The 114148-nt window shown below is 45.6% G+C and carries 112 protein-coding genes (1 of these 112 cut by a window edge); 54 read left to right on the forward strand and 58 right to left on the reverse strand.

Features of this window, described 5'->3' with window-relative positions; translation table 11 throughout:
- Positions 1–216: 216 nt before the first annotated feature.
- On the forward strand, positions 217–801 hold the full coding sequence (locus tag R7Z10_RS15675) for a flavodoxin family protein (RefSeq protein WP_025521460.1): 585 nt from the start codon (positions 217–219) through the stop codon (positions 799–801).
- A 63-nt stretch (positions 802–864) separates the two neighbouring features.
- Here R7Z10_RS15675 and R7Z10_RS15680 read toward each other — a convergent pair whose 3' ends face one another.
- On the reverse strand, positions 865–2490 hold the full coding sequence (locus tag R7Z10_RS15680) for an ABC transporter substrate-binding protein (RefSeq protein ID WP_064369550.1): 1626 nt from the start codon (positions 2488–2490) through the stop codon (positions 865–867).
- A 141-nt stretch (positions 2491–2631) separates the two neighbouring features.
- Between R7Z10_RS15680 and mpaA the strand changes: the two genes are divergently transcribed.
- Complete coding sequence (gene mpaA / locus R7Z10_RS15685; protein ID WP_062730874.1) at positions 2632–3342, forward strand: murein tripeptide amidase MpaA; 711 nt, start codon at positions 2632–2634, stop codon at positions 3340–3342.
- Positions 3343–3361: 19 nt separating this feature from the next.
- Here mpaA and R7Z10_RS15690 read toward each other — a convergent pair whose 3' ends face one another.
- Positions 3362–4213 (reverse strand): SIS domain-containing protein, encoded by an 852-nt coding sequence (locus R7Z10_RS15690; RefSeq protein ID WP_021707579.1) that lies wholly within the window; start codon positions 4211–4213, stop codon positions 3362–3364.
- Between the two features lie 242 nt (positions 4214–4455).
- Here R7Z10_RS15690 and murQ point away from each other — a divergent pair, with 242 nt between their 5' ends.
- The 3 genes from murQ (at position 4456) to R7Z10_RS15705 (ending at position 8045) form a co-directional block, all read left to right on the forward strand.
- On the forward strand, positions 4456–5358 hold the full coding sequence (gene murQ / locus R7Z10_RS15695; RefSeq protein ID WP_062730873.1) for an N-acetylmuramic acid 6-phosphate etherase: 903 nt from the start codon (positions 4456–4458) through the stop codon (positions 5356–5358).
- Between the two features lie 28 nt (positions 5359–5386).
- Positions 5387–6841, forward strand: a complete 1455-nt coding sequence (gene murP, locus R7Z10_RS15700; protein WP_062730872.1) for a PTS N-acetylmuramic acid transporter subunit IIBC — start codon at positions 5387–5389, stop codon at positions 6839–6841.
- A gap of 148 nt (positions 6842–6989) precedes the next feature.
- A complete protein-coding gene (locus R7Z10_RS15705; protein ID WP_258484021.1) occupies positions 6990–8045 on the forward strand; it encodes a porin in 1056 nt (351 codons plus the stop codon).
- 89 nt (positions 8046–8134) lie between these two features.
- Here R7Z10_RS15705 and R7Z10_RS15710 read toward each other — a convergent pair whose 3' ends face one another.
- Together R7Z10_RS15710 and R7Z10_RS15715 are read right to left on the reverse strand one after the other, a co-directional pair.
- Complete coding sequence (locus R7Z10_RS15710; RefSeq protein ID WP_054700563.1) at positions 8135–8800, reverse strand: peptidase E; 666 nt, start codon at positions 8798–8800, stop codon at positions 8135–8137.
- 37 nt (positions 8801–8837) lie between these two features.
- Entirely contained in the window at positions 8838–9749 is a 912-nt protein-coding gene (locus R7Z10_RS15715; RefSeq protein WP_054700560.1) for a LysR family transcriptional regulator, read from the reverse strand.
- Positions 9750–9837: 88 nt separating this feature from the next.
- Here R7Z10_RS15715 and catC point away from each other — a divergent pair, with 88 nt between their 5' ends.
- Positions 9838–10497, forward strand: a complete 660-nt coding sequence (catC, locus tag R7Z10_RS15720) for a type C chloramphenicol O-acetyltransferase (RefSeq protein WP_042522290.1) — start codon at positions 9838–9840, stop codon at positions 10495–10497.
- 56 nt (positions 10498–10553) lie between these two features.
- On the opposite strand, the gene R7Z10_RS15725 is transcribed toward catC, so the two are convergent.
- The 4 genes from R7Z10_RS15725 to R7Z10_RS15740 form a co-directional block, all read right to left on the reverse strand.
- The gene (locus R7Z10_RS15725; protein WP_054700557.1) at positions 10554–12233 is read right to left on the reverse strand and encodes a DUF342 domain-containing protein; all 1680 of its coding nucleotides are present in this window, start codon (positions 12231–12233) and stop codon (positions 10554–10556) included.
- A gap of 251 nt (positions 12234–12484) precedes the next feature.
- A complete protein-coding gene (locus tag R7Z10_RS15730; protein WP_054700554.1) occupies positions 12485–14512 on the reverse strand; it encodes a tRNA(Met) cytidine acetyltransferase TmcA in 2028 nt (675 codons plus the stop codon).
- Between the two features lie 105 nt (positions 14513–14617).
- Entirely contained in the window at positions 14618–15592 is a 975-nt protein-coding gene (locus R7Z10_RS15735) for a ParB/RepB/Spo0J family partition protein (RefSeq protein WP_005374504.1), read from the reverse strand.
- Positions 15593–15599: 7 nt separating this feature from the next.
- Positions 15600–16817, reverse strand: coding sequence for an AAA family ATPase (locus R7Z10_RS15740; protein ID WP_005374503.1), 1218 nt, complete (start codon positions 16815–16817; stop codon positions 15600–15602).
- A gap of 1237 nt (positions 16818–18054) precedes the next feature.
- Here R7Z10_RS15740 and R7Z10_RS15745 point away from each other — a divergent pair.
- Entirely contained in the window at positions 18055–20025 is a 1971-nt protein-coding gene (locus R7Z10_RS15745) for a replication initiator protein RctB domain-containing protein (protein ID WP_017635223.1), read from the forward strand.
- Between the two features lie 289 nt (positions 20026–20314).
- Here the strand turns inward: R7Z10_RS15745 and R7Z10_RS15750 are convergent, their stop codons facing one another.
- Genes R7Z10_RS15750 through R7Z10_RS15760 form a run of 3 tightly spaced genes read right to left on the reverse strand, consistent with a single transcriptional unit; the run spans position 20315 to position 22565 of the window.
- The gene (locus R7Z10_RS15750; RefSeq protein ID WP_047102478.1) at positions 20315–20782 is read right to left on the reverse strand and encodes a hypothetical protein; all 468 of its coding nucleotides are present in this window, start codon (positions 20780–20782) and stop codon (positions 20315–20317) included.
- Positions 20782–21714 (reverse strand): ATP-binding cassette domain-containing protein, encoded by a 933-nt coding sequence (locus R7Z10_RS15755; protein WP_017821873.1) that lies wholly within the window; start codon positions 21712–21714, stop codon positions 20782–20784. Before R7Z10_RS15755 ends, R7Z10_RS15750 begins: the two co-directional genes overlap by 1 nt.
- Before the next feature lie 2 nt (positions 21715–21716).
- Complete coding sequence (locus tag R7Z10_RS15760; protein ID WP_005374497.1) at positions 21717–22565, reverse strand: ABC transporter ATP-binding protein; 849 nt, start codon at positions 22563–22565, stop codon at positions 21717–21719.
- A gap of 361 nt (positions 22566–22926) precedes the next feature.
- Between R7Z10_RS15760 and R7Z10_RS15765 the strand changes: the two genes are divergently transcribed.
- Together R7Z10_RS15765 and ribA are read left to right on the forward strand one after the other, a co-directional pair.
- Positions 22927–23124, forward strand: coding sequence for a PA3496 family putative envelope integrity protein (locus R7Z10_RS15765; RefSeq protein WP_005374493.1), 198 nt, complete (start codon positions 22927–22929; stop codon positions 23122–23124).
- 238 nt (positions 23125–23362) lie between these two features.
- On the forward strand, positions 23363–24424 hold the full coding sequence (ribA, locus tag R7Z10_RS15770) for a GTP cyclohydrolase II (RefSeq protein ID WP_017635221.1): 1062 nt from the start codon (positions 23363–23365) through the stop codon (positions 24422–24424).
- Positions 24425–24492: 68 nt separating this feature from the next.
- Here ribA and R7Z10_RS15775 read toward each other — a convergent pair whose 3' ends face one another.
- Positions 24493–25248 (reverse strand): ABC transporter substrate-binding protein, encoded by a 756-nt coding sequence (locus R7Z10_RS15775; RefSeq protein WP_005383196.1) that lies wholly within the window; start codon positions 25246–25248, stop codon positions 24493–24495.
- A gap of 68 nt (positions 25249–25316) precedes the next feature.
- Here R7Z10_RS15775 and R7Z10_RS15780 point away from each other — a divergent pair, with 68 nt between their 5' ends.
- From R7Z10_RS15780 to R7Z10_RS15790, 3 genes are all read left to right on the forward strand, one after another.
- Positions 25317–27215: an ATP-binding protein gene (locus tag R7Z10_RS15780; RefSeq protein WP_005383197.1), complete on the forward strand. Its 1899-nt coding sequence runs from the start codon at positions 25317–25319 to the stop codon at positions 27213–27215.
- Positions 27216–27315: 100 nt separating this feature from the next.
- Positions 27316–27525, forward strand: a complete 210-nt coding sequence (locus R7Z10_RS15785; protein ID WP_005374484.1) for a DUF3283 family protein — start codon at positions 27316–27318, stop codon at positions 27523–27525.
- Positions 27526–27660: 135 nt separating this feature from the next.
- Entirely contained in the window at positions 27661–28377 is a 717-nt protein-coding gene (locus tag R7Z10_RS15790) for a YebC/PmpR family DNA-binding transcriptional regulator (RefSeq protein WP_005374482.1), read from the forward strand.
- Positions 28378–28449: 72 nt separating this feature from the next.
- Here the strand turns inward: R7Z10_RS15790 and rodA are convergent, their stop codons facing one another.
- Positions 28450–29532: a rod shape-determining protein RodA gene (rodA, locus tag R7Z10_RS15795; RefSeq protein ID WP_053308018.1), complete on the reverse strand. Its 1083-nt coding sequence runs from the start codon at positions 29530–29532 to the stop codon at positions 28450–28452.
- 392 nt (positions 29533–29924) lie between these two features.
- Between rodA and R7Z10_RS15800 the strand changes: the two genes are divergently transcribed.
- Genes R7Z10_RS15800 through R7Z10_RS15830 form a run of 7 tightly spaced genes read left to right on the forward strand, consistent with a single transcriptional unit; the run spans position 29925 to position 36557 of the window.
- Positions 29925–30593 (forward strand): hypothetical protein, encoded by a 669-nt coding sequence (locus R7Z10_RS15800; RefSeq protein ID WP_318105246.1) that lies wholly within the window; start codon positions 29925–29927, stop codon positions 30591–30593.
- Positions 30594–30602: 9 nt separating this feature from the next.
- Positions 30603–31301: an ABC transporter ATP-binding protein gene (locus tag R7Z10_RS15805; protein ID WP_170897399.1), complete on the forward strand. Its 699-nt coding sequence runs from the start codon at positions 30603–30605 to the stop codon at positions 31299–31301.
- Positions 31289–32557, forward strand: coding sequence for an ABC transporter permease (locus R7Z10_RS15810; protein WP_170897400.1), 1269 nt, complete (start codon positions 31289–31291; stop codon positions 32555–32557). The genes R7Z10_RS15805 and R7Z10_RS15810 overlap by 13 nt, the downstream gene beginning before the upstream one ends.
- Positions 32550–33335 carry an outer membrane lipoprotein-sorting protein gene (locus R7Z10_RS15815; RefSeq protein ID WP_318105251.1) on the forward strand — a complete coding sequence of 262 codons (786 nt, stop codon included), beginning with the start codon at positions 32550–32552 and terminating at the stop codon, positions 33333–33335. The genes R7Z10_RS15810 and R7Z10_RS15815 overlap by 8 nt, the downstream gene beginning before the upstream one ends.
- Before the next feature lie 45 nt (positions 33336–33380).
- The gene (locus R7Z10_RS15820; protein ID WP_170897401.1) at positions 33381–34727 is read left to right on the forward strand and encodes a hypothetical protein; all 1347 of its coding nucleotides are present in this window, start codon (positions 33381–33383) and stop codon (positions 34725–34727) included.
- The gene (locus tag R7Z10_RS15825) at positions 34728–35750 is read left to right on the forward strand and encodes a sensor histidine kinase (protein WP_170897402.1); all 1023 of its coding nucleotides are present in this window, start codon (positions 34728–34730) and stop codon (positions 35748–35750) included.
- 15 nt (positions 35751–35765) lie between these two features.
- Positions 35766–36557, forward strand: coding sequence for a LytTR family DNA-binding domain-containing protein (locus R7Z10_RS15830; protein ID WP_041059366.1), 792 nt, complete (start codon positions 35766–35768; stop codon positions 36555–36557).
- Positions 36558–36690: 133 nt separating this feature from the next.
- Here the strand turns inward: R7Z10_RS15830 and R7Z10_RS15835 are convergent, their stop codons facing one another.
- From R7Z10_RS15835 to R7Z10_RS15850, 4 genes are all read right to left on the reverse strand, one after another.
- Positions 36691–37185: a peptidylprolyl isomerase gene (locus R7Z10_RS15835; protein ID WP_170897403.1), complete on the reverse strand. Its 495-nt coding sequence runs from the start codon at positions 37183–37185 to the stop codon at positions 36691–36693.
- Positions 37186–37307: 122 nt separating this feature from the next.
- Entirely contained in the window at positions 37308–38969 is a 1662-nt protein-coding gene (locus R7Z10_RS15840) for a methyl-accepting chemotaxis protein (RefSeq protein ID WP_318105255.1), read from the reverse strand.
- A 175-nt stretch (positions 38970–39144) separates the two neighbouring features.
- Positions 39145–39531, reverse strand: coding sequence for a DUF393 domain-containing protein (locus R7Z10_RS15845; protein WP_318105257.1), 387 nt, complete (start codon positions 39529–39531; stop codon positions 39145–39147).
- Positions 39532–39555: 24 nt separating this feature from the next.
- On the reverse strand, positions 39556–40350 hold the full coding sequence (locus R7Z10_RS15850) for a DUF4344 domain-containing metallopeptidase (RefSeq protein ID WP_318105259.1): 795 nt from the start codon (positions 40348–40350) through the stop codon (positions 39556–39558).
- 862 nt (positions 40351–41212) lie between these two features.
- On the opposite strand from R7Z10_RS15850, the gene gltS (R7Z10_RS15855) reads away from it, so the two are divergent.
- Positions 41213–42448 (forward strand): sodium/glutamate symporter, encoded by a 1236-nt coding sequence (gene gltS, locus R7Z10_RS15855; protein ID WP_005374448.1) that lies wholly within the window; start codon positions 41213–41215, stop codon positions 42446–42448.
- 101 nt (positions 42449–42549) lie between these two features.
- On the opposite strand, the gene R7Z10_RS15860 is transcribed toward gltS (R7Z10_RS15855), so the two are convergent.
- Genes R7Z10_RS15860 through R7Z10_RS15870 form a run of 3 tightly spaced genes read right to left on the reverse strand, consistent with a single transcriptional unit; the run spans position 42550 to position 44605 of the window.
- Positions 42550–43380 (reverse strand): membrane protein, encoded by an 831-nt coding sequence (locus R7Z10_RS15860; RefSeq protein WP_017633815.1) that lies wholly within the window; start codon positions 43378–43380, stop codon positions 42550–42552.
- Positions 43380–44237, reverse strand: coding sequence for an ABC transporter ATP-binding protein (locus R7Z10_RS15865; protein ID WP_005374445.1), 858 nt, complete (start codon positions 44235–44237; stop codon positions 43380–43382). Before R7Z10_RS15865 ends, R7Z10_RS15860 begins: the two co-directional genes overlap by 1 nt.
- Positions 44234–44605 carry a GntR family transcriptional regulator gene (locus tag R7Z10_RS15870; protein ID WP_005374444.1) on the reverse strand — a complete coding sequence of 124 codons (372 nt, stop codon included), beginning with the start codon at positions 44603–44605 and terminating at the stop codon, positions 44234–44236. The genes R7Z10_RS15865 and R7Z10_RS15870 overlap by 4 nt, the downstream gene beginning before the upstream one ends.
- Before the next feature lie 413 nt (positions 44606–45018).
- Between R7Z10_RS15870 and gltS (R7Z10_RS15875) the strand changes: the two genes are divergently transcribed.
- Together gltS (R7Z10_RS15875) and R7Z10_RS15880 are read left to right on the forward strand one after the other, a co-directional pair.
- Positions 45019–46245 (forward strand): sodium/glutamate symporter, encoded by a 1227-nt coding sequence (gene gltS, locus R7Z10_RS15875; protein ID WP_171344991.1) that lies wholly within the window; start codon positions 45019–45021, stop codon positions 46243–46245.
- 154 nt (positions 46246–46399) lie between these two features.
- Entirely contained in the window at positions 46400–47266 is an 867-nt protein-coding gene (locus tag R7Z10_RS15880; protein ID WP_258479612.1) for a glycerol kinase, read from the forward strand.
- Positions 47267–47356: 90 nt separating this feature from the next.
- Here the strand turns inward: R7Z10_RS15880 and nagB are convergent, their stop codons facing one another.
- Positions 47357–48157, reverse strand: a complete 801-nt coding sequence (nagB, locus tag R7Z10_RS15885; RefSeq protein WP_318105262.1) for a glucosamine-6-phosphate deaminase — start codon at positions 48155–48157, stop codon at positions 47357–47359.
- A 374-nt stretch (positions 48158–48531) separates the two neighbouring features.
- Here nagB and R7Z10_RS15890 point away from each other — a divergent pair, with 374 nt between their 5' ends.
- Positions 48532–48783: a DUF3081 domain-containing protein gene (locus R7Z10_RS15890; protein WP_005374440.1), complete on the forward strand. Its 252-nt coding sequence runs from the start codon at positions 48532–48534 to the stop codon at positions 48781–48783.
- 147 nt (positions 48784–48930) lie between these two features.
- Here R7Z10_RS15890 and R7Z10_RS15895 read toward each other — a convergent pair whose 3' ends face one another.
- Positions 48931–49284 (reverse strand): DUF413 domain-containing protein, encoded by a 354-nt coding sequence (locus R7Z10_RS15895; RefSeq protein WP_005374439.1) that lies wholly within the window; start codon positions 49282–49284, stop codon positions 48931–48933.
- 149 nt (positions 49285–49433) lie between these two features.
- Between R7Z10_RS15895 and R7Z10_RS15900 the strand changes: the two genes are divergently transcribed.
- Entirely contained in the window at positions 49434–50327 is an 894-nt protein-coding gene (locus tag R7Z10_RS15900; RefSeq protein WP_005374436.1) for a LysR family transcriptional regulator, read from the forward strand.
- An 81-nt stretch (positions 50328–50408) separates the two neighbouring features.
- Here the strand turns inward: R7Z10_RS15900 and R7Z10_RS15905 are convergent, their stop codons facing one another.
- The 3 genes from R7Z10_RS15905 to R7Z10_RS15915 all read right to left on the reverse strand — a co-directional run bounded on the left by R7Z10_RS15905 (position 50409) and on the right by R7Z10_RS15915 (position 52086).
- Positions 50409–51104 (reverse strand): pirin family protein, encoded by a 696-nt coding sequence (locus R7Z10_RS15905; protein ID WP_005383228.1) that lies wholly within the window; start codon positions 51102–51104, stop codon positions 50409–50411.
- Between the two features lie 9 nt (positions 51105–51113).
- Positions 51114–51557: a DoxX family protein gene (locus R7Z10_RS15910; RefSeq protein ID WP_005374434.1), complete on the reverse strand. Its 444-nt coding sequence runs from the start codon at positions 51555–51557 to the stop codon at positions 51114–51116.
- 325 nt (positions 51558–51882) lie between these two features.
- Positions 51883–52086, reverse strand: a complete 204-nt coding sequence (locus R7Z10_RS15915) for a hypothetical protein (RefSeq protein WP_017633816.1) — start codon at positions 52084–52086, stop codon at positions 51883–51885.
- 194 nt (positions 52087–52280) lie between these two features.
- On the opposite strand from R7Z10_RS15915, the gene R7Z10_RS15920 reads away from it, so the two are divergent.
- The 3 genes from R7Z10_RS15920 to R7Z10_RS15930 all read left to right on the forward strand — a co-directional run bounded on the left by R7Z10_RS15920 (position 52281) and on the right by R7Z10_RS15930 (position 55046).
- The gene (locus tag R7Z10_RS15920; RefSeq protein WP_258479611.1) at positions 52281–53648 is read left to right on the forward strand and encodes an Ada metal-binding domain-containing protein; all 1368 of its coding nucleotides are present in this window, start codon (positions 52281–52283) and stop codon (positions 53646–53648) included.
- Positions 53645–54127, forward strand: coding sequence for a methylated-DNA--[protein]-cysteine S-methyltransferase (locus R7Z10_RS15925; RefSeq protein WP_318105266.1), 483 nt, complete (start codon positions 53645–53647; stop codon positions 54125–54127). Before R7Z10_RS15920 ends, R7Z10_RS15925 begins: the two co-directional genes overlap by 4 nt.
- A 100-nt stretch (positions 54128–54227) precedes the next feature.
- Positions 54228–55046, forward strand: coding sequence for a hypothetical protein (locus R7Z10_RS15930; RefSeq protein ID WP_318071355.1), 819 nt, complete (start codon positions 54228–54230; stop codon positions 55044–55046).
- A 72-nt stretch (positions 55047–55118) separates the two neighbouring features.
- On the opposite strand, the gene R7Z10_RS15935 is transcribed toward R7Z10_RS15930, so the two are convergent.
- Positions 55119–55727: a YitT family protein gene (locus R7Z10_RS15935; RefSeq protein ID WP_005374427.1), complete on the reverse strand. Its 609-nt coding sequence runs from the start codon at positions 55725–55727 to the stop codon at positions 55119–55121.
- A 201-nt stretch (positions 55728–55928) separates the two neighbouring features.
- Here R7Z10_RS15935 and R7Z10_RS15940 point away from each other — a divergent pair, with 201 nt between their 5' ends.
- On the forward strand, positions 55929–56324 hold the full coding sequence (locus tag R7Z10_RS15940) for a GFA family protein (RefSeq protein ID WP_017821038.1): 396 nt from the start codon (positions 55929–55931) through the stop codon (positions 56322–56324).
- 37 nt (positions 56325–56361) lie between these two features.
- On the opposite strand, the gene nhaD is transcribed toward R7Z10_RS15940, so the two are convergent.
- Both nhaD and R7Z10_RS15950 read right to left on the reverse strand, forming a co-directional pair.
- Positions 56362–57792, reverse strand: coding sequence for a sodium:proton antiporter NhaD (gene nhaD / locus R7Z10_RS15945; protein WP_053303986.1), 1431 nt, complete (start codon positions 57790–57792; stop codon positions 56362–56364).
- A gap of 420 nt (positions 57793–58212) precedes the next feature.
- Positions 58213–59238, reverse strand: coding sequence for an acyltransferase family protein (locus R7Z10_RS15950; protein ID WP_318105268.1), 1026 nt, complete (start codon positions 59236–59238; stop codon positions 58213–58215).
- Between the two features lie 250 nt (positions 59239–59488).
- On the opposite strand from R7Z10_RS15950, the gene R7Z10_RS15955 reads away from it, so the two are divergent.
- Entirely contained in the window at positions 59489–60079 is a 591-nt protein-coding gene (locus R7Z10_RS15955; protein WP_005374416.1) for a TetR/AcrR family transcriptional regulator, read from the forward strand.
- 128 nt (positions 60080–60207) lie between these two features.
- Positions 60208–61065 carry an alpha/beta hydrolase gene (locus R7Z10_RS15960; RefSeq protein WP_017633823.1) on the forward strand — a complete coding sequence of 286 codons (858 nt, stop codon included), beginning with the start codon at positions 60208–60210 and terminating at the stop codon, positions 61063–61065.
- 168 nt (positions 61066–61233) lie between these two features.
- On the opposite strand, the gene R7Z10_RS15965 is transcribed toward R7Z10_RS15960, so the two are convergent.
- A complete protein-coding gene (locus R7Z10_RS15965) occupies positions 61234–63780 on the reverse strand; it encodes a glycosyl hydrolase family 18 protein (RefSeq protein ID WP_318105270.1) in 2547 nt (848 codons plus the stop codon).
- A 369-nt stretch (positions 63781–64149) separates the two neighbouring features.
- On the reverse strand, positions 64150–64653 hold the full coding sequence (locus tag R7Z10_RS15970) for a DUF2850 domain-containing protein (RefSeq protein WP_053304032.1): 504 nt from the start codon (positions 64651–64653) through the stop codon (positions 64150–64152).
- A gap of 328 nt (positions 64654–64981) precedes the next feature.
- Here R7Z10_RS15970 and R7Z10_RS15975 point away from each other — a divergent pair, with 328 nt between their 5' ends.
- On the forward strand, positions 64982–65266 hold the full coding sequence (locus R7Z10_RS15975) for a pyrimidine/purine nucleoside phosphorylase (protein WP_170897413.1): 285 nt from the start codon (positions 64982–64984) through the stop codon (positions 65264–65266).
- Between the two features lie 132 nt (positions 65267–65398).
- Positions 65399–65680, forward strand: coding sequence for a hypothetical protein (locus R7Z10_RS15980; RefSeq protein WP_005374405.1), 282 nt, complete (start codon positions 65399–65401; stop codon positions 65678–65680).
- A gap of 3 nt (positions 65681–65683) precedes the next feature.
- On the opposite strand, the gene R7Z10_RS15985 is transcribed toward R7Z10_RS15980, so the two are convergent.
- Positions 65684–66832, reverse strand: a complete 1149-nt coding sequence (locus tag R7Z10_RS15985) for a GGDEF domain-containing protein (RefSeq protein WP_025768745.1) — start codon at positions 66830–66832, stop codon at positions 65684–65686.
- A 507-nt stretch (positions 66833–67339) separates the two neighbouring features.
- On the opposite strand from R7Z10_RS15985, the gene R7Z10_RS15990 reads away from it, so the two are divergent.
- Positions 67340–68680 carry an MATE family efflux transporter gene (locus R7Z10_RS15990; RefSeq protein WP_025768746.1) on the forward strand — a complete coding sequence of 447 codons (1341 nt, stop codon included), beginning with the start codon at positions 67340–67342 and terminating at the stop codon, positions 68678–68680.
- A 97-nt stretch (positions 68681–68777) separates the two neighbouring features.
- Here R7Z10_RS15990 and R7Z10_RS15995 read toward each other — a convergent pair whose 3' ends face one another.
- From R7Z10_RS15995 to R7Z10_RS16005, 3 genes are all read right to left on the reverse strand, one after another.
- The gene (locus R7Z10_RS15995; protein WP_215810138.1) at positions 68778–70457 is read right to left on the reverse strand and encodes an RluA family pseudouridine synthase; all 1680 of its coding nucleotides are present in this window, start codon (positions 70455–70457) and stop codon (positions 68778–68780) included.
- 117 nt (positions 70458–70574) lie between these two features.
- Positions 70575–71195, reverse strand: a complete 621-nt coding sequence (locus R7Z10_RS16000) for a DsbA family protein (RefSeq protein WP_318105277.1) — start codon at positions 71193–71195, stop codon at positions 70575–70577.
- Positions 71189–72046, reverse strand: coding sequence for an MBL fold metallo-hydrolase (locus R7Z10_RS16005; RefSeq protein ID WP_213867377.1), 858 nt, complete (start codon positions 72044–72046; stop codon positions 71189–71191). The genes R7Z10_RS16000 and R7Z10_RS16005 overlap by 7 nt, the downstream gene beginning before the upstream one ends.
- Before the next feature lie 126 nt (positions 72047–72172).
- On the opposite strand from R7Z10_RS16005, the gene R7Z10_RS16010 reads away from it, so the two are divergent.
- Positions 72173–73060 carry a LysR family transcriptional regulator gene (locus R7Z10_RS16010; RefSeq protein WP_318105280.1) on the forward strand — a complete coding sequence of 296 codons (888 nt, stop codon included), beginning with the start codon at positions 72173–72175 and terminating at the stop codon, positions 73058–73060.
- A gap of 94 nt (positions 73061–73154) precedes the next feature.
- Positions 73155–73958, forward strand: coding sequence for an HAD family hydrolase (locus tag R7Z10_RS16015; protein ID WP_318105284.1), 804 nt, complete (start codon positions 73155–73157; stop codon positions 73956–73958).
- 109 nt (positions 73959–74067) lie between these two features.
- Here R7Z10_RS16015 and R7Z10_RS16020 read toward each other — a convergent pair whose 3' ends face one another.
- From R7Z10_RS16020 to R7Z10_RS16040, 5 genes are all read right to left on the reverse strand, one after another.
- On the reverse strand, positions 74068–74457 hold the full coding sequence (locus R7Z10_RS16020; RefSeq protein WP_250157795.1) for a hypothetical protein: 390 nt from the start codon (positions 74455–74457) through the stop codon (positions 74068–74070).
- A 24-nt stretch (positions 74458–74481) separates the two neighbouring features.
- Positions 74482–75579: a GGDEF domain-containing protein gene (locus tag R7Z10_RS16025; protein WP_005383270.1), complete on the reverse strand. Its 1098-nt coding sequence runs from the start codon at positions 75577–75579 to the stop codon at positions 74482–74484.
- Between the two features lie 5 nt (positions 75580–75584).
- The gene (locus R7Z10_RS16030) at positions 75585–76040 is read right to left on the reverse strand and encodes a hypothetical protein (protein ID WP_005374384.1); all 456 of its coding nucleotides are present in this window, start codon (positions 76038–76040) and stop codon (positions 75585–75587) included.
- A 444-nt stretch (positions 76041–76484) separates the two neighbouring features.
- Positions 76485–77324 (reverse strand): S-formylglutathione hydrolase, encoded by an 840-nt coding sequence (gene fghA, locus R7Z10_RS16035; protein WP_062730862.1) that lies wholly within the window; start codon positions 77322–77324, stop codon positions 76485–76487.
- A 62-nt stretch (positions 77325–77386) separates the two neighbouring features.
- Positions 77387–78535 (reverse strand): S-(hydroxymethyl)glutathione dehydrogenase/class III alcohol dehydrogenase, encoded by a 1149-nt coding sequence (locus R7Z10_RS16040; RefSeq protein WP_017821027.1) that lies wholly within the window; start codon positions 78533–78535, stop codon positions 77387–77389.
- Positions 78536–78828: 293 nt separating this feature from the next.
- Between R7Z10_RS16040 and R7Z10_RS16045 the strand changes: the two genes are divergently transcribed.
- Positions 78829–79635: an arylamine N-acetyltransferase gene (locus tag R7Z10_RS16045; protein WP_005374380.1), complete on the forward strand. Its 807-nt coding sequence runs from the start codon at positions 78829–78831 to the stop codon at positions 79633–79635.
- Positions 79636–79715: 80 nt separating this feature from the next.
- Positions 79716–80588, forward strand: coding sequence for a LysR family transcriptional regulator (locus R7Z10_RS16050; protein WP_017633836.1), 873 nt, complete (start codon positions 79716–79718; stop codon positions 80586–80588).
- Positions 80589–80687: 99 nt separating this feature from the next.
- Here the strand turns inward: R7Z10_RS16050 and R7Z10_RS16055 are convergent, their stop codons facing one another.
- Entirely contained in the window at positions 80688–81461 is a 774-nt protein-coding gene (locus tag R7Z10_RS16055; protein WP_170897416.1) for a siderophore-interacting protein, read from the reverse strand.
- Positions 81462–81639: 178 nt separating this feature from the next.
- Positions 81640–82224, reverse strand: coding sequence for a LysE family translocator (locus R7Z10_RS16060; protein WP_054578560.1), 585 nt, complete (start codon positions 82222–82224; stop codon positions 81640–81642).
- A gap of 114 nt (positions 82225–82338) precedes the next feature.
- On the opposite strand from R7Z10_RS16060, the gene R7Z10_RS16065 reads away from it, so the two are divergent.
- Together R7Z10_RS16065 and R7Z10_RS16070 are read left to right on the forward strand one after the other, a co-directional pair.
- Positions 82339–82779: an Lrp/AsnC family transcriptional regulator gene (locus tag R7Z10_RS16065; RefSeq protein WP_005482841.1), complete on the forward strand. Its 441-nt coding sequence runs from the start codon at positions 82339–82341 to the stop codon at positions 82777–82779.
- Positions 82780–82993: 214 nt separating this feature from the next.
- Positions 82994–84172, forward strand: coding sequence for a lytic polysaccharide monooxygenase (locus R7Z10_RS16070; protein WP_031813569.1), 1179 nt, complete (start codon positions 82994–82996; stop codon positions 84170–84172).
- A 115-nt stretch (positions 84173–84287) separates the two neighbouring features.
- On the opposite strand, the gene R7Z10_RS16075 is transcribed toward R7Z10_RS16070, so the two are convergent.
- Genes R7Z10_RS16075 through R7Z10_RS16085 form a run of 3 tightly spaced genes read right to left on the reverse strand, consistent with a single transcriptional unit; the run spans position 84288 to position 85918 of the window.
- Positions 84288–84908: an HAD-IB family hydrolase gene (locus R7Z10_RS16075; RefSeq protein ID WP_053308043.1), complete on the reverse strand. Its 621-nt coding sequence runs from the start codon at positions 84906–84908 to the stop codon at positions 84288–84290.
- Positions 84909–84946: 38 nt separating this feature from the next.
- The gene (locus tag R7Z10_RS16080; protein WP_005383281.1) at positions 84947–85258 is read right to left on the reverse strand and encodes a cupin domain-containing protein; all 312 of its coding nucleotides are present in this window, start codon (positions 85256–85258) and stop codon (positions 84947–84949) included.
- Between the two features lie 9 nt (positions 85259–85267).
- Positions 85268–85918, reverse strand: coding sequence for a Qnr family pentapeptide repeat protein (locus R7Z10_RS16085; RefSeq protein WP_005374358.1), 651 nt, complete (start codon positions 85916–85918; stop codon positions 85268–85270).
- Between the two features lie 495 nt (positions 85919–86413).
- On the opposite strand from R7Z10_RS16085, the gene ompW reads away from it, so the two are divergent.
- The 3 genes from ompW to R7Z10_RS16100 all read left to right on the forward strand — a co-directional run bounded on the left by ompW (position 86414) and on the right by R7Z10_RS16100 (position 89785).
- Positions 86414–87058 (forward strand): outer membrane protein OmpW, encoded by a 645-nt coding sequence (ompW, locus tag R7Z10_RS16090; protein WP_064354457.1) that lies wholly within the window; start codon positions 86414–86416, stop codon positions 87056–87058.
- 214 nt (positions 87059–87272) lie between these two features.
- On the forward strand, positions 87273–88298 hold the full coding sequence (locus tag R7Z10_RS16095) for an HlyD family secretion protein (protein WP_064354458.1): 1026 nt from the start codon (positions 87273–87275) through the stop codon (positions 88296–88298).
- Positions 88295–89785: an MDR family MFS transporter gene (locus R7Z10_RS16100; RefSeq protein WP_025589648.1), complete on the forward strand. Its 1491-nt coding sequence runs from the start codon at positions 88295–88297 to the stop codon at positions 89783–89785. The genes R7Z10_RS16095 and R7Z10_RS16100 overlap by 4 nt, the downstream gene beginning before the upstream one ends.
- A 96-nt stretch (positions 89786–89881) precedes the next feature.
- Here R7Z10_RS16100 and R7Z10_RS16105 read toward each other — a convergent pair whose 3' ends face one another.
- Entirely contained in the window at positions 89882–90127 is a 246-nt protein-coding gene (locus R7Z10_RS16105) for a Rho-binding antiterminator (RefSeq protein WP_005460845.1), read from the reverse strand.
- A 180-nt stretch (positions 90128–90307) separates the two neighbouring features.
- Here R7Z10_RS16105 and R7Z10_RS16110 point away from each other — a divergent pair, with 180 nt between their 5' ends.
- From R7Z10_RS16110 to ygjK, 3 genes are all read left to right on the forward strand, one after another.
- On the forward strand, positions 90308–91444 hold the full coding sequence (locus R7Z10_RS16110) for an MBL fold metallo-hydrolase (RefSeq protein ID WP_318105291.1): 1137 nt from the start codon (positions 90308–90310) through the stop codon (positions 91442–91444).
- Between the two features lie 456 nt (positions 91445–91900).
- A complete protein-coding gene (locus tag R7Z10_RS16115; protein WP_064354459.1) occupies positions 91901–92668 on the forward strand; it encodes a hypothetical protein in 768 nt (255 codons plus the stop codon).
- A 115-nt stretch (positions 92669–92783) separates the two neighbouring features.
- Complete coding sequence (ygjK, locus tag R7Z10_RS16120) at positions 92784–95474, forward strand: alpha-glucosidase (RefSeq protein ID WP_064354460.1); 2691 nt, start codon at positions 92784–92786, stop codon at positions 95472–95474.
- Positions 95475–95607: 133 nt separating this feature from the next.
- Here ygjK and R7Z10_RS16125 read toward each other — a convergent pair whose 3' ends face one another.
- The 6 genes from R7Z10_RS16125 to R7Z10_RS16150 form a co-directional block, all read right to left on the reverse strand.
- Positions 95608–96120, reverse strand: a complete 513-nt coding sequence (locus tag R7Z10_RS16125) for a macro domain-containing protein (protein ID WP_064354461.1) — start codon at positions 96118–96120, stop codon at positions 95608–95610.
- Positions 96121–96179: 59 nt separating this feature from the next.
- Entirely contained in the window at positions 96180–96605 is a 426-nt protein-coding gene (locus R7Z10_RS16130; protein WP_017634369.1) for a VOC family protein, read from the reverse strand.
- A gap of 174 nt (positions 96606–96779) precedes the next feature.
- Positions 96780–97265 (reverse strand): VOC family protein, encoded by a 486-nt coding sequence (locus tag R7Z10_RS16135; protein WP_005374344.1) that lies wholly within the window; start codon positions 97263–97265, stop codon positions 96780–96782.
- 139 nt (positions 97266–97404) lie between these two features.
- Positions 97405–97734 carry a DUF4144 domain-containing protein gene (locus R7Z10_RS16140; protein ID WP_017634368.1) on the reverse strand — a complete coding sequence of 110 codons (330 nt, stop codon included), beginning with the start codon at positions 97732–97734 and terminating at the stop codon, positions 97405–97407.
- 24 nt (positions 97735–97758) lie between these two features.
- Positions 97759–98295 (reverse strand): DUF924 family protein, encoded by a 537-nt coding sequence (locus R7Z10_RS16145; protein ID WP_005374339.1) that lies wholly within the window; start codon positions 98293–98295, stop codon positions 97759–97761.
- A 67-nt stretch (positions 98296–98362) separates the two neighbouring features.
- Positions 98363–100210, reverse strand: coding sequence for a M3 family metallopeptidase (locus R7Z10_RS16150; RefSeq protein ID WP_318105294.1), 1848 nt, complete (start codon positions 100208–100210; stop codon positions 98363–98365).
- 276 nt (positions 100211–100486) lie between these two features.
- Here R7Z10_RS16150 and R7Z10_RS16155 point away from each other — a divergent pair, with 276 nt between their 5' ends.
- Positions 100487–100849, forward strand: a complete 363-nt coding sequence (locus R7Z10_RS16155; protein WP_017634365.1) for a hypothetical protein — start codon at positions 100487–100489, stop codon at positions 100847–100849.
- Between the two features lie 71 nt (positions 100850–100920).
- On the opposite strand, the gene R7Z10_RS16160 is transcribed toward R7Z10_RS16155, so the two are convergent.
- Entirely contained in the window at positions 100921–101094 is a 174-nt protein-coding gene (locus R7Z10_RS16160; protein WP_005374332.1) for a hypothetical protein, read from the reverse strand.
- Positions 101095–101328: 234 nt separating this feature from the next.
- Between R7Z10_RS16160 and R7Z10_RS16165 the strand changes: the two genes are divergently transcribed.
- From R7Z10_RS16165 to R7Z10_RS16175, 3 genes are all read left to right on the forward strand, one after another.
- Positions 101329–102471 (forward strand): sugar diacid recognition domain-containing protein, encoded by a 1143-nt coding sequence (locus R7Z10_RS16165; RefSeq protein WP_318105296.1) that lies wholly within the window; start codon positions 101329–101331, stop codon positions 102469–102471.
- A 158-nt stretch (positions 102472–102629) separates the two neighbouring features.
- Positions 102630–103982 carry a GntP family permease gene (locus tag R7Z10_RS16170; protein WP_021452774.1) on the forward strand — a complete coding sequence of 451 codons (1353 nt, stop codon included), beginning with the start codon at positions 102630–102632 and terminating at the stop codon, positions 103980–103982.
- Between the two features lie 16 nt (positions 103983–103998).
- Complete coding sequence (locus R7Z10_RS16175; protein WP_318105298.1) at positions 103999–105135, forward strand: glycerate kinase; 1137 nt, start codon at positions 103999–104001, stop codon at positions 105133–105135.
- Positions 105136–105230: 95 nt separating this feature from the next.
- On the opposite strand, the gene R7Z10_RS16180 is transcribed toward R7Z10_RS16175, so the two are convergent.
- Positions 105231–106667 carry a PLP-dependent aminotransferase family protein gene (locus tag R7Z10_RS16180; protein WP_318105300.1) on the reverse strand — a complete coding sequence of 479 codons (1437 nt, stop codon included), beginning with the start codon at positions 106665–106667 and terminating at the stop codon, positions 105231–105233.
- A gap of 92 nt (positions 106668–106759) precedes the next feature.
- On the opposite strand from R7Z10_RS16180, the gene R7Z10_RS16185 reads away from it, so the two are divergent.
- From R7Z10_RS16185 to R7Z10_RS16195, 3 genes are all read left to right on the forward strand, one after another.
- Complete coding sequence (locus tag R7Z10_RS16185) at positions 106760–107659, forward strand: DMT family transporter (RefSeq protein ID WP_138939344.1); 900 nt, start codon at positions 106760–106762, stop codon at positions 107657–107659.
- A 66-nt stretch (positions 107660–107725) separates the two neighbouring features.
- Complete coding sequence (locus tag R7Z10_RS16190; RefSeq protein WP_005374318.1) at positions 107726–108013, forward strand: hypothetical protein; 288 nt, start codon at positions 107726–107728, stop codon at positions 108011–108013.
- 221 nt (positions 108014–108234) lie between these two features.
- Positions 108235–108756, forward strand: coding sequence for a hypothetical protein (locus R7Z10_RS16195; RefSeq protein ID WP_318105324.1), 522 nt, complete (start codon positions 108235–108237; stop codon positions 108754–108756).
- 37 nt (positions 108757–108793) lie between these two features.
- Here the strand turns inward: R7Z10_RS16195 and R7Z10_RS16200 are convergent, their stop codons facing one another.
- The 5 genes from R7Z10_RS16200 to R7Z10_RS16220 all read right to left on the reverse strand — a co-directional run bounded on the left by R7Z10_RS16200 (position 108794) and on the right by R7Z10_RS16220 (position 111669).
- Positions 108794–109321 carry a GNAT family N-acetyltransferase gene (locus R7Z10_RS16200; protein WP_318105301.1) on the reverse strand — a complete coding sequence of 176 codons (528 nt, stop codon included), beginning with the start codon at positions 109319–109321 and terminating at the stop codon, positions 108794–108796.
- Positions 109322–109354: 33 nt separating this feature from the next.
- Positions 109355–109822 carry an HAD family hydrolase gene (locus R7Z10_RS16205; RefSeq protein WP_005374312.1) on the reverse strand — a complete coding sequence of 156 codons (468 nt, stop codon included), beginning with the start codon at positions 109820–109822 and terminating at the stop codon, positions 109355–109357.
- 118 nt (positions 109823–109940) lie between these two features.
- Positions 109941–110411 carry a GNAT family N-acetyltransferase gene (locus R7Z10_RS16210; RefSeq protein WP_005383318.1) on the reverse strand — a complete coding sequence of 157 codons (471 nt, stop codon included), beginning with the start codon at positions 110409–110411 and terminating at the stop codon, positions 109941–109943.
- 1 nt (position 110412) lies between these two features.
- A complete protein-coding gene (locus R7Z10_RS16215; protein ID WP_017821007.1) occupies positions 110413–111144 on the reverse strand; it encodes a glucose 1-dehydrogenase in 732 nt (243 codons plus the stop codon).
- Positions 111145–111153: 9 nt separating this feature from the next.
- Positions 111154–111669 (reverse strand): GNAT family N-acetyltransferase, encoded by a 516-nt coding sequence (locus tag R7Z10_RS16220; protein ID WP_154204132.1) that lies wholly within the window; start codon positions 111667–111669, stop codon positions 111154–111156.
- Between the two features lie 270 nt (positions 111670–111939).
- Here R7Z10_RS16220 and R7Z10_RS16225 point away from each other — a divergent pair, with 270 nt between their 5' ends.
- Together R7Z10_RS16225 and R7Z10_RS16230 are read left to right on the forward strand one after the other, a co-directional pair.
- Positions 111940–113034 carry a NapC/NirT family cytochrome c gene (locus R7Z10_RS16225; protein ID WP_318105305.1) on the forward strand — a complete coding sequence of 365 codons (1095 nt, stop codon included), beginning with the start codon at positions 111940–111942 and terminating at the stop codon, positions 113032–113034.
- Between the two features lie 22 nt (positions 113035–113056).
- On the forward strand, positions 113057–114148 hold the 5' end (the start) of the coding sequence (locus tag R7Z10_RS16230) for a molybdopterin guanine dinucleotide-containing S/N-oxide reductase (RefSeq protein ID WP_318105308.1). 1356 nt of this gene lie beyond the right edge of the window; the window shows 1092 of its 2448 coding nt (coding positions 1–1092); it begins with the start codon at positions 113057–113059; its stop codon lies off the right edge, out of view.

Raw genomic sequence — 114148 nt, forward strand, 5'->3', positions numbered from 1 at the left:
GAGTTCTTTTAGTTGTTGATTTCATAACACTCTCCAATTTTGGGGTGGAAAGTGTCAACCTTATTTAGGACGGCACATAACCCACTAAAAAGCCGATGTATCTACATCGGCTTTTTTAATGCACTTCTTTTTAAGTTTTAGTGTTGACCTCAACTTAGCTTGAGGTTTTAGCCTTAGTCGCACGATTAAAAATCAACAATGAAAAAAGGAACCATTGTGTCCAAAATTGCGATTATTTATTTCTCTAAAACCGACGTTACTGGTCAGCTTGCTCGCGCGATTGCCGCAGGCCTTGAACAACAAGGCATTAAGCAGCAAGATGAATGTGAAATCCTCTCTCACCGAATTGAAGGCAGTGAGATTATTGAGGGACGTTTTGTGAACCCTAAACTAATGGATGAACTTGCTGAGTGTGATGCGATTATCTTTGGCTCACCGACCTATATGGGCGGTGTAGCAGCGCAGTTTAAAGCATTTGCAGATGCAAGCAGTGAATCTTGGTATTACCAAAAATGGGCGAGCAAAATCGCGGCTGGCTTTACCAGTGGTGGGGCAATGAATGGCGACCAATCTTGCACATTACAATATCTACAAACGCTCGCTAACCAACACGGCATGATGTGGGTCGGGTTGGATAAGATCAGCAATTCTGGGGAGCAAAACCTGAATCGTTATGGTGTACAAGGTGGTATTGTTGCACAAGGTGGTGAAGGTGGTCAGTTGCATGCTTCTGATGTTGCAACGGCGGAGTATCTTGGCAAACGAGTCGCTATGCTCGTGAATAAGCTCTCCACTCGCTAACAATAAAAAGAAGCCCCGTAAGATACATCTTCGGGGCTTCATATTTATCGCTTGTTTTGAGCGCTACTTCTTGATGTAGAGGTCTTTCGAGTAGATACGACCTTCTACGTTGTTCTTGGCAAAACCGCCAACCGTAGGACGAACCAAACGCGCTTGCATGTAGTAGTAAATCGGTGCGATTGGCATATCCGCCGCCAACAATTGCTCGGCTTGATCATAGAAACCTTGGCGTGCTTTCTCATTGGTTGCAGCCAATGCACTGTTCATCGCGTTGTCGTACGCTTCACTGCTGTAACGTGCAAAGTTACCCGAGGAACCTGAGCGAAGTAAGCTCAGGAAAGTAGACGCTTCATTGTAATCACCACACCAGGAAGCGCGCATCACATCGAAATTGCCTTGTTTACGCGCCACTAAGTACGACTTCCACTCTTGGTTTTCTAACTCCACGTTTGCACCGAGATTTTTTTGTAGCATCGACGCTATCGCAACCGCGATCGATTTGTTTGCCTCACTGGTGTTGTACAGCAATTTAAAATCGAGCGGCTTGTCTTGGCTGTAACCCGCTTCTTTTAACAACTGACGCGCTTTCTCGTCACGTTGTTGCTGACTCCACTTACTGTATTCAGGCGGCGTCGCATCAAACCCTGCGGTGTACTGATGCGCAAAAGTATAAGCAGGAAGGTTGCCCACTTGCGTGACACCATTCGTAATCACATCGCGCATGATGGAGTACGACACCGCTTGACGCACTCGCACATCATCAAATGGCGGACGAGTGGTATTGAACGCGTAGTAATACGTACACAATAATGGCACCACCGTGTAAGCCTGCTTGTAATCTTGTTTAAGCTTCTGCGCCATATGAGTCGGCACATCTGACGTGATATCCAGCTCTCCTGCCGCAAAGCGATTGATAGACGCGTTTTGGTTTTCAAACGGAATGTAAGTCACTCTGTTTAGATGCGTATCTGCGCTGTCCCAGTAACTTGGACTCTTAACCAGTTCAATGCGTTCATTCACGACCCACTTATCCAATGTGAATGCACCGTTGCTAACAAATTGGTCTGGATCGCTCCACGGCTTGTCGCGGTTTTCCACTGTCGCTTGATGCACTGGCATCATGGACGTGTGCCCAGTCATAGCAACAAAGTACGGCACTTGACTGTCCAACTCAAAACGTAGGGTGTATTTATCCACTGCCTTGATACCGAGATCGTCCAAAGGCTTTTTGCCCTCTGCTACATCGGCGATGTTTTTGATCTTGGTGAGTTTGAGATACCAAACATTTGGAGAAGCGGTCTTCGGGTCCACCGCTCGGCGCAGTGAATAGACAAAATCATCCGCCGTCACAGGCTCGCCATTCGACCATTTCGCGTCTTTGCGCAAGTGAAAAGTAAAGGTTTGGTTGTCCTTGGTTTCCCATGATTCTGCCACACCGGGAATGATGTTTCCGTCACGATCTTGAATCACAAGCCCTTCAAATAAGTCACGAATCACATGCATTTCTGGCAGACCTTCGGCTTTCGCTGGGTCAAGCGTCGCCGCCTCTGCGTCATTCGCACGTACTAAATGCTGTTCTGCGGCAAGTTGAATACCTTTAGGTAAGGTCTCCGCAGCAACTGATGTAGCAAGAAAAGGGGTGAATAAAGAGGAAATCAGCAACGCCGTTGAATGTTTTTTAAAATCCATATCTTTTTTCGTTCTCCTAACGCGTCTTGTGAAGCAAGTGCCACAATTAACATTTCAACCGTTGACGAGTTTAAACGGTTCAGTTTAGCTAGGTGTAATTAGCTTAGATATTGATACTACTTCATCAATCAGGAGATTACGGTGAGTCTAATTCCAAGAACGGAAAGAGCGGCATTTTTAATTCGGCCAACATCATACGGTCAATCCGTGCTTGGTGCGCCATTACTGTATTTTCCGGCTCAAGTCGAAAGTGCTTCGCGAGGTTTGATTTTGGCAGGCACTCACGGGGACGAGACGGCCTCGATTGCAGGTTTGTCCTGCGCGCTAAGAAGCTTGCCTGCTGATAACTTACGACATGATGTGATTCTGTCAATGAATCCTGACGGCAACCAGCTAGGCACACGCGCAAACGCAAACCAAGTGGACCTCAATCGCGCGTTTCCAACCCCAAATTGGACTGAGCATGGCACAGTGTATCGATGGAGCTCTCACACACCCGTTCGAGACGTACAGGTGAAAACTGGCACTAAAAACCAACTAGAGCCTGAAGTTAGCGCATTAATTAACTTGATTGAACTGCGCAAGCCAAAGTTTGTGGTGTCGTTTCATGAACCGCTTGCGTTTGTGGATGATCCCAAACATTCCGACCTTGCCAAATGGCTCGGCGAGCAGTTCCAACTGCCAATCGTTGACGATGTCGACTACGAAACACCCGGCTCATTCGGCACTTGGTGTAGTGAACGTGATTTACCTTGCATCACGTTGGAATTACCCGCGATTTCTGCCGATCTCACCATTGAAAAACATCTCTCTGCTTTTATTGCTTTGCTGAGGCACGATCCGGATCTCTAGTCCGCTGTTGGTTAAGCGATCATGTGAGGATCTGTTTGATGTCGGTACTGATATCGCTGATCAACTGACGGGCACTGTCGTCTCTTTGCTGAACCAAGATGATAAACAGCAAATCGGTGATCACGTTTTGCGCGGTACGCGAAGCAATGGATGAGCTGCGATGTTCCGTTTCATTGGCAATCGTATCAAACGTAATATCGGCAATACCGCGCAAGCGACTTCTCCCAGGAGCAGATAACGCAATCACCTTCGCGCCCTGCTCTTTTGCCGCTTCTGCCGCGACGAGAATTTCTTTGCGTTCGCCCGAATACGAAATCGCAATCTGCACATCTTCTGAAGAGAGGGTACGAGCAACAGCAATCTGCACGTGGCTGTCTTGTTCGGAAAGCGCCGTAATACCGAGTTTAAGCAGTTTAAAGCTTAAATCCTTCGCGGTCAGGGCTGAGCCCCCAATCCCGACCACTTGCACTCGACGCGCTTCGCTCAACCATTTCACCGCTTGGTGACACGCTTCATAAGACAGCGCATTGGTGGTTTGAAACATAGCATCTGTTTTTGCTTTCACCAGTTTCTGTGAAATAACCGCGATGGGATCATCTGCCAAAATATCACTGTGCAACGGTGTCGACTGCATCGCATGCTTACGGCCAATCTCTTCATTCAGAGCTAACTTAAACTCGCTGTAGCCTTTAAAGCCAATACGCTGAGTAAATTTCACAATGCTCGATTGACTCACTTTTACTTGCGCCGCAAGTTCTTGGCTAGTGAGCAGCGCCGCCTTTTCTGCGTTTTCAACAATCCAATCGCCGACCAAACGACCACTTTGCGAAAGCTGAGTACGCCTCGCGACTATCTTATTGACAACTGACACAACAAAAACCTCAAAAAATTTAAATAATTTATTCCAAAACAAAAATAATTGGAGTTTGATTTAACTCCATGATTATTCTAACCAAGCCAGTTTATATCGGATGTAATAGACATATATTTTCTCTCATTATTCCAAATTTCTCCTGCACAAAGAATAACCTCAAGTGTGATTTTTATCACCAAAACAGAATATTTTATTCCATAGAATCGCCCTCAGATTGAACATTACGAAGAGTGTAAAACATGAAAATTGATTTAAGCCGATTGGTGACAGAAAGCCGTAATCCAGTCAGTGCAGAGATTGATACGCTTTCGACCATCGAGATGCTGCAAGTCATTAATGAAGAGGATCAAAAAGTCGCGCTCGCGGTCAAAGCAGTGCTACCACAAATTGCAAAGACGGTTGATGCAATTACTGCAGCGTTCGCCAATGGTGGCCGTTTGGTTTACATGGGAGCAGGCACATCAGGCCGCTTAGGAATTCTTGATGCGAGCGAGTGTCCTCCTACCTACGGCACGCATCCAGATATGGTGATTGGCTTAATTGCTGGTGGACATCAAGCGATTTTAAAAGCGGTAGAAAACGCAGAAGACAACGCGAAAATGGGTCAAGACGACTTAAAAGCACTTCACCTCACCAAGCATGACGTGGTTGTAGGCATTGCAGCGAGTGGCCGTACACCTTATGTACTAGGTGGTTTGGAGTACGCTAAATCCATCGGAGCCACGACCGCATCTATCGCTTGTAATCCAGAATGTGCCATGGCAGAAGCGGCCGACATCGCGATTCTGCCGATAGTTGGCGCAGAGGTTGTCACTGGATCTTCTCGCATGAAAGCCGGCACCGCACAAAAACTGGTGCTAAACATGCTCACGACAGGCGCAATGATTCGTAGCGGTAAGGTATTTGGCAACTTAATGGTGGATGTAGAAGCCACTAACGCCAAGCTCATCCAACGCCAAACCAACATTGTTGTGGAAGCAACCGGCGCATCAAAAGAAGAAGCAGAGCGAGCATTAAAGGCCTGCGGTCGCCACTGCAAAACCGCCATCTTAATGATTTTGGCCGATTTGGATGCCGAACAAGCCAAATCACGCCTCGCCGCGCACAACGGCTTTATTCGCGCAGCACTAAATAATAACTAAATAATCCGAGTTCTGAAGGATAGACCCTATGGCAAAAATAACTTCAAACACAGTATCGCAGTTGCTGTCCGCAGTGGGTGGCAGTAACAACGTAAGCAAATGTGGTAACTGTATGACGCGTTTGCGTTTATCGCTCGCCAACAATGGCTTGGCTGATCAATCAGTTATCAAGCAAATTCCCGGCGTAATGGGTGTGGTGGAAAGCGATGAGCAGTTTCAGATCATTCTCGGTCCCGGAAAAGCTCAACAAGCGGCTGAGATGATGAATCAATTGATCGACAGCTTAACCTCTGGTGACAGTGAAGAAGCAGATATGCCGCAACAAGATCTTTCTGCCGTCGCAGCCGAGCAGAAAAAACAGATGAAGAGTAAGCAAACCAGTGCGGTTCAGCGTTTTTTAAGCAAGTTTGCCACCATCTTTACGCCGTTGATCCCAGGCTTTATTGCCGCTGGTTTGTTGCTAGGTTTTGCGACGTTATTGGAGCAGATGTTTGTTCTTGACCAGACACCAAGCCAGTTTATGTTGGATTTGATCGCCTACATGAAAGTCTTTGGTAAGGGTCTGTTTGCTTTCTTAAGTATTCTGATTGGTTACAACGCGCAGCAAGCGTTTGGCGGCTCTGGTGTTAATGGTGCCATTCTCGCCTCTTTGTTTGTGCTGGGTTACAACCCAGAGGCTACATCCGGCATTTACTCTGGCATGAACGAGTTTTTCGGCTTTGCGATTGATCCGCGCGGCAACATTATCGGCGTACTTTTAGCAGCGATCATCGGTGCACAAGTCGAGCGTAAGGTTCGTCAATACATGCCAGATGATCTGGACATGATCTTAACGTCCGTTATCACTCTGTTGATCATGGGTGCGGTAACCTTCTTGATCATCATGCCGATCGGCGGCGAGCTGTTTAAAGGGATGTCTTGGTTGTTCCTCAACTTGAACGATAACCCATTAGGCGCTGCAATCTTGGCAGGTTTGTTCTTAATTTCTGTGGTATTTGGCATCCACCAGGGTTTTGTTCCAGTGTACTTCGCATTGATGGAAGCACAGGGCTTTAACTCGCTATTCCCTATCCTGGCGATGGCTGGTGGCGGTCAGGTTGGCGCGTCAATGGCGCTGTATTTCAAAGCCAAAAAAGACGCTCTACTGCGCACTCAAGTTAAAGGCGCTATTATTCCTGGCCTTCTAGGCATTGGCGAACCATTGATTTACGGCGTGACATTACCACGCGTAAAACCATTCGTTACCGCTTGTATTGGCGGCGCTGCGGGCGGCTTCTTTATCGGTTTAGTTTCTTACCTTGGCTTACCAGTTGGTCTTAATACGGTGTTTGGCCCGTCCGGTATCGTGGCGATTCCTCTCATGACATCAGAAAATGGCATCTTCCCGGGAATGATGGTGTTTGTTGCTGGCCTGCTTATCTCTTACATCGTCGGCTTCCTCGCGACTTACTTCTTTGGCTGCAAAGACGTCGATTTAAGCTAAATCATTCTTCCCCTATAGGAATGGACTAGCTCGCGTCCTTGGCAAACAAGGGCGCACCCTCTCTCTACTTCACGACAATTTTTCTTATTCCGTTACTCGGAAGGGGCTTTGTCGTACCTAAAACAATAGAAATGAAAGGTCGTTAATCATGAAAAAGCACATTTTGACTCTACTTCTCCCAACATTGATGGCATCAAACGCAATGGCAGCGCAGCTGTATCAAGCGGAAGATGGGTCAGTTTTAAATATTTACTCTCGTCTTGGTTTCAATGTCACCAGTAAAAATGATGAGCACGGCGATGCAAATGGCGAGTTTGATGGCCGTATTGGTTTAAACGGTTCACAAACCATCAACGAGTACGCGTCGATCATCGGCCAAGCGCAATACCAAGTGGGTGCCGCTGAATACGCAAACCAAGTAAACGACAAACCGTCTCTGACCGCACGTTATGTATGGACGGGTATTGATGCGAAAGATTATGGTCGCATTACAGGTGGTCGCGTGGCATCTGGATTGATTATGTTTACCGACATTGGTGATGTATTCGCTTCTTCCGATGTTTCTATGGCGCGCCAAGCGAATAAAGTCGACAAAACCGCGACGCAAGTTTTCCGTCAAGATGGCACGCTGCAATACCAAAACAACCTAGGTAATGTCGATTTTTCTGTCGCGTACATTTTAGGAAACAACACTTCTGAGCTCGACTACGGTTACAACGCTGCACTGCGTTATACGCTAGACATGGGGAATTTGGGTACCTTGGCACCAGTGATAGCGATGCAGAAAAATAAAGGTGATGCACGTGAAAGCAACGACACCGATTACACATTCTGGGGCGCTGGTACGCGTTACTACTTAGGTGATTTGATGTTGGGTGCGTTGTACTCGGAAGATGAACTAGAGGGCTATTACTCACAAACCAGCACCGACAAAGTGATGGAGTTGACGGCGGTTTACAGTGTAAATGACAAATGGGCACTGCGTGCTGGTTATCGTTCTTTAGAAAATAGTGATGGTGACGAGCTAGAGCTGAAAGATACAACGCTAGAAGTGCAATACAAACTGACGCCTCGTTCTTCTATCTACACAAACTACGTTGATCGTAACGGCTCGCGTGGCTACAGCAATGGACAAGAAGTCTCGTTTGGCGGTGCGCACGCAGACGAAAGCTACTACCACTTAGGTCTGCGTTACGAGCTGTAAGCACGATACTTAATGTAAGTTAGCTGAATCCATGAGCTTCTTCTGTGTCCGGTCAGTAGTTATTGCCTTTAATGCTGATTTGAAGAAGCTCACCCTCGTAATATGTTTTCTTCGTTACCTGTTTTGACCAACACACCGGCATCAGGAAAGCTGGTGACAGTAGCTAACAATTTTCCATCAACAAAGTGCAATGCCGCATAATCGTGAATGCCATAACAAGTGATGCTCGGTTGAGAACGAGCAAAGGCTTGGAAAACCTCGAACTTCTCACCTACATGAGAAAAATGCGCCGCAGCCAAACCGTCAATAAATCCAAGACAACGCATAACTTGGTATGCTTCGGGATCACTGTCTGTCACCGCAAACTCAAACCAACAAATTGCACCTGCGCTCATGCCACAAATGATGATGCCTTGTTCATAACACTGCTTGAGTATTCTATCGATTCCCCATTCGCGCCAAATGGCCAACATCGAACGCGTATTACCGCCACCTACGTAAATGATGTCTTGTTCAAATAGCGTTTCTTTCCAACCAGCTTCAAACTTAAACAGCGGAAAATGGGTCACGTTTTCACTAAGCTTCGCATCGTAAAAACGTTCAATCACTTCATCGGCATCTCCCGTGGCTGTAGGTATAAAACAAATGTTTGGATTCTCCTTACCAGACAAAGACAAAATGTATTGATCGAGCGGGCTCGGATTCTCTCCCATCATCCAGCCCCCACCGCCAATCGCAATACAGTGTTTTCGCATTCCTTTACTTCCTCAATTGTTGCTAAGTTTGTTGTCGCTATTCTCCGACAGAATATATGTTCCTAAAGTGATCAATGAACGCTCGCGTTCTTCTTGGTAAGTGCTCACGCTTTGGGTAAAGCAGATAAAGCGGCAAAATCGCATCCGTTTGCCACTCTGGAAGCAAACTCACGAGTTGTTCTTTTTGTGCAGGTTCGAGTTTAGCCAATGCAAATTCATCTAACATGGCTACACCACAGCCAGCCAAAGTAGCATCCAACATGGACTGGACAAGATTAAAACTCAGCGTACTTTCTAACTCAATGCTGCACTGCTGTTGAGTTTGCTTATGCGTAAACGTCCACTTGTCTAACACCAAGTCACGACTTTTATAAAGGATGTGCTCTAAGTCACCAAGCTCCTCTGGCGTACTTACATTTGGTTTATCAGCTAAATACGAGCGATGAGCGATCGGTTTACAGTGTAAAGTGCGTAGCTGATGGCCGACGTATCCCTCTGGGGGAGTATCGGTAAAGTAGAATGCGATATCAAACCCAGCCTCAATCAAGTCGAGAGGTGTCTCTGTGAAGATCACTTCAACACTCACTTGTGGATGTTGCAATCGAAACTCGATCAATGTTTGGCTGAGTAACGCAGCTCCGAAAGAAGCGGACGCCGCTATTCTCAATTTTCCCGATACGATCTCGTTTGCCATGACTTGCTCATTGATCTGCTCAGCGCCTTCGAGCAGTTGCTTTACCTGCTGATAAAACCGCAAACCATCGTAGGTCAAATTAAACTGGCGCGTAGTTCGCTGAATAAGCTGCACCGACAATATGTCTTCAAGCTGTTTAAGTTGCCGACTTACATGCGCATTCGAACAATTCAGTCGCTTTGCTGCACCAGCAATACTTCGTTCCTCACACAAAGCGACGTAAAGTGGTACGTAGCTGAGCCATTTTATTTCCATACAGTAATTCTGAATCTCTAAAATCAAACTACTGGAAATAATAGAAAGCCTCTAAACTCTGTACAACCTAAATTTGAAAGGATGAGTTATGAGTGTTTTCGACACGTGGTTAAAAGGTCAAGTCATTAAAGATCACATCACTAATCCCAATATCATCGTTGGCGATTACAGCTATTACTCGGGCTTCTATCATCAAAAAAGCTTCGAAGAGCAAGCGGTACGCTACTTGTTGGGTGACCCCGTCACACTTCAAGAATGGCAAAGTAGAGAACCCGATAGCATCGACAAATTAATCATTGGCAAGTTTTGTTCCATCGCTTCTGGAGCCACCTTCATGATGGCAGGAAACCAAGGTCATCGCATTGACTGGATTTCGACCTTCCCCTTCTCTCCTGAAGACTTTGGAGAAGGCGTACAAGACGGTTTCGAGCGTGCCGGAGATACAGTGGTGGGGAACGATGTTTGGATTGGCAGCGAGGCGATGATCATGCCCGGAGTAAACATCGGCGATGGAGCCGTCATCGGAGCACGCGCAGTAGTGACGAGAGACGTCCAACCTTATTCGGTGGTGGTTGGAAACAACCAAGTCGTACGTCAACGATTCAGCGATAAAGAGATTGAAACTCTACTCAATATCCAATGGTGGAACTGGCCAATAGAACACATTAAACAAGCAATGAAAGTAATGTGTAGCAGCCAAGTCGGTGCGCTTGCGGACTACTATCAAGAGCACATTGTCGATTTGTAGATAAACAAAAGCCCACACATCTTGTTGCGACGTGTGGGCTCAGTGAGTAAGAAAGCTTAAACCGCAGCGACGTCCTCTTCTTCCAAGTTCGCCGAGACTTTAATTTCGTATTGATTGAAACGGAACGAACAACCGCCATGAGTACGCTTTGTCGTTACTTGCTCGTCGCCAAACTGCACCGTCACGCGAGTGAAGACACGCTCTTTGGCTTCGACAATATTTTCTTCTAACGCGACTTCAAAGTCATGTTCCGTTTGTTCTAGCTTTTGCTTTATCGCTTCAAGCTGCTCGTTGTTTTGTGTTTTCATCACATCAATCTGAGCTTGTTCTTCGTCGGTACGTTCGGCTTTAGGACGTTTCTTAAATTCGAGCTCTTTACGAATCACATCCATCGTGCCTTCTTGAGCGCGTTTGTATTGATCTTTGAGCTCTGCTAATCGCTCCTTAAATGCAGAATAGCGCGCGAACGCTTCTACCTTAGTGGCGGTGTCGCCTTCTACGCCCAATTGTAAGCACACCACTTTGTCACCGACTTTTGCATCTCCGCCGCTGAGCGTGCCGTTCCTACCGTTCGCATCCAGCACCGTCAGATTGCGACCACAAACAATATCGTTATTCATGCTGTGCACCGCCAACTCAATATCTTCGCCAGCTTGCAAATCACAATATTGGGCGTAGCTGGCTCGAATCGAGCCTTTGGTTTTGACGTGACAACTCTTTGGCTGGCCATCACTCACGGTGTGGCCAATGATCCCTTTACCAACTTGAATGTCGCCTTGCGCTTGTACGTCAGCCGATTCAATGAAGCCGCCTACAGTAATAGAACCCGTCGCTTTAACAATCATGCCGGATTCAATGTTGCCACCGATAATCACATTCCCTTTGAATTTCACGTGGCCTGTATTCACGCCAACGCTATTGAGGCAGAGTGCGTTATCAACTTCGATGGTTTTGTCTTTAATCAGGGGCGTACCGGATACCGATGCAATCAATAGGTTTGGGTCTTGCTTGCTTATCTCGGTGCCCTTGCCTGGCTTCATTGGGCTGTCTTTCCCGGCTTGTGGAGGAATCACTCGCCCTTGAACAGTAAAGCCAGGCGTGCCTTTGGTCGCAGGCGTGCGGCGCATCACCTCATCGCCTACGTCAACCGCGATAGTTTCACCGAGGTTACGTAAATCAATTTTGTCGCTAGCAGATTGGCCGTCTTTGGGTTTGAGGATGCGTTTGGTGATGTCTTTAACGAGAGGAGTAAAAAGAGCGTCTTTGCCTTTGATAGGTTGCTTACCAACCGCTACAGGTTGAGAAAAAGTTTCGCCGGGTTTGAGCTGAGTGCTGACAACCAACACTTTCTTCAAAGCCAGTTTGTTGATGCCTTTCGAAACTCGCGCTTGAGCAAGGGCTTGAACAATCTCGGGGCCACGTAAACCTCGGCCTCCGTACGCACCGACAACGTTCATACTGGCGAGCATGTCATTATTCGATAATTCGACCTCAACTTGCGCGTTGCGTTTTTCCGCAATGACGATGCCTTCGTAAGCTTCGGCTTTACGTTCTTTGGCGCAGTTAATGAACCTAACGACTTCCCCCTCAACAACAAACATCCTTTCAGCGTTCATTGCGACGAGCTGCTCGTTTAATTCATTTTGATTTAGCTCACCACCGAGGTCCACTTCTCCCGGAAGACGGGCTATCACCTTGGTCTTATCTTCAGATAACTCAAGACACAGCTTCCACATACCCTTACCACTTTGCTTCCCATCAACACTTTCAGTCTAACCAAATCCGTTTTCTGAACAAACCTCGCATTTCTTATTATAGGGCTCACGTCACTAAAGAAAGTAATCCATCAATAACGGTTAAACAGGATATTAAGAGAAAACTCGATTTAACCTAAAGCTCAATCAAAATACACGCTGAAACAAAAAGGAGCTGGATTTACAGTGTAAAATCAGCTCCCAATAATTTCATTTACAGTGTAAATTTCCCTTTATTGTTTACAGTGTAAATCGCTCCAAATGTGTCTTACTTCGTCCCTTAACTGCTGCTCAACTTGCCTTCTTCCAGGTAAACCAAATTGCTGAGCACATTCAGTCCAACTACGGTTAAGAAAAAGCTTACTAATCATCAAGTCGGAAACAGAGTTCAAACCTAAATTAAGTAACCACTGTTGAAGCCACACAGACACAGACTCATAACTGTTACCACCATCAGCATAACATTCAATTAGTAATAACTTAGCGGGATGAAGTGGACTCATTCCCAAAGGTTGCGGCAATAGAGCTCGAAAAATAGGGGCTTCTAATTTTGGATAGACGTCAGCCACATTGTTAGACAACATTTCTTCAAATAGCGCCTGAGATTGGTCGACCCAAGCCGTCTGTTGGGAATTACAAGGTTTGACCATCAAGACTGAATAACAACCGCTAGCAGCATCGCGCATTGACCCTAAGCGAATTGTACGGAAGTTCGATTGTCGCCAGAAATAGAGCAACTCTTCCGTCGCACCAAAACTCGTGGATAAGTAGGCAATGTGTTTAGCAGCCATTTGCTCAAGTTGCTGCAGAATTTTTTGACCAATGCCTTTGCCTTGCAATGCTGGATGAACCGCAATTCTCATGACTCGCAGCGTCGATAGATTCGCGACATTCGGGAATCCTAGGTGGTTTGCAATCGTAATTGGGGCTAAGTGTCCTTTAGGACGACGCTTACCAAGCTGGATTTCTTCAATCAATTCATCGTCAAGGCCCCCCTCTTCGACCGCTAATATCACCCCCACAACCGCATTATCTTGCTTAGCAAAATAGAGCTGACTGTTGTCGTCTTGCAAAAGGTGAATCAAATCATTCGGCGAGGTCTGATAATGAGCATTCACCAAAAGAGCGAAGCACTCACGCAGCAAACTAGGCTGCGATATCAAATTGTTCTTATCGGCTTTAGAAAGGGAAATTGAGTCGACCTGTTTAAGTTGATGGTGCGTTAACTCCGCATCCAACAAAAACGCGTCATAGAGCCATGATTCGAGCGCATCATTCATGCTCCAGCGGATGGGCTGTGTCATGTGCCATGTTTTCATCCCCGAACGCTGTTTCTGAAGCCAATCAACAAATTTAATCGTAAAACCCCGGCCACAACCTTCATAACCGTGAATAGTCGTAGAAAAAACGAGTCGATGATAATGTTCGGTAATGCTTTTGAGCATAGGAACTGGAATTGCAGCCGCTTCATCGACAAGTAACAAATCACATTCAGGTCGACTCAATAATAGTTCATCTGGAGCAATAAATTGAATGGCTCCCTGCCCTGATTCTAATCTGTCCTTCTTAATACGCTGTGCGCTAGGGAGTAAACGTAAAGCATGTTGGTAAACAGGCTCAACGGCTTTTATAGATGGTGCCGTAATTAAGATTCTAAGCGGCTTCTGCTGTAATAAGTTCGCACACGCAATTCCGAGGGCACTTGTTTTTCCGCGCCCACGATCAGCGGTCAAAATTAATGGTCGCTTTCGATGTCCTGTCACCACCTTTTCAATTAGAGAAATGGCATGTTCTTGTTCCGTGTAGTGGCTTTCTTTTTCTGCTTGCTTGATGTCTGGAGCCGTTGGCAATGGTTTGTCTTGCTCAATAACAACGAGCTTCTCCCATTGTTTGTGCATCCATTGCTGAGCAAAATTCGTTGGTTGTCGCGGCTCAGTAATGACAATAAGAAAACCGCCGCCAACCAATGAGCCAAGCGCGGCGGTAAAACTATTTGCGTCAAAGCCATTTCGAGCATCAAACAATAGAACGTCACACTCTCTGCCTAGCAACATGTGCCCTTGTTTAGACGAAACACTGGATACGTTTTTCAAACCAAAATCACCAACAGAAAACCAACGTTGATGGCGCTGCGTTTTATGGAACTCTGACATCAACGCATTTTGCCAAGAAGCCTCGCCTTGAATGACTACACCAATCCTTTGGAAAGATTGGTGAGCTTGATGTTGAAGTGATGAAAGGAAATCAGATTGTGTCTGCATTTTGTCTATCCAACGTTGAACTGACACAATGGTATCACATCTTTAATTTGACGCTTCTCAGATATAAAAAAACCGCCCGGAGGCGGTTGATTCAATCATCATTTGTTATTGCAGTTTGGTTTGTACAAACGCAAGAATCTCTTCCATTAAGCTGTCGTCAACTTTCTTCAAGTTCAACGCCAGGCTGCTACCTTTTCGGCTATAGCTTGCTCGACCTTTTACTAAGTCGACTTTTTCCGTCTTCTTGCCAGGTTTTGCTGGTGCAAGTTCAGTAATCCAATTTTCGATGCTTTCCGTGACTTCTTTTGTCAGACGAGCAACGCCTTGAGCTGTGCTTCGCTGCCATAAAAACCCTTCGCTAGAGCGACATTTATCTAACAGCTCTTGCTGCTGCTCTGGCGTCAGCGTTGAAAACTGTTTGTGCAGTTTCACGATAGTTGGACGACCGAGATCGCCAACATTCGGATACGCTTGAAGCAGTTCTAACGGTAATGCTGCGGCTTTTAAAGCGCCACTTACCAACGCTTCACTGCACTGGAACATTTTTGCCAATGCTTTCTGATCTTCAGCTTCACCACTATCAAGCTTAGCCTGCATCTCTTTCCCTTTTTCATATAAAGAGAGCGGCTTGTGAGCATTTGCCACATCAGACAAAAACTTAGCATGGTCAGTATTGATGTTGTCAGCAACATAAACCAAAAAATCTTGTTCAGCGAGGATACAAGACATGCGACGACGGCTACCATCTAAAACTTCGATCTTGCCATCTTCAGTTCTACGACCTACAGCTGGATATTGTTGGCCACGCTCTTTGAGTGTGACTAAAACATCAGATAAAGCATGTTCATTTAAGAACGATTGCTCACGAGCGTTATCAACAAATACTGTTGTTTCTGTCGCAACTTTATTTGCAGGAATACGCACAAGTTCAAACTGAACAATATTTTCACCTGCAACTGCTAGTTCAATCGTTTGAGCTTTCTCTTTTGCCGCAGTTTGCGCCTCTTGCGGAGTCACAACACGACGCTTATTCGTTTTGCCAAATAATTTCGCGTTTAATTCAGACGTTTTCAAAGCCATTTACTTATTACCCCTGATTCAATGACGGCCAATTAGAGTGCAGGACACGCTCTAATTCCAGTGCGCTTTTATGAACAGCGTCCTGCGCGGTAGCTAGTGTCTTCTTACCGCCTTCAAAATCGCTTACTGTCAGATCAAATACTGTGCTGTAGGTATCGGCACAGGTTTCAAACGCACGGCTACGAGGAATAGTAGCCATCATAACTTGGTCACCTAGAAGATAGTTCATTTCAGTTAAAACAGAAACTTGCTTCTTATTGTCGTCCTCAAACATGGTTGGCATCAAGCGAACAAACTCAAGACCATTCCAGTCCTCCGGGAACATTTCATATACCGTAGGCAAATGCTGGAAGAAGTTTACTGTTGAAGCCCAGTCCAGACGCTTAGCCGCACAAGGAATTAGCAAGGCATTTGATGCATACATCGCATTCCATACTAATGGGTCAACGTGTGGACCGGTATCAATCATAATGATATCGAAGTCATCAGCAATTTTATCAATCAGTTGCTCTTTCAGCAGACGGACGATATCGAGTGATGGGTCTTCAGATAGCGTTTGCCATGCTTCCGCATTAAACATCGCGTCTTCTGGAAACGCTGAAATCGACTTTAAGTTCGGATATTGCGTTGGCAGCAATACGTTTTTACGTAAAAATTCACTGTCAATTTCCACACCATCAGGCACGTTACCCAACATAATGTCTACCGCAGAATAGATATTATCATGCTCTGCCATGCTGATTTGCGGGTTGAGGAATAAACGTAGCGAGCCTTGTGGGTCTAAGTCGATTAAACAAATACGGTATCGTTTATCCAAATTTAGCGCTAAACATGCCGCTAAATGAACCGCGGTCATTGATTTACCTGTACCGCCCTTTTGGTTCTGCACATTAATAATCCAAGGTTTGTTACCTGAATTCTTTTTACGCTCATGAAATTTAGGCACTTCAGCCGCATCCATGAGCATGTGTGCTTCTTCTAACGTAATTGAATAATGATTCGCGTTGTTTTTAGTAAATTGATGCCCAGCGGCTTCCATTTTACCAATCGCGTCGTCGAGCTTACGGCGAGTTAGACCAGAACGGGTTTCCATCATCGCTTTCGACATTGGTGGGAAGTAGTTATCGCTTCGCTCTTCTAAAACAATTTCAATACGGTCAGCTTGAACCTGCTGAGTCAGCTCCGCTAACTCAAGAAGGTTTTCAATCGTTTTTTCTCTTTTCATGCCAAATTCCGTTGGAAGGATTTATAATTGCAATTGTACAGCAGTAAAGACCAAAAACAACAAAAAGGTGCACGAACATTTTGAATTACCATCACATAAAAAAACACCCAAATCGACGCTTTTATGATTTATGGTCAAAAAGATAACTATTTTTAATCAAATAATCTTCTCATAAGTGGACACCTAAACTTAAAAATAAAAAGTGTTACAGCGTCACTCATTTACAATGTAAATCAATTTTCTACCGGAACGATTATAATCTTAAGCTAAATTACGGGTTATGTTAGACCAACCTAATTTAAACGATAAATAGTAAGTAATATCGGAACAATAAAGACCTGAACACCTTGATCATGTCTCCGAGCAAAATAGGGCAGTTCCAGCGAAACATCTATGGAAGTATGATCAAGGCATGCTTATGATCATGCTTCCGTGTTAATAAGCAAATCCGAAAGCATGATCATGGAAAAATAGAGCAGAGTACGGTGTAAACACGCAAATAAAATAAGATCCATTAATCGGAAATATGATCAAGCCTTAGAATCTCTCGGAAGCATGAGTTTTCTTCTCTGATTTACGGTTGAGTGCAGACAGAATGGGGGATTGAGCAGAAATTGACGTTATAGAAGCCGGAACAATGAAATTGCTCAAGTTGCTATGATAAATCACGCTCTCATGATCATGCTTCCTGTAAATAAGCAGAGACTAGGATTTACTTCTAAATATGAGCGACTTGAATGTATTTTAATCAGATGAGTGATATCTCATCAATATGGGCGCCAGAACGATAGATATATTGGCTCTTGATCATCGATCCGAGTATAAATAACATCACCAATGCACAATATAATCATCGTGAAGATCATTATTAAATACTGCATCTGTGGATAACCTGTAAAAACATCATGATCATCGTTTCAAGACTCTTTTGATCATCTTTTCATAACCTTAATGATCATGCTTACGAATAAATATGATCATGCTTTCAGGTTATTGTTGATCATACTTTCAGACTTCTTATGATCATAGTTCCGAAACACATGGAAATAATAGTCTTATAGAACAAAAGCTTAGCGAGAAATTTCAAGCCAGATCATTAGATCATATAATCAATTAAGATCAGATTAATCAAAAAGATCAGTTATTTAAAAACAATCTTTTTTCTTTATTTATGATCTGTTTTTCTTTATTCTTCGGAACCATAGCACAACTACGGCTAGTGTGATCTGGATCTAAAATGACGGCTGATGAAAAAATTCTGATTAAAGCACCGAGAAGCCACAAAGATGGCCATCTTTTTGAGGTACATGAATCCTCTGCGGATTGGGTAGAGCAGTACCAACATTTCAAAGGGGTGACCAAAAGCATCTTAGAGTTGCTTAATCTGATCTCATTACGAGGCTTCAGCAGCAAGGATGGTTTGGTTTCAACCACAGAGATTGTGGAAGCAACAGATGGGCAACTCACACGTGCAGCCCTGCAACAACGTTTGCGCGCGGCAGTAAATATTGGTTTATTTACTCAAACTCCAGTGCGTTTTGAAGAGGGACTTGCTGGTAAAACGATGCTACATAAATTTGTGAATCCCAATCAGCTTATATCTGTGTTGGGAGCAACAAGTCTCGTTACCGACAAAGTTCGTCAGAACGAAAAACAAAAACGTTCGAAAGCATTGGCTCAGACTCAAGTAAACAAACGTTTGTTGAATGAGCACGGGTTAAACACACCTCCCACGATGAAAGATGAAGCCGATCAATTTGTTGTATCTCCAACAAATTGGGCTGGGATCATTGACCAAGCACTTGCGCCACCAAGAACTCGAAAAAGTTATCAGAAATCCATGGTGTCGATCTCTGGCACTAAAGCCGTTATTGAGACGCGATCATCCAAAAATATCATGACTGTGGATGATCTCATGACCCTGTTCGCTCTCTTCACGTTAACGGTTCAGTATCATGATCATCACAAAGATCAGTATCAGCTTGATGCGGCTCACGTACCAAACAAAACGCCGCTATACATCACTGATATTTTGTCGCTCAGAGGCAAAAAAGACAGTGGCCCAGCTCGTGATTCCATTCGCGATAGCATTGATCGCATTGAATTCACTGATTTTCAGCTCCATGAACTTACGGGACGTTGGCTAAGTGAAAACATGCCAGAGGGCTTCAAAAGTGATCGTTTTCGTTTTCTTGCTCGAACCATCACGGCCTCTGAAGAGGCACCTGTGGAGGGAAGCGATGGTGAAATTCGTATCAAGCCAAACTTATATATTTTAGTTTGGGAACCTTCGTTTTATGAAGAGCTGTTAACGCGCGATTATTTCTTCTTGTTTCCGCCAGAGATCTTGAAACAACATACTTTGGTGTTTCAACTGTACTCTTTCTTCCGTAGTCGCATGGTTCGTCGTCACACGGATTGCATGCTACTGAGTGAGTTAAACCAGAAACTTGCACGTAACATTGAATGGCGACGTTTCTCCATGGATCTGATCCGAGAACTAAAGCGTTTGTCTGATGGAAAAGGGAATGATGATCTATTCGTCGTTAATTTGTGGGGTTATCACCTGACGATCGAAACCATGATCGAAAATGACAAAGTGATGGACTACCAGATCGACATCAAATGTGATGTCGAAGAGGTCTTACGTTATTCACGAGCGCGAACGACCAACGCAGGAAAGCGTAACATGGCGCCTACGCTGCCAAACCCACTTCGTAATGAGATGGTAACCCGACAACAGCTTGAGGAGCTCTCAGGCATCATAGACGGCGAATTTGAGCCCATTCAACGCAAAGCACCGTCTCCAAGAGGGAATTTAGGGCGACGCGTGAAGCAAAGAAAACATTTGGTAGAGATCAATGCTGATGAGATCACCATTACTCTATCTAAATATACCTCACCAGAGGCTCTAGAACGCAGTATAACGGCTTTGTCTGCGATGACAGGGCACTCGTACGCCTCAATCAAAGAAGAGTGCTCAGATTACATAGAGAAGCTCGATTGGCTAAGGGTAGGGGATGAGCCGATTCCTTATGAGACATTAAGTAAAACCGTCGAGCTGTTTAACACCCAGAACGATGTTAAGCATCTTACCATCGAGCGCTTGATTGCGGGGTTAGCGGTGCGTCGGAAAGTTTGTCGTCAAATCTTCGATGGTCACATGGATGAAATGGTATTTCGTGCCTTGGATGAAATGGCGATTTAAAAGTGTCGCTTGATGTGTATCAAGCTATAGGTGTGATGTATCGGTTTGAAATGTAACAATGTCTTTCGATGATAAAAAACAGACTTAACTCTTACAAACCACTGACATTAGAAGCCAAGCCTAATACTACTATTTATCCCGAATAGACAACCTTTTGTCCTTTCTGATGATTAATAGATTGGCTCATATTGTTACATTCATTCTGAATAGACTTCGCGAGTTTCTCCTCAGGAAACTCGCTTTTTTTTGCCTAAAATTCCGCTAATTAAGCCTTGATCATTTTTCCGGACTAATGAGGTAAACCTTGATCATGCTTCTTGGGTTCATTCCAATGTAATGAACGCATCAACGCAACATGTGATTCGATTAAGCTATGGGCTTGTTCCTGCCACTTGTTTTGATCACACTGCTGATTACAAAACTCTAACGCCACAACGGTGAGATGCTGAAGTCGTCTCAAACACCAATCTTTGATCAGAATATCAGTCGAGACTTGGCATGCTGCTTGTTCAAGCTTTGCACTCGTATAAAGCAAGGTTTGATATGCTTTCTGAGGGTCTTGGTAGCTTGCATGTTGAAACACGCGTAAACATCCATCCAACCAGCAAGCAATCGCTTTACTTTGAAGATCACTCAATTCGGGTCCAAACACGTCATCAGGCACCTGATATAAGATCGTTTCCAATTTTTCTACTTGATCATGTTTCCGCTGTTCGTACCACATGGCGATTTGATCTTGCCAAGTACTCAAATCCATTACGCTGCCTCAGTCCATTGTTTTACATAGTGATTTGGCCCTATTTGATCAAATTCGTCGACAATTATGCTGCTACGTTGACGAATTTCATCGGCATCTATCGAATAGTTTGGCTCATTTTTCACTAAGTTACCAAAAGGTAAGTCAGGATCAGGAACGGCAGAAATCAACAGCTTAGTATAAGGATGCTGCGGATTCTTAAGTATTGAATGAGTGTCGCCCCATTCAACGATTTGCCCTTTGTACATTACTGCGGTTTCTTCCGCGATGTAGTGCGCAGTCGCCAGATCATGTGTGATGTATAAAAAACCAATTCCCAGTTCTTGCTTCATTCGTTGCATTAAATTCAACACTCCCAAGCGAATAGAAACATCCAGCATAGACGTAGGCTCATCCGCAAGAATGATTTGCGAACCTACCGCTAAAGCCCTTGCTAAGTTTACTCGCTGACGTTGCCCACCACTGAGTTCGTGAGGGAACTTATTCAATGTCTCTTCAGGTAGTTCCACCAGCTTTAGAAGCTCTTCCAAGCGGGCTGGGATGTCGCGCTCGTTTTTGACTTGTTTATGAATTTTTAAAGGACGTGTTAGGTGATGGCGAATGGTATGAGTTGGATTGAGAGAGCCAAACGGATCTTGAAACACCATTTGTACTTTACTGCGATATTCTTGTAGAGCCGATCGTGACGTGATCTCATTTATGTCAGTGCCATTGAAAAGGATCTCGCCTTCCGTTGCAGGATAGACTTTGGTTATTAAACGAGCGCAAGTACTCTTACCGCAGCCTGACTCTCCAACCAAAGCCAAGGTTTTTCCTGCGTACAGATCAAAAGTCACTCCTTGAAGCGCACGAAAGGTTTCCTCTTTCGCTAAACCACCGCCCACTTTGAATTCTTTAATCACATTTTTCATTTGGATGATAGGCTGGCTCATGGTTACGCTCCTTGTAACTCTGGTTGTTTGTGGACGTCATGGATGTTTGGGAAAGAAGCCCATAGCTTTTGCGTGTAGGGGTGTTGAGGATGATTGCGTATATCGTATGCTCGATTGACTTCGACGATTTCTCCGTGACGCATGATTGCAATTCGATCACATAGTTGGCTCATGAGTGCCAGGTCATGAGTGATAAAGAGGACTGAAAAACCGAACTCATCTCTAAGCTGATAAATTTGCTGTAAAATTTCTCTCTGTACCACAACATCTAATGCTGTTGTGGGTTCATCCATAATGATCAGTTTTGGATTTAGAGACAAAGCAATGGCTATCACCAAGCGCTGACGCATTCCTCCTGAAAATTGATGAGGATACTCTGCTAAGCGTTCTCTAGGAATATTGACCAAGTCCAACAACTTTTCTGCTCTATCTTTTGCTTGAGCGTTAGTGAGGCCTTGATGATGTCGTAACACATCTGCAAATTGCTCTTGTATCGTTAAGACAGGGTTGAGTGAGTTCATCGCGCTCTGGAACACCATGGCGATTTCACTCCACCTTAGAGCGGTCAGTTCAGAGTCTGAGATACTAAGGATATCTTTGCCATCAAACCATATTTTACCGCCAGAAATGAACGCTGGCGGCTTATGAAGACGATTTATTGAGAATGCGATTGTGCTTTTACCACATCCAGATTCACCGGCGAGACCAAATACTTCGCCTTTGCCGATATCAAAGCTGACGGACTTTACCGCATTAAAATCACCATTATCAGTGATGTAATCGACGCACAAATCTCGGATCTGGATGACCGGGTCATTGTGGTATGCATGACTTAAGTTAATACCATCCATATAAACACCTTACCAATCTAAAAGATAATTATTATCATTATCAGGTGTGGCGGTTTTTAGAAAGTATCAAACCATGAATCAGTGAAGTGACTCGAAAGTTAGGTGAAACAGGAAGTGGTGTAATGCGTCGTTGATAAAACTAAAGAAGAGCAGAATTGAGAGCTAGATCAGCACACTTTTCGTAGGGGGAATTACTCAAATTTAATCGTAAATTTGTCCCTTGGCAAAACTTAAATGATGAATCTATTAAGGAGTTAACGAAAGGGCGGGAGGGGTCACATTTCCCTACAGTTTTTCTTACCACCTTGTTCCGGTTTTGCTATAGATTACGCATCGAAAACATGGTGTGTTCGGAGGAAATATGTCCATTAATTCTATCGACCATGACGAGATGACCAACATCGCTCACAAATGGGAATTACCTGATGAGGAAACCGTTGTGAAGCCAGAGAAAACAGTGAAATCAGCAGAAGCCAGAAGACGCATTGAAGCGTTACGTGAGATCCGTGAAAGTGGGTTGACCATTGAAGAAGCAAGGGAGCTTGGCTTGATACACTGATCTCCTCAGGTTGGTTTAGCAACCCATAGGGTAGTCGACGGACTGCCCTTTTTATTTTTTCACTCTATTACTCTCTTATTCAAACCCTCCATTTATCTGTCTTGCGCCTCAAAAGCACGAGTTTCACACTCACGTCCCGTCCCGAAGAAGTTTGACAATCTGACCTTGTGTTACTAGATATATCAGTAGCGATATGCTTTTTGTTGATTATCGCAACCACAAAGCAAGGAGCGCAAGTATGGTTGATCAAATCCTTTTTTATGAGCCCGATGAGCCCCACGGTTTTCTCTCAAATTTTTGCCATGCCCCAGTCAATATCTCCTCCCAAACTTGGCCCACCAGCGAACATTATTACCAAGCCCAAAAGTTTCTCGATGCTCAGTTGCAAAGTAAAATTCAGCACGCAAGCACCCCTGACGAAGCGTTTGCTTTAAGCCGCAAATACGAACACTTTGTCAGAAGCGATTGGGACGATATAAAGTTGGCTGTTATGGCTTTCATCGTTAGGGAAAAGTTTCTACAAAATCCACCATTAGCGCAGCAATTAATGAGAACGGGTAACGCTTGCCTTACAGAGCATTCTCATAAAGATGCCTTTTGGGGAGACGGGGGAGATGGTAAAGGAGAAAATCATCTAGGAGAGATTCTGATGAATGTTCGAGCAGAGCTGAGACATGTTGAGCCTTACAATCTCGTGAAGTTTATCGATAAAGCCAAATTGCCCACCCAGTGGGGCACATTTATGATGTACGGCTTTATTGAAGCCGCGACAAATAAAGAGCATCTTGCTCTGGTCTATGGCGAGCCAACAAAAAGTGCAGCACCACTTATTCGGTTGCATTCGGAGTGTCTTACCGGAGATGCTCTATTTAGCACGCGTTGTGACTGTGGTTTTCAGCTTAATAGAGCGCTACAAAACATCGTCAAAGAGGGATGTGGCGTGCTGCTTTATTTACGTCAAGAAGGGCGTGGAATCGGCTTGATTAATAAAATTCGTGCCTATCACTTACAAGATGATGGCGCAGATACCGTGGAAGCAAATGAGCGTTTAGGTTTTGCCGCTGATATGCGTGATTACGCGTTCTGTAAAGGAATGCTAGAGCATTTGGGGATTGACGCTGTGCGTCTAATGACGAATAACCCACGCAAGCTCGCCGCCTTAAAAGCGGTTGATATTAACGTCATTGAACGAGTGCCATTACAAGAAGGGAATAACCCAAGTAATCAACATTACCTGCAAACCAAGGCGAGTAAATTGGGGCACATGTTTGATCCTAAGTTTGTTAACCACACTAAGTAAGTGCTACAGATTTCCCAGAAACAAAAACGCCAACGTATCATCGTTGGCGTTTTTGTTAATGAGTTGATTCATTGATACTTTTGAATGATTTCATCAATTTCCCCTGAGGTTTTTAATTCAACGAGTCGTGTATTGATGTAATTTTGAGTTTCTGGTTGCATTTGAGGTGAAAAAGCCAGGTAGATTGAGTAGTCAGGAATAACCGAGCTGAAAGGCTGTATCTGAAAATTCTCTAACGGCAAATTGAGTCGCTTTAAGTTGTAAAGGACTCGGGATTCCATCTCGACAAAAGCTGTATCTCCAGGGGTTCGGCTTATCACTCGGTATGCGGCGTTGTAGTCTTTCACACGCATTTCATTGACACTGCCATTTTCAAAGAACGGTGTTAAATTTGGATAATCAAACCCCAGCAGTAATACAATAGAACGACCATGCATCGTATCCATATTTTTGAATTCTAAAGGCTTCTCGCTACTCGACACCAGTACATGTTTTACAGTGTAAATGGGCTCCTCAGATAAATTTTCCGATTGCACCTTGCCCCAGTTCGGGCTGCCATAAGTTAACCAGTTTGGCTCAGCGCCTTCTTCCAATATGGAAATCATACGTTTAAATGGATAAGTATGATAATTCACTTGGTAATCCGACTCCGCGAAGATAGCGCTGACGATATCGGTCACAATTCCGGAGTGCATTTGTCCCTGTTGTTCAATTTGAAATGGTCGAGCTTGTTCAGCAATGACGTAATAGTTCACTTGATTTGCGGTCACATGAGAACTTACAACAATTAAGCTAAAAGCCAATCTAAGTAGAAGTCTTTTCATCGTATCCTCGATTATTATTTGTGCGTAGCTATATTTAGAGTAGCGCAAGTTTATCGGAGCGGTTTCATATGGATGAAAAAGAGCGATCTCAACGTCGTTTTAGTATTGGCAACCAACTTATGTTGGCGGTATTAACGTTGAGTTTAATCTTTACGGTCATCATTTCTACAGTGAGCTTATATCGAGTTTTTCACGAAGATTTAGCCCATTTAGATGTTGAATTAAAGCAGGTTGAGTCTAGCTATTTATCGAGCTTTTCTGCGAGTTTGTGGGTAGAGGATAGGGAGCTGTTGCTGACACAAGCTCAAGGTGCAATGCGTATGCCCTCGGTGGACTACTTACGTATTGCTAGTGAAGACGAAGTTATCATTGAATTAGGTTCGGCGCTTTCTGAGGATGTTGTCGAGAGAAGCTGGCCGATGCAGTATCGGGTCGGCGATAAAACGTATGATCTCGCGATATTAACGGTTCAATCGGATCTTAGCGCGATATATGAAGATCTTTGGCAGCAGTTCTTTTTTCTACTTACGACAGAAGCGATCAAAATTCTTGTCCTCATCATTGGTGTTCTTTGGGTGGCGTTTCGCTTGTTGGTCAATCCGTTACAATTGCTGTCTGGTGCGGTGAGCGATTTTCGTGGCGGTACAGTGCCGAGTAAAGTGACTCTCCCTAAACGATGGTGCTTTGATGAAGTGAGTGTTTTGGCAGAGAAATACAACCGAAGTGTTGAGAAAGTGAAAGAGCACCAGACTGAGTTAGAGGCTGAACGCGATAGGGCAGAAGTCGCTAATCGTAAAAAAAGTGAGTTTCTTGCCACTATGAGCCATGAGATCCGCACACCGATGAATGGCATTATTGGTGTGTCGTCGTTGCTCAATGACACCGACCTCGATCCCCAGCAAAAAGAGTTTGTAGAGATCATTGACAGTTCTTCTCACTCACTAATGACGATAATCGACGACATTTTGGACTTCTCTAAAGTTGAAGCTGGCAAAGTAGAGCTGGAATACACGAGCTATGATCTTCGCGAGCTACTTGACGATGTCATCAGTTTACATAGTGTCAAAGCCAAGCAGAAAAACTTACAGCTGCTCAGCGATATTGATCCTCACTTGCCAATGGAAGTGCAAGGTGATGCCACACGATTGAAACAAGTTCTGAACAATTTGTTGAGCAACGCGATTAAATTTACCGAGCGCGGCCATGTGAAGCTTCTTGTAGCGTTATCTCGACTTGATGGAGAGACCGCTCATATCCGGTTTCGAGTTGTGGATTCTGGTATTGGTATTGCGAAAGAGCACCAACAAGCAATCTTCGAACGCTTCCAACAAGCTGATGGTAGTACCACCAGAAAGTATGGTGGGACAGGGCTTGGTTTGGCGATAGCTGCACAGTTGGTTAACTTGATGGGAGGGGAAATACAACTAACAAGTGAGCTTGGGCTGGGAAGCTGTTTTGAATTTTCGATTCCTGTTGCTGTAATAAATGCGCAATCGACCTATACCGACCAACTTAATGTATTAGATTTCCGGAAAGCGGAAGACAACGAAATCAGCCCTCAAGATAATGATAAACCTTGGGTACTGGTTGTTGAAGATACCATCGTCAATCAGAAGGTAGTTCGCATCATGTTAGAAAAACTGGGTGTGCGAGTGAGTGTCGCCAACCATGGCGAAGAAGCATTGCAGCTGTGTGATCAGCAGCCTTTCGATTTGATTTTTATGGACTGCCAAATGCCTGTGATGGATGGGTTTATTGCTACGGAACGAATTCGAAAAATGGGAGAGTGGGGGAAACACGTTCCAATTATTGCGCTAAGTGCCAATGTCATTAAAGAGGATCAGCAACATTGCTTCGATGTTGGGATGAACGAGTTCGTGGCTAAACCCGTTACCAAGACTCGATTACAACAAATATTCGAACAGCATTTACCAAAAGCACTGAAAATCAGCGCTGTGCCTAAATAGTTAACTTGAAATCGATCAAGTTAAGTGCGTTTCTATTCTGTAATTGTAACTCTGTGTGATATAGTGCCCGGCTAGTATTTAAAGTACCTTGAGGCTGTGAATGTCGTTTAATCTATCCCTATTGCCGCCTGACGAAAAAAACAAAATCGAACTGGATAAGCAGGCGTCGTTTTTGGTTTGGAAGCTCAGAGAGGCCAAATCTGGTCCTGAAGCAATAGAAGAACAGTTGTCCAAGATTAACGATGCTGATGAAAAGGCGTTTTTCCAGCAATCGGTCGAAAAGTACAAACGAGTAATGGGTGTCGCTTAACGCGAACCGTGGCAATGGTTCAATCCAATGCGACGAATGAGGTAACCTCCCTATTCCTTTGCTAAGCGAAATTGAAAAGGTTTCGCTTTTTGCTAAAATCCTTCGCATTAAATTTGAATTTAGAGAGACATCCCGATGGGAAGAAGTTTTGAAGTGCGCAAAGCCTCTATGGCGAAAACTGCAGGCGCGAAAATTAAAGTTTATTCCAAATACGGTAAAGAAATTTACATGTGCGCGAAAAACGGTGGTGGTGATCCAGACATGAACTTGTCTTTGAAACACCTGATCGCAAAAGCGAAAAAAGACCAAGTTCCTGCGCACGTTATCGATAAAGCGATCGACAAAGCGAACGGTGGCGGTGGTGAAGACTACACTCCAGCACGTTACGAAGGCTTCGGCCCTGGCGGTACTAGCGTTATCGTTGACTGTCTAACAGACAACGGCAACCGTACTTTCCAAGATGTACGCCAATGCTTTGTGAAAGTCGGTGCGAAAATTGGTGTTGAGGGCTCGGTTTCTCACATGTTCGACCACCAAGCGGTATTCCAGTTCAAAGGCGACGATGATGAAATCATCCTAGAAACGCTAATGATGGAAGACGTAGACGTTACTGACGTTGAGCTAGAAGACGGTGTTATCACTGTATTCGCACCTCACACAGAATTCTTCAAAACAAAAACTGCGCTTAACGGTGCATTCCCAGATCTAACGATCGATGTTGAAGAAATCACATTCGTTCCGCAAACTCATACGCCTGTATCGGGTGAAGATGCTGAGAAGTTCCAGAAATTCCTAGATCTTCTAGATGACTGTGATGATGTTCAGCAGGTTTACCACAACGCAGAGCTGTAATTAATTCGCTCATATCGTTGTAAAAAGGCTTCTTTAGGGAAGCCTTTTTTGATCGCTTTTTCTCAAGCAGAGCTATGCGTTACGATATTTGGAATAACACAGCGACATGATTACACCAAAACAGATACCTTGAGTTAGCATCGCCGTGCCGCCATAGCTAAAGAAGGGAAGTGGGCTACCCATTACTGGCAACAAGCCACTCACCATGCCCGTATTGATAAAAGCATACAGAAAAAAGCTCATCGCTAATGCGCCACTTACCAGCCGACTAAAAAAGTGGTCAGACTGACATGCAAGCAACATAACGCGTGCAGTAATAAACAAGTACAATGCGAGTAAGACTAAACTGCCAACAAAGCCCCATTCTTCTGCATAGGTCGAAAAAATAAAGTCCGTATGACTTTCTGGAATAAAGCCAAGTGTTCCCTGCGTTGCATTCATCCAACCTTTGCCTTTCATACCGCCTGAGCCAATCGCAATCAAAGATTGGATGATTTGGTAACCCGAACCCAGTGGATCGGACTCAGGGTGCAAGAACTGTGTTACACGGCTCTTTTGATAGGTTTCCATAACGAAGAACCATAAAATAGGTGCTAACGTTAAAATGCTCGCAATAAACCCGCAGATTATTTTCCAGCTCATGCCAGCCAAAAACAAAACGAACAATGCATAAATGATGGTAAAAACTGCACCGTCTAAATCCGGTTGTAGCGCGATTAACCCGGCAGGAATCATTGTAATAAGTAAGCAAAGCGCAATTTTCCGACTGTCTGGTCGACCTCCTTCAATATGAAGCATCCAGGCGATCATGATTGGAATGGAAAGCTTGATTAGCTCAGACGGTTGAAAGCGGAAGAAGCCGATATCGAGCCAACGTTGAGAGCCATTGGTGCTATCACCAAATAAAGCGACAGCAAGTAGCAGAGCAACCGCAATAATGTAGAGATATGGAGCTGAGCGCTGATAGCTGGACGCTGGAATCGAGGACATGGCCAAGATGCAAACTAATGTCAGTCCGCAGCGCGCCAAATGTTTGAAGAGCATCGCCTCATTAAAGCTACTGGCACTCCAGAGAGTGAGCGAACTTAACAGCATGATCGGAATGATCGCCATGAGTAGTGGCAAATCAACTCTTGGGAAATAACGCTTATTCATTTTCAACGACCTAATAACGCACCTATTTTGAGTGCGAAAACAACTAAAACTCGAAGAGTTCAAACTATTCCGATGCTAAGAATCTCGATTTGGAAACAACAGACACCATGCAAAGGTGTGTAAGAAAGGAGAGTGCGACACGTCTGTTATGGGTAGCTGTGGGATGGATAAATACACTAGCCTCAGATTTTAAGCCAGTGTTTTTATTGTGACTGCCGTAAAAATGTAGAGTTACGAATGAGCGGAATTGTATTTTCTGTTTAAGTGAATGTCATTCATCCTCTCTCAATACCATTCACTCCGCATAACTGCCATTGGTCGCATGCAAAAGCAGCGTGCGATCTTCTCCCTTAATCTGAAACCATCAAATCACGTTCAACTAAGGACAGTACATGATGGTTTCTCAATCTCGCTCAATCAAAGCTCTTAAACTGGCAAGTACGTTTATCGCCGCATTTGCACTTAGCAGCAATCTGGCTCTGGCTAACCCAAGCGAGCGCACACTCAGTCTATTCAACCAAGCGGCGCAGGGTGACTCTGGCTTAGTTGATACCATTTACGGCGAATTATCTAAACAACTCGAAGAGCAAGGCGCAACGCCGGTGACCTTGGTTTACTTAGGTAGTGCGGAGACGTTGCAAGGTCGTGAGGCGTTTATGCCTTGGAACAAGATGAAGTTCACCGAGCGCGGTCTTGCCACAATCCAAAAAGGTTTGGACCTAATGGCGAATCAGCCAGTACCACTGCAAGAGCAACAACGCTTACAAGGCTTACCTGAATACCAACTGGCCACCGCCATGGCAGCCACAACCTTTACTTCTCTGCCAGACATGTTCAATCACTTTGAGCGTGGCTACGAGCTGTACCTTTCATTGCTCGATGAACCGAGTTTTAGCCAACAACCTTTCGCGGCTACTTCGTGGATTTATCGCTACGCCATTGAAGCGGCACTGCGCGCTGAAGACGTTCAACAAGCTAAAACATGGTTAGCGCAAATGGAGCAATTGGGCGACAGCAATCTAGAAACGCAAACCGCGAAAGCGCTGCTAGCGAAATATTAGGGAGGCGTCATGATCGTTTTTAATCAACTCAGTCGCGATTACGCCCTTGGCAGCCAAACGGTGCGTGCATTGCGAGACGTTTCTGGTGAAGTATTTGCCGGCGAAATGGTGGCATTATGCGGGCCGTCGGGCTCAGGCAAAAGCACCTTACTTAACGTGCTTGGCATGCTGGATACTCAATACCAAGGTCAGGTGACATTTGCAGGCAGCCCATACCCAACCGAACAAATGCAGGCTGCGAAAATGCGCCGTGAAAAGCTTGGCTTTGTGTTCCAAAAATTCAACCTTGTCCCCGTGATGACGGCACTAGAGAACGTGGCGTATCCGCTACATCTCAATGGCTTTTCAAAAGTAGAACAAACCGAGCTCGCCACACAAATGTTAGAGCACGTTGGCTTAGGCGAGTTTATTCATCACATGCCCGATAACCTATCAGGCGGCCAGCAGCAGCGTGTGGCAATTGCACGCGCCTTAGTGCACAAACCGGCATTGGTGATTGCCGATGAGCCAACCGCAAGTCTTGATAGTCAAACTGCTAACAAGGTCATCGACATTATGAAAGGGCTCGGACACGAGCTTGGCACCACTTTTATCGTCGCTACACACGACCCTCGTATGGCATCTCGCTGCGATCGCACCATTGAGTTGGTGGACGGCAAAATTACCCAAACGCACGCAAGTGTGGAGGAGGTTTCATGGGCAAGCTAATTCCTGTTTCGGTTCGCCTTGCTTGGTTGAACCTGCAACGCAATCGCCGCCGCAGTTTATTGTCGATGCTGATCATCGCCATTGCCGTGTTTGCATTAACCAGTGCGGGTGGTTTTGGTCTGTACACCTACGACAGTTTGAAAGAGTCGACAGCGCGTGACACGGGGCATCTGACGTTAACCACGCCGGGTTACTTCGCTAAAGAAGAAGAGATGCCACTGAGTAACGGTTTAACTCACGCCGACGACATCACCAAGAAATTGATCGGTTTAAACGAAGTGCGAGGCGTGCAGCCACGAGTTGAGTTCAGCGGCTTGATTTCCAACGGCAACAAGTCCTCAATCTTTATCGGCATTGGCGTGAACGAGCGTGAATTCGATATGAAAGGACCGTTTTTGGACGTGCGCGAAGGGCAAACGCTGTCAAACATTCATGCATCGCGTTATGACCCTGCAGAGCCAGAAGTGATGCTCGGCGTTGATTTGGCGAACAACCTAAGCGTGCACGTTGGCGATTGGATTACCTTGCTGGCGACCACTACCGATGGCGCATTGAATGCGTATGACTTCAAAGTACGTGGCATCTATTCAACAGGCGTACCAGAGCTTGATAAACGCCAGCTGTACGTGCACATCAACAGCGCGCAATCGCTGCTCGGTTCAGACAAAGTCAGTGCGTTATCTGTCTTCCTGTTCGACACCAGTTTAACTAACCAAGTCGAGCAACAAGTGGCTTCGGTTCTGAGTAAGCAAAAGCAGAACTTTGGTGATCAAGATATTGAGATTACGCCTTGGCAAGAACGCGCGTTCTTCTATCTCAAAGTGAAAGATTTGTACGACCGTATCTTCGGCATCATGGGTGCAGTAATGGCACTGGTGGTATTTGTCGCCCTGTTTAACACCATGACCATGTCGGTAACGGAACGCACCCGTGAAATTGGCACCTTGTCAGCACTTGGTAGCTACCCTCGCGAAATTATTGCTGGGTTCTTGCGCGAAGCAGGGTTACTTGCGGTGATTGGCAGCTTAATCGGCGCTTTGTTCACTGCGTTAGTCACCGTCTTACTGATGGTCGTGGATGTGCAAATGCCGCCACCGCCAGGACGCACAGAAGGTTACCCATTAACGATTTACTTCTCTTGGGAGCTGGTGGCTATAGCAGGATTCGCAGTATTGATGATTTGTTTGGTTGCGGCGTTTTTCTCGGCACGCAAAGGGGTGAACAAGCCAATTACGGAGGCACTGATTTATGTTTAATTTCAAATCACTATTACCAATTTCACTGTTGATGGTAAGCAGCGTTGCATGCATGAATGCCAGTGCGAATGAAACAGCGCTAGATGCACAGCAAGTCGCGCAATTGATTGAAAAAGCGGATAGCTACCGCTTGCAAGATGACTCCTCCAAAGTGGTGTCACTGGTGCGCTTATATCAAGACCAAGAGTTAGATAAAACCCGCCTTTACCATGTGTACACGCGTCCAAATCGTGAATCGCTGGTGGTGTTCAAATCGGCGGTTGAAGCTGGGCAAAAGATGCTGATGATGGGCGATAACTACTGGCTGCAAATGCCAAAGAGCCGCCGTCCGATTCGCATTACGCCAATGCAAAAACTGCTTGGTGAAGCGTCTATCGGTGACATATCAACGCTGACGTGGAGCCAAGATTATCTAGGTGAATGGAAAGCGACAGAAACTGTTTCGGTGAACGGAGAAAGTGTCTCGGCTTATCACCTTGCGTTAACCGCGAAAACCAAAGGGGCGAGCTATCAGAAGATCGACTTGTGGTTGTCTGAGCAAGATGCGTTTCCAATTAAAGCTGATCTCTACTTGCGTTCTGGCAAACTCGCCAAGCAATCGCAATACGGACGTGCAAGCGACAACGGTGAAGACTACGTCAGTGAGATGACTTTGCTTGATAGCATTCAGCCGAGCAAAAAGACCGTTATCGAGTACCAAGAAATCGTGCCTTGGCAGCTGGATAACAAGTTCTACAACCCAAGTTATTTGCCAAAAGCCAACACGACTCAGCTTTAGTCTGAGCTTCGTAAATAGAACCATAAAAACGAGCAAGGAAGTCACATGAAATCGCGCCAGCCTAACCTTAACAAAAGCACCAGTTTGTTGATTGCTGCGTCCTTGTGTGTGGGCACAGCAGCCCCAGTTTTTGCCAATGATGAGCTGAGTTTTGAGTGGGATTGGGCTGTCAGTTACGAAACGGCCAAGCAGCGTGATAGCGCATTTATGCAGGCGCAGGGCAGTTCTCGTGATTCACTTAATGCATTGTTGGATGTACAGGTGAATTATCAGAACTTCAGTGGCTTGTTTGCTCTGTACAGCCAAGGATTGTACCTCAATCAACAAGGAGAGAGTGATTGGTGGAGTGAAGCTGATAATCAATTGCTGATTCGAGAGCTGGCTTGGCTAGGGGAGTGGCAAGTCGGTGATACCACTCTTGATGTGAGTTTGGGTAAGTTACGCGTGGATTGGGGCGTGGGTTATGGCTACCGACCTTTGGATCTGTTTAAGCCTTATCGACAAAATCCTGTTGGCTTAGTAGCAGAAGAAGGAGCGGGTGTGTTTTCACTCTCACACTACGATATGGCAGGCGAGTGGACGGTGATTGCAACGGATTCAAGCTGGGGGCAGCAAGACCAAAGTGCACTGGATCAAGCCGCAGAGCAACAAGGTGTTGGTATTCGTCGTTATGCGCTGGTGGGTGATACCGAGTATCAACTTATTGGTTATTACGATGATGTGCGCCGAGGTTTACTTGGCGCCAGTGCCATCGCCGTGTGGGATGAATCCATCGCCATGCACGGTTCCATGCTGTGGCAAAAGCAAAGTGTCGGCTATCAGTTTCAGCAGGGTGATCTTTACCAACCCGTTTCAGTTGAGGAACAGGGAAGCGCATTCCAAGCTTTAGTTGGGATGAACTGGGCAAACCAAGCCGGACACAACGTGATTGCTGAATATTGGTACGACAGCCGAGCATGGTCGAAAAGCGAATGGCAGCAAGCAATAGAGCGTGGCGAATTACTCTCTCAGATCCCCGATTCTAACAACTCTTTGTTGGCTAGCAGTGCTCTACTTGCGACAAGCTACGCCCAAGGGTTTCAACATGCCAATATCGTTCAGCATAACCTAATGCTGCACTGGAGTTGGGATGTAGAAGCATGGGCTGCATGGAACGGCGAAGCGGATATGGGCTGGCTAAGTGATGTAACCCCTACGTTGGATGTGATGCTGTCGCCACAAGATGGTGGTGTGATCGTCACGCAGTGGCTTAACTACCAATGGATTGATACCGGCGATCAAAGTGTAGAAGTGGAAGTTGCCGCACGCTTTTTAACCGGAGACGACCAATCTGCTTACGCACAAATCAATGATAAGCATATGATTGTATTTAACATCAAAGGGAAATTCTAAATGAGTTCAGCAAAATCAGTGGTGAAAAGTGGATGGCCGCGTAGCTTATTAGTGACCACGGCATTTTGTCTCTTTATCGCAGCAATGACGCTTTCTGTTTGGGGCGGTCCATTTTACATTCATGTAGCGGTTAGCTTTGGATTTGGCTATTCGGCTATCTTCTTCTCATGGCTTGTCGACCGCCTGTTTCCTACCATTCCTCGTTTGGCGGAAGTGGCTATCTCGCTGACGGCTTGCCTATTGTTTGGTGTGGTGAACGCCCAGCTTTGGCTTGGGGAATACTTCGGTATTTCAAGTATGCTGTCGGTTGGTCTCATGGGATTGTTATTCAGTGCCATGTGCTTTTTCTATTTCTACTCACGCGAACAACATGCGATCGCTCAAAGAGAGCTAGAGGCCATCAAACGCGAGAAAGCAGAGCAAGATCGTGCGCTGTTGCTGAGTCAGCTTAAGCAGATGCAAAGCCAGATTGAGCCGCATTTTCTATTTAATACCTTGGCAAATATCAGTGCGCTCATGTCGCAAGATGTTGATAAAGCTAAGCTGATGCTAGAACAGTTAACCGCGCTACTGCGTGCAACGCTCAAAAGCTCACGTGAAGAGCACACTACCATAGACAATGAAACGGCGTTAATTGAGGCTTACTTAGGCATTCAGCAAACCCGTTTAGGTGACCGACTCAGTTACAAGATTGAGGTAGAAGAGGGGCTAGGTAGAACCGAGTTACCGCCGATGATGCTTCAACCCTTAATCGAAAACGCCATCATCCATGGTATTGAGCCGAAGCGAGAAGGCGGTGAAGTCCGTTTGCTGATTAAGCGCAAACAACAGAACTTGCTGATTGAAGTCAGAGACACAGGTGTTGGCTTAAATCACGTGAGTGGGCACATGGGCTCTGGCGTGGGTCTAAGTAATCTCAAGCAGCGAGTGGAAGCTTTGTTCGCCGGGCAAGGAGAGGTTTCTATCAGTGAGTCTGCTCAGGGTGGCGTTTGTGTTCGCCTGAGCTGGCCAATGGAATCGTAATCAAGGAAGAAAGGAATGAATACAGGGTTTACTGCCATTATTGCTGATGATGAACCGTTATTGAGGCGTCATCTTGATAAAAGCCTAGCTGAAGTGTGGCCAGAGCTAGAGGTGATAGCCAAAGTCGCCGATGGTGAACAAGCGTTGCAAGCCATTGAGCAAAGTCAACCTGATATTGCGTTTCTCGATATTCGTATGCCAGTTTTGGATGGCATGACATTAGCGCAAAAACTCAATCAACTCGCCAATCCACCTTTGATTGTGTTTGTCACCGCGTACGATGATTACGCCATCAAAGCCTTTGAACAAAATGCCGCCGATTATTTGCTCAAGCCTATCTCGGATGAGCGCCTCCTGACGACGTGTGAAAGAGTGAAAGCACGCCTTGCTAAGCGAGAGCAAGAAAGCAGTAATGTGCAGATGAGCAGCCTATTAGAGCAGTTGCAGCAATTATCCGCGCCACAAACGCCGCAATACCTTCAGTGGATTAAAGCGACGCAAGGGGAAGATATTCATCTGATCGCCACGTCTGATGTGTTGTATTTCAAAGCGGAAGAAAAATACGTTTCTGTGTATGCCCAACAAGGACAAGGCAAAGTGCAGGAGTATTTGATTCGTACATCGTTGAAAGAGTTGATAGGGCAGCTTAACCCAGAACAGTTCTGGCAAGTGCACCGTTCAAGCGTGGTGCAAGTGTGCAAAATTAGCAAAGTAAACAAAGACTTTGCTGGCAGAATGTTTGTTCACGTTGGAGAAACTAAGCTCGCTGTGAGCCGTGCATCTCAAAGTTTGTTCAAAGGGATGTAATCGCTAGAACTGCTCACTCTTTACACTGTAAACTCGCTGCTCATTTTTTCAGCAACAAAAAGCGCCTAGGTCATAAGACGTTAGGCGCTTTTGTCGTTTTATAGCGACGATTTCTCCGAAGAGATGAATGGGCTTATTCGCTGATCGTCACTTTCTCGATAATGATTGGATCGCAAGGCACATCATCGTGACCAAGCTTAGAGGTCGTTTTCACTTTCGCGATGCGGTTTACGACATCCATACCCGCAGTCACTTTACCAAACACGGCGTAGCCCCAGCCTAGGTTGGTGGTTGCGGTGTGGTCTAGGAAATCATTGTCTTCCAAGTTAATGAAGAACTGTGCCGTTGCAGAGTGCGGAGCATCGGTACGCGCCATTGCGATAGTGCCAACAAGGTTCTTTAGACCACGGTTTGCTTCGTTCGCGATTGGTCCGCGCGTTTGCTTTTCTGCCATGTCTTCGGTATGACCGCCACCTTGAATCATAAAGCCGTCGATAACGCGGTGGAAAATGGTGTCGTTGTAGAAGCCATCTTCACAGTATTTTTTGAAGTTCTTTGAGCTAACTGGCGCTCGTTCTAGGTTCAGTTCAATCTCGATGTCACCGAAATTGGTGGTCATAATAATCATCTTGTTTTGCCCTTATGGGAGCTAAGTTGGCGGCATTATAGCTAAGTCGCATTATGATAGCAGAAATAAAAACAGCGACGTTTTGGCGTCGCTGTTTGCATGTTGAGTGTTTGAGGAAAGCTCTAGACCGTAAAGCGACCGACCAAGTCGTACAGTTCGTTGGCTTTGTGGTTAAGGTTGCCACTGCCTGCACGGTTTTGATTCGCAAGGCTTGCCGACTGACTGCTTTGTTGAGAGATCACTTCGATGCGTTGTGAAATCTCTTGCCCAACTTGGCTTTGCTCTTCGGTTGCCGTTGCGATCAAGGTGTTCATGTCCATGATGTTAGCAATTGCGGCTTGGATTTCTTGCAGTGCGGCAGAGGCTGCTCGTGCTTCTTCAACCGTTGCTTCACCGCGCGCTTGGCTTGAACCCATGGCTTTCACTGCTGCATCCGAGCCAGACTTCAACTGCTCAATCATTTGGTGAATTTCGCCTGTGCTGTCTTGAGTGCGACTTGCCAGTTTGCGAACCTCATCGGCAACGACTGCGAAGCCGCGACCTTGTTCGCCTGCACGGGCTGCTTCAATGGCTGCATTCAGTGCCAATAGGTTGGTTTGTTCGGCGATGTCTTGAATCACTTCTAGCGAAGAAGAAATGTTCTGTACATCGCTTTCTAAACGAGAAATCACCGTGCTGGCTTCCGACACCTCTAGCGCGAGCGCTTCAACAGAGTTCGCTGCGGAATCAACAATGTGTTTCGCTTGCTGTGAATTTTCGTCGGCGTCTCTGGCTGATTGCGCTGCTTGGTTAGCGTTGTTTGAAATCTCGTGCGCCGTTGCTGTCATCTCGGTCATTGCCGCTGCGACTTGTTCGGTCTCTTCACGTTGACCAGAAGCTAATTCATCCACTTGCGATGCACGCTGTGACATCTCGTTAGTCTCTGAAACCACTTCTTGTCCTACGTGGCTAACGCTCTTGATTATGCCTTGCAGGCTTTCAACGAAGATATTGAAGTTTCGGCTCAGCTGGGTGAACTCCGGCACGCTCGATTCTTCCATGCGTGCGGTTAAGTCTGCATCGCCTTGCGCGAAAGAGTGAATCGAGGCATCAAACTGCTCAATAGGCTTCATGATACTGCGGTTAACAAACACCGCGAAGACTGCGACGATGGCTGCAATCGAGACACAGAACAGAGCAATTGCCGTCAGTGTGGTGTTGAGAGCCTGATGCGCGGCTTCTTCCATGTTTGCCACAATCGCGTCGATATCGTCAGTGTAGAAGCCCGTACCCAACATCAAATCCCATTCAGGAATAAAGACTGAGTAGCTCAATTTCGGTAGTGCTTCGTTCTGACCGAGTTTCGGGAAGTAATAAGTCGTGAACTCACCAGTTTTGGAATTTTTGATCAAATCCTGAATCAGGTAATTGCCTTTCTTGTCCTGCAAGTTATAGAAGTTCTCTCCGATGCCTTTGGTGTTTTTACCCACCACGACACGCACGCCTTTTGAATCGTAACCGAAGATGTAGCCGGATTGACCAAACTCCAACTGTTTCAAGATAGGCAATGCTTCTTCAAGTGGGGCATTTTGAGCGAGTAGTGGTTCGACGGCGGAGCGCGCCATTTGGACGTAGTTTTTGAGCTCGGCTTTTTTCATCTCCATCATTTGACTTCGAGTCTGCTCAATCTCGTGTTCGTTGTAGGCTGTGGTTTGTAGATAGGTGAACCACATCATGCCTATTGCCATGGTTAGAATTGGAATTATTGAAAGGATATATAGTCGTTTTCTGATCGTCAGATTCATAGAGACGTCCTTCTCTCGGCGCAGCGTTACAAGTGACAAGCTGAATAAGCTTGCCTGATAAAATTATTAATACTTATTGTTGTAATGCTTAGAGATTAACCGAGTTAATCAATCAGAAGTACTGGAAGTTTATAAATTTAGACTAAGGTCGTAGCATTTTTAAGCGGGATCACAATTAACGTGAACACGACCCACTATTGCAACGAGAAGTCCCTGTTAACCAATATGAGACGCGATACCTATTCTTTGCGAATTTGAGGTAAAGCCAGTCAGCAACAGGTTTAACGAGGAGCCAACGCAGTGGAGCGTAGAGCCAACCGCGACCAACTAATTGCCACGCATGATGAGTCACGTCCAACCCAAGCAGAAGTTCCCCCTTTTCGTTGAGGGCGTGCAAAATGGTGTTGGCTTGTTCAGGATCGATCTGCGGATAATCTGAGAATGCATCACTATAGATATCGACGGTTTTGATGTGCTGCTTGGCATCGCGTTGTTTTAGCGCCTTCATCTCTTTGGCACAAAGCGGGCAGGTTCCGTCATAAAATATGATGAGTTTTGTCATTGCGGTTTTCTTGTTTGAGATTTTCTAATCGCTTTTACGTGGCGAATTTTCTTTTGGTTCATTGTTTTGCAAGTAATGCAGCCAATTGTCGCGAATGTTGCCGTAATTGAATTGGCAGAACTCTTTGCGATCACGCAGGTAGTCTTTTTCTACTTCATCGAGTAAGGCTTTGTATTGCTCAGGATCACTACCGTACACCAAACATAACGTTGAAAAGTAACGCTGCAAATCAAAGCTGTGTTCGTCAATGTACTCGCCAAAATCGTAGTAGTCCGGTCTGTCGTCGGATTCGAATGCGAACATGTCGGCGGCGCTAATGGCCATATCTGCGCCATCTTCTAGGAAGTCAATCATTAAAATAGTGGCAAAATTATCGACCGCATCTTCTTCTTTTCCGAGAACAGGGATGCTTTGATCTTCGATGTAAGCATGTCCAGCTTCATGAAGTAAAGTGTGCAATAACGTATCTAGCGCCCCTGTTTTTGGGGATTTTCCGAAGCGTTCTCCATACTGATTATTGGAGAAGTAATTGAGCGACTCCAAATAAAAAGTGTAAGGAACGTATATTGTGTGTGTATCAGGATCATACATTGGACCATCTTCTCCGCCGTAAACCAGCGTGAGAGCTTTATCAAATGGAAAGTAGGCCTGAGACAGCTCAACAAAGATGGTGTTTACATCGCTGCTTTGAATCGATTGTTGGGCGATTTTTTCATGAGTTGTCTCTATGAGAGAATATTGAATACGAATGTTTTCAGCTGCTGTAGCTGATGAGACGATGCTGAGTAATAGCGCAGCGCAAAGCGAATTAATGTTCATGTGGGACTCTTGTTATTGAATAACTTGTATAAAAAATTATACATGTTTTTGTCTGATGCATAGTTGGGGGTGTACTCATTAGCCAAAGTCGGGACGTCGGTCTCGAAAAGCAATCATGATAACATCGCATATTTCGGCTGCTTGGTTCTCTAGGGCGTTTATCAAGACCTCTTGGATAAGAACGGCGGTGAAGTTATTAGCTATGCATCGTATTCTAAGAAGCTTACTGAGTAACTGTGCTTCGATTTTTATCTGTGAAAATGATAATAGGCAGTTAATCATTGCAAGGTTTAACTATGGGGGTGGTGAATGTCACTGAATTGAAGAAAATTATCAGCGATATGTTATAATCCTGCTCCGTTGTGACGAAAACGTTTGTTGCAGCCTGAGAGTTTCCTTGGATTCGGCTCGTTTATACACCATGAGCCAGAGTTGAAAAGCTACGACAGGAACAGGCAAACCCAATTGTTTTGAACGCGCTCTCGGCGTTTAGCGGTTACAACGGGAAGGAACTTTGTTTGATAGTAATTGACACATTCTGTTTAAGTAAGGGAGCCCGAAGTGGTTCAGAAAGTGTCACCCAGAATTTACTCACAACACAACACCCCAAGCGATAACGCACAGGTATTGCGAGGGGCCATTTGAAGGAGCTGTATCAGCTCCTTTCACATTTAAGGGCTTGCTAACAGCGTAAAAACTGACACATCGCTTAAGGAGCGCCCCTTAAACTAGCCTAAGGCGCATCTACACCAACTTTTTGAGTATTTTCGAAACAATAAAGCGAGAAAATTTGCTATTGAACGAAGGTTAAACTAACACTCATTCATTACGGAGAATGAAGAGAACAATAATAAGAGGCGATATGAATCATTTAATATCTGTAGGTGCACTGGAGTCCTTCTTGGTCGCAATTAGTGTGCTTTTCCTGGGGCATTTTATTAATGCTAAGCTACCGATTTTAAAGAAATTCAACATACCTGAGCCGATTGTAGGTGGCCTTATTGTGGCCTGCATGATTACTGCTCTTCATTTCAACGGCATCGATTTAGAGTTCGACTTGCCATTACAAAATACGTTTATGTTAATGTTTTTTGCGACAGTTGGTTTGGCCGCAAATTACACTCAGTTGATGAAAGGAGGTGCGAAGGTTTTTATCTTCTTAGCTGTCGCATCGTTTTACATCATCATACAAAACGGCGTTGGCGTTTCACTTGCGGCGGCGCTCGGTTTAGATCCTTTGATGGGGTTAATTGCTGGCTCGATTACTCTGTCTGGTGGTCATGGTACAGGTGCTGCGTGGTCACAAACCTTTCAAGACGTGTATGGATTGGATAACGTCTTAGAAATTGCAATGGCATCAGCGACTTTTGGTTTGATCATCGGCGGTATCATTGGTAGCCCTGTAGCGCAGCGTCTGGTGGAAAAGAACAGCATAGAGTCTGAGTATGGTCGTGGTGGTCGAGATGCCAAAACTCACGAGAAATTCCCGGAGTTGGTGACTTACAATGAATACGAAGAAGATAAAGTAACGGCGAAAAAAGTGGTGGAGAAACTCTTCTTCCTACTGATCTGTGTTACTGGGGCCAAGTATGTCGAGCAATGGGTAAGCACGTATGAAATCTCATGGCTGATGATTCCAGACTTCGTATATGCGCTATTCATTGGTGTGATCATTACGAATTTCTTGGAAGTGACCAAGATTCGTAAGTTAGATGCCGAAACGGTCGATATGTTAGGTACGGTATCGCTATCTCTGTTCTTAGCGATGGCTCTGATGAGCTTGAAGTTATGGAATATCTTCGATCTAGCGATTCCATTCTTGGTTATTTTAGCTGTGCAGTCTGTCGTCTTAGCTATCTTTACGTACTATGTTACGTTCAAAGTGATGGGAAGCAACTACGATGCTGCGGTTATTGCAGGGGGGCACTGCGGTTTTGGCTTGGGTGCAACCCCAACAGCCGTAATGAACATGGGTTCGATCGTTAACCGATTTGGCCCGTCGCCGCAGGCATTTATGGTGGTGCCAATTGTGGGGGCTTTCTTTATCGACATCGTTAACTTAATCATTTTACAAGGTTACATTTCATTCCTTGGTTAAATTTAAGTTCATGATCTCCTAAGGTCGAAATAAAAACGGTCACAACACAGGTTGTGACCGTTTTTTTATGGCTCGATTTTGGCCGTTTATCGGACGACGGATTATTGAATGGTTCGGCTGAACTTGAGGCTAGCTGTCCAACCAAGAATACCAATGAAGGCGTAAATGCCGACGTTTAACCAACCCGCTTGAGGAATGGTATTGAATGGGTTTGGTGTAATAATGGCGTGCAGCGGAAGGTAAAGCACTTCGGAGAAAAAGTGATCTAGCCCGTAGTAACCAAAAAGTGCGATAGGCATCCAACGCAGCGCATAAATGGCGATAAACAAAATGACCAGTGGTGAGTTCACTTTTTGTGAAATAGCCATCGCAGTTAATGCCAGCGGTAACAGCAGAATACCGGCGAACAACATTCTGATTAAAAACTCTCCCCAATGCAGCAGCACGTAACCTAACGAGGCTTGGCGGTACAATAAAGCCAATTGGTGATCAGTAGAGATGTTCAGCAACCACAACATTAAATTTGCAGCGAGTACGAGCACCGAGCAGACGAGCGGAATCACCAATAAGCCAAATCCTAGCTTCACTAAATGGGTTTTTATGTCACTGACAGGCATACTGCGCCAAAACATAATGCTGCCTTCCGCCCGTTCTTTGCGTAGCGTTCTTGGGAAGTACTGAACGGCTAACAAGATAGACAGCAGCCCTGCTCCTCCGGTAATCAACATATTGACATCATCACCAAGCTCTCTGTGAATGTCACTGACATCGCCACCAAAGCTCATTTGGAAAAACATATTGTGTTGTAGAGTGTCGTTACTCATTAAACTCACAAAGAGAATAACTCCACACGCCAACACAAACAGTGGAATACGTAAAACAAGAGGGTTTTCTAACCACTCTTTTTGCAACATCGCGACAACTGAACGCATTACGCTGCCTCCTTCTGCAATGCTAAAAATAAATCCGCTAATTTCACCCCATGGATGGAGCCCATTGTTTCTGCTTGTTGGGCATACTGGGCTTTGAGTAACCATTTCGTTGAACCGAGGCCTTTTTGTGACGAGAGTGGGTTCATCGCTTCAATTTGTGTGCGGTGCTCGTCGTTGGCTTCAAGAATGAAATAGTCTTCACTGATACTGTCCATCGAGGTTTGCAGAACGGGGCGACCATGCTTAAGAATCAGAACATCTGTCAGCAAGTGCTCAATCTCTGATACTTCATGACTGGCGATGATCAACACGCGCTCGCCGTCGTGAAACCATTCCAATAAGTGACGATAAAACGTCTCGCGATACACGAGATCTAACCCGAGTGTCGGTTCATCCAATATGAGGATTTGGGTGTTGGTCGCGATCACAATCGCGAGGTGTAATTGCACCTTCATCCCTTTGGATAAAGATTTGATACGCGCACGAGGTTTGATGTCCGTTTGACGAAGCAGTGTATCTGCTTGGGCGCGATTGAACCCTGGGTGCACACCCTCGGTATAGTGAAGCAGTTGAGCAACGGTCATCCAATCTGGCAGAACGTTGACATCCGAGATGTAGGATAAGCTCTGCATTATCTTGTCGCGTTGCATAATGGGTTCAAATCCGTTGATACGAATAGTGCCCTGATATTCATGTGCACCGAGTAGGGCATTAATAAGCGTTGATTTACCTGCGCCATTATGGCCGAGTAAGCCAAGTACTTGTCCTGCATGTAGGTCGAAACTCACTTCATGCAGTGCTTCTCCTTGTTGCTGATATTGCTTGGAGACGTTGTTTACACTGACTAATGCGCTCATTGGTCACCTTTCAAGTGTGGTTTTAGTTGTTGAATGAATTCGTCGAGTGACATATCCAGACGCTGTATTGTGTCGGCTATCTGCGGAATTTGTTGCTGAAGAAAACGTGCCTTCTCGTCTGCGAGTAATTTGAGCTTTGCTCCTGAAGCGACAAACATACCTTGACCGCGTTTTTTCTCCACTAGCCCGTCATCAACAAGCAATTGATAGCCTTTCATAACGGTGAGGTGGTTAATTTTCATATCTGCAGAGATGCTACGGACGGAGGGCAGAGCATCGCCTTCTTGCCAGACACCTTGCAGTATTTGCTGCGTGATCTGGTCTGCCAACTGTCGAAATATCGGTTGGCGATCATGCCAATTAGTCATGAGTGAATCTCTTGGTTGAGATGGTGTTATATATATGTATAACACCTAGTGCATTAGAGAGAAAGTAATAATTTAAAACCTAGTGTATCCGCCTGTCTCATTCGCTCTAAATATCCACCTATGTGGTCGTTGTTTTGAGGTTTTGTTTTATATGGAAATTAATTGCTTCTCATAAGTTGAGAAGTGTTGTTTTTCTCTTCCCATCAATACACTTATCGCCTGTTCTAAATGAATATTCTCACTGAATGATAATTAGCATAATTTTAGCTCTGCCTATTTCTTACTTGATGAGAATTGATGGTCAAAGAGGCCTAGAAAACAAAAGTTTCGAGAGGCAATCTGACTGGCTTAGGCACCTATCTCACGTTGAGCGCGTGCTCAATGAATGAGAAAGAGTAGAGTAAAGAGGTCTCATGAATCAGGTAATATCTATCGGCCCACAGGAGTCGTTCCTCGTCGCAATTTGCGTGTTGTTTTTAGGGCAGTTCATCAATACCAAGTTACCAACCTTAAAAAAATTTAATATTCCAGAGCCAATTGTTGGTGGTCTAGTGGTCGCTTGCGTCATCACGATGATGCACTTAAACGGTGTGGATGTTTCCTTTGATTTACCACTGCAAAACGTCTTTATGCTGATGTTTTTTGCAACCGTTGGCTTAGCGGCAAATTACACCCAACTGATTAAAGGCGGTGCGAAGGTTTTCATCTTCCTAGTTGTGGCATCGGTCTACATTCTTATCCAAAATGCGGTCGGCGTGTCCTTAGCAACAGCGCTGGGGTTAGATCCACTCATGGGGTTGATCGCCGGATCCATTACGCTTTCTGGCGGACATGGAACTGGAGCTGCGTGGTCGCAAACTTTTCAAGAAATGTATGGTTTGCATAATGTTCTAGAGGTGGCAATGGCTTCTGCTACATTTGGCTTGGTGATGGGCGGGATTATTGGCAGCCCTGTTGCACAAAAGCTACTAAACAAACACAACTTGGAATCGGAATACGGACGCACCAATCAAAGTCATCAGAGTTTCCCTGAACTGGTGACGTACAACGAACATGAGGAAGATCGCGTCACAGCGAAAAGAGTCGTTGAAAGCTTGTCCATCATTCTACTTTGCGTGACAGGCGCGAAGTATCTGGAGAGTTGGGTAAGCAGTTTTGACATCAAGTGGTTAATGATTCCCGATTTTGTGTATGCGCTGTTTATTGGTGTTGTTATCACTAACATCATGGAAGTGACGAAGGCGCGCAAGGTTGATTTAGAAACCGTTGATATTCTTGGCACGGTTGCACTATCTCTATTTCTTGCCATGGCCTTGATGAGTTTGAAATTGTGGAATATTTTCGATCTTGCGATCCCATTCCTTATTATTCTTGCTATTCAGTCGGCAGTGTTGGCGATGTTCACTTACTACGTAACATTCCGCATGATGGGAGGCAACTACGATGCGGCGGTGATCGCTAGCGGACACTGCGGTTTTGGGTTAGGTGCTACACCGACTGCGGTCATGAATATGGGCTCCATCGTGAGTCGATATGGTCCATCACCACAAGCATTTATGGTGGTTCCAATTGTCGGTGCATTCTTCATCGACATTGTGAATTTAGTGATTTTGCAAGGGTGCATCGCTTTTATTCGATAACATTCGCTTTTTTACCGAAATAACAAAGCCAGCACCTATACGCTGGCTTTGCTATTTGTAACACGAAATCTTGTTTGCCTGACTTCAAGCTGTGAAATCAATGCGTTACTATGACGACATAGTGTTCAATTTTGCAGCAGCATGAGGTACCCACATGTCTGAAAAAATATCGACGTCGGCATTAGCGAAAATGCGCAAGGTAGAAGCTAAGCTGCTGTTTGCCGATCTCAAACGTGCAGGCTACATCGTTCGCCAAGATGAAAAGTGGATTTTGACCGAAGAAGGGGCAAAGTTTGGCGGTGAGTATGTGGATCACCCTAAATTTGGCCAGTTCATCGTCTGGCCGACCAACTTACATATTGAGCTGACTCCCAGCTCAGGGAAAACATTGAGCGCGACACAACTGGGTGAAAAGCTGAAATTGAATGCGAAGCGCATGAACCAACTTTTGAGTGAACTGGGTTGGTTGACCAAATCCGAAGAGGGATGGAGTGTCACAGAAGCTGGTGTGCGCGCTGGTGGGCAGCAAAGAACCGATAAAGAAACACAAAATACCTTTGTCGTATGGCACGATGTGGTGCTGCGTAACAAGCGTCTTAAGCAGTCTGTCATTGAGTTTTTAGGGCAAGACGCGGAGTCACATTCTACGGATAAATCGTACTCAATATTTCGCCAAAAATTTGAAGCCAAGCACCGAACATTAGATGGGCATTACGTGCGCTCTAAGGGGGAGTTGCTCATCGACAACTGGCTGTACTTGGCTGGTGTTGTGCACGCTTATGAGCGTCAGTTGCCGATTGACCAAGATGTCACTAGCGATTTTTACTTGCCAGGTGGCAAAGTCTATTTGCAATTTTGGGGAAGTGACGATGGGGAGATGGCTCAGGCCGACCGTGAGACCATTCGTACTGTTTATGAGCAGCATCATTTCAATCTTATCGAAGTCGAACCGAGTGAACTAGACAAGTTGGATGAAGTGCTTCCTAAGCGTCTTCGTCAGTTTGGTATTAAAGCTTATTGACGACTTAAGCCCGCTGTTCAGATAAGAAAAAACCCGTGTTCAACACGGGTTTTGTATTTTTAGTGTGTTTCTAGGCTGCCATCCTATGGGTTAAAAGCCTTTGATGTTTTCTGCTTCTAGCTCAGAGAAGTACTTCACTGTCTTCACTTTCAGTTCTTGTTGAGCTGGTTCGTCGCATACGATCACCGCTTTAGGGTGAAGTTGAAGAGCAGAAACTGTCCATAGGTGGTTTACACAACCTTCCACGGCTGCTTCAAGTGCCTGAGCTTTGTTATGGCCAGTGACCAAGATCATCACTTCTTCTGAGTCTAGAAGCGTACCAACACCGATAGTCAGCGCGTATTTAGGCACTTGGTTGATATCGCCGTCAAAGAAGCGAGAGTTCGCAATGCGAGTGTCTTCAGTGAGGGTCTTGATGCGAGTACGAGAAGAAAGAGATGACGCTGGCTCGTTGAACGCGATGTGACCGTCGTTACCCACGCCGCCCATGAACAGGTTGATCTTGCCGTAAGACTTAATTTTGTCTTCGTAACGCTTACATTCTGCGTCGTGATCGTCTGTGTTACCGTTCAGTAGGTTGATATTTTCTTCTTGAATATCAATGTGATTAAAGAAGTTGTTGTACATGAACGAGCGGTAAGATTCTGGGTGATCCGCAGGGATGCCAATGTACTCATCCATGTTAAAAGTCACGACGTTTTTGAAGCTGACTTCGCCGGCTTGGTTAAGCTCGATTAGGGCTTTGTAGGTTGCTAGAGGAGTGCCACCAGTTGGTAGACCCAGAACGAATGGACGCTCAGCAGTAGGTTTAAAGTCGTTGATACGCTTAGCGATATGCGCAGCTGCCCACTTACCTACTTGTGCTGCTCGAGTTAACGGGATAAGTCTCATTTTGTGCCCCTAGTTATTGGAATTGACGATGTACTGAAACATTAATTCGCATTATAAAATAAGTAAAGGCGAACTGCTATTGTTTTAGGTCAAAATTTTGCTTTTTCTTTAACCAATGTTGGTTTTGTCGACGATTTTTATATCTAAATGCTTTTATAAGACGATTTTTTACAAAGAAATTGCATTATGAAACTGACGAATCAATAGATAAAATTTATGATATAAATTAAGTTCTGCCTTCGCACTTAACCTTGTTTTTTAACAACCTACAGAGTGCGAAATCGCACACGGACTTCAAATATTATGGGTTAGATATGGCATGGCGCTCATTCTTTAACCATAATTGAAATGTGTAAACCAGTGAGGAATTCGGTATGAAAAATGAGTTAGATCCGAGCAAAGTACTACAGGCTTACGAATGTGTGATGAACAACGGTACACCAACCGAATTTGGTAAAATGTATGAAGGTGTAGAAGCGTTTTCTGACTACGATGGGTACAACGTTTTCTTGAGAGGAAATGGTGTTGAGCTAAAAATTGGCTTCCACAACACCTATCACTTGGAATATGACCAAGAGCATTTGAAAGAGAGCTTTCTGAAAAAGATTGCGACGCTCGCCAAGTAAACGGTCATCACCCAAATATTAAAAAAGCCCTTGGGAGAATGCCCCCTTGGGCTTTAGGAGAAGAAATGAGCTTGTCTTGCTCGCTCAGTAAAGTCAAACGAGCTTTCGCCTACTGCTAGAAAAAGGCGAGAACTAGGTTATTGGTTATTAATCGTCTTCAACCAAACTCTCTTCAATGTATTCTTCTGTGGCGTCAGGCTTGTTACGACCATTTAGCGTATGGAAGCGCTTGCGACCACGAGCAAGTTGGGTGTACTTTAGCCACGTACGCTCAAGTTTTGTTTTTGCTTTGCCCGGGTTTTCTAACACCTTGATGAAGTGTTTCTCTTCGCTGTTTTCAGGTGTTAATTCGCCTGACTCTAAGCCAAGCATTGTATCCCCATAAATTGTTAGGATTTCCTCTTCTGAAAGAGTAAAATCGCCAGACTTTGCAAAGCCGCGTGGGAATTTTACGTTATCGTAAAAACGTTTTTTGCCATGACGGAATTCAGTGTCAGACATGTCAACAGCCTCTGTAACCGTTATTGATGAATGTAGTGAACTTACGGCGAAAATTAGGCTTAAATCTAACAAAAGAAAAACAAAACTTTTTTGTCGTCATGATTTTAATTAGTTGTTAATCTGGTTTTATATTAACCAGGAGATGGTTTATGGATGTAAAAGTCTTTCGAACATTTTTAGAGCTGGCAAGAGTTCGTCACTTCGGACGTGCTGCTGAGAACCTTTATATTACCCAAGCCGCTGTGAGCGCACGTATCAAACAATTGGAAAGTTACTTCGATACGCAATTGTTTATTCGTGATCGAAATAACATAAAGTTGACCTCTGCAGGTGAGCGCTTAATCAGCTATGCCGAGGTAATGGTCACTACATTGCAACAAGCGAAGCTAGAATTATCGCTTGAAGATGGCAAAGCGCTGCAACTAACGTTAGGTGGCACGCCAAACATTTGGGACGCTTATTTACAGAATTGTTTAAGTGTCGTCACAGATTCGTTTGGTGGTTATGGCTTCATGGCAGAAGTGATGGGACGTGAGATGCTCAGTCGTAGCTTGCTAGAGCGCACGTTAGATATGGCATTTGCGTTCGATCAGATCAAAGCTGATGAGCTTAACTGTAAAAAAGTGGCAGATGTTGTTCTCGTTCTGGTATCAACTGAGAAAGATTCTTTAGATACCGTTTTCGAAAACAAATATGTGTACGTTGACTGGGGGACGCGTTTCTCCTCGGAGCATTCTGAACGTCACCCTAAGATTCCGGCTCCATATTTACGCACTTCAACAGCGCGTATCGCATTGGACTTTATTTTAGAGAAGGGTGGAGCCGCGTACTTACCAATCTCTCTCGTGGAGCCATTTATCGCTAATGGGCAGCTTCACAAGGTGTCTGGAGTAGAAGATTGGTGTCGCCCTATCTATTTGAGCTATCGTAAAGCTAGCTCGTCTGTAGACGCAATTAAGCAAGTGGAAGAAATTGTCAAAGAGATCGATCCACTGACCGCTTACAGTTTTCAGCAAATTGGTTCTGGCACTTCCGACGAATAGCGTTGAATGAAAAGTCAGAAAAACGAAAAAGCCGCCTTGAGAAATCAAGGCGGCTTTGTTTTTATCTCGATGAATCGATAGTTATGGTAAGTCAAACAACAGGGCTGTTGTGCTTTCGTTTGATGTATTGCGCAAAACAACCTTACTCTGGTGTTCAATCTTCGCGCCGTCGCCAGCCGTCAAAGTGGTATTGTCGACACTAAGGCTCCCAGTCACTTGATGGATGAATAGATTTCGGCCCGACTCAATCTCAAAGTTTAGTTCGCTACTTGGCTCAAGAATTAACTGATGCAAAGTCGCATCTTGCTTAATAAGTAGCGTGCCGTTTTCTCCAGTTGGAGTTGCGATAGTCGTTAACCCAGGATTGCGACCAAAATCTTTTTGCTGATAACCTGGTTTGGTTCCAAATGTGTTCGGTTGAATCCAAATCTGTAGAAACCGCAGCGTATCTTGGTTCGATGCATTGTACTCACTGTGGTAAATCCCTTTCCCTGCCGACATGAGTTGGAATTCACCTGCAGGTAGTGTTTTGACGTTACCTTCACTGTCTTTGTGTGCGATAACACCTTCCAACACATAGCTGATGATCTCCATATCACGGTGGCCATGTGTATCAAAACCCGCGCCAGGCTTGACTACATCGTCATTAATGACTCTCAGCTCAGAAAAGCCCATATGTTGAGGATCGTAGTAGCTACCAAAAGAAAACGTATGTTTGCTATCAAGCCAGCCAAAGTTTGCTCGACCTCGGTCTGCTGCATGTCTTACCGTAATCATAAGGCCTCCTTAAGAGAGCTTTTTGTTTAAAAAGTTATCTAACGCTGCTTTACCTGCGCCAGAGAACGCCAGAGAAACGCTTGCTGCCAGTAATGCTAAGCCAAACTCGTAACCGTTGTTTGCCATGAACAGGCCATTTTCAAAGTGGACAGAGAATATCGCTACCACCATCGTGAACGCCAAAGCAACCGCTGCTGGTCGAGTTAGCAGACCAAGTAAAATGAACAAGCCGCCAAAGAACTCTGCGCTGCCCGCAAGTAACGCCATGAGCACGCCAGGACCTAAACCGATAGATGCCATCCACTGACCTGTGCCTTCTAGCCCGTAGCCACCAAACCAGCCAAATAGTTTTTGTGCGCCGTGCGCCATAAAGATAATGCCGATTGGAACGCGAAGTGATAGTGCGCTGTAACCTGCGTTTGATGTGGTAATTTTCTGTAATAGTGCTTTCATGATTCTGTCCTCTGACTCTTTTCAATGAGTGGGAAGCGTGTGCTCCCGTGCTGTTGAGAACAGTTTAGGTAGAGGCGAACATAAAAATAACGGGAGGATTTTGATAAACTCGTTCTAAAAAATTGAATAGTTGGTTTTTATTTATTTAAATCAATGTCTTGATTTTTATATTCGAGTGTTTATTTGCCGATTACTGTCTGTTTTAAATCAAGGTCTGTCATTATTTTCGATAAACATTTTTGCTGTTAAACAAAAAAAGAGCACATGTACTGTGCTCTATTGCTTTCGCTTTTAACAAGGGAGAAAGGTGCCTTAAAGAAAACCGTCAGAGGTTCATTAAGCTCTCTAATGACTCCTCTACATTGTTGTAGTGATAAGTTCGAATATTACGTCCATCCGTCGCATTAATCTGAATTTCTGAGATCTCGTTATCTGAGTCTCGTTCGATAATTCCAATAGAATGATCTACGGATTTACTGGTAATAACCTTTTGGTTTCTTAATACAATTACGCAAGTATGTAAGTCCATGCCAATTCCCTTTAGCCGACGTTGTTGTGATGTTCTGGATCTAACTTTAGTGTACAAAAGCGCTAATGCCAATAAATCTCAATATTGAGTTCCGAAAATGGCTAATTGTGGGCGCTTAAGCAAGCTACAATAACACTATATTGAACGATGCCTATGAACAATAAATGACAAAAGGCATGAGCAAGGAAAGCACTATGTTTATTCACCCCCATACCTCACTGACCTTCGAGCAGTGTCACAAGGCGCGAGTCGCGCGAGACAGTCGTTTTGATGGGCGATTTTATGTGGCGGTAAAAACAACGGGAATCTTTTGTCGTCCGATTTGCCCGGCAAATTTGCCTAAAGAAGAAAATGTTGAGTATTTCGCTGATAAGACGCAAGCCCTTCAAGCAGGGTACCGTCCGTGTTTACGTTGTCGACCTGACAGCGCGCCTGGATCTTGGGCATGGAAAGGTGTCGAGACGACCTTTCAACGAGCGATTTCGTTAATTGATAGAGGGGAGTTGCATCACCATTCGGTGTCTGAGTTGGCTGAGCGTGTTGGGATTTCTGACCGTTACTTACGTATGTTGTTTGAGCAGTATCTAGGTATGTCACCCAAGCAGTATGCGCAATATCAGCAACTAATGTTCGCCAAACAGTTGCTTCACTCCAGCTCTATGTCGGTCACCGACGTGGGGTTTGCATCAGGTTTTAACAGTACGCGCCGCTTTAACGATGCTTTTCAAAAGTTTCTCAAACTAACGCCTTCTCAAGTACGCCGTAAAGAGTTTGATGGTGCGGGTTGCAATCGAATTGCCTTACCTTATCGAGGTGAGTTGAATTGGTCGCACATGTTGGACTTCTATCGTTTGCGAGCGGTTGAGGGGGTTGATCTGGTGAGTGATGAGAGTTATCAGCGCAACGTTTTTTTGGATAACAGCAAAGCCTGGTTTAAAGCGACAAAAGGTGAAGGATACTTAGAACTGGCGTTTGAAATTGAAGACGTAACGAAGCTGCAAAACTTGGTGTCTGACATTCGTCGTATGTTCGATCTTGACGCTGATATTTGTACTGTTGAGCAGCATTTGGAGTATGTTGCGCCTGGGCTCGTGTCGAGTAAAGGTATTCGTATTCCTGGTGTATGGAATGCATGGGAAGCAGGGGTTAGAGCGATTTTAGGCCAGCAAGTGTCGGTTAAAGCTGCGATTGGTCAACTTAACTTATTGGTGGCCACACTTAGTGGAGAGTCAGAAAAACGTTTTTTCCCGACTCCCAGTGATATTGCGAACGCCGACGTGAGCTTTTTGCGCATGCCGCAAAGCCGTAAAGAGACGCTAGTGCGCTTCGCCCAGTTTATGCAGGACAACTCAGAAGCTGACCCCCAGCAGTGGCTAGCTTTGAAAGGCATTGGACCTTGGACCGTCAGTTATGCTCAACTGCGAGGGCAATCTCAACCCGATTGCTTTCTAGATAAAGACTTAGTGGTGAAAAAGGCGATGCAGCGTTACCCATCACTGAATACGCACACTGCGGCCCCTTGGGGAAGCTACGCGACGTTTCACTTATGGAATCAATCATGAAAACATTTTATACCGAAATGCCGAGTCCACTAGGAACGGTGACTATCCAATCGAACGCTGAGGGCTTACTTGGCATTTGGTTTGAAACATGCACCACTAAGCCGAGTGAGCTGGGGGTGCGAGACGAGCAGCATCCGGTCTTGCGCCAAGCTGTCACCCAACTGGATGAATACTTTGCTGGTCTGCGCAACGAATTCGACTTGCCCCTTGCAGCGAAAGGCACTGATTTTCAAAATCAAGTTTGGCAGGCACTAACGACCATTCCATATGGGGAAACGTGGAGCTATCAAGATCTCGCGAATGCGATAGGTAACCCTAAAGCTGTGCGTGCTGTTGGGTTAGCAAACGGGAAGAATCCGATTTCTATCGTGGTACCTTGTCATCGCGTTATTGGCAAAAGCGGAAAACTGACTGGGTATGCAGGTGGAGTGGAGCGCAAGCAACGTTTGCTCGCGCTGGAGCAAGGTACACCGCTTTAAGTGAGGCGATTCTCATATTGGGATTAAGCGTGCTACACAGGGGTAACGATAGTGTAGAGTTTCATATTCGTTATACGAATAGAAAAAGGACAATAAGGACATGCCTTTCAAAACGGATTTTGATGCCTTCATGAGTGAGTGTTGGCAGCATCACGAGGAAAATCCCGAACAAGTTTATGCTCAGCTAGAAACGGCTCTGAGCGAGGTGGAAGACGTTACCCAAATCGAGCGAATATTCGCATTGATGCTGCATACCGCTATTGGGCATCTCCAGTGCCCAGAACAGTTTCTTACTTGTTTAGAGCACTTTGATGAACGCAAGGTTGCTGAGAGTTTGGCATTTCAACGCAGTATTGCCGTTGCGCGCTATTTCGTAGATGGCACTGACAATATGGAATTATTGGAAGAGCAAGAACAACGCCGAGTTTACGCTTTGATTTCGAATGAACTTTCTGCACTTGCTCAGCTTGAACTGGCGAGTCAATGGTTGGTGAAAGCAGCGTTAGGAATGACGCCGAACGATGCAGAAGGGCCATTAGCGCGCGCTATAGCGATCACTGCAAACAACTTAGCATGTCAGTACGAAGCGCTGGCTGAGCGCACGTCCATGGAAAAATCGAAGATGTTAGAAGCAGCAACACTCGCGCTAGACTATTGGAAAGTGGCTGGGGGTTGGATGCAAGAAGAGCGCGCAGAGTATCGCTTAGCGATGAGCTTGCTTAAAGCGGATAAACCGCAAGAAGCCAAAGTGCATGCTGAGCGCTGTGAAGATATTTGTCAGCAACATGGTAGCGACGCGCTTGAGCTGTTCCACGCACATGACTTGCTGATGCAAGTACACTTCCATCTTAGCCAGAAATATAAAGCTAAATTGGATGAAGAGATGCAGCAGTACTGCAAAACGAGCTCGTTGACGTGATCTTAGCGTTGAATGAAAAAAGCCCCGAGCGACTGGCTGGGGGCTTTAGGGTTGTTGACTATGCAGCGATGATTATGCTGCTTGCGCTTTTGCTTGGTATCGTCCTGGTTTATGGTTCATCGCCAAAATCAAGTTCGTAGCGATGGCACCTAGAACAGATAGAGCGATAAGGTGCACATCTACAATGAACAGTGACATCACCACAATGGCACAATCTAACGCCATTTGAACTTTACCCGCTCGAACTCCAAAACGTTCCTGAAGGTACAACGCTAGAATGTTAAAGCCACCCAAACTCATTTTGTGACGGAAAATTACCAACATACCGATTCCAATCAGCCCACCACCCAAAAGTGCCGCATAGAAAGGTTCGATTCGTGAAATCTCAATCACATGATGCAGATGATCGACCGCAAAAGAGACAATCGAAACCGCAATAAAGGTATTGATAGTGAAGCGCCAACCCATGCGCATCACAGATAAAATATAAAAAGGGAGGTTAAGAGCGAAAAATATCTGACCAAAACTGAAGTCACTCACTTTGGTTAGGAAGATCGCCAAGCCAGCCGTACCGCCAGTGAGCAATCCTACTTTGCTAAAAAATATCACCCCAAGTGACACTAACGCACTGCCGAGCGTCAGAGCCAAGAGGTTCTCTCTTAGGCTATGATCTTTGTCCATAAATTAATTTCCTTGGTTTAAAGACCGCGCCGGAGACAACACGTCTCACGGACGCGATAGACAGTCGCCAAAATAGCAACTAACAAATCGGCCAATAAAATGTCGCGAAAAGTGATGGATGTCGAGTTTTTGGACGAGATTATGATGATATTAACCTGTTTAACATAATGTACACAGATAGAAAAACAACAAGGAAAAGTTATGATTAAGAAAGTTGGCAACACCCAAATCAACACATTACATCGACTGAGTTGTCACTGTGGAAAAGTTGAGTTGGAACTGGCGTTACCCAATGGTATTGAGAAACCGAGACGGTGTGACTGTTCTATGTGTCGACGTCGTGGCGCGATTGTCGCATCTGTACCTTTGAACGGTATTCGTATTGTGCAAGGCGAAGACGTCTTGAAGCAGTATCAATTTAATACACACACTGCGAAGCACTTTTTCTGTGGCGAGTGCGGTATTTATACGCACCATCAGCGTCGTTCTGACCCGAGTGAGTATGGCTATAATGTCGGCTGCTTAGAGGGTGTCAACCCATATGAGTTGGGAGCGATTGAGGTGATGGATGGCGTTAACCATCCATCCGACCGCTAGGTTGTATTGCAAGTTAAGCACCTGATTGTCGGTGCTTTTAAGTAAATAAACCGCTATTCATCCACAAGTGTACCGCAATACTGGCGGCATAACCCAAGGCGATGACGGGAGCCCACTTTAGGTGGCCAAAGAAGGTGTATTGTCCACGCGCGGCTCCCATTAAAGCGACGCCTGCCGCGGAGCCAATGGAAAGCAAACTGCCACCGACACCTGCGGTTAATGTGACCAGTAGCCAGTTGCCCATCGACATGCTTGGTTCCATGGTCAGTACAGCAAACATAACCGGAATGTTATCGACGATTGCAGATAGGACACCAACCATTACGTTTGCCCAGACTGGGTTCCATTGCGTGTACATGACGTTTGAAACCAGTTCGAGGTAGCCAAGTAAACTTAAACCGCCAACACACATTACAACACCGTAGAAGAACAACAAGGTGTCCCATTCAGCTCGAGACACACGATGAAACACATCAAACGGAACCACTGAGCCTAAGCGCTTCAATGCCTGATCATCGCCATTGGCAATTGCCATAGCTGCTTTTTTTGCGAGTGAGTGTTTGAGAGTTTGGCGCAAAAAATATCCGAAAAACTGTAAGTACGCCAAGCCCATCATCATGCCCATAACGGGTGGGAAGTGCAGCACAGCATGGAAAGAGACTGCGGTGGCAATCGTCAAAATGAACAACGCGACAATACGCCTTGCCCCGCGTTTTAGCTCAACGTGTTGGTGAATCGTATTCGGTTTTGTGTTTGGAACAAAAAGTGACATCAAAAATGCGGGAACCAAGTAGTTCACCAATGACGGTACAAACAACGGAGTGAACTCAGCAAAGCTGACATGACCGGCCTGCCACACCATCAGGGTTGTAATATCACCAAATGGGCTGAATGCACCGCCAGCATTGGCTGCGATAACAATGTTGATACAAGCAAGATTGACGAACTTAGGATTATCACCAGAGACTTTCATCACTACAGCGCACATCAAAAGGGCCGTAGTTAAGTTATCGGCAATCGGTGAAATGACAAAAGCGAGAAACCCCGTCAGCCAGAACAACTTTTTGAATCCAAAACCTTTACCAACCATCCACGCCTGTAAGGCATCGAAGAGTTTGCGTTCTTCCATTGCGTTGATGTAGGTCATCGCCACGAGCAAAAACAGCAGCAACTCGGCATATTCCAACAAGTTATGTTCTAGTGCGGATTTGGCGATTTCAGGCTGGTTGTGCTGAGCAAAGGTGTAGCCAATCAGAATCCAAATTAACCCTGCAGCGAGCAGCACTGGCTTGGATTTTCTCATTTTCAGATACTCTTCCAACATAACCAGTATGTAAGCGATCGAAAAGATAATCAGAGCCGCGTAACCGACACCAGAATTAACGAGGTTCAGTTCATTGGTTGATGCAGCAAAGGTGGCGCTAGAGAACAACAAACAGCAGAAAGCCACAATTGGATAGATTGGCATAGACATTTCTCCTTTGTCTGGTTGGAGAAATATTAGCCACAAATGAATGAGTTAGTTGTGAGAGAGCTCGAATTAACAGTAGGAGTTAGGAAATGATAGTGTGCGCCACTATTTTCTGAGTGACGCAATGCTTGCTGCGCCGAATAAAACCGCAGCGGCATATAAACCGTAAGTTAACCAGTGACTAATCTCTAAAAAAGGAACGAGTCCTTGACCTGCCCACATACAGCCTCCGTTTAATGAGCAATGTTGTAATAGTCGAGCCAATTTAAAGGAAATGAACAATGTTTTTTGTGAGTGAAAGCAAATTCTGAAGGATTAGAAAGTCAAAAATTGGTCAGTGAGAGAGAAATCTCATTTTTAACTGGCTAGCTCTAACCCTTTTGAGTTAAAGCTAGCTATATCTAGAGCTGAATGCATTTAGCGTAGGAGCCATTTTTTCAACGGTGAAGTGTCAATTGCTTTCACAAGCAGTATGGTTGCAACAATCGTTGCAGGATAAATAAACACATCTTTCGCGAGGTGTTGCAGCCCGATAAATCCAGCGACATTCATCATGACAATTATGATAAGCAGATGGCTAACATATATTCCTAACACGCTAGGAGATAGTTTGAAGACCCAAGGCATGTCGCCAAAATGAGGGTGAGCCAAAAGCCACATAAAGACACCTACAGTCCAGATAACGGTACCGAATAGGAAGTCGTGCGAGTTGAAAGCGATGTCATGTTGCATCAGCCAGTAAGCTTCACCAAAATGCAGTGCCATGCCAAGAATAATGCATCGAACCGTATTGTTTCTCGACCACCGCCACTGCGCTTCTCGTGCGAAATAACCTAGAGCAACTAGCAACGTGCTGAAAAAAGGCCCGTTACGAGTAAAGAAAGGCGCTGGCAGGTCGGTAATGGTCGCGTAACTGCCAGCAAAGGCCCCGTATATGTATAGCAATACTGCGGTTGGCAGTATCAGTTGCGCCATATTGATATGCACGAGAAAGGCAATTAACGCTACGGCAATGACCAGAGCCGGAATAAACCACAGATGAACGAGTCCGCCTTCGATGAGTGAATTGATCGGGGTTGACCTTAAGTACCCCCAATAACCTTGCCTTTCGGCGAGATACCCAGCCTCAGCGACCGTCTGCCATTGGAATGGCATCAGTAAACTGATCATGCTCCAAATGAGCCAAACCTTCATTAACGGTTTGGCGTAGTTCTTAAGAGTATCGATAGGTGAATGACTCAACTTCGGCTGGATTAGATAACCCGAGATGAGAAAGAACAGCGGAACAGCAAAACGAGCCAGTTGGTTGAGCATATAGCCAACCCATGGTATCCCATCCCACTGCCAGTACGTCAGTGCCATCTGGCAATGCAAACCCACAATCGCAAGCATTGCAATGATACGTGCAAACTCTAAGCTGGCTATTTTTTGTTTCTTTGCCATTACATTGTTTACCTAAATAAAAAACTTAGGTGAAAATAGCAGGTTGTTGTTGAAGTAATACGTGAAAAAGTCAACAGACTTGCGCTTACATTGAAGCTGTTTCGAAAATTAAGACTTACTTCAAACTTCTTAATTATTAACCTATTAACGCAATCAATACCTGATTCGTGAGTCGAAAATAGCACTGAATAATGGTTAGACCAGTTAACTCTAGATTGCAAAAAAGAACGATCGTGCTAAAAATAAGATTATGCAAAAAGGAAAAGTGACAAAAGAGTTTATTCTGCAGCGGGCTTTTGAGATCGCCAGCGAAGACGGATTAGAAAGTCTTACGATTGGAGAGTTAGCCAAGCAATGCGGTATGTCGAAAAGTGGTCTGTTTGCCCACTTTAATTCGAAGTTGAATTTACAGCTATCGGTGCTTGATCACGCCAATAAAGTGTTCGCTGATCGGGTTATTGAGCCTGCTCGAGAACTCGGGGATGGCAATATCGAGCGTAAAATTCGAGGGTTGCTCGACTCTTGGATGACTTGGAATCACGCATTCCAAGGAAGTTGTATGTTTCTTGACGCTTGGAATGATACGGCAGATAAAGATTGCCCGCTTCAGGCCGGACTGCGTAAATCCATAGACACTTGGCTGAGCTATTTGGAGATCCAAATAGCGAAAGGCAAAGAGAAGCAAGAATTTGCAGCAGACTTAGATACACGCCAAGCAACGTTTGATTTGTACGGTCTTTATTTGAGTGCGCATGTTTTTTACTCAATTAAAGGTGAGCAAGAAAGCTTGCGTCTGTTTTGGCAAGGGATCGACAACTTATTTTCTCGCTGGAAAGGCTAATATCGGTTATTCGCTTCCCAGATTCGTAGACATAAAATCACAAAGAGCGGCTGAGTTCGCTCTTTCTTATCAGCGTAAAAAGCACGACCGTTCTATTTTGTGCAAAGCTGATAGTTAAGGACATGATTATGAGTGAAAAAATTTACTTTAATACATCGCAACGTTTCAGTATTAAGCGCAGTTTGGTGAACATTAGTACTCGGTTACACCATACACTGGCCCCGTCACATGCAAAGAAGACCGCGCGCAAGCTTCTTCTGACACCTGCTCGTACGCAACCTAAAAATATTGAACCTCAAGGGCTTATCAAAGGTGAAATTAAAGGGCATGCAGGCATCATCAAAACCTATACTTTGGGCTCTGGACCTATTTGGGTGCTAACTCATGGTTGGTCTGGCACGGCAAGTCAGTTTTATCCACTGATGGAACATATTGCGTCGAAAGGGTTTACTGCTTTGGCGTACGATCATCCGGCACATGGTGAGAGTGAGGGGCAGTATGGGCACATTCCGGGGTTTGTCAGAGGATTAGAAGATGTGTTGGATACGGTCGAGGATATTGTTGGCCTAGTTGGGCACAGCATGGGCACCGCTTCTGCTCTTGAGTGTAGGCACAGTAAATTAGAAAACAAGCCTTTGCTGCTTATTGCTCCGGTATTAAATTACGTAGAGAACTTATTCGGTAGCATTGCGCGTTCCGGTTACTCGATGAAGCTTTTTAATGCTGTGGTTTCAGAAGTTGAAGACCAATTTGGTTATCCGTTACAGTCCATTGATCCGATGAAGCGTTTGTCTGAGCGTCCGTCTCACACCATTATTATTCATGATGAGCAAGATAAGTTCACCAAATACAGTGTCTCGGCAAAAGCGGCTGAAGAGATTAAAAACGTTGAGTTAGTGACAACACAAGGTCAGGGGCATGGTCGAGTGATGAAGTGTGAGCAAGTCTTCAGTAGTTTTGACCGTTTGCTCGATAGTGCTTGGTAACCCTTACTTTTACTGATTGATTCGCTCCGTTTTGCGCTAATTCGATTTGAAAGTAACACCTCAGACTTTTTCGTCTCTGGTGTTGCTCTTCTCGTTAAGAAGTTAAATCCAAAAAGGACAGCCGAAGCTGTCCTTTGTTTATTTAGCAGAACGTCTGCAAGGCTGAAGTTAGTTACAGTTAGCTACGCCAACTTCTTTCCAAACGCCCCATTCGCCAGATTGGCTAGGATCGTCACCCTGAGTCCACCATTTCGCTTCCCACGTTTTACCTGCGTGAGTCACTTGGTTACCACCTGTGTACACTGCGCTCGCATCCCATGCGTTGTCACAAGTACCAGGGTTCGGATCGGTTGCGTGCTGTGCAACAACCACTGTCGCGCTTGCCGATGAAGACGCTTTACCGTCGCTCACACTTACAGTGAAGCTTAAGCTTGTGTCTTGCGGGTATTCCGCAGCAGTGAACGTGACTTTAGAGCCTTCAACCGTTGCATTCAGACCTTGAGGTAGAGTCCAGTTGAATGTCAGGGTATCGTTGTCTGCATCGCTAGACGCAGATGCATCTACAACCACAACGTCACCAGCGTTTGCTGTTGCTGGAGCAACAACTTGTGCAACTGGTGCGCTGTTCACTGGGTCAACAACACCTGCTGGTTTCACTGTTACTACAACGAGGTCAGATGCCGTTGCACCCTCGTTATCAGTCACCGTCAGCTTGAAAGTTAATTGCTCTTCAACAGTAACTTCTGCTGCATCAAAGCTTGCTTTCGCTGTGTTTGCACCTGTTAGTACCACTGCTGTTCCAGATACTTGTTCCCAAGCGTAGCTTGCGATGGTGCCGTCAGAGTCTTTTGACAGGCTGCCATCTAGAACCACACTTGCAGGACCTGTTACCGATTGATCTGCGCCAGCGGCTGCGGTTGGTTTACGGTTTGGTTGAGGAACCACACCACCAGCCATACCTTCGTGCATCGCGTTTAGAATGTCACCGTTATCCGCGTCAATTTCCCAAGAGAATAGACCAGCAAGACCAAGAGACTTCGCGTAGCTACCTTTTGCTAGCACTGAACGGTGGTCATCAAATGTGATCAACTCGCCCGTAGTACGGTTCCATACCCATGGTGCTTCTGCTTGTGCATCGTAGCCGTACTCGAAGCCGTTAATGCCAGTGTTGTTTGCACCTAACATGAATGACTTAATGCCTTTGTAGTCAATTACGCCATCTTCCCAAACACCTTGTGCTGTGCTGCCCTTCAGTTTACCTGTAGCAGTACCTGTCATTGGGTCGTTTGGATCGGTTAGCGTATCTGGAGTTACGCCTTCCCAGCCACGACCGTACATTGCTGTACCAAGTACTAGCTTGTTCGCAGGAACGCCTTGAGCAAGAAGAAGTTGGATGCCGTTATCTGTTGTGTAAGCAGGACCTTTGTATGGTTCGCCGTTCTCATCAACGCCACTACCGTCACACTGACCAGGACGCATGAATGAACCACAGTAAAGCGCAGTCTGGTGACCAGGAACGTTGTTCCAACCGCCGTAGAAGTCGTAAGTCATTGCGAAGATGTAATCCATGTACTGCACCGCATCTGCGTAGTCTACGTCTTCAATCTTGTCGTAACCGACACCGATAGCGGACGTTAGCTCGTAAGTACGGCCTGTCTCAGCTTCTAATTCATCAAGCATTACGCGCAGTTCACGCATCAGTGCGATGTATGCTGGGCCATCGTTTACAGGGTCGCCCTTATCGGCTGCTGCACCGCCGCCGCCAGGGAATTCCCAGTCGATATCAACACCATCGTAGAATTTCCAAGTTTTCAGGAACTTCTTAACTGATGCGACGAATGTGTCTCGGTTTTTCTTGTCCACGAAATCGAAGAATGGGTCAGACAGTGTCCAACCACCGATCGATGGGATGATTTTTAGATCAGGGTTACGTTGTTTCAATGCCATTAGCATTGCGTAGTTACCCTTGATAGGCGTGCTGTATTCATGACCAGCTTGTGGGAAGCTCTTCTGATAAGCAGCCCAAGGGTCATGGATAACGACTTCATAATCAGGCACACCTGTACAAGCAGTTTGTAGCGCGTTGAAACTGTTGCCGCCAACAGACTTCACAGACTCATTTGGGCCACAAATTGGGATAAAACCGTAAAGGATGTGAGTCAAGTTGTCGACTGGCATATTATCGACTGTGTAGTCACGGCCATAGATGCCCCATTCAACAAAATACGTACCCATCACGACGCTTGGATCGGTATTGTAGGTTTTGTTGTTTGGATCAACATTCATCGTTAGTGGCTTCAGGTGAGAACCATCGGTATCTGCAATCGTGATTTCAGCTGGTGCGCTTTTCGCACAACCTGTCGCATCACATGCTTCGATTTCCATTTGGTATAAGCCACCTTGGCCGTATTCAAACAAAGCTGTCGTTTGGCTACCAGTGATAGGGCCACTTGCTACTTTTACACCATCAAAATAGACGTTGTAAGTGTCACCAGGTGTGCCACTCCACTGGTTAAACTTAACAGTAATCTTCGCTTGCTCATGGTATTTCACCATGTCGTAGTAGCCTGACGTGGTTTCCATCGCGAGTTCAATTTTAGAAAACTGAAGGTTGTTGGAACCGTACATATCGATACTTGGTGCGGTTGGAGCCGCAACTGCAGCGCCTGATAGCGCTAAAGCAACTCCAGCTGCACATAGGTTAAATCGAATCATAACTTCTCTCTCAATCCTTGGATTCATGTTCTACCTAGAACATAGGCTGCTCTTGCACCAGATAAGATGATTGGATTTACTCCACGTGCAAAAGCATCACACTCAGCATTTCAGAGAGTTTTTTTTCGTCAAAAAAAATTAAGACGGTTTTCGAGGCACTTGAGAGAACTTAACTAAAACTCGCACTCTGTTACACAGAAAGTGTCAGACTGAGTCAATAATTTATAAAATCTCAGCAGAAACTAAAATTATTGTTTACTCAGTAACGAGTTAGTTAAATGCGATGAAGGCCTTATTTTGTTGTTTATTAAGGTTTTGTTTCATTGATATAGAAAGAGAATTGAAAGGAAAAATAGCCGTGAAGACGTATTAGTCACGGCTGAAGTGTTCACTCAACGCGGCGCGACGTTTAGAGGCTGCACCGGTTTCAGAGCCCTGAACGGTATGCTCAAATCCTTTACGAATGAATCGCTGATCTGGAATAAGAGGCTCAATACGGCGTATTTGAGGTGAAAGATGAGAGCCCGAGATCTGATACGATGTCTTTCCTAATCCGGTATTCAACGTGATGACCTTGCCATCGAATTCAAATTCCGTCGTAATAAGTCGATGGTTTCGGTATACCCCATCTTCAGTGAAAACGAGACGTTCTGTTTGGTAGGGTGGCGCGCCAATCTCAATCCATTCGCCGTACACCTTTTCCGGATCAATGTGGTCTTGATAGGAGAGGTGGATTTGATAGCCAAAAAACGTCAACAGACCCATCCCGAAGCAGACAAATGTACTCTTGAGGATTTTGGATTGGTGGCGAGCCAAAAATGAAAGTTTTGGTTCTTGTCGTGCTTTTCGCCTTCGGCGAGTCGAGTCCGTCATAGATCTAATTTTCTCCACTTTTTTAACATGGTGGAAACCTTCCTTTTTAAAAACAAACAATCCCGCCATTGAGACGACGAAACTATGATCTAATGTCCACTTTTACATTCAGATACACATCTTATTGATATTTTTGTTGTTTGCTCACATTCATTACTTCGCAGGTTTTCTTGCTCGGTTTAGGTCGCCTGATTAATCCTCGCGAAAAGAGGTTCTCGCTCAGTAGCAAAGGATGTGCGTTATTACGTTGAGTTTAATGGCTTTCAAAGCTTGAGTAACGGAAAGAAACAAGGTAAAAAAGAGCGGACTTTTGATAAGGAAACCAATAATGAATATTAAGGAAAATAGCTATTTTGCTGGTAGTGTAAAATCACTAGGCTTTAACCCGAAAGATCAGGATGTTAGCGTTGGTGTGATGCTTCCTGGTGAGTACACGTTTGGTACTCAAGCACCAGAGCGTATGACGGTTGTAAAAGGTGCGCTTGTGGTCAAGCGTGTTGGCGAGAGCGATTGGACGACTTATCAAAGTGGTGAGTTTTTTGAAGTGGAAGGTAATTCTTCATTTGAGCTTCAAGTGAAAGAAGCGACTGCGTATTTATGTGAGTACTTCTAGCGTTCATTTGTTGCTCGTCATAAAACCACCTTCGGGTGGTTTTTTCGTCTATGTGCTTCACTTATAACGCATCTTTTTGGTTATTTGGGTATATACTTAATAAAAATGTACCCATCGACCAGGGAGGAAGTGATGGCAGTACAACGCAAGCATTCTGATCTCCCTCCTCGTTACGAGGACAAAGATCTCACCAATGAGCAAAGACAGCGCTTTACCGAAGTTGCCAATGCCGCTCATAAGAGACGTGAATTTTATCGACGTGCTCTAGGAAAGAGCTTAATGGGCAAAATGAAGGGCCGTGCGTTTAAAGATCACCCCACTCGTCAGCAAGACAAGCCGAACAGAACGTTGCAAGTAGTGTGGTTAATCGTATTCCTCGTTGTGGGGCTTTGGGTGATGCATGTGTTCGCTTAGTCATTAGCAAGCTTCTGGTACCGCTGGTGCATCAGATGTTGACTGTTCTTCCGTATTGCAGTGCTCATAAAAGGCGTACTGGTTTTTACCAGTATGTTTAGCTGCGTACATTGCTTTATCTGCACATCGAGTCAATTCAGACAAATCCTTTGCATCTTGCTTATAGATAGCAGCACCTACACTCATCGTTAACTCGTTAATCATATCGTAGCTTCGGTAACCTGTCGGAAACAGATTCACGATCCGTTTTAGGATGCTGTCGAGGTCATCTTTACTTTTTACATCGTAAAGCATGATTACAAACTCGTCGCCCGCAAATCGAGCGATGGAGTAGTCATGTTTATCGGTTTTTCTGTCTTTGTTGCGAATGTTATTTTTTAATCGAGTGGCGAAGGCTTGAAGTACTTGGTCACCAATATCGTGCCCGTAGGTGTCGTTGATGTGCTTGAAGTTATCGATATCGAGAAAGACCAATGCGGTGATGCTGTCATCAGATGAGTGCTTGATTTCATCGAGCTTTGCGCGCGCCCAAGTCTCAAAGCTCCAGCGATTGGCAAGCCCAGTGAGCTGGTCAAAATATGCTAACTCCTCAATCCCCTCACGATACAGTGTTTGAATGTAATTGAGGACTTTCGTGTAGTAATACGAGAACGTGTGACACACAAACGCGGTCGCTATCAGGGTCAGCATCAATCTCCGCTCTATGATTTCTGTGGCTGTTGGCAGTCGATCTAAAAAAGCGACCCCAAAAAAGATCAGTAAAATGTAGGTGCCACTGAACAGCAGACCGACCTTAAACTCATTAATTAATACCAGAGTGGCGACAATAGGATATAGCCATAACATTTTGCCTGACGGAGCGTCGTTATACAGAAGTAACAATAACCCTTCGAACATTAAGACAGCACTTAGCCATAAGTCGGCGTATTGATGGTGCCGCTGGACTTTTATTACATAACTGATTGCTAAGCATGCCAGGGCACATAAAGCATGGAAAAAGCTTAAACCCCAGTTATTCTCAAGTGATTGAGCAATGGAACCATAAGTTAAACAGGCAGCGGCGATACTGGAGCATAAAAAGACAATTTTCTTTTTTCTTGTTGAGCGGATGTCCGCCATTTCTTCTAAGCGCGCCCCAGCCAATGTCGACATTACGTATCCTTGCTTAATTAACGTGTACGCTTATTCTAGGCGGTATTTTCGCGATAAATAGAACAACAAAGTTTCCAAATGTGATATCAGTCATTTTTAGTGCAAAGCCATCAGTGTGATTTGGTGCGAGTGTTCAAAGAGGAATGGTGGCGCATGCAGGTTTTCATGACGGTTCTTCATGGCTCTATATGGTTGGACTGATAACTCAAAGTAATGTATCTAGTTAGACGCATTTCTATTGATTATCCTGATTCTGTTCGGTGCTCGTTGATTGAGAGTATTGTTCACCAATCTCTGCTCTACGTATCGTCAAGGCATATGTCGTTTCGAAAATGCATTAGAAATATTTTTCCGAAACAGGGCGAAATATTGTTGTCGTTATGACCAATATGCGACTAGAATCCGCGCTAAATCACAACCTCATATCGAGCTTCGTTCGAGTCACTATTTTTAAACTGCTTCACAAATATTGTGAGGCAGTTTTTAGTTGTAGGAAAGGTTACAAGCATGCCTAAAAGCCAAAACATCAACCAACGAATGTCCATCGTGGCATTAGCTTGGCCAATTCTTGTCGAAATTTTGCTACGGACGGCTTTAGGAACCAGTGACGTGTTCATGCTGAGTGGCTACTCAGACAAAGCCGTATCCGCTGTTGGTGTGATCACGCAGATTACCTTCTTTTTAATCATCGTTTCGACGTTTGTCAGTAGCGGTACGGGGATTTTGATTGCCCAATACAATGGCGCTGGACGCGAGCAAGAGTCAGTGAGCGTTGGTGTTGCGAGTATTGCGCTGTCTGTGCTCGTCGGTGTGCTATTGAGTGTGATTGCCGTACTTGGTGCGATATACCTACTCCCGTATTACGGCTTGGAAGCGCAAGTTGAGCAGTACGCTCATGAATATCTGCTGATAAGCGGTGCGATGACGTTTAACGTTACGATTGGCGTTGTTTTTACAACTATTCTGCGTAGTCATGGTTATTCACGTTCCCCAATGGTGGTGAATTTGATCTCGGGTGTGTTCAACATCATTGGTAACTATATTGCGCTTTACCAGCCATTCGGTTTACCTGTGTATGGTGTGCAAGGTGTAGCAATAGCAACCGTCGTCAGCCAAGTCATCGGTACGTTAATGTTATGGTTTATTCTCGCTCGCAGCAGCATTGAACTACCGATGTCGACCATGAAACAAGTGCCCGCAGAGATTTACAAAAAGATCTTAAAAATCGGCGGCATGAACGCGGGTGAAGTGCTGTCTTACAACGTGGCGCAAATCTGCATTGTGTATTTTGTGGTGCAAATGGGGACGGCATCGTTGGCGGCTTTCACTTATGCACAAAACATTGCCCGTTTCTCGTTTGCTTTCGCGTTGGCAATTGGTCAGGCAGCGCAAATTCAGACTGGTTACTACATCGGTAAAGGTTGGGTGAGCAGCATTTTAAAACGCGTACAAATCTACTTCTTAGTGGGATTTGTGGCATCAACGGCGGCAACCACACTGATTTACCTGTTTAGAGAAGAGATTCTGCGCGTATTTACCGATCAACCAGAGATACTCGCATTGGCAGGTTCGTTAGTCATGGGCTCAATTTTGCTCGAGGCCGGACGTGTGTTTAACCTGATTTTTATCGCGGGGCTCAAAGGCGCGGGTGACATCAAGTTCCCAGTGCAAATGGGGATTTTGAGTATGTGGGGACTAGGCGTGCTTTTCTCTTACATCTTTGGCATCCACTTGGGTTATGGCGTTTTAGGGGCTTGGATGGCAATCGCACTCGATGAATGGGTACGTGGTATCATCATGGCAAGACGTTGGCGCTCTCAGGTGTGGACCAAGTTTAAGGTGAGCTAACGGTTTTCGGTATTGCGCATCACGCCTATTCTGTTGTTAGAAACCAAAAAAGGCACTGTTAGTCAGTGCCTTTTTGTTATTTAAAATCGGGAAGACGTTAGAATTCGCACTCAGCTTTGAACACCATGCGCTCTTTGCTGTATGGATGATCCAGCTCTAGCATCTCAGCATGCAGGTGTAAGCGGTTGGCTTTTTCGCCGTATAAACCATCACCAACCATCGGCATGTTTAACCCCATGTGATGAGCACTGTGTACACGTAGTTGGTGAGTACGCCCGGTTTTCGGATACATGTATACCTTGCTGCGCCCATCTTTGACTTCAATCAGTTGCCAGTAGGTTTCTGCATGTTTCCCGTGTTCAAAACACACCAGTTGACGTGGGCGGTCGTCAGGGTCACCACGCATTGGCAGTGAGATTTCCCCTTCAGGCTCGTTTAATACGCCTTCGAGCATTGCCATATAACGTTTTTTTACGCCGCGAGCCATAAACTGTTTTTGCAGACTTTTGTTCGCGCGCTTGGTTAAGGCAAACACCAAAATGCCAGAGGTCGCCATGTCGAGGCGATGAATCACAAACGGCCCTTCCACATCAGGGTACATCGCTTGTAGGCGCGTATAAGCAGAGTCCTTGATAGTTTTACCAGGCACTGAAAGTAAGCCCGAGGGCTTGTTGACGACGACCATAGCGTCGTCTTGGTAGATTATCTCCAGCTCTTTGTCTTCTGCCCAATTCTCCGCTAATGGGTTGGGTTCGACGTCCAGCCCTTGCATCATATGGCCTAAAATCGGCTGACATTTGCTGTTGCACGATGGGTAGAATTTTTTGTGTTGGCGAACTTCAGACTTTGGCGACACACCCCACCAAAATTCTGCCAGCGCCAGCGGTTTGAATTCGTGTTTAAACGCGTATTGAAGCAGTTTTGGCGCAGCACATTCCCCCGCACCTGCTGGTGGGACTGGGTTTGTGGTGTCCGCAAAAATGTCCACCAAGTCGCGTGCTTCGCCATGGTTGTTTAGAAAGCGGTATTGTTTATGCAGTTTGTGCTGCAAAGCGTTGGAGAGTGTCTTGCGCTGCTCTTTCAGATGAGCAAGTTGCTGCTCTAACTCGGCCAATCGCGCTTCTTTGATTGCAAGCTTTTCATCCCACGCTTGCTTTAAGTATTTGAGAACGTTTTTCTCGGCGACACTTTGTTTACCCAACTCATCCAACAAGATTTTGAGGTCATCGGCATTGAGCGTTTGCTCGCCCTGTTGGCGCTGTCGCTTGCGTGCTGCTCGGCCATCAATCATCACTTGGCGCTGTGTTTGCTCCTCTTGCTGATAAGCGGCTCGGTCGGCTTGGATTTGCGCTTTAAGATCCGCTAATTCCGGATTCGCGGCACAGGTTTTGTACTCCGCATTGGCGGCGTTGATGGCATCCGTTTCTGCGCGGAAGAAGCCTTCATCGGTCAGCATGTCGTACACAGGAGGGACAAATCCTGGAATCAAGTTTTGGTCAGCAATTTTGCCAGAAAACGCACTTAAAAAGCCGAGATCGCCTTGAGGGCTTTCTACTAGTAATACGCCAAACATTTTGCCTCGCCCCGTTTCTTCATTAACCAAACCAAAATCGTGTTCGAAGTCGGTTTGCGCTAATAAGTGCTGTTGCAATTGCTTTGCGGCCATAACGCAAAGAGGATGCGGCGTGTAGTAGAACGGAAACGTAAACTGCGTTGGCAATTCATAGCCAGAAATATCAGCAGTAAAACGAGTAAAACAATGTTCAGGCGAGTGCATGGTGGGTATCCGCGAGAGTAAAAAATCGAGCGAGGATTGTACCTGTTTGAGTCAGGATTGCCATGTCGGTGTTGGCACTCGCTCTTGGATTAAGAACAAGAGCGAGTGGGGAAGAGCTTATCGCAGTTTTTGTAATGCAAGCTTCCACTGTGCCGGTTTGTCGTAGTAGGCCGAGTGCGGCAAGGTCAAGTACTCGCCATTTACTTCTGCAATCAGGGTTGGATAACCACCAACGTGTAACTGTCGCATCAATTGTCGGCTAGAGCGAATTCTCTCATCTAGTTCGGCTTCGCTTAACGCCATGTTTTGCTCCCACGCATCACTTGCTAAACCTAGCGATTCTGCAATGGCTTTGAGCGTCGATGCTTCATTCACTTTTAACCCGAGCTGATAATGCGCAGATTGGATGGCCTTTAGCATGTGCCATGGATTCAGCACCATTTTTTCCGCACTCAAGATCGCTTGTGTTGGTAGATAAGAATCAAGAACAAACGCATCTTCGCTTTTCACGCGTTGCAGATATGCTTCACCAAACGTCGCTCCGGTTTCGGTTGCAATACGAGCGTCACTGTTGATGATGTGCTGACGAAATTCAGGTTCAATCGCGCGTTTCTCAATCATACCGCCGGGATGAAGCTCTACCTTAAATTGAGAGGTGTCCATCAAGGCTTCGATGAGTGGTGATGCCCCGTAGCACCAACCACACATGGGATCGAAGAAGTAATGCACGGTTACCATGACATTTCACCAGTATGCACTTTCGCACCGATTTCTAGCGCGATTGGCAATTGAGCTTCTGGGTATTTCGCAGACATGGTGTCAATGAGTTGAACGCTGTTATTGCTGTGTTTTTTCGCTTGCTGAAAATCCTGCAAGTATTGTTGCGAGTAGCGAATGGTGTCTGCGTTCAGCTTTGTGCCTGCTTTCATGTGACCAGGAATGACCACTTGAGGTTTAAGCGCAAGCATCTCGCTAAGTTGCTGCTCCCAAGCATTGATGGCGGTCTGGTCAGCGGCATCTGCCATCCACAAATGTACGTTTGAGTACACGGCTACGTTACCTAGAATAGCTTTGTTATCTGGAATCCATAGGTAAGGGCGGTGTGCTGATGTGCCATGGTTACCACGAATTTCAATCTTATGACCTTCTAGCTCCAATGATGTTTTGTCGTACGCGACAGGGATCACTGGTTTTACCGGTGCGTTTGCGCCAAGCTTTGGTCCCCAGTACGCCAGCTTTCCAGCCAATTTCTCTTTAATAATTTTTTGAACCGCAGGCGTTGCGATGATCTGCGCATCAGGGAACTGTTGGTGTAAGGCCTCTGCGCCAAAGTAGTAGTCTGGGTCCGCTTGGCTGATAAAAATGGTTTTAAGCGTTTTGCCTGAGTCCAGCACTTTAGCGGCAATGCGCATCGCGTCAGCTTTGGTGAAGCCAGTGTCGATAACCATGGCGTCAGTCTCACCGTATACCAAGGTTGAGTTTACGTGGAAGCTGTTACCGTCGGCGTTGTAAACCTCAAGAGTAAGGGGAGAGGCTAGGACAGGGCTTGCCATTAAAATGGATGCAGCAATCAAAGTTAATTTTTTCATAATAAGCTCCTAAAGAATTTGGGGCCAAGCGACCATGGCTTGGGAACGGGAGCTATATTAGGAAATTGATACGCTCGGAAAAATACACAATAATGTGCATCACTATTTCTTATTTCGATCAAATGTATGGACAGAGTAACGGCAGCAAAAGTGTTTGTGGATGTGGTGTATTCTGGCAGTTTTACCGCGACCGCAGAGCGGTTAGACATGTCTCGGCCAATGGTGACTCGTTATGTAGAGGCGATGGAGAACTGGCTGCAAACTCGTTTGTTACACCGCACCACGCGCAAGGTGTCCCTCACCACCGCAGGGGAGCGCAGCTTGCCTCAGATTGAGCGCTGGTTAAAACAGGCCGATACATTAACGTCGAACATTGCCGCTGATGGTGAGCTGTCCGGAAAAATCCGTCTTGCGTCTAGTACTTCATTTGGATTCTCACAGTTGATCCCCGTAGTAAACAGTTTTATGCAAAAGCACCCCAAAGTGCATATCGACATAGATCTGCAAGATTCAGTGAGTGATCTAACCGAACAACGTATCGATCTGGCGATCCGAATTGCGTCAGATCCCGATCCTTCTTTGATTGGTAAGCCGATTGCGGTGTGCGAATCGGTGTTGGTAGCATCACCGCAATATTTACAAACTCGCCACGCGATCGCGCATCCGCGAGATTTATCTTCACACGACTGTTTGGGATACAAAAACTTTGAGCGTCACGTGTGGCATTTGTCTCAGGGCGACCAGTTCGAATCGGTGGGAATTGAGTGTCGCCTAACCAGCAATGAGGCCACGGCGTTATTGCATGGCGCTTTACAAGGCATGGGTATTTCGATGTTGCCAACTTACTTGAGCAATATCTATCTCAAATCAGGCCTGCTTGAGTCGGTGTTGCCGGATTGGAAGCCAAATGATCTCAACATTTACGCGCTGTATTCATCACGTAAACACTTGTCTCCTGCGGTGAGAGCTTTCATCGATCACAGTGAAGATTACTTTAAACAGCATCCTTGGTAATAGCGAAAAGCGTCGTCATCCCGACTTGAGATTCATACAAGATCCTGTACCTTACATGGATATATTTTCGCAGCGTCATTTAGAGTTTTAGTTAATGTCACAAGTTCGCATCAAATTTATTGCTTCCGATATGGATGGCACATTGCTTGACCAATACGGTCGTTTGGATCCGGAGTTTTTCGATCTGTTTTTGCAACTGGAAGAGCAAGGTATTTTGTTCTCCGCTGCGTCTGGTCGTCAGTATTACAGTCTGCGAGACACGTTCGCGCCAATCAAAGACAGACTGTTGTATGTGGCTGAAAACGGCACCTTAGTGATGTACCAAGACAAAGAGCTCTACAGTTGTACCATTCCTAAAGCGGAAGTGTTGGAGATTGTGAAAGCGGCTCGTGAGATTGACGGGGCGAACATCGTATTGTGTGGCAAGCGCTCGGCGTACATCGAAACGCATGATCAGCAATCGCTGGAAGAATTTCAAAAGTACTACCACCGCTGTGAATATGTGACGGATTTGCTTGAGGTCGAAGACGAGTTTATTAAGGTAGCAATTTGTCACTTTGACGGTTCGGAAGAGCTCCTGTTTCCGACCATGAACGCGAAGTTTAGCGCAACGCATAAAGTCGTGGTGAGTGCAAAAATCTGGCTGGATGTGATGAATGCCGAGGCCTCTAAAGGTGCGGCCATTCAGCATCTTCAAGAGACGATGAATTTTACTCCGGCAGAAACCATGACGTTTGGTGATTACCTCAATGACCTCGAAATGCTGCAAGTCAGTGAGCATTCGTACGCGGTTGCCAACGCGCACGAAGAGATTAAGAAAATTGCTCGTTATTCTGCGCCAAGCAACCAAGAGGCTGGGGTACTCAAAGTGATTAAAGAGAAAGTGTTAGCGAAGTAACGCTCATTTATTCGATGTTATTTTCTTCTTCACGTAAAAAGCCCCGCAGTGTATGCGGGGCTTTGTTTTTTTTGTGTGTGTGGTGGGAGGGGGTAGTAATGTTCCCGTTTTAGCGTACGTACTTGGCGGTTGCGCTGACTAAAAAGTGTTGCAATTTCCCGTCTGATTTTGGCACCCACAAGTCGTTATGATAATGGTAAATACGGCCATTGATGGTCACAGACAAGGTATTATCACCCGTTTGCTCCATGCGAATAAACTGATCCGAAGTGACCAAAAACGGCTCTTGCTCTTCAATGCTCTGGCCCGTTGCCAATACGAAGTAGCCGAATCGGTTGCCAGCATCCGGATCGGTTGAGTAGATTCGATGCCCAACTAGGCTGTAGTCGTCGTTGAGTGCCTGCTCAAGCGTTTTTTGCCCGATGGTTTCGTGCGATGGAATAAATGCCCAAGCCAACACACCTGCCGCAATGACTGCCAGTAGAAGCAGTACTTGCATGAACTTTCTCATCATATATACCGTTTAACGTTGAAATTTCATTTTGTACATGCGCTTATCCGCTATGCTGATAAGAAAGTCAACATTGTCACTGTCTTTAGGGTATTGCGCTAAGCCCATGCTTGTTGAAAGTGTTGAGACTTTATCGGAGTTTAATATTTGTGCATCAAAGACGGTATTTATCTGCTCACGTACGTTCTCTTCATTGAGATGTTCACCTTCAAGGATAACCGCGAACTCATCTCCTCCCATGCGATAAACAGTAAAATCATTGAGTGCCATAGAATTAAGCCGCCTAGCGATTTCCCGCAGTACAGTGTCGCCAACTTGGTGTCCGTGTGTGTCGTTGACTTCTTTAAAACCATTTAAATCTAGAATCCAGAGAGAAAAGGGCCTTTTTTCTTGAGTAAATTTGTTTAGGGTTATGAATAGTGCATTGCGGTTCCCTAGGTTCGTCAAAGGGTCGCTTAGCGCCAATTTTCTATGAAAATGGGATTCACGATAAAAGAAATAAGTTAGAGAGATAATCGACAAAACGAACGTCGCAAACAACATATATTGTGCTTGCATTAAGCGCTGGGTTTGACCTTTTTGTGCTTCATAAGCTTTACTGCTTAGACGGAAGTTTTGATTAACGAAATCTATTAAGCCTAAATATAGTGTTTGAGTTGAACGATAAAATGCAGCAGCAGCTTGGCTATCACCTGTTCTAGCTTCTACTAGTTGTTTTTCTAGCTCTTTGAACTCTTCAAAAAGGTTAATGAAGTAAAGGTGCATGTTGTTCCGAGAAAAGAACTTATTGGCTTTCGTGCTACTGGTCAATAAGTCAAAGCGGCTCCACGCTAACTCGTATTGAAGCTCTGCACCATCAATATTCAACACGTTTTCATCTAACCGTCTGGCCTCGCCGACAAGTTCTGATAGTTCTTTGGAGAGTTGGAATAAAAACCAAGTCGCTTGTTTTTGTTCGTTATTAAAATTTTGTGAGAGTGAACGTGTTTGCTGTAAAAGCACGACATTCGCGAGAAGCAAAGAAACGGCAAACACCACCAGCAGCATTTTGCTGGTGGTAGAATATTGCAATATTCTTTGTTTCTTAGAATAGGGTTCTGATAACTTCATTCTTATTATTTTTCTTTTATTTCATTTACTTGCCATACCATTTGCGCATGATATTTATTGTAGTTTAGCTCTGGATAGAGATTGAGTGGATATATCACCCAGAAAGGGCCTTTATTCCTGACTTTTATGTAATTCTGATCTTGTTGATAAGCCAGTATTGGTTGATATCGAAGAATATCTTGTCGGGACAATGTCGAGTGATAGTCGTTTAAGCTGCTGATATCAACCTGCTCTGGTACCTTTCCGTAGACGTGTGTAAGCAGCGTGCTGAGTTTAACGCCTAAAAACTCTGACGAGGCAGGAAGCCAAGGCAATGTCATCGTGTAGCTAGTGGTAGGTAAAGCTTGGATCTCTTCCAGTTCCAGTATGACACTAGGCTGCTGGCTACTACTAAATACGATCGTATTTGCAGACAAGAATGGCGCAACAAAAAACAGACCTAGCGCGACTATCTTTTTCATCATATGCCCTTTTGAGTTTTATTCTTTTTTCTTAGCTAGGACAAAGGTGCTAGCGGTAATTTATTTATAATTATAGAGCCAACCGGATGAGATTTTATAATACGTTATGTTTCAAAAATAACTGTCGGTTTACGTCACGTCAAGGTTATTAAGTTGCTTCTTAATTAAAAGCTCAGAGTATTGGGATGATGGTAGAGTTTCGTAATGATTTCGCGGTATTTAATTGGTTTTTAGTGCAACTTTGTGTCATTTTTAATAAAGATACTGTGTCGGAAATGAGAATTTAATAAGGCGAGAAATGGATGTCGAATTTGTTCTTAAGTTACATTATTTTACATATTTAAATCATCGATATTCAGATATGTATTTGTTAGTACGTAAAGAAAATAAAGTCACCTAGTTTTGGTGACTTTATTTTTTATTTCATGAGCTTACTTAAATTAACTATGCAAACAAATATTTTGCATGGAAGTTGAGGTGCTCTTCAATAAAGCTTGAGATGAAGTAATAGCTATGGTCATAGCCTGGTTGCATTCTCAAGGTTAGGTTTGAATCGTGTATTCTTGCCGCAGCAATCAGCGCTTCCGGTCTAAGCTGCTCATTTAAGAAGCCATCAGCATCACCTTGATCAACCAAAATTGGTAATGGTGATTGTTGTTGTTTTAGAAGTTCACTTGCATCGTATTGCTTCCAGCTTTCAAGCTCCTTGCCTAAGTAAGCAGTAAAGGCTTTTTGTCCCCAAGGGCATTGCATTGGGTTACTGATTGGACTGAACGCTGAAATAGAACGGTACTGTTCTGAATTTTTCAGACCAATGGTGAGCGCTCCGTGGCCGCCCATACTGTGACCGGAAATTGACTTCACGTCAGAGACTGGGAAGTTACTTTCGATGATCGCAGGCAACTCCTCAGTCACATAGTCGTACATACAGTAATGCAGTGACCAAGGTGCTTGCGTCGCATTAAGGTAAAAGCCAGCTCCTTTTCCTAGGTCATAGCTTTCGTCGTCAGCGATACCTTCGCCTCTCGGACTTGTGTCTGGTGCAATGATCGCAATGCCAAGCTCGGCCGCCATACGAAATGCGCCCGCTTTCTGCATAAAGTTCTCATCGGTACACGTTAAACCAGAGAGCCAGTATAGCGCGGGTACGGGATTTGATTTCGTTGCGTTAGGTGGCAAGAATATCGCGAAGCGCATGGTGCAGTTTAGGGCATTGGATTCGTGTGTATATTGCTTGTGCCAACCGCCAAACACTTTGGCTTGGCTTACATTTTCAATGGTCATGAATAAACTCTCTAATTAGCAGAAGGAATTCAGGCTCCCCAAAAGGAGAGCCTGAGGCAGCATTATTGATCCATATGGATAACTGTTCGGATGCTCTTACCTTCATGCATCAGATCAAACGCTTTGTTGACGTCTGCTAATCCCATTGTGTGGGTAATGAACTCCTGTAAGCCGAATTCACCAGCCATGTAACGGTTTACGATTTCTGGAAGCTCAGAGCGACCTTTAACGCCACCGAAAGCGCTGCCACGCCATACACGACCAGTTACCAGTTGGAATGGACGAGTTGAGATCTCTTGACCTGCACCAGCAACACCAATGATGACTGACTCACCCCAACCTTTGTGACAGCACTCAAGTGCTTGGCGCATCACGTTTACGTTACCGATACATTCGAATGAGTAGTCAACACCACCGTCTGTCATTTCAACAATCACTTCTTGAATTGGCTTGTCGAATTTTTGTGGGTTGATGCAATCAGTTGCACCAAGTTGTTTCGCTAGGTCGAATTTGCTTTCGTTGATGTCTACACCGATGATGCGGCTGGCACCAGCCATGCGAGCACCGATGATTGCAGAAAGACCGATACCGCCGAGACCAAAGATTGCCACTGTGTCGCCTTTTTCAACTTTAGCTGTGTTTAATACCGCACCCATACCAGTGGTTACGCCACAACCTAGAAGACAAACTTCTTCAAGTGGTGCTTCTTTGTTTACTTTCGCTAGTGAGATTTCTGGAAGAACCGTGTACTCAGAGAAAGTAGAACAACCCATGTAGTGGAAGATAGTTTCGCCGTTGATAGAGAATCGGCTTGTGCCATCTGGCATTAGGCCTTTACCTTGCGTTTCACGAACGGCCTGACATAGGTTCGTTTTGCCAGATTTACAGAACTTACACTCACCACATTCAGCAGTGTAAAGTGGGATAACGTGGTCGCCAACTTCAACGCTTGTTACGCCTTCGCCAACCATTTCAACGATACCGCCACCTTCGTGACCAAGGATTGAAGGGAAGATACCTTCAGGATCGTCACCTGATAGTGTGAATGCGTCAGTGTGACAAACACCAGTTGCTACGATGCGTACTAGCACTTCGCCGGCTTTTGGAAGTTGTACATCCACTTCTTCCATTTTAAGCGGCTCACCTGCAGCCCAAGCGACCATTGCTTTTGATTTTATGTGAGTTTGACCAGGTTTGATTTCAAGCGACATTGGATGTTTCCTTTATATTTTCAGTATATGGAGTGACGTAATAAGCGTAGTTAAGGTTTGCTTACCGCGCTTCGTCGTTTTGTTGGTGCTCATTTTAGGTGTTTCAGTAAAAATGATAATCCGTCCATTTTGAAAATGATTTTTACATATGCGTAATAATGATAAGGTGAGCGTGTAAAAAGAGTGCGATGCCTCCTTAAAGCGGAAGGGAAATGGAAAAGGTGATTGACCTGAAGTTAGATAGAGGGGCTAAAGTAGAAAACTGTCAAACCATCAGCTAAGTAAGAGTGATTATGAATAAGACGGATCTGAGTGCCTATTTAACCAAGCTAGGCTTGCCTAGTGAATTGCCCGCCGATTTGGAGTCATTGCACAGAATTCACGTGGCGCAGCATCGTTGCCTGCCGTTTGAGAATTTTGACATCGCATTGCAGCGAGGCGTCTCTGTTGAGATTGAAGATATTATTCAAAAAACCGTGTACCACTCTCGCGGTGGTTACTGCTTTGAATTAAATGGTTTAATGCTTGATGTGCTCAACACTCTTGGGTTTGAAGCGCGAAGTTTGCTAGGGCGTGTACATGTGTCTGGTACACCAACAGGTCGTAGTCATCAAATCACGTTAGTGACGTTAGAGGAACAAACATGGATTGTCGATGTGGGTTTTGGCTCCAATACCCCTCGAGCGCCATTGCCATTTATCCTTGACCAAGTGATTCAGACGGATTTACAAACCTTCCGTTTTGTCAAAGATGCTCAGTTTGGTTATTTCCTCCAAGTGCTTTCAACCGATGGAACGGACACGTGGAACAATCTATACAGCTTTGACCTAGAGTTTGTGTTTGCTGGTGACATTGCATGTAGCAACTTCTTTACCTCGACTTCGCCTAATTCGCGTTTTACTAGCGCAAGGGTCGCTGCTAGAGCGACAGAAAGTGGGTTGGTGACGCTGCTTAACTACACACTCAGATGCACAAATCATGAAGCGCTAACAGAAATAGAGCTAGAGCCAGGTCAAGCCTACCTGGATGCGTTGAAAGAATATTTTGGTATTGAGCTTGATGCGCAATACGACGATCTTCGTCCGTTACCTGACGCGTAAAGTTTTCCCGTTTTCAAAGCGTAGCTCGACGAGAACAATGTAATCACTATTTGTCTAGAAGAGGTCGACAGGAATACAGCATGGCGAATTGGGAAGGAGTCAGCGAGTTTGTTGCCGTAGCGGAAACTAACAGCTTTACAGCTGCCGCGGCTAAACTGAAAACGTCAGTGGCACAAATCAGTCGCCGCGTATCGGCACTTGAAGAGCGTCTTGCGGTTAAGTTACTGCATCGCACGACGCGAAAAGTTTCTCTGTCTGAAGCTGGACAGCTTTATTATCAGCAGTGCAAACACTTGGTCGAAGGGCTAGAACTAGCTGAGCTTGCTGTAACGCAAATGCAAACCGAACCGCGAGGTTTGCTGCGTGTGACAGCGCCTGTGACCTATGGGGAAATGAACCTCGCACCGCTCTTGCATCAGTTTTTGGAGAAGTACCCGCGTGTGGACCTCGATTTAGTTCTGACCAATCAAAAACTGGATTTGATAGAGCAAGGGGTAGACGTGGCGATTCGTCTTGGCCGCCTGCAAGATTCCAGCATGATCGCAAAGCGTCTTTCGTCGCGTCAAAATTACGTGTGTGCTAGCCCTATGTATTTGGAGCGATTTGGCGAGCCTCACACATTATCCGAACTGGCTCGACATCAGTGCCTAGTTGGTTCGGTCGATTATTGGCATTTTAAGGAAAATAAACGCGATAAGTCTTTGCGCGTATCGGGGAGAATTAAATGCAATAGTGGTTTTGCGCTAATGGGCGCCGCCAAACGTGGTTTGGGTTTAGTGCAGTTGCCGGACTATTACGTTCAAGAAGCTCTAGATAACGGTGAGCTAGTCGAGGTGCTGACCGATTACCGAGACGACCGTGAAGGCATTTGGGCACTGTATCCACAAAGCCGAAATTTATCGCCCAAAGTGAGGTTGTTAATCGACTTTTTAGCGCAGGAACTAGCGGATTAGAGTTTTCATGAACTTTAATACAACTGAAGTTGCTAAAACGCCCAGTGATGCCGGGCGTTTTTATTAGGATGAGAGCTGGAATCGAAAAGACATGAATCACTATTGGTTGGATTCCGCGTCTTCACGTTTAATCACTTTGTGCCCATCTTCAGACACGCCTTGCTTCCAATAGCTGCTGATGTAGATATTCTCGCGATCGACTTCTTTCTCATTGCGGAAATATTGGCGCAGCGCGCGCATTGAATCGAACTCACACGCACACCATACCGAAGCGTTACCGTCTAACCACTCGAGTTCGCGAACGCTATCAGCCAAGGTTTGCTGTTCAGTTAGCCAAATCAACTCCATACCGGCTGGCGCTTGTAGGGGTTGAATGTCGGCTGGAGACATCACGCTGATCACAGCGTAGCCTTTGGCCTCTTGTGGCAACGTACGAATTTTCGCAGAAAGCGCTGGAAGTGCGGTCATATCGGCAGCCATGAAGAACCAATCCGCCTCAGTATTTAAGTTGGAGATGCTACCTGGCCCAACAATGCTGATCGTGTCGCCTTTTTGCGCGGCCATTGCCCAACGCGCTGCAAATCCGCATTGCAGATCTTGCGTTACGTGTCGGACGAAATCCACTTCGATTGAACTGGTTTCTGGATGAAAGCGTCGGATAGTGTAGGTGCGCATGATTGGTCGGTCGTCTTCTGGCAGGATGCTCAGATCCGCGCCGCCCATATCGTTAAACAGTAATTTGATGTAACTGCCTTCGCAGTCACGAGGAAAGTGGCTCAGCGCCTCACCTTGCAAGGTAATGCGCTGCATGTTTGGAGTGATGGTTTCTGTGTCTGTGACAACAAGCGTTTTAGGTTGAGGCTTCTTTTTCATTGTTACTTTACTCGATAATTATTCTCTTTCTCATTTAAAGATTATCAAGTTCCCTAACAAGAGGGTAGCGTCTTTAAACAAATTTACACTGTGAATTAACGCCAAAGCCTCAAGCAAAATGCAGTATCTGTCCTTTCCCAATTACGTAAAGTGAGTCGTTTTTTAACCCAAAATAGACTTATATCATTGGAATCGTAGACAAAAGCAACAGCGCAGCCATGCTGTAGTTGAACCCCTTAACGCGTTTATCGGTGGTCAACCAACGCTGCAATTGCATACCTGCCGCCGTCCAAAATGTTACCGATGGCAAGTTGGCTAAACAGAAGATACCGGCGATAAAAGTCAGTTCGAGCCATGCACCGCCACTGCTGTATACCGTAATGGCCGTCAACGCCATCGACCAACCTTTTGGGTTCACCCATTGGAATGCAACAGCCCCTAAAAAAGACATCGGGCGAAAATCGTGTTTTGCTTCGGTTTTGTCGCTGGTGGCGATTTTGTACGTCAAGTACAGCAAATAACTCAAGCTCAATACTTTTAAAATCGAGTGGGTTAGCGGGTAGGCATGGAACAGGCTCATCAAGCCAATACCCACCAAAATTAGCATGGCACCAAAGCCGAAGGTAATGCCCAACATGTGTGGGATAGTGCGTTTAAAGCCGACATTTGCCCCTGAGGTCATCAACATAATGTTATTGGGACCCGGCGTAAAAGTGGAGACAAAAGCGAACAACGCCAAAGCGCCCAGTTGATGATATTCCATAGATTGTTCCTTGAATCAGTTCTCGATAAGTAAAGAACAACTATAAGTAGAACTGAGGTCAATATTGTGCTTTTATTTGATGATTAGAAACTAAATAAGCAATGAAACATCATCATGGATAGATTTGACGAAAGAATATTGCAAGTGCTCAAACGAGACGGAAGAATCTCCAATGTGGAGCTGTCGGAACGCGTTGGTTTATCTCCGTCTGCAACCTTACGCCGAGTGCAAGATTTAGAGCGTAAAGGCGTGATCAAAGGCTACCGAGCGGTACTGGATAATCAGCAACTTGGCGTGGGTTTTGTCGCTTATGTGTCGATTGGTTTGGCCTCGCACTCTAAGCAGGCGCAGTTGGGTTTCGAAGAGCATGTGCGTTTTGTAAACGAGGTGGTGGAATGTCACAACATCACTGGTGCGAACGAGTATTTGCTGCGTGTGGAAACGCAAGATCTCGCCGCTTATAAAGCGTTTCACGCTGATGTGTTGGGTGAGTGCGAACACGTCAAGTCGATCACAACCATGGTGGTGATGGACACACCAAAAGACGAGCGCTAGCCAAACGAGAGTGACAGTTTTTGTGGCACACGAATTTGAAGTGACTCGAAAGAGTCAGTCGAGTATGAGAATGGTTCACAACAAATGCTGGAAAGCAGATGGCACTCTTACAATTTCCATATTTATTCTCACCTTCTAAATAATCCCATCCTGCTAGTTTTGCTTAAACCGCTTGTGTTTCAGAGCGGCGAGTCAGCAAAATTAAGGATGAACGATGAAATCACATGTAACACTTCCTCTTTTGAGCTTAAGCGCTGTTGCCGCATTGAGCTCATTTAACGTCAACGCCCACGGCTGGGTAGAATTTCCAAGTGCTCGTCAGAATACGTGTTATTTAGACGGTGGTTTTTGGACCAACGAGATCCCTAACCAAGCGTGTAAAGCGGCTTTTGAAGAATCTGGCGCGTATCCGTTTGTGCAGCGTAGCGAAATTGCAGCAAACGTACCAAATTACCGAGATATGGAGCATGTGAAAGCCGTGGTTCGCGACGGTGAGCTATGTTCTGCTGGCGATGCAGCTAAGAAAGGCTTGAACATTCCTTCTCCAAACTGGCAGCGCACCAATGTTACGCCAGATGCAAATAACCAGATTGAATTGGTGTTTTACGGCAAAGCGCCGCACAACCCATCGTACTGGGAATTCTATCTCACCAAGCCAACTTATGATGATTCAAAACCTCTTACTTGGAGTGATTTAGAGCTGATCGACACCGCAGGTGATGTGTATGTTGATGCGGAAAAACGCTACCGTATTCAGGTGACTTTCCCTGCTGATCGTTCCGGCGATGCGGTGCTTTATACTCGTTGGCAGCGCATTGATGTCGCTGGGGAAGGCTTCTACAACTGTAGTGACATTACGTTAAACGGAACGGGTACGACGCCACCGACTGACCCTGTTGATCCAACCGAACCAGGCAACAATCTGACATCTCTAGGCTACTTTGTTCAGCAAGGTTTTGGGCCAGTAGAGTCTGGCGATACGGTGCGTTTCCGTACGTTTAATGCGACGGGGAATGAAATTGTCGATATTTCACTACCAATCAGCGCAAACAATACGGCGACTTGGGCTGCAGAAATAGCAGATCAATTTAACGCGCAGCAAACGGGCGATTGGTATGTTGGCATTTGGCATCAAGAGATGAACCACTACATGTTCGATAGTAAGAACGTGAATGCAAACCAAGTATTAGCGCCAAGTGCAGACTTCAGTTATGCGTTGTCACTGATCAAAGCGGATGTACCGCCACCAGTTGAACCAACCAACTTGTGGGACAAGACGGCCGTTTACAACCAAGGTGATGTGGTGACACACAACGGCAAAGAATGGACTGCCCAGTGGTGGACGTCTGGTGAGGAACCAGGCACAACGGGTCAATGGGGTGTATGGCGTTAAGCCAGTTATTTGGGCCCTGAACAGTAAACCCTTCTCATGTGAGAAGGGTTTGTTTTTTCAGTCTAAAACGATCACTTTGGTTGAGTGGTTGTCTTGAAAATCAGAGCACATATCGTTATTCGCTTGCTCTCCACTCGCTCCAGTTGAGCATCGCGTAGTCTGCCAGTTTTAGCATCGGAATGTCTTCGTGCGTATCACCGTAGGCATAAATAGACGCAAACTCGTCGAGCGAAAACGTGGCCCTAACGCGCGAGACTTTTCTTTCTAAACTGCAATCACCTTGCTGGTAAAAGCCACTCAGTTTTGGCTGTTCTGAGATCAGTTCACTGCACAGCAAGTGGTAACCGTTCACTTCACACCAAGGCTTGAGATATGCATTGAGTGATGCCGACACCACCACAATGGTATCGCCTCTGTGTTGATGCCACGCCAACCTTTCCATCGCTTCTGGCCGTAAGTACAGCGGGATCACTTCATGGGCAAACTGAGTGCCAATCGCTTCAATTTTCTGCGTTTCTTTCCCTGAAAATGCAATAAAACTGCTGAGAGGGCGCATAACACGAGCGGGTAACACTCCGAGTTTGTACAGCGCATAAAATGGCATGATAGCGACCTTTCCTACTCGTTTGCGCAGGCCATAAGCAGAATAGTGGAGGAAAAGGCTAAACATATCCTCTCGGGTGATGGTGCCATCAAAATCAAACAGTGCCAGTGACGGCTTAGTAGTATCGAGCAAACTCAGCGCCTATTTTTGGGTTTAAGATCGTTTTGTGTTTATTGATAAAACACCGCCAACCAGATGGTTTCTTGCGTTGGGTCAGTCCAGCTCACTTTGTGTTTGGTATGAGCTGGAATCGTAACGTGATCGCCTGCCTCAAGTCGTTGCACTACACCTGATTCAAAAGTCAGCTCTCCAGCTCCTTTAAGAACCAAGACCCATTCATGTTCTTCTTGATCGTACCAGCCACTTTCGGGCGAGGTTTGCCCTGTTGAGACAATGCGTTCTATACGCAGGTTTTTGTGGGTCAGCAGGTCTTCGAACACTTCCTCGTCGAGGTTATTCGGTAAGTCTTTAAACAGGTTCATGGCCTTTCCTTAGAGAATGATCAATCCAAAAGGCGCAAGCAATTGCTCTTGTTGCCAATCACAAATTTTAACACCAAACAGAGAAACGCGGCGAACATCCAGCCCGTCTAGTTCGACATGAGTCAGATCACATTGCTCAACGTTAAAGGTTCCCCATTGTTCTGGCGAGAATTCGCAGCGAGATAAATCCGAGCCTTTGAGAGTTGCCCCTGCGAGGTTCGCACCGTTCCAACGGTTTTCAAAGAGGTCACATTTTTCTAGTAACACTCGTTCGAAGTTACAGTAGGTGAGGTTGCAGCCAGTAATAAAAGCAGAACAGAAAAACATGGTGTTACTGACGCGATTAGCAAAGTTCGCACCTTGGAAGTTTGCCCCTTTGAGATCGCACTTACGCAGCTCCAAGCCCATACAATTTGCGCCGTTAAACAGGCTCATCGCCAACATACAGTTCGTAAAGCTGGCGTCTTTTAAGTTCGCGAAGCGAAAACTACACCCTTCTAGCGCTTTGGATTCGATAAAGCGACAGTCGATGAACTTAGCATCGCGCAGATCGGCATGGTCGAAACAGCACATATAAAAGTGGCAGTTTTTAAAGGTGGCATTCTGAAAATCGTGATGAGAAAAGTTTTCTCGTTCAAAAATGAGGTCGGTTTTTAACATGTCTTCTCCTTAGCTGCGAGCAGACTAGCACTCCAAGTGACTGATTTTCCATAAAAATAACTTCTTGTATTTCAGTGTTTTACAAACCCCTCAAATCGCGATTTTAAGGGGTCAAACGAGCTTTTTAAGTGGTTTTTTTTTTGAAAATAGAAGAAGTAGAGGACGAAAAAAGTTTTTACTGGCTACGAGCCTTAACGAGAGGATTCGCATTTATGGGTATGCATGGCAACTCACACGCACAGTTTGCATTACAGAATTGTATCCTATTTGCATAATTTGTTGATCAATATGGCGTTTCTCCATACAAAAAACCTATATTTTTCACAAATTGATTTCCATCAAAATAGTAGGGTTTCTATGTGCTAGATTGCGCACAGCTCAAAAAGATATAGATACCCGTGTGCTTCAAGGCGCTGAGTTTACTTGAAATCTCAGATCAGTTAGCAGGCACCCCTTTGGGTACGACATAACGAAGCCCTACGAAAGGAAATAAAAATGAAAAAAACAATCTGCAGTCTAGCAGTGGTTGCTGCACTCGTGTCACCAAGTGTTTTCGCTCATAAACAAGGTGACTTCGTTCTTCGTGTTGGTGCGGCGTCTGTCGTTCCAAACGACAGCAGCGATAAGATTCTTGGTTCTCAAGAAGAATTGAAAGTGGATTCAAATACGCAGCTTGGTTTGACGTTTGGCTACATGTTTACAGACAACATCAGTTTAGAGCTTCTAGCAGCAACACCATTCAGCCACGATATTTCAACAGACTTGTTAGGTCTTGGTGATATCGCGGACACCAAACACCTTCCACCAACGCTTATGGTGCAGTACTACTTTGGCGAGCCACAAAGTAAGTTCCGTCCATACGTGGGTGCAGGTCTCAACTACACCATGTTCTTTGATGAGGGCTTCAATAGCACGGGTAAAGGCGCTGGTCTTTCAGATCTTAAGTTGGATGACTCATTCGGTCTAGCAGCGAATATTGGTGTGGACTACATGATCAACGATCAATGGTTCCTCAACGCTGCTGCGTGGTACGCAAACATTGAAACAGAAGCAACTTACAAAGCAGGTGGAGAGAAGCAAAAAACCGACGTCAAAATTAACCCTTGGGTATTTATGATCAGCGGCGGTTACAAGTTCTAAGAAAAACCAGTAGTTACACGCACATTACTATTATTGGCATGACTTTGGGGGCGGTTACGGGGACTGCCCCTCTTTTTTATCCTCGTTTTGATTGCACATCATTTACTCCACTTAGCAACATGAAAAATTGGATCTTTACCTTGCAGATCATTTTATTGTCGGAAGATCGAAAAGTCCTACACTGATCACATAATTGAACAAGTGGACAATATAAATGAGCGACGACATCGCAAAGCATTCCTCCTCCAGATCTAAGCTGGTAAAAACTCTTTTCTTTACTCTCTGTGTTATCGCATTTGGTGCGATGTATTGGTCTTGGCAGTATTCAGACAGTCACCCAAGCACGGAAGATGCCTACGTTAGGGCAAAAATTTTGTCGGTAGCGCCTCAGGTAAAAGGCCAAGTGGTTTCCGCGGATGTCAAAGACTTCCAATCTGTTAACAAAGGTGACCTACTGCTGAAGATAGATTCACGCCCATATTTGTTGGCAGTGAAGCAAGCAAAAGCGGCATACCAATTGGCGGTCCAGCAACATGATGTTGCCGATAAGCAGGTAACTGAAGCTGTTGCGGGCTTAGATGCGGCGCGCTCTAACCTGATAGAAGCGCAAGTGGAGTACAAACGTACGGATTCCTTGGTGAAACGCAAACTGGCGTCGAACCAAGATTTAGATACGGCAAAAAACAAACTAGCCAATGCCCAAGCGAGCCTGGAGCAAGCGCGCGCGACGGTAGAAAAAGCCATTGCGAACCGTGGTGAAGAAGGCGCAGAGGCTGCGGTTGTTCAACAAGCGGGAGCACAGTTAGCGCAAGCAGAGCTGAACTTGAGCTACACCGACATTACGTCACCAGTGGATGGCATTGCCGGTGAGATCAATACGCACGTAGGCTCGGTCGTTAGCGTGGGTCAAACGTTGTTCCCTGTGATTTTAAAAGACAGCTATTGGGTACGCGCGAACTTTAAAGAAACCGATCTTACTCATATTAAACCTGGCATGCATGCGGATGTGGTGATTGATATGTACCCAGACGTGGTGTGGAAAGCAACGGTAGAGCAGCTGTCGCCTGCGAGTGGTACATCGTTCTCCTTGATGCCACCAGAAAACGCAACGGGTAACTGGGTTAAAATCAAACAACGTTTCCCTGTACGTTTGGCATTAGAAGTACCGGCCGATGCGCCGCAACTTCGCGTGGGTGCGAGCTCAGAAGTCACCATTGATTTGCAAAGTAGCGTGCAATGAACCATCAAATTACGGCAGACAAACGGGGGATTGCCACCGTCGCCGTGATGCTTTCTGCCATCATGGTGTTAATCGATATGACCGTTGCGAACGTGTCGCTATCGCACATGATGGGCGCGTTGGGCGCAACGGCAGACCAAATTACTTGGGTGCTGACGGGTTACAGCATGGCGGAAGCGATCTTCATTCCGATGACCAGTTTCTGGGTGTCGCGCTTTGGTGAACGCAAAGTCATGCTGGTTGCTGTGATCGGTTTTGTAATTGCCAGTGCGCTTTGTGGGCAAGCACAGTCTCTTGAAGAGATGGTGCTATTTCGCATTATCCAAGGCGCTTTCGGCGCGTCGGTGATTCCATTGGCGCAGTCGACGTTAGTGCAGATTTATCCGTACGAGCAAAAAGGCAAAGCGATGGCGATTTTCTCCATCGGCATTTTGCTTGGTCCTATTTTGGGCCCAGTCGTGGGTGGCGTGATCACCGACAACATCAATTGGCGCTGGATATTTTACATCAACTTGCCATTCGGTTTGATTTGTACCTCTTTGATTTATCGCTATATCCACATCGACAACAAATCCAAACCCAACTTTGACTGGTGGATCATCGGTTACATGGCGTTAGGTGTGGGCGCGTTGCAGTTTGTGTTGGATAAAGGTAACGAAGAAGACTGGCTCAACTCACGCATGATCCAGACCGCGATATTACTCGCTGTCATGGGGTCGGTGATGTGGATTTATCGTAGCTGGAAAACCAAAAGCCCAATAGCGCCATTATGGCTGCTTAAAGACCGAAATCTTATGGTCTCGTCGTTGATGATTGCCGTGGTGTCGATGGCGATGTTTGGCCTGACGACTCAACAACCGATGCTGTTGGAAAGCTTGCTGGATTATCCGGTCTCAACCACTGGCTTATTAATGGCACCGCGTGGATTGGCGTCAGCGGCGATGTTGATTTTGGTGATTAAGCTCAATCCGCAATTCGATCCCAGAATCAAAATAGTCTTTGGCTTGAGCTGCATCGGGATTGGTAGTTATTTGATGACGCAATACTCACTGCAGATCGATACATTTTGGATTGTGATGCCGAGTATGATTCAGGGAATGGGGCTTGGTTTAACCTTCTCGACGCTGTCCACCTTGGCGTATTTAACGATTCCGAAAGAGCAATCTGTCGCGGCGGCGAGTATTTACAATCTGTTCCGTACGATTGGTAGTTCGTTTGGTATCTCTATCGCTACCACGTTCCAATATCGTGATAGTCAGCAGCAATGGCATGCGCTGGGTGAGGGTATTAATCCTTATAATCCTAACTTGCATGACTGGGCGGCCAATCAGGGGCTTTCCATTACCGATCCGGTTGCGTTAGACCAATACCAACAGATGTTGCAGCAACAATCGCAAATGGTCTCGTTTGTGCACACCTTCCAGCTTGTGGGAGTGATGTTCGTGATCATGATGCCGATGCTGGTTTTCATCCGGTCGCGTGAATAACAACAAGTTCAGGTGAACCGTGTAAGAGAACGCCTCTCAAGTTGTGTCAGCTTGAGAGGCGTTTTTTATTGGACGGTGTCAGTGAAAGAAGGACGTTTACTCAAACGTCACTTCGTCAAAATGCGGATTGGCTTTGAGCGCGCGCATTGCGACTAATTGTTCAGTCGGGAAGGCGGTGTGCTCTCCATCCATATCTAAAAACAAACACTCTTGTCGCTGCATGTCGTAGCCTGTGTCGAACGCGTTGCCCTGATGAGTTTCACCATTTTTTAGTGTGATCTCGATAGGGAGCTTAAACATACAGGCGATTTCAATAAAATCGTATTGGCTGCAAGTCACCATAGTTTTCTCCTTTCAAACCGACGCAGTATTCAGAAGGTTTGAGAACCGTATCCTTAAATAGAAGACGTTTGATTGAAACTGAATCTTCATCTTACACCTCATTTTGGTCACGAAATAGACATACACGCACGTTTTAATAAACCTACTGTTGAGCGTTCGCAAGTGAGACAAAACTACAATATGTCTGAGACGATACTTAAGCGCACATACCTAACGAGTGAACAAAAGACACAAAAGCCAGATTCACTGATTCCGCCTCAAACCTACCATGCGCAGTTGGCGCACCGTGTTCACCACTCGCCTCAATTTGAAAACGGCCGCGTTAAAAACGAGATGCCAAACGTCCCTAGTCCGCAATCATTCTGGCAGGTGTGTTGGAGTTATCTTGGTGGTAGAACGCCGTTGAGTCCTAACGAACATCTGCCACATTCCCCAATTCAACCCACGCAGTTTGCGCAGCGAAGTGAATCGATGCGCGTTACTTGGCTGGGCCATTCCACCATGCTGGTGGAGGTCGATGGCATTCGAATTCTGACCGATCCGTTATTTGATTACGCTTCTCCGTTCATCGCAAAAGCGTGGTTTGAACGCAATATTCCCAATACCCATGCCAGAGATCGTTTGCCGATTCCTGAAATTATTGTGATTTCGCACGATCATTACGACCATTTAGAAGCATCGACCATACGTTTTTACGCCGATAAACCCGTGACGTTTTATGTACCCTTAGGGGTTGGCAAGCATCTGATAAAGTGGGGCGTTTACGCAGACAACATCGTGGAATTCGATTGGTGGGATAGCGTGCACTATGCTGGAATCGAACTGATTTGTACGCCTGCTAACCATAATTCGGGTCGTACTTATTTCGATAAAAACGCGACCCTGTGGGCTTCTTGGGTCATCAAAGGCAAAGAAGAGACGCTCTATTTTAGTGGCGATTCAGCTTACGATTCGCACTTTTCCGAGATCGCACAGCGATGTGGACCAATCGACATTGCCTGTTTGGAAGTGGCTGCCGATGTGAAAGGCCAAGGTTATCCGGTCGAAAACTGGGGGCACATGCAGGCTCATCATACCGTGCAAGCGTTTCGCGATTTAAATGCGAAAAAACTGTTGCCAGTACATTGGGCTACATACGAGCTATTTACTCACCGCTGGGACGAACCGATTTTAGATTTGCTTGCCCATTGTCAAAAAGAACATATAACGCTGCTGACGCCAATGCCGGGGGAAAGTTTTTACGTTCATCAAGAACATATAAATAAACAATGGTGGCGAGAAAAAGAAATATGTGATCCAGCTGGAATTTTGACTTAATAATATGATCTTACTTCAATAATTATTTTAGAAATTAACCTTGTTATTTTCAGAATATAACAAGGATTTTACTGGTCATTGAAATTAAAAATTTCCATAGATTCACTTTCCAATTGTGATCTCACGCTTTTATAAATCGATTGGTGTCATTTTTTGATACTTTTGATCTGAAAATTTGCGCTCTTATCAGAAAAGTTTTAGTAAAAATCTTTGCCATCTTAATTTTACTCTTCAAAACAATTATACTGACTATTATCTTGATAAGCTCATAGAGCAATGGCTATAGCTTGTTCTTGATGGGTAAAATGTATCCAGTTAAAGAAAAGTAAAAAAATCTAATGGATAAGACATGTTTTACGCCAACAAGATAGAATATTGAGACCAAAATCACAAGAGTAGGACTCTCTTGAATTTATCATCATGGATGCTGAATAAATAAAATACAGGCATTGTTCGATGAATAATTCTGCAACGTATTTACTTGCTGCTTTACGAGAAAAAATAAAAGAAAAAGGCATTGGATATTCCGAGCTTTCTATTGGACTTGGAATCCCGCTTTCTACCATAAAAAGGCAGCTTCACAATACGTCTCTTGGTTTAGATAAAATCTTGTTGTACGCCACGCACCTTGATACGGATTTGGTTGAGTTATCCATGCGAGGTAAGCAGCTGCAGCAAGAGAATGAACAGTTTATCACCGACACCAACAGTGAGATTTTCCATCAATATCCTCACTTATTTGATTTTCTTTATCTTTTGCGTCGACCTGAGTGGTCTTTAGAAGAGATCGCACGGAGATACCAGCTGAGTGATACTTCCGTTGCGCTCTATTTACGTGCACTAGAAATGATGGATTACATTGAACTGAAAGGGGATAAACACTATCAATTTAAAGATACAGGCCGCTTTATTTTTGAAGAAGGTTCAAATTTAGACACGCTATTTGCACAGCGCTTTCGTGAAGAAGTGTTTAGCCACGATATTCGGCCTCCAATTTGTGTTGGACGCATTGCTATTACCGAAGAACAAGAAGAAAAACTGGCAAATGAAGTGTACAACAAATTAATTGAGTTTGATGTTCAAAATAAAACCAGTGAAAACAGTCAACGACTAAAAAATGTTTTACTCACTTTTACGCCTGGTAATCAGATATTTTTGGCTGACACAATTCCGAATATTAATGGCGATTTATTAAAATCCATCACTATCGCTAAAGAAAAATAAAAGAATAATTATTGGAAGCTCGTGCTTATTTAGTGCGAGCCGAGCTTCTGCACACTAAAAATACTCATTTATATAAATGAGAATATAAAAATAACGTAAATAATAGGGAAAAAGTATGTTTAAAAAGAGCACACTTGCCATTCTGATCGGGGCTACTATTTCGCTTGTTGGATGTGGTTCCAATGATAAAACTGAAATCCGTTTACCACAGGCGCCAACTTCGGAATTTACTAACGTGATTGATCGTACTGGTAATCCAACTTACCTGCGTGATTACGACAGTTATTCGAACCTGAAGTACAACGCACTCACGGACAACGGCGCGTGGCATGGCCATTTGCTACCTGAAGATGCGGCGGGTTATGGCGCTTTCGGCGGTATTATGCAAGTGACGCAAGAGTACGCGCATTTTATGTCTGGCCAAACGTTCGACAAGCTCACGTTGACCGACAAAGTGAGTGGCCAAACTTACGATTTATCGAACGCAGAAGCGAAAGTCTATTCCATTCCAGGTGCGTTAGTGCAGGTGTTGGACTTGGACGATATTCACGTGCAAATGGTGCTGCGCTTCGTGACTGATCGCTCTTCGCTGGTGGAAACGCTCATCACTAACAAAACTGATCGTGATATGAACTTGGCGTTGGAGTGGGACGGCGAGTTGGTGAAATACGCGCTGTCGACGCGCAAAAACCAAACCGTGGCGCAGTACTACCCAGATTACAAGCGCCAGATTTCGACCATCGAAAACGGCATTAAAATTAACTTTAGCGAGATGAAAGACAACTGGGCGATTCGTAATGACCGCGATGCCGAGTTCCGCATTACTCGTTCTCTACCGACGAAGACGTTCACCAACGAAACCTCATTCAGTTCTACCGCGGAGATGAGCCTACCAGCTGAGCAAACATCGGCGGTTTATACGGCGTATTCTAACCTGCACAATGCGAAAGAAGTGCAGTCAGAATCGTTGAAATTGCAAGATGTATTAGCGAATCCAACTCAATACATGGAAGCGTCGAAAGCGCGTTGGGACGGCTATTTAGCGAATGGTCTTATCAACAAAGAAGCGACAGCAGACCAAGCTCGCGTAGCGGTAAAAGCGATGGAGACCCTAAACGGTAACTGGCGCTCTGCGGCGGGCGATATTGAACAAGCGACAGTCACGCCATCGGTCACTGCGCGTTGGTTCTCTGGTAACTTAACGTGGCCGTGGGATTCGTGGAAACAAGCGTACGCGATGGCGCATTTCAACCCAGATGTTGCGATGGACAACATTCGCACGGTATTCCAAGAGCAAGTTCAAGCTGATGACAAGATCCGTCCGCAAGATAAAGGCTACTTGCTGGATGTGTTGACGTACACCAAACCTGTTAGTCGTGGTGGTGCTGGCTCTGAAAACTGGAACGAACGCAATACGAAACCATCGTTGGCGGCATGGTCTGTGATGGAGGTGTATTACGCTCTCGTGAACCAGTTTGATCGCCCAGAAGACGCGCAAAAATTCATTGATGAAATGTATCCGAAGTTGGTGGCATACCACGATTGGTGGCTATCCAACCGCGACCACAACCAAAATGGTGTGCCTGAATACGGCGCGGCAGTAGACCCAGCACACAACACGGAAGAAGGCGTGATGTACGTTTGGGTAGAAACGCGCGATCCTAACTTCACGACCATTATTCCTGCAGAAGACATCATCGAGCAAAACGGCAATTCTTATAAAGTAAAAGGCATGGCGTCTTACAATAAGATTCTCGATGAAGTGGATTACATGACGATTCACGTCGGCGCACAAGAAGCGGCGGGCTGGGAATCGGGCATGGATAACGCGGCTCGTTTTGGCTTTATCTACAACATCCACAACATGAATTCGCAAGCTGAAGACATCAGCAACCCAGACAGAAATGTGGATCAACTTGGTCGCTACGCGGCAAGTGCGTACGGCTTTGATAACAGCATCAAGCTGGAAGGCGAAGAGTGGGTGTACAGCAATACGTCAGCGGAAAACTTAGCGAAACTCGATCTAGCGAAGAAAGATTGGGAAGTTCGTTTTGCAGAAAACCGCACCAACAATAACGCAGCGGACGGTGAGCTGCTTGGCTTCTCTATGCTGCAAGAATCGGTGGATCAAGCCTCTTACATGTACTCAGACAACAAATACTTAGCGGAAATGGCGAAGTTGGTGTCTGATGGCGTAGAAGGTAAAGATCGTGCGCAAGAATTCCTTAATGGCGCAGAAAAAATCAAGACTTACATTAACCAATGTATGTTTGATGAAAGCACAGGATTCTTCTACGACATTCACTTGAATGTGGCTGAAGATGGCACTACTCCTGCGCCTCTTGCAAATGGTTGTGCGGGTTTGCCGATTGTAGAGCGTGGACGTGGTCCTGAAGGTTGGTCGCCGCTGTTTAATGGTGCAGCAACGCAAGAGCATGCCGATAAAGTGATCGCGGTGATGCGTGATCAAGACGAGTTCAACACGCCAGATAAATTCCAAGGAACGGGAGTGCCTTTGCCGACCGCATCGCAAACCAACCCTGCTTACGGTAAAGATGTGTACTGGCGTGGTCGCGTGTGGCTAGATCAAGTGTACTTTGGCTTCCGTGCGATGGAAAACTACGGCTACAAAGAAGAAGCGATTGCAATGGCGAATGAACTGTTTAACAACGCAGAAGGTATGACGGGTGACATGCCAATCCGTGAAAACTACAACCCAGAGACGGGCGCGGTACAAGGTGCGTCGAACTTCTCTTGGTCTGCAGCGCATTTGTACATGATGTACAACGGATTCTTCAAAAACTAGATCGCACACATTAGGCGCTTTGGATGACCCCCCCTAGCATTCGTAGCGCTTAACGAACGATAATTCAGTGACAAATAAGACAAACCGGACTGTGTTAGCAGTCCGGTTTTTTATGCCTCTTGTCACAAAGATTTTAGTGCTGGGTCAGGGCGTGTTGCCATATCGAAAGCATCTCTTCAGTAAACAAGTAAAAGCGCATGTCGAGTGCCGCGTATTCCGGTCTTTGGCAAACGGCCATCGCGACTTCTGCTGCTTCTTGAGGTGGGTAACCATACACTCCGCAAGAAATCGCAGGCAGCGCCACACTTTGGCAGTGGTTGGCGAGCGCGAGATCCAGCGAACGTTGATATGCAGATTCCAACACCGCTTTTGGATCGGCGAATTTATCGTAAATCGGGCCAACGGCATGAATGACGTAACGCGCGTTTAAATTGCCAGCCTCAGTAATGCGTGCGTCACCAAACGGGCATCGAATATCGTCGACATCATCAACGGCATAACACGCATTGATAAGCGCAGGCCCTGCTGCGCGATGAATGGCACCATCGACGCCACCTCCGCCGAGCATTCTCGGGTTTGCTGCATTCACGATGGCATCGACATGGGCGGTGGTGATGTCGCCTTGGACTAACGAGATCGCGTTCATTTTTTTGAGCCTTCTACAATGGTGAGAAACAAATGGTCAGTAACACAGTAAAGTGTAGCTTACTCATCAATCACTTGAGGTTTTAACTCGACGACATTTCCTTCCGGATCATGTATATAGAGTGATCTACCGAACCCTTGTGCGCCATACCGCTTCGCAAACTCTTCGGTTTCAATGCCGCGCGCACGCAGATATTCCAGTAATTCATCCTCGGAAAAAGGCGCCAATTGCAGGCAAAAATGGTCAATATTACGACCATTTTGAACTGGTGGCTTACCGCCGAGTTGGCCCAATTCGCTGTCTACCGTCACTACATCAATCAATGCGTTACCTGCCCTAAGTTGAGTTAAACCAAGTTCCGTTACTTCGCGTTCGACAGGGCAGCCCAAAATGTCTCGATAGAAATGCAACATAGCATCGAGGTTACAGGTCCTTAATACAACATGATCAAGCGCTTTGATGGCGATTGGATTTTTGGTGGGCATGCTTCACTCCTTTTTGCATTGTGTTGAGGTAAGTATAAAGTGACCTTAAAAGTGGTGAGAGAAATGATCAAATTCAAGATGTTTTTTTGCTAGAGCGAGTGCAGAAACACTGCAACTCAAAGCAAACAAAAAAGGCTAGCGTATTGCTAGCCTTTTGGAATATGGATGGGGCTATTACTCGTAATCAGAAGCGTAAGTTTCTTCGTAAGTGTGTGAGTAAAGCTCGAATAGGTTGCCGAATGGGTCTTCTAGGTAAACCATTTTCGCAGGCTTATTATCGTCTTCTGGGTGGTAACGCATGATGTCCATGCGAACTTTGCCACCTAGTGCTTCGGTGCGTTTGATAGCACCTTCAAAATCGTCTGTCTGCAAACAGAAATGGAAGATACCGATGCGAGAAAAATCCACTTCATGGCGCTCTTGACGTTCTTTCATTTCGAATAACTCAAGGCCGATGCCATCACTTGTCACAAGGTGCGCAATGTTGAAGCCTTTAAAGCCTTCCCCAAAGACCGCAATACACATTCTGCCAATTGCCGTTTCGCGTTCTTCAATCACTTTCGTGTTGCCCATAACGACTTTTAGACCTAGCGCTTGCGTGTAAAACTCAACCGCTTTGTCCATATCTCCGACCATAATACCGACATGATTCATTTTCATTTGTTTACTCCCAACATGTGTGTTTGAACGTTGTCTTGTTTCGATGTGGGAGAGTATATGGCGTGATGTTGATTACATGAAATTATCATAAATTATAAAAATGATAATTTTATTTAATGCTGTACATGTTGGGATTGAGTTAGTGAGCTAAGGCCTCAACAGCTTGCCTCACCGAGGTGAAATGAATCTTGATAATGCACCGTTGCGCGAGGCTGAATTCATGCGATTGGATTAATGACGTAACCTCTTCTACGGACAGCGTTCGTTCTTTTAGATGTAAAAGAGTGGTGTTCGAACCATTGTTTTTCAATTCAAACGTGTTGCCATTTGAGTCGATAACGTAATCATCTTGCCCAAAAATGAGGGCTTCGCATTCAGAGTCTAAGTCGGACTGGGAATGCGTATAGATCAGCTCATCGTCGCCGTCTAGTTTTAGCAAGCATGGCCAGCATACTGCGTGGTCTCTCATGGTTAACTCATTATTCATTGTTATTTAGAAACTTGACCCAGGTTGTTGCAAAAACGCTAACTCTTCGGGAGTGCTCTCTCTTCCCAGTATCGCATTGCGATGAGGATAGCGCCCAAACTGGTCGATGATGGCTTTGTGTTTTAGCTCAAAATCGTAGTTATTTTCAAGCCCTGATGCGCGGAACAATTTTTCAGCTTCGACATGAATGAGGCGAGATTCGCTGTGCATAAACGGCATGTACAAAAAACTTAGCTGCTCAGGCGCTAATTCTTTATCGTGACCTAACCGAATTGCCTCTTGAGCCAATGCTAATGCGAGTGGGTCTTGTGCAAACGCTTTTGGGGTGTTGCGATACACATTACGTGAAAACTGGTCGAGGACGATGATTTCGGCCAATCGTCCTTGTGCGCTGTCACGCCAATTAAACAGTTCACAACGAGCCGCTTGTTCTAATACCGAGGCAAATCGCGATGCAATACGCTTGTCCAGTTCTGGGTTGTTTTCAAACCAATTTTGGGGCGATAGCTCCTCGAACCAAAATTTGATGACTTCTTGGTACATGGATCTTCCTTCTTATTGCATTAGCTAAAGAATAAAAAGCCAGAAGGCGAGCTCCTGGCTTTCTGTGTTATCGACCGTAAGTCTCTACGATGTAACGTTCAAAATCGTCACACATTTGTTCGTCAGAGATGGCGTTGCTTGCCAGCTCTTTACTGCCGTCGACGACTTTAATCGCGGCGTTCAGTGAAGCGACTGATGCTCGTTCTCGCGTCGCAAGTGAGTCGATTTTCTTCTGCTGCACTTCCCATGCCTGTTCTGGCGACAGGTTACACACGTCTGCAAGGTACTTAGCATTAAAACCTTCACCAGTCAGGCTGACAATGGTTTCGTTGTGAGACAAGTGATTGCCTGCGTGCCAGTAGTGTTTTGCCAGCAGTGGGCCAATTTCTGGGTTATCCGTCAGGTAACCAAACTTCTCAAGGAAGTATGCACGGGTCTGATACACCGCCATGTGCGCGAGTAGATAACCTTGATACGCACAAGCCGCTTCGTCGGATAGCAAATGTGGAATCGCCATCAGTGGGCGAGGGCTGCATTCCAAACCAAGGATCTGTTTTTCACAATCGCGAGCCAGCTTAGTGATGCGTTCTGGCGTTAACTCGTCATCGCTCAATTGATACAACGCGCGCTCAAAATATGGTACAACCAAGATGCTACGTTCTTCATAAGCTTTGAATGGCTGACGGCTGTTGATCATTGCTTGAATAATCTCATCAGGCACAGAATTCCCTTCATCATCCAGTGCGTACTGTTTTAGCCAATCGGCATCGGTTAACAGGCTATCACAGAACATCGACTGAGTTTCTGCATAAGCCATTGACGTCGGCGCAAACTCCTGCGAGAAACAAGGCGCGTTCATTTTTACGTTCGCAAAGTGTGCTGCGTGGCCGCCTTCGTGGAACAGCGTGTTAATGCCATCATAGCCGCTGCCCACTTGGTCTGGCTTGGCATTACTGGTGAAGTTCACCTGCGCTGCGACCCATTCGCCTTGATTATAGAAAGAAGGGATAGGGCCGTGGCAGAACCCGTTCGGGTACTTACCTTTGCGATCTAGTAAATCCAGCGTTAGCGTCGCGCCAGAGTAATCAATATTTAGGCGACCAAATGATTCTACCCAGCGTCTCAGAGATTTTGAGAACGGCACGTATGGGTCAAGGTCACGCATAACGTCACCCGCGAATGAGTAAACAAAGTTGTAGCCTGCTAGTGCGCTTTCGCCTTTCTCTTTCGCCAAGTTTTCTAAGCTGTTTAGATGCGCATCTCGCGTGCGTTGTTCGAAATCTTCCAAAATCTCGAATAGCTGCTCAGAGCTCATCTTTTCCGTTTTTTGCACGGAGTAATCAAAGAAAGTCGCATAACCCAGTGAGCGAGCGAACTGGTTGCGCAGCTTGATCAGCTCTATAAAGCCGTTTTGCAGTAGCCATTGTTCAAGGTTCAGCAACGCTTGATGAGCTGATTGGCGAACTTCTTCATGATTGCTAGTGCGAATGGTTGAGCTTAATACTGGAAGTGAACCTTCTACTTGCTCGCCGTTCTCATCGGTAAATGTTTGTACGTGGTTCTGTTTTTTCTCGAAGAGCTCAGCTTCAAAGGCAATGAGCTGATTTTTCAACGCTTGTGCTTTTTCGCCCTCGATAGCGTGAGATTCAAACATCGCCAGCCAACCAGATAGACCCGTAATGGTTTGTTGTTTCTCTTGTGGGTCGGTAATTGAGTCCGCGGCTTCAAGCTGTTGTTTGATGGCAGTAATTTGCTCGGCGTTGCTTAAAAAGCTTGTCCATGCCGTTTGTGCTTGCGTCGAGCCATTATGGTCATCGCTGATCCCCATGTAAGTTTCCCAAAAGAAATCTTCTTTGGTGCGGTGAATCGCAAGGTAACTTTGATTGAGGTCGTTGAGGTAATCCGTTGCGGTCATTTTGATCCTTCAAATGGTTTCGTTATGTAGACAGTTGATTATTGCACGCTTGGTCGCGAGAAAGGAACGCTAATCTCATTTGTCGATTTTGCATCGCGTAAAGGTGATTTTACTATTTGTTTACATTTGGGTGAGTTAATAGGAGTTATGAGCTTGCAGTGTTAAGACTGGTATGGAGTTTACAGTTTATTAAGTAATTAATCTGCGGTGCGCTATCGATGATCCTTATCAGGTGTAATAAGATTTCCATATCGTGGCGATACAGTTGGAAACGATATGATAAATAAGACAAAAGTTACGTTATTGGCGGTAGGTACGATTTTAGTTGGATGTTCCACAGTCGCGCCACCAAGAAATGATGCGGTTGAAAGCATTCAACAAAAGTGTTCTGTGATTTTAAGCAATGATGTTGCGGGCGATCAGCGCTGGCAGACGTACAACGGCTTGCTTGTAGAATATGCCGTGCATGGCGTTAAGAGTCAGGCACAACTGGAACGTTTTGAAGCGTTTGTGCAGAGAGTGCAAGATGATGAGTCTGGACAGTTAGTTACAGAGTTGATTGAGGTCACCGACTGGGGATGCTCAAACGGCAATTATCTTGAAGAGATGAGCTTGTTTATTCAAGAAGTTCAAAAGTAAAAAAACCGAGCGTTAAGTCGCTCGGCTTTTCTGTTTGTGGAACGCTTTTGTACGCTGGTTCGTCAGGACGTTTACTCCTCTGGATACTCGCCCATACCTTGCGTTTTACCTTCCGCTTTCCAATGCTCTCCAGGAGCAAATGCTTCATCGCATAAATCTACGGTGTAGCCCATTTCTGTGATTTCCTTCAAAGTGAGGTTATCAGCAATATTTGCAACTTCCCCCGATTTATTCCGTAACTCCATGTTGATCTCTCCTCTGTAGGTAGACGAGTGGCATCAATGCACAGTGAAGAATGCATTGGTAACCTTTGTTCTAAGTATATAACCCGCTGCTAAAAATGAAGGTTTAATCCACTTTTTAAATATGGGTAATTGGATAATGCTTTGAGCTGCTTCCGTTATTTAGAACCGCAGCATCGCGATAGTTTGCCATTTGTGATTTATTGAGTGATTAAACGGTCAATTTGGAAACTCGAAATGGTGATTCTCGACCACGCTTTAGCACAACAAATTGTTGATCGAACCATGTCCATCATTGGTCACAATGTGAATGTGATGAACTCGGCAGGCATCATCATTGGCAGTGGCGACCCTAAACGTGTTGGGCAAGTGCATGATGGCGCGGTACTGGCGCTGAATCATGGCGATTCGCTAGAGCTTAATGAGCAGCAATGTTTGACGTTGCAGGGTGTCAAACCCGGTATCAATATGTTGTTGAAATTACATGGCGACGTGGTCGGTATTGTTGGCGTCACAGGCGAGCCGGAGAAAATCCGAGATTTTGCAAAACTGGTTAAAATGACCGCTGAACTGACAATCGAGCAAGCCGCGCTGGTGGAAAAATTTCAGTGGGACAGACGTCATCGCGAAGAGTTTATTCTGGCTTGGATCAATGGGAAATTGACCGATGAAGAGCTGAAAGATTGGGCGATGCGTCTTTCTATCGATGTTACTCAACCACGGGTGGCAACGGTGATTGAAGTCTCGACGCCGTCCGCCTCGAAAAGCATGAAGAGTGTGCGCAATATTGTTGAGCTGCTTGAATACCCAGAGCGTAACAACCTAGTTGCGATTGTCTCAGTGAATGAAATTGTGGTGTTGAAACCGTGTCATTCCGCCAAGCAGTGGGATAGCCAAGTTGAAAGTGAGCGCATTGATAAGTTGATGTCGCGTTTAAGCGATCACGATTCGCATACGTTTCACATTGCGCTAGGGCAGCTGTTTAATGAGCCTAAAGATGTCGCGTTGTCATACCAAAGTGCGAAGCAGGTATTAGCTATTGGCAAGCAGTTTTACCCAGAGAAACGTAAGTACCTGTTCGATGAACTTCGTTTGCCTGTTTTGTTAGCGCCGTTGGCGGATATTTGGCAAGGTGAACAAATTGTTGATGGTGTGAAACGGTTGAAAGAGAAAGACAAATCTGGGCAATTATTGAAAACCCTAGATGCACTGTTTGAATGCAATGGCAATGTAACAGAATGCTCTAAAATGCTGTTTATTCACCGGAACACTCTGCGCTATCGGTTAGAGAAAATCACCGAGATAACAGGGCTACCAACTACCAATTTTGTGGGGTTAGCGGAGCTTTATATTGCGACTCGGCTCTCAAAAATGTCGTGATATTGTGCATCTGCACAATACGCGTCATTTTTTGACCACATCATTTGTCACTCCGCCTAAAGGAATTCTAAAGCAAACGATTAATAATTCATGCGTCCCTACATGTTGAGTGAGCCAACACGGACTCGCTCAGCAAAATAAGAATAAATGGAGTTATCATGAACCTTATATTAATCCTGCTCGGGGTGATCGCATTTATTGTGCTCACGACCACCAAATTCAAATTACATCCCTTTTTAGCGCTGATCATCGCGGCGTTCCTTGCGGCATTTGCTTACGGCTTACCGGCAGATAGCATTGCCAAAACCATTGCTTCTGGCTTTGGCGGCATCCTTGGTTACATTGGTTTGGTTATCGTTTTAGGTACCATCATTGGTGTTATTTTGGAAAAAAGTGGTGCGGCGATCACCATGGCCGATACGGTCATCAAAGTGTTGGGTGAGCGTTTCCCAACATTGACCATGAGCATCATCGGTTACATCGTTTCTGTTCCAGTGTTTTGTGATTCAGGCTTTGTCATTCTGAACTCGCTCAAAGAATCACTCGCTAAGCGTTTAAAAACCTCAAGCGTTGCGATGAGTGTGGCGTTGGCAACTGGCCTATACGCAACGCACACGTTTGTGCCGCCAACTCCTGGCCCGATTGCCGCTGCGGGTAACTTAGGCCTGGAATCTAACCTTGGTTTAGTGATTGGTGTGGGTGTGTTTGTTGCAGCGGTTGCGGCGCTAGCGGGTATGTTGTGGGCGAACCGATTCCAACATGTTGAACCAGATGGCATTGAAGCCGCAGAGGAAATTCAGCATGATTGGCAAGCACTCAAAGCGTCTTACGGCAAATTGCCAACGGCGAGCCAAGCATTCGCTCCTATTTTTGTTCCAATCTTATTGATCTGTTTTGGCTCTATCGCGAAATTCCCAAGCCTACCGCTGGGCGAAGGTTTTGTGTTTGATGTTCTGACTTTCTTAGGACAGCCACTAACGGCATTGGTGATTGGCCTGTTCCTTTCTGTTCGCCTACTCAAGTCAGACAACAAGATTGAAGAATTTGGCGAGCGAATCAGCCAAGGTATTACGGCTGCTGCGCCTATTCTTTTGATTACCGGTGCGGGTGGTGCATTTGGCGCGGTATTAAAAGCAACGCCGCTAGGTGAATACTTAGGTACGACGCTATCGGCGCTGGGCGTGGGTATTTTCATGCCATTTATCGTTGCGGCTGCGCTAAAGTCGGCGCAAGGTTCATCAACGGTTGCATTGGTGACCACATCGGCTTTGGTTGCGCCTATGCTCACGCAATTGGGGCTCGATTCAGAAATGGGCCGCGTATTAACGGTGATGGCGATCGGTGCAGGTGCGATGACGGTTTCTCATGCAAACGACAGTTTCTTCTGGGTAGTTTCGCAGTTTAGTCGCATGTCGGTGGGCCTAGCGTACCGCGCGCAAACCATGGCTACGCTCGTTCAAGGTGTCACGGCAATGGCATTAGTGTACATTTTGAGCCTCGTTCTCTTATAAGTCTCTGGAAATACGTATGAAAGTGGTAATTGCACCTGATTCATTTAAAGAAAGCTTAACCGCCAAACAAGTGAGCGAGGCGATCAAAACGGGTCTTGCTCGCGTATGGCATGATGCCGAGTTTGTTACGGTTCCGGTCGCAGACGGTGGCGAAGGCACGGTTCAATCTTTGATAGATGCAACTCAAGGCGAACAAGTCTTCACAACGGTGACCGCGCCATTAGGGAATGATGTTGAAGCGTTTTATGGCATCCTCGGCGACGGCGAAACCGCGGTTATTGAAATGGCGGAGGCCAGTGGTCTGCACCTTGTGCCGAGTGATGCTCGCGACCCAAAACTGACCAGTAGCATTGGTACTGGACAGCTGATCAAACACGCGCTAGATAGAGGTATTCAACGCTTAATCATTGGTTTGGGCGGCAGCGCTACCAATGATGGTGGCGTGGGCATGTTGACCGCGTTGGGGGTGGCGTTTCTTGATGAATCTGGTCATGCAATTACCCCAAATGGAGGCGGGTTAGCGGCGCTTGCGTCCATCGATATTTCTGGTCTTGACCCTCGCTTAGCAACTTGCGAAGTGTTGGTAGCGTGCGATGTTGATAACCCACTCTGTGGTGACAAAGGCGCGTCGGCTATCTTTGGCCCTCAAAAGGGAGCGACGGTATCAGACGTCACTCTGCTCGATAACGCATTGCGCAAGTTTGGCGAGTTGACGGAACAAGCGACGGGTAAGCATGTACTGACTCGTGAAGGGGCGGGTGCTGCTGGTGGTATGGGCGCGGCCTTGCTCGGGTACACGCCAGCATGTTTGCAACCAGGAATTGAGATTGTGCTTGAAACGGTCAAACTTGCTCAGCATGTTGAGGATGCGGATATCGTATTTACAGGCGAGGGTCGAATCGATCATCAAACCGCACATGGCAAAACGCCGATGGGCGTTGCTCAGGTGGCTAAGCAGTGTAATTTACCAGTCATTGCATTAGCAGGCTGTGTGGGCGACAACTATCAGGCGGTTTATGAGTGCGGCATTGATGCGGTGTTTGCTTGTGTACCAAGGGCGATGAGCTTACCTGAGGCCATGAAAGAGGCCGACGTCAACGTTGCTAATTTAGCCGAAAACGTCGCGAGAATGTGGCAAATTAAGTCGCACTGAAGGCGATGACGATATGAAAAACTCCACCTTTGCGTGGAGTTTTTTGTTGTTACCTGTTTGCGTGTGTCGGCATAAGTTCATTTAGTAAGAGCGAGTTAACAGGCATGCTTTGCTATCAATTTTGCCAGTGTTTGCATCGCGTGACTCCAATCGGTTTCATGACCAAAGTTTGCCACGCTGAGGCGTACGCAATGCCGATATTGCCCTTGAGTGCCAAATACGGTGCCGGGAAGTAGGCTGATTCTGTGCTTATTGCATGCTTGATACAACGCATAGCTGTCCGTGTCTTCGGGCAGTCGCAACCAAAGCAAGAACGAACCTTGCACGGCGTTGATCTGGTATCGATTTTTTAGAGGTTCGTATTCATCCAAGTATTGATGAAGCATCTGGATAAATCGGCGCATGTTGTTTTGATAAACCCGACCCATTCGCGCAGTATGCGTTCGATACTTGCCTGACGTTAGAAACGTTGCCACGGCGGATTGCATCAGGTTCAAACTGCCCATGTTCTCACACAATAGATATTGCTCAATTTGATCTCGATATCGCCCCGCCAACATCCAACCAATTCTCAAACGCGAATCGAGCGTTTTGGATAACGAATTCACGTAAATTACGCGTTGCTTGTCATCGAGCAATCTCAAGCTTGGTAACGGCTTGTCATAGCTTAACCCGCCAAACACATCGTCTTCGATAATAGGAATATTGCCAGATGCCAAGAGCAATCGCTGGCGCTTTTCTAGCGGCATCATGGCACCAGTTGGATTGGTGAAGTTTGGCGTTACGATGATCGCTTTTATGTCCCATGTCGCCATTGCTTTTGCTAAGGCTTCGGGGTACATGCCGTCGCGCGGGCAACTCGGAATTTCCACCGCTTTGAGGCCGAGTGATTCGAGCATCAATAAGTTGCCAAAATAGCAAGGGGACTCCACCGCGACGATATCGCCTTTTTGTGTCGTTGCGCGCAGCGCTAGGCTAATGGCTTGTTGCGCGCCGTGCGTCACCATGATCTCATCCAACTTGGCTGGCGTGCCCAAATCTTGTGTGATTTTCGCCAGTTGTTTGATTAAGAGGTGATCACCGGGGGGTAATTGGTAATGGCTCGGTACATGCGTTTGCTGGCGGCTGTGGCGGCCGATCTCGGCGTACAAGCTTTTGATCGCGGGGGAGTCAATGTTTGGGTGGGCAGAACCGGTAGGCAAACGCTCTTGGTATTCAGGATAAGTAAGGATTTCTTTGCAGATCGAGAGCAAATCCACGCGAGTCGGATCCGGAATTGAGCGAGAGGTCGGCAAGGCGACTTTAACTCGATAACCCGATTTGGGTACCGAGTAAACCAAGTTTTGTGCTTCCAGCTCTTGATACGCACGAATCACTGTATTTTTACTGACGTTTAATTCTTGGCTCAACGAGCGAATGGAGGGCAGTCGATCATCCGCCTGATAAACGCCACCATTGATGGCTTGTTTGAGGTGTTTTTCCACCACGAGGTACTTATTCCCTTCACCGCTTCCCAATAAATTTGTACCCATAAAAACACTTCCATCTGTCACTTTTTGAAAACACTGTACCTAATTACATTAGCAGTATCTCAAAACATAAAACAAGCGTGAGTGAGGCGATCATGTTAATCCGAGCCATCCCTTTTGTATTTGTCATCCTTTGGGCTTCTGGATTCGTTGGTGCGCGTTTTGGTTTGCAATATGCCGAGCCAGCGACACTACTTTCTATCCGTATGGCATTCAATGTCTTATTGTTTTTGGTTCTTGTGGCGGTATTGCGTAGAAGGTTGCCGACAGGAAAAGATTTTTGGCACAGCTGTGTGGTTGGTGCGTTGATCCACGGTTTCTATCTGGGCGGTACTTATTTCGCTATCGCCTTGGGTATGCCTGCTGGGTTGAGTTCGTTGCTGGTGGGTATTCAACCGATTTTAACCGCGGCTTTGCTGGTGGCGTTTGTTCGTGAGGAGTTTAAGCCCTCGCAATGGCTGGGTTTGGCTCTTGGTTTTGTCGGTATCGCTATGGTGTTGATGGGCAAAATGGAGTGGCAATCCGAGCAGCATAAAGTGTTGGCCATTGGTTTGTGTTTGTTGGCTTTGGTTGGTATCACGCTAGGGACACTTTATCAGAAAAAACATTGCCAAAAAGTGGATATGGTGGGTGGTGCGACGGTGCAATATTTGGCCGCGCTCGTCATGTTTCTGCCCGTTGCGATGCAGTTTGAAACCATGCAAGTGCAGTGGGAACTGGAGTTTATTTTGACCGTGTTGTGGTTGGTCGTCGTGCTCTCTTGTGTAGCTATTCTACTGCTGCTGTACATGGTTAAGAACGGTGCTGCATCGAGCGTAGCTTCTGTATTCTACCTGGTGCCGCCAACGACGGCGATTCAGGCTTGGCTCGCGTTTGGAGAGTCATTTGATTGGATGGGGATTTCTGGTTTCGTACTGGCAGCTACGGCGGTGTATTTGGTGGTTAAAAAGCCGGATCTGACGATAAAGAAATCGATTCAAACAGAATATACCTAAATTGGGTAGGGACATTTGCGTGCCAGTGGGTACAATCTGCTTCATCTTAATCCGTGGAGCAGAATGATGAAGGTAAAGCCAGATCGAATGACCGCCATGCGTAGCATCATCGAGCAAGTAAAAGCGGAACTACCAATTTATGAACCAGAAACGTTTGTATGTGGACCAGAAGGGCAGTGCATTGGCTGTCCGAAGAAATTGTTGGAAATGGTCGATTCAGAAGTCACTTATTGGGAGTCAGCCATGGAGCGCGGCATTGTTCCGCAGTTCGATGAGATTCGTCGTTTTGGCAAAATGTGCACGAATGTTCGTCGTGGTCTGGTGCGAAATAATGTGCCTTTACTCAGTAACTAGAGAGTAAAAACCGTCTAATATCTGACACATAGCGTCGTTTTGTTACACGGCTATTTGGCTGCTGTTCTCAAGTTTGCGTGGTGTTTGTTTCTTCTTACCCCTTAAGCCTTTAATCGTAAGAAATTGGCGATATATTGGCTCGGTCTCACATGGATGTGGGGCTATTGTCTTGGGCTAGTTGAGATAAGAAACGTGAAATCAAAGGGATTTACGCTGATGGAATCACCATAGTGCTTACCACTTTGGCTTTCATCGCATTAGCTGCTTTACCAGTACTACTCGATATTCATCGCCAAGCATACGCTGCGATGTTACACAGTTCTCAGTCTTCTTTGGGTACGGCTCTCAAATTCTTCCATGCTCAATCAGTGATTGATAACGCTTACGGCCAAGAGCACGTTCACTACATTGACCGACATGTCAAAACACGCAAAGGCATGCCAGAAGCGAGTGCCGATAGTATTCGAGCTTTGTTAGAAATCGATCTACCAGCCAGAGGTTATTCGAAAATTGACGTGCCGTGCAAAGGCAGTGATTTTTGCATCATCGGTCAGCAGCACCCGAACAGCGCTCATTTTGTCGCGATTCCTGATTATCAGTTCTTAGATAAATCGGGTGTTGATCGCGTTGTGTACATTTGGCCGCAAGGTTACACATTGGCAGAAGAAGCGTGCTATTTCTACTACGTGAATCAAGCCTCTAACGATTCAATTGTTCGAGGGCATGTGACGCAAGGGTGTTAACCCCGAATAAGTGTTGCGAACAACGGTTATCGTGACTCTACAAATCTGGGCTTTTCGAACGGCTTTGCGCTTTATACAATATCATTTTTTGACTCATCAAGACTTTACCATTTGGCAAGGTCACTTCCCCAAGTTCTCCCTGATGTTCAAATCCAAACCGTTCATACAAAGCAATCGCTGGTGTGTTGGTTGTGTATACGTAGAGTGCGATTTGGTCGTAACCAAATTCCCAACCACGCGCGATCGCAACTGCCAATAGTTTCCGCCCCAGTCCTTTGCCTCGGTAGTTTTTGTCGATGTGAATACCAAGAATACCGACGCGAAGGCGTTGCCCTCTTTCGTAACCGCACATCTCAGCTGGGTAGATTTCAACACTACCGATAAGTTTTTGGCGGTCAAACGCGACAAACTGAGGGATGGACTCGTTTTCCACACGTTGCAGGATTCTGCAAAGCGTTGCGTTATCGGGTGCAGGAGAAATCAAAAATTCCCCTTCGGAGTACACCCGATTCCACAGCGCGGTGAAGCGCGCGATATCGCTCACCTTGATGGATCTTATTTGCATTCATCTTCCTTGATTAGTGCAGGTTAGTAACGGTTAGGGGATAAGCTCAGATAAACAACGAATTTGGTTAGGAATGGCTTCGGCTGGTGCATCAGCGCCCGTTGGGTTAAACCAAATTGTGTTTACGCCCGCTTTCATCGCAGGGTAAATATCTTTGTGAGGTAAATCGCCAACCATGGTTATTCCACTCACGTTAACCCCTAACTGTTTTGCGATGGCGAGATAAAACTCAGGTTGGTTTTTAGCGATGCCGAGGTTGGCAAAACAAAAATAGCCATTTAAGTATTGGTCTAAGTCGACGCGAACAAATGCACGCTGAACCTCTTCCATGTTGGAATCAGATGCACTGGTCGCAATGTAGATGGGATGATTTTGGGAAAGTATTGCCAGTGTTTCTCTGGCTTGAGGAACTGCTTCTACGTGTTCCCAATCGCACATTTTTCCTTGTGCGTGAGGGAAATCTACCATCAAGGTGTTCCCCCAATCGAAAAGATAAATCATGTTCGAATCTCCTTATCCGCACATCATATCGTCTTTTTCTAAAATCAGGGGGTAAATTGCATCGATAAATGCGATTTAGGTGGGTTTAGTCGTGAAAAGCGCTTAATTGTCGTTATCGTTACAAATGTTTCAGCATAATGCGTGAGTTAGTTTTAAAACCTTGATTATCGTAAAAGCGCTGTGCTGGCTGATTGAATTCCATCACTTCCAATCGAATTTGTGTGGCATTGGCGTCGCGCGCCCATTGCTCACAGGCTAGGAGCAGTTGGCGGCCGATTCCTTGCTGCTTTTGCGCTTCATCGACAACAATTGTTCCCACGCGACAAATTGGGTCTTTGATCAGAAAACTGACGGTGTCGTTTTGGGTGATCATCGCGGTTAAGAAGCCGAGAATTTGCTGTTCGCGTTCGGCAATCAAAAAGAGTCGCTCTTTGTTCTCTAGTGCTTGTGCAAGAAATTCGCGGTCAGCTCCTGAAGGCGCAACAAAGGCTTCTGGCGCATTCGCAAAATGCAGTGAATTAATTTGAAAATTAAGCTGAAAAATTCCGTCTAAATCTTCGGGAATCGCTTGTCGGATATGGACTTGCATTCTATCTGCCCCCTGCAATATCGATAAATGAACCTGTGACATAAGAGGCTTCGTCACTTAATAGCCAAGCGATCGCATTTGCTACTTCTTCTACCGTGCCACCGCGTTTAAGAGGAATTTGAGGGCTGAGTCTATCTACTCGGTTTGGTTCTCCGCCGTCGGCATGCATATCAGTGTAAATGAAACCAGGTCGAACGCCATTGACGCGAATATTGCGCTCTGCCAACTCTAGCGAGAGCCCTTTAGTTAAGGTATCCATCGCGCCTTTTGATGTGGCGTAATCGACATACTCAAATGGCGCGCCTGAGCGCGACGCTCCAGAGGAGACATTCACAATTGCACCGCCTGCACTGAATCGCCTCGCCGCTTCTCGACAGCAGAGAAAACAGCTATTCACATTGGTGTTCATTACTTTCTGAAAGCGTTCCAAGCTGATTTCTGACAAAGGCGATTGAGTAAATAGGATGCCAACGTTGTTGACCAAGTGCGTCACTGCACCAAATTCACGTTCTGTTTCATCAAACAAGGAGAGCACTTGCTTCTCATCGGCTACGTCTGCGGCGATGGCAATCGCTTTTCCACCGTTTGCTTGTATTTCTGCCACAACTTGGTCGGCGGCCTCTTGCTGAGTGCGGTAATTAACGCAAACGCGATAGCCTTGCTCGGCCAGCTTTTTTGCCGCTGCGGCTCCAATGCCTCGGCTTGCGCCGGTAATGATGACTACTTTATTCAAAATACGTCCTTATTTATATAGTGAGTAGATTTTATCGGCGTAGGGTTTGCCACCAATTTGGTATGCGTCTGGAATGACCTCAATGAGTTCGAAACCACATTTTATCAGGACACGCTCTGACGCAATATTGCCTTCAGTGACCGTCGCGGAAAAGTGGTTGATGTTATGTGTCGAGGTTGCCCAATATAGAAGCGCTTGAAGAGTTTCTGTTCCAAACTGTTGGCCATGAAATTCCGGCAAAAGTAAGTAACCTACCTCTGCCTTACCGTTTTCAATAGCAAAGCCAGTGATGCCGATGGGTTGCTCAGATTGCTTATCGAGTATTACAAGGCAAAGCCAATGCTGGCTATTTGGGGTCCATGGTAATAATCGCGAAGCAAATTTTTCTCTTATTTCTGTTTCGCTGGGACGATCGAAACAGAGCGCAATAACCTCTTGTTCGGAGAGTAATCGTTGAAAGAGTTCCCAGTCACTGGCTTTGATGGGTCTTAATTGGCTTCTGTGTGTCTCGATATAAACTGACATGCGTGTCCTTACTGCATCAATGTGGAGATTCAGTCTCTCATCCTCTTATCTGTTTAATCAAATAGTTGCATTCATAAAAGTGATTTATGTGGTGAATGGTTGGCTGGGTAATGGATTATTGCCATATATTCATCTTTGAGATGCAAATAACAAAATTTCATACTTGAGGCATACAGAGCAACACGGAAATGATGTGGATCAAGAGAGGACTACCCATAAAGTAGTAATTTGCGACCTATAATTACATTTTATTTGGAAGTGTTGCTAATTATGTCAATAAAAAAACGATATGTTGCACTGCTGGTTGCTGCCGGCATTGGTGTGGGCTGGTTAACTTTGGGGGGGAGTGCGGCAGTAGTGCATTACACCTCAGATACTGAATTTTGTCTCTCGTGCCACTCTATGGAAACCCCTTACAAAGAGTACCAAGGCTCAGTGCACTTCAGTAATGCGAAAGGCATTCGCGCGGAATGTTCTGACTGTCATATTCCTCAAGAACCAATGGATTACCTGATCACCAAAATTCGCGCGTCGAAAGACATCTACCATGAATTTGTGACAGGTAAGATCGACACGCCAGAGAAATATGAAGCACATCGTAAAGATATGGCTGAAACGGTATGGGCTCAGTTCCGTGAAAATGATTCAGCGACGTGTCGTTCGTGTCATGATTTCGATGCAATGGAAGAGTTTGAACAATCACGTGATGCGGCGAAGATGCACGCTTACGCGAAAGCAAACGATCAAACGTGTATCGATTGTCATAAAGGTGTGGCGCACTTTGCACCAGAAGCAGAGCTAGACAGCAAGGCATTTGAAACGTTGATGAGCTTCACCACAAAAACATCACCTGGTGCCAAAGTCGTTTACCCTGTGACTGAAATCGCAATGGGTGAGATGGGTAAAATTAACCCAACGACGAAGTTGGAAGTAATCAGCTCTGAAGGCGACAACCGCACTGTTAAGTTGAACGCATTCCAAATGAAAGGCGCAGAGCAAGTGCTTTACATGGGAGAAGGTCAACGTGCCATCGTAGCAACGCTAACCGAGCAAGGCCAACAAGCGCTTGAAACTGGTGAATTTGAGGCAGATGTTTACGGCAACGAATGGCGCGCGGTTTCTCTAACAGGTGCTATTGATTCTCCAGTTGTAGACACGCTTGAACCCGTATGGTCATACGCAGAAGAATTGGACAACGTTTACTGTGCAACTTGTCACGCTAAAATTCCTTCAAATCACTTCACAGTGAATGCATGGGGACCGGTAGCGAAAAGTATGGGTGATCGAACTGATATTTCAGCCGAGAACCTAGAAATTCTAACCAAGTTCTTCCAGCACCACGCGAAAGATGTGGTTGGTCACTAACGATAAATAGAAGGATAAGATTATGACTAATATGACCCGTCGCGGATTTCTAAAAGGCACTGGTATGGCGGCTGGTGCAATGGCATTCACTTCATTTGCACCTATGTCTGTTGCTTCTTCTAATGCTCGCGGCAAAGGCATTCTAACGGCGGGCCGCATGGGCCCAATGCTGTGTGAAGTGCAAGACGGTAAGCTGGTTTCAACCACGAATGCATTGCCACAAACGGTATCAAACAGCCTACAAAGCACCGGTCCTGACCAAGTGCACACTAAAGCGCGTGTGAAGTACCCAATGGTACGTAAAGGCTACTTCGCAAACCCATCGTCGCCAGAAGGTGTGCGCGGTAGTGATGAGTTTGTGCGTGTGTCTTGGGATGAGGCTTACAAGCTGATCCACGAACAGCACATGCGAATTCGCAAAGAATATGGCCCGGCTTCTGTGTTTGCAGGCTCTTACGGCTGGCGTTCAAGTGGCGTGCTGCACAAAGCACAAACCTTGCTGCAACGTTACATGAGCATGGCGGGTGGCTATTCAGGCCACTTGGGTGACTACTCAACGGGTGCTGCGCAGATCATCATGCCGCACGTTGTGGGCTCTATCGAAGTGTACGAGCAACAAACCACGTACCCAGTGGTATTAGAGCACAGCGATGTGGTTGTGCTTTGGGGCTTAAACCCAATCAACACTCTAAAAATCGCGTGGAGCTCAACAGACTGCGCGGGTCTTGAGTTCTTCCATCAATTGAAAAAATCAGGCAAGACGGTTATTGCGATTGACCCAATTCGTTCTGAAACCATCGAGTTCTTTGGCGAGAATGCGGAGTGGATTGCTCCTCACCCAATGACCGACGTGGCAATGATGATGGGTATCGCACACACCTTGGTGAAACAAGGTAAGCACGATAAAGCCTTCCTCGATAAATACACCGCAGGTTACGACAAGTTTGAAGCGTACCTGATGGGCGAAGAAGACGGCGTAGAAAAATCAGCAGAATGGGCATCACAAATCTGTGGCGTACCTGCGAAGCAACTTGAGTTACTGGCTGACATCTTCAGTAAAAACCGCACCATGCTGATGGCGGGTTGGGGCATGCAGCGCCAACAATACGGTGAG

It is taken from the genome of Vibrio sp. Vb1018 (assembly GCF_033338775.1).
GTDB lineage: Bacteria > Pseudomonadota > Gammaproteobacteria > Enterobacterales > Vibrionaceae > Vibrio > Vibrio alginolyticus.

Excerpts from the sequence above, each read along its gene's own strand:
- R7Z10_RS16130 (WP_017634369.1), bottom strand. The coding sequence starts at position 96,605 with ATGCCCACCAAAAATCCAATCGCCATCAAAGCGCTTGATCATGTTGTA.
- R7Z10_RS16020 (WP_250157795.1), bottom strand. The coding sequence starts at position 74,457 with ATGCAAGTACTGCTTCTACTGGCAGTCATTGCGGCAGGTGTGTTGGCT.
- murP (WP_062730872.1), top strand. The coding sequence starts at position 5,387 with ATGGCAAAAATAACTTCAAACACAGTATCGCAGTTGCTGTCCGCAGTG.
- R7Z10_RS15715 (WP_054700560.1), bottom strand. The coding sequence starts at position 9,749 with ATGGAAATAAAATGGCTCAGCTACGTACCACTTTACGTCGCTTTGTGT.
- R7Z10_RS15860 (WP_017633815.1), bottom strand. The coding sequence starts at position 43,380 with ATGCGTTCAGTTGTCGCGATGTTGCAAAAAGAGTGGTTAGAAAACCCT.
- R7Z10_RS16095 (WP_064354458.1), top strand. The coding sequence starts at position 87,273 with ATGAGCGACGACATCGCAAAGCATTCCTCCTCCAGATCTAAGCTGGTA.
- R7Z10_RS16140 (WP_017634368.1), bottom strand. The coding sequence starts at position 97,734 with ATGAGAGACCACGCAGTATGCTGGCCATGCTTGCTAAAACTAGACGGC.
- R7Z10_RS16055 (WP_170897416.1), bottom strand. The coding sequence starts at position 81,461 with ATGAAAAAGAAGCCTCAACCTAAAACGCTTGTTGTCACAGACACAGAA.
- R7Z10_RS15835 (WP_170897403.1), bottom strand. The coding sequence starts at position 37,185 with ATGATTATTATGACCACCAATTTCGGTGACATCGAGATTGAACTGAAC.
- R7Z10_RS15730 (WP_054700554.1), bottom strand. The coding sequence starts at position 14,512 with ATGCAGACACAATCTGATTTCCTTTCATCACTTCAACATCAAGCTCAC.
- R7Z10_RS15785 (WP_005374484.1), top strand. The coding sequence starts at position 27,316 with ATGTCGTTTAATCTATCCCTATTGCCGCCTGACGAAAAAAACAAAATC.
- R7Z10_RS16145 (WP_005374339.1), bottom strand. The coding sequence starts at position 98,295 with ATGTACCAAGAAGTCATCAAATTTTGGTTCGAGGAGCTATCGCCCCAA.
- murQ (WP_062730873.1), top strand. The coding sequence starts at position 4,456 with ATGAAAATTGATTTAAGCCGATTGGTGACAGAAAGCCGTAATCCAGTC.
- R7Z10_RS15850 (WP_318105259.1), bottom strand. The coding sequence starts at position 40,350 with ATGAACATTAATTCGCTTTGCGCTGCGCTATTACTCAGCATCGTCTCA.
- R7Z10_RS16030 (WP_005374384.1), bottom strand. The coding sequence starts at position 76,040 with ATGAAAAAGATAGTCGCGCTAGGTCTGTTTTTTGTTGCGCCATTCTTG.
- gltS (WP_005374448.1), top strand. The coding sequence starts at position 41,213 with ATGAATCATTTAATATCTGTAGGTGCACTGGAGTCCTTCTTGGTCGCA.
- catC (WP_042522290.1), top strand. The coding sequence starts at position 9,838 with ATGAGTGTTTTCGACACGTGGTTAAAAGGTCAAGTCATTAAAGATCAC.
- R7Z10_RS15895 (WP_005374439.1), bottom strand. The coding sequence starts at position 49,284 with ATGTCTGACACTGAATTCCGTCATGGCAAAAAACGTTTTTACGATAAC.
- R7Z10_RS15765 (WP_005374493.1), top strand. The coding sequence starts at position 22,927 with ATGTCCATTAATTCTATCGACCATGACGAGATGACCAACATCGCTCAC.
- R7Z10_RS16200 (WP_318105301.1), bottom strand. The coding sequence starts at position 109,321 with ATGCAAATAAGATCCATCAAGGTGAGCGATATCGCGCGCTTCACCGCG.
- R7Z10_RS16050 (WP_017633836.1), top strand. The coding sequence starts at position 79,716 with ATGGCGAATTGGGAAGGAGTCAGCGAGTTTGTTGCCGTAGCGGAAACT.
- R7Z10_RS15760 (WP_005374497.1), bottom strand. The coding sequence starts at position 22,565 with ATGGATGGTATTAACTTAAGTCATGCATACCACAATGACCCGGTCATC.
- R7Z10_RS16085 (WP_005374358.1), bottom strand. The coding sequence starts at position 85,918 with ATGTTAAAAACCGACCTCATTTTTGAACGAGAAAACTTTTCTCATCAC.
- R7Z10_RS15820 (WP_170897401.1), top strand. The coding sequence starts at position 33,381 with ATGAAATCGCGCCAGCCTAACCTTAACAAAAGCACCAGTTTGTTGATT.
- R7Z10_RS15880 (WP_258479612.1), top strand. The coding sequence starts at position 46,400 with ATGTCTGAAAAAATATCGACGTCGGCATTAGCGAAAATGCGCAAGGTA.
- R7Z10_RS15705 (WP_258484021.1), top strand. The coding sequence starts at position 6,990 with ATGAAAAAGCACATTTTGACTCTACTTCTCCCAACATTGATGGCATCA.
- R7Z10_RS15755 (WP_017821873.1), bottom strand. The coding sequence starts at position 21,714 with ATGAGCCAGCCTATCATCCAAATGAAAAATGTGATTAAAGAATTCAAA.
- R7Z10_RS15995 (WP_215810138.1), bottom strand. The coding sequence starts at position 70,457 with ATGCACTCGCCTGAACATTGTTTTACTCGTTTTACTGCTGATATTTCT.
- R7Z10_RS15985 (WP_025768745.1), bottom strand. The coding sequence starts at position 66,832 with ATGTCGACATTGGCTGGGGCGCGCTTAGAAGAAATGGCGGACATCCGC.
- R7Z10_RS15960 (WP_017633823.1), top strand. The coding sequence starts at position 60,208 with ATGAGTGAAAAAATTTACTTTAATACATCGCAACGTTTCAGTATTAAG.
- R7Z10_RS16060 (WP_054578560.1), bottom strand. The coding sequence starts at position 82,224 with ATGGAATATCATCAACTGGGCGCTTTGGCGTTGTTCGCTTTTGTCTCC.
- R7Z10_RS16175 (WP_318105298.1), top strand. The coding sequence starts at position 103,999 with ATGAAAGTGGTAATTGCACCTGATTCATTTAAAGAAAGCTTAACCGCC.
- R7Z10_RS15805 (WP_170897399.1), top strand. The coding sequence starts at position 30,603 with ATGATCGTTTTTAATCAACTCAGTCGCGATTACGCCCTTGGCAGCCAA.
- R7Z10_RS16100 (WP_025589648.1), top strand. The coding sequence starts at position 88,295 with ATGAACCATCAAATTACGGCAGACAAACGGGGGATTGCCACCGTCGCC.
- R7Z10_RS15775 (WP_005383196.1), bottom strand. The coding sequence starts at position 25,248 with ATGAAAAGACTTCTACTTAGATTGGCTTTTAGCTTAATTGTTGTAAGT.
- R7Z10_RS15975 (WP_170897413.1), top strand. The coding sequence starts at position 64,982 with ATGAATATTAAGGAAAATAGCTATTTTGCTGGTAGTGTAAAATCACTA.
- nhaD (WP_053303986.1), bottom strand. The coding sequence starts at position 57,792 with ATGCCAATCTATCCAATTGTGGCTTTCTGCTGTTTGTTGTTCTCTAGC.
- R7Z10_RS16015 (WP_318105284.1), top strand. The coding sequence starts at position 73,155 with ATGTCACAAGTTCGCATCAAATTTATTGCTTCCGATATGGATGGCACA.
- R7Z10_RS15725 (WP_054700557.1), bottom strand. The coding sequence starts at position 12,233 with ATGTGGAAGCTGTGTCTTGAGTTATCTGAAGATAAGACCAAGGTGATA.
- ribA (WP_017635221.1), top strand. The coding sequence starts at position 23,363 with ATGGTTGATCAAATCCTTTTTTATGAGCCCGATGAGCCCCACGGTTTT.
- fghA (WP_062730862.1), bottom strand. The coding sequence starts at position 77,324 with ATGACCATTGAAAATGTAAGCCAAGCCAAAGTGTTTGGCGGTTGGCAC.
- R7Z10_RS15825 (WP_170897402.1), top strand. The coding sequence starts at position 34,728 with ATGAGTTCAGCAAAATCAGTGGTGAAAAGTGGATGGCCGCGTAGCTTA.
- R7Z10_RS16115 (WP_064354459.1), top strand. The coding sequence starts at position 91,901 with ATGAATAATTCTGCAACGTATTTACTTGCTGCTTTACGAGAAAAAATA.
- R7Z10_RS15800 (WP_318105246.1), top strand. The coding sequence starts at position 29,925 with ATGATGGTTTCTCAATCTCGCTCAATCAAAGCTCTTAAACTGGCAAGT.
- R7Z10_RS15680 (WP_064369550.1), bottom strand. The coding sequence starts at position 2,490 with ATGGATTTTAAAAAACATTCAACGGCGTTGCTGATTTCCTCTTTATTC.
- R7Z10_RS15950 (WP_318105268.1), bottom strand. The coding sequence starts at position 59,238 with ATGGCAAAGAAACAAAAAATAGCCAGCTTAGAGTTTGCACGTATCATT.
- R7Z10_RS16210 (WP_005383318.1), bottom strand. The coding sequence starts at position 110,411 with ATGCAAGTCCATATCCGACAAGCGATTCCCGAAGATTTAGACGGAATT.
- R7Z10_RS15905 (WP_005383228.1), bottom strand. The coding sequence starts at position 51,104 with ATGATTACGGTAAGACATGCAGCAGACCGAGGTCGAGCAAACTTTGGC.
- R7Z10_RS15810 (WP_170897400.1), top strand. The coding sequence starts at position 31,289 with ATGGGCAAGCTAATTCCTGTTTCGGTTCGCCTTGCTTGGTTGAACCTG.
- R7Z10_RS16010 (WP_318105280.1), top strand. The coding sequence starts at position 72,173 with ATGGACAGAGTAACGGCAGCAAAAGTGTTTGTGGATGTGGTGTATTCT.
- R7Z10_RS16005 (WP_213867377.1), bottom strand. The coding sequence starts at position 72,046 with ATGAAAAAATTAACTTTGATTGCTGCATCCATTTTAATGGCAAGCCCT.
- R7Z10_RS15930 (WP_318071355.1), top strand. The coding sequence starts at position 54,228 with ATGCCTTTCAAAACGGATTTTGATGCCTTCATGAGTGAGTGTTGGCAG.
- R7Z10_RS15890 (WP_005374440.1), top strand. The coding sequence starts at position 48,532 with ATGAAAAATGAGTTAGATCCGAGCAAAGTACTACAGGCTTACGAATGT.
- R7Z10_RS15925 (WP_318105266.1), top strand. The coding sequence starts at position 53,645 with ATGAAAACATTTTATACCGAAATGCCGAGTCCACTAGGAACGGTGACT.
- R7Z10_RS15970 (WP_053304032.1), bottom strand. The coding sequence starts at position 64,653 with ATGACGGACTCGACTCGCCGAAGGCGAAAAGCACGACAAGAACCAAAA.
- R7Z10_RS16155 (WP_017634365.1), top strand. The coding sequence starts at position 100,487 with ATGATAAATAAGACAAAAGTTACGTTATTGGCGGTAGGTACGATTTTA.
- R7Z10_RS15780 (WP_005383197.1), top strand. The coding sequence starts at position 25,317 with ATGGATGAAAAAGAGCGATCTCAACGTCGTTTTAGTATTGGCAACCAA.
- R7Z10_RS16025 (WP_005383270.1), bottom strand. The coding sequence starts at position 75,579 with ATGAAGTTATCAGAACCCTATTCTAAGAAACAAAGAATATTGCAATAT.
- R7Z10_RS16135 (WP_005374344.1), bottom strand. The coding sequence starts at position 97,265 with ATGAAAATGAATCATGTCGGTATTATGGTCGGAGATATGGACAAAGCG.
- R7Z10_RS15735 (WP_005374504.1), bottom strand. The coding sequence starts at position 15,592 with ATGGCTTTGAAAACGTCTGAATTAAACGCGAAATTATTTGGCAAAACG.
- R7Z10_RS16105 (WP_005460845.1), bottom strand. The coding sequence starts at position 90,127 with ATGGTGACTTGCAGCCAATACGATTTTATTGAAATCGCCTGTATGTTT.
- R7Z10_RS15745 (WP_017635223.1), top strand. The coding sequence starts at position 18,055 with ATGACGGCTGATGAAAAAATTCTGATTAAAGCACCGAGAAGCCACAAA.
- R7Z10_RS15750 (WP_047102478.1), bottom strand. The coding sequence starts at position 20,782 with ATGGATTTGAGTACTTGGCAAGATCAAATCGCCATGTGGTACGAACAG.
- R7Z10_RS16150 (WP_318105294.1), bottom strand. The coding sequence starts at position 100,210 with ATGACCGCAACGGATTACCTCAACGACCTCAATCAAAGTTACCTTGCG.
- R7Z10_RS15980 (WP_005374405.1), top strand. The coding sequence starts at position 65,399 with ATGGCAGTACAACGCAAGCATTCTGATCTCCCTCCTCGTTACGAGGAC.
- ygjK (WP_064354460.1), top strand. The coding sequence starts at position 92,784 with ATGTTTAAAAAGAGCACACTTGCCATTCTGATCGGGGCTACTATTTCG.
- R7Z10_RS16125 (WP_064354461.1), bottom strand. The coding sequence starts at position 96,120 with ATGAACGCGATCTCGTTAGTCCAAGGCGACATCACCACCGCCCATGTC.
- R7Z10_RS16185 (WP_138939344.1), top strand. The coding sequence starts at position 106,760 with ATGTTAATCCGAGCCATCCCTTTTGTATTTGTCATCCTTTGGGCTTCT.
- R7Z10_RS16160 (WP_005374332.1), bottom strand. The coding sequence starts at position 101,094 with ATGGAGTTACGGAATAAATCGGGGGAAGTTGCAAATATTGCTGATAAC.
- R7Z10_RS15935 (WP_005374427.1), bottom strand. The coding sequence starts at position 55,727 with ATGGACAAAGATCATAGCCTAAGAGAGAACCTCTTGGCTCTGACGCTC.
- R7Z10_RS15870 (WP_005374444.1), bottom strand. The coding sequence starts at position 44,605 with ATGACTAATTGGCATGATCGCCAACCGATATTTCGACAGTTGGCAGAC.
- R7Z10_RS15910 (WP_005374434.1), bottom strand. The coding sequence starts at position 51,557 with ATGAAAGCACTATTACAGAAAATTACCACATCAAACGCAGGTTACAGC.
- R7Z10_RS16225 (WP_318105305.1), top strand. The coding sequence starts at position 111,940 with ATGTCAATAAAAAAACGATATGTTGCACTGCTGGTTGCTGCCGGCATT.
- R7Z10_RS16000 (WP_318105277.1), bottom strand. The coding sequence starts at position 71,195 with ATGGTAACCGTGCATTACTTCTTCGATCCCATGTGTGGTTGGTGCTAC.
- R7Z10_RS15740 (WP_005374503.1), bottom strand. The coding sequence starts at position 16,817 with ATGAAAAGAGAAAAAACGATTGAAAACCTTCTTGAGTTAGCGGAGCTG.
- R7Z10_RS16045 (WP_005374380.1), top strand. The coding sequence starts at position 78,829 with ATGAATAAGACGGATCTGAGTGCCTATTTAACCAAGCTAGGCTTGCCT.
- R7Z10_RS16110 (WP_318105291.1), top strand. The coding sequence starts at position 90,308 with ATGTCTGAGACGATACTTAAGCGCACATACCTAACGAGTGAACAAAAG.
- R7Z10_RS15900 (WP_005374436.1), top strand. The coding sequence starts at position 49,434 with ATGGATGTAAAAGTCTTTCGAACATTTTTAGAGCTGGCAAGAGTTCGT.
- R7Z10_RS15790 (WP_005374482.1), top strand. The coding sequence starts at position 27,661 with ATGGGAAGAAGTTTTGAAGTGCGCAAAGCCTCTATGGCGAAAACTGCA.
- rodA (WP_053308018.1), bottom strand. The coding sequence starts at position 29,532 with ATGAATAAGCGTTATTTCCCAAGAGTTGATTTGCCACTACTCATGGCG.
- R7Z10_RS16065 (WP_005482841.1), top strand. The coding sequence starts at position 82,339 with ATGGATAGATTTGACGAAAGAATATTGCAAGTGCTCAAACGAGACGGA.
- R7Z10_RS15865 (WP_005374445.1), bottom strand. The coding sequence starts at position 44,237 with ATGAGCGCATTAGTCAGTGTAAACAACGTCTCCAAGCAATATCAGCAA.
- R7Z10_RS15710 (WP_054700563.1), bottom strand. The coding sequence starts at position 8,800 with ATGCGAAAACACTGTATTGCGATTGGCGGTGGGGGCTGGATGATGGGA.
- ompW (WP_064354457.1), top strand. The coding sequence starts at position 86,414 with ATGAAAAAAACAATCTGCAGTCTAGCAGTGGTTGCTGCACTCGTGTCA.
- R7Z10_RS15955 (WP_005374416.1), top strand. The coding sequence starts at position 59,489 with ATGCAAAAAGGAAAAGTGACAAAAGAGTTTATTCTGCAGCGGGCTTTT.
- R7Z10_RS16180 (WP_318105300.1), bottom strand. The coding sequence starts at position 106,667 with ATGGGTACAAATTTATTGGGAAGCGGTGAAGGGAATAAGTACCTCGTG.
- R7Z10_RS16190 (WP_005374318.1), top strand. The coding sequence starts at position 107,726 with ATGAAGGTAAAGCCAGATCGAATGACCGCCATGCGTAGCATCATCGAG.
- R7Z10_RS16080 (WP_005383281.1), bottom strand. The coding sequence starts at position 85,258 with ATGAACCTGTTTAAAGACTTACCGAATAACCTCGACGAGGAAGTGTTC.
- R7Z10_RS15965 (WP_318105270.1), bottom strand. The coding sequence starts at position 63,780 with ATGATTCGATTTAACCTATGTGCAGCTGGAGTTGCTTTAGCGCTATCA.
- R7Z10_RS16205 (WP_005374312.1), bottom strand. The coding sequence starts at position 109,822 with ATGATTTATCTTTTCGATTGGGGGAACACCTTGATGGTAGATTTCCCT.
- nagB (WP_318105262.1), bottom strand. The coding sequence starts at position 48,157 with ATGAGACTTATCCCGTTAACTCGAGCAGCACAAGTAGGTAAGTGGGCA.
- R7Z10_RS15990 (WP_025768746.1), top strand. The coding sequence starts at position 67,340 with ATGCCTAAAAGCCAAAACATCAACCAACGAATGTCCATCGTGGCATTA.
- R7Z10_RS15815 (WP_318105251.1), top strand. The coding sequence starts at position 32,550 with ATGTTTAATTTCAAATCACTATTACCAATTTCACTGTTGATGGTAAGC.
- R7Z10_RS15915 (WP_017633816.1), bottom strand. The coding sequence starts at position 52,086 with ATGGACTTACATACTTGCGTAATTGTATTAAGAAACCAAAAGGTTATT.
- R7Z10_RS16070 (WP_031813569.1), top strand. The coding sequence starts at position 82,994 with ATGAAATCACATGTAACACTTCCTCTTTTGAGCTTAAGCGCTGTTGCC.
- R7Z10_RS16165 (WP_318105296.1), top strand. The coding sequence starts at position 101,329 with ATGGTGATTCTCGACCACGCTTTAGCACAACAAATTGTTGATCGAACC.
- R7Z10_RS15920 (WP_258479611.1), top strand. The coding sequence starts at position 52,281 with ATGTTTATTCACCCCCATACCTCACTGACCTTCGAGCAGTGTCACAAG.
- R7Z10_RS16040 (WP_017821027.1), bottom strand. The coding sequence starts at position 78,535 with ATGTCGCTTGAAATCAAACCTGGTCAAACTCACATAAAATCAAAAGCA.
- R7Z10_RS15840 (WP_318105255.1), bottom strand. The coding sequence starts at position 38,969 with ATGAATCTGACGATCAGAAAACGACTATATATCCTTTCAATAATTCCA.
- R7Z10_RS16220 (WP_154204132.1), bottom strand. The coding sequence starts at position 111,669 with ATGTCAGTTTATATCGAGACACACAGAAGCCAATTAAGACCCATCAAA.
- R7Z10_RS15845 (WP_318105257.1), bottom strand. The coding sequence starts at position 39,531 with ATGACAAAACTCATCATATTTTATGACGGAACCTGCCCGCTTTGTGCC.
- R7Z10_RS16170 (WP_021452774.1), top strand. The coding sequence starts at position 102,630 with ATGAACCTTATATTAATCCTGCTCGGGGTGATCGCATTTATTGTGCTC.
- gltS (WP_171344991.1), top strand. The coding sequence starts at position 45,019 with ATGAATCAGGTAATATCTATCGGCCCACAGGAGTCGTTCCTCGTCGCA.
- R7Z10_RS15940 (WP_017821038.1), top strand. The coding sequence starts at position 55,929 with ATGATTAAGAAAGTTGGCAACACCCAAATCAACACATTACATCGACTG.
- R7Z10_RS15830 (WP_041059366.1), top strand. The coding sequence starts at position 35,766 with ATGAATACAGGGTTTACTGCCATTATTGCTGATGATGAACCGTTATTG.